Below are 115,343 nucleotides of genomic sequence, written 5' to 3'. Positions count from 1 at the left end.
ACATGATAAACACCTTTTACACCTTCAATGTTCAAAATACGCTTAATCATCTCTGGCGCTTCGTCTTTTTGATCCTTTTTGTAGTTGTTGCTTTTCCCGCCGGCAAGTGCTTCTGTCAAAATGACCTTCATCGTATTTGGACTTGGCGTCGGTTCTATCGCTGTTATTTTCATCTATACATCCTCCTTACACACATAAAGACCCTACTCATCTGTAAGGCCGCATTCTTCTTTCCATGTCTTGATAAATAGGCTCATCAAATCATGCCGCTCCTCAGCAAGCTGCTTTCCAGAACGAGTGTTCATTAAGTCTTTTAATTTGAGCAGTTTTTCTTCCATATGTTTTAGCACAGAGCCCTGCTGCGTGTCCTTTGTATAGTGGGGTTCCCCTTTTGCGCCTGCATAAGTAAACACCCTCGCAATACCGGTTGCTCCTATCGCATCGAGCCGATCTGCGTCTTGAACAATGGCTCCTTCTAACGTTATTGGTCTATTCTGCTTATGTCGATGACGAAAAGACATCGTTGTAATGATGTCCATGATATAACGAATATCTCGCGTATGAACTTCCCAAGAAAGGAGCTGAAGCTCAAGCTGCTTTGGTGAAAGCTTCCATTCACCCGGCAGCTTTTCATCTATGACATCATGAACAATCGCTGCCATTTCGATCACAAACAGAGAGCCGCCTTCCTGATTAGCAATCTGGCAGGCAAGCTGCCGCACACGATCAATATGAGCCGCATCGTGTCCAGTCGGTTCATATTTCAGCCGATCTGAAACAAAGGAGGCAGCTGCCTCCAATTGTTTTTTCTGCATGACGGTGAGCACCTTATTTGTCCAAAAGAGCGATGATGGAGCTTTCTAATTCTTTTGGTGATGTTTTCGGAGAGAACCGCTCAGTGACTTCTCCGTTTTGATCCACGATAAATTTTGTGAAATTCCATTTCACTGTTTTTGTGCCAAGTACACCTTTTGCATGACTTGTTAAATGTTTGAAGAGTGGGTGCGCGTTGTCACCATTGACATCTACTTTCGCAAACATAGGGAAGGTCACCCCATAATTCAAAGAACAGAATTCTTGAATGGCTTCTTCTCCTTCTGGTTCTTGGTTCATAAATTGGTTACATGGAAATCCTAAAATTTCAAGGCCCTTTTCATGATATTGATCATATAGCTCCTGCAGTTGTTTAAATTGAGGAGTCAGTCCACATTTGCTTGCTGTGTTGACAATAATGAGTACTTTTCCTTTGTAATCTGCCATTGATTTTTCTTGACCGTTAATGGTCTTGACCTGAATATCATAAATTGACATCTCATAGCCTCCTAGGATTCACTTTTTCCTATCGTAACATGCTTCTTTTATAAAATCGCTTTTTATGCTTCCGGTTAAAAGAGTCCTGTCACACTGCCGTCTTCTAATAAATCCATCTCGAGCGCCGCTGGTTTTTTAGGTAATCCAGGCATTGTCAAAATGCTTCCAGTTAAAGCAACAATAAATCCTGCTCCTACAGATGGTTTTAACTCACGAATCGTAATGGTAAAGCCCTTAGGCCTCCCAATTAAAGCTGGATCATCTGAAAGTGAATATTGCGTTTTTGCCATACAAACCGGTAAATGCCCCCAGCCGTTTTCCTCGATGGCTGCCAGCTGTTTTCTTGCTTTTGAAGTGAGTGTGACCCCGTCTGCTCCGTAAACCACTTTGGCAACTTTAGATAATTTTTCTTCGATGGAATCATGCTCTTCATACAAATAGGAAAAGCTGTTCTTCTTCTTTTCAATAAGTGTTGCGAGTTCTTCGGCAAGTGCTGTCCCGCCTTCGCCTCCTTCTTCCCATACATTCACAGCTTGGACTGGGTGGCCATGTGCGTGGCACCAATCTTCTATCGCTTGAATCTCTTCTTTTGTATCAGTGATAAATCTGTTAACTGCGACAATGTACGGAAGACCGAAGGCTTGGACGGTTTCAATATGCTTTTCTAAATTATGTATACCTTTTAATACAGCTTGTGCATTCTCTTCTTTGAGTTCTGTTTTCTTCATTCCGCCATGCATCTTTAATGCTCTGACAGTCGCCACAATGACAACTGCACCAGGCTTGAAATCACCAGCTCTTGTTTTAATGTGCAGGAACTTTTCTGCTCCAAGATCTGCTCCAAATCCAGCTTCTGTTACGACATAATCGGCTAATTTCGCCGCCATTTTAGTTGCAATTAAACTATTACATCCATGCGCAATATTGGCAAAAGGACCGCCATGAACGAGGGCCGGAGTTCCTTCAATCGTTTGTACAAGATTCGGTTTGAGTGCGTCTTTTAAAAGTAACGTCAGAACACCTTCATATCCAAGTGCACCAACAGTGACTGGCTCCCCGTCTTGATTATAGGCAACAACAATAGAAGAAAGACGTTTTTTCAAGTCGGTTAAGTCTTCTGCTAAACAAAGGATGGCCATCATTTCGGAGGCAACCGTGATGTCAAACCCGTCTTCTCTAGGATACCCATTTACCTGTCCACCAAGTCCGACAACGACCTGTCTTAAAGCACGATCGTTTAAATCAAGCACTCGCTTCCATACAATGCGGCGCGCATCGATGCCAAGTTCATTTCCGTGATGGATATGGTTATCAATGAACGCAGATAAGGCATTATGTGCAGAAGTAATGGCATGAAAATCTCCTGTAAAATGAAGATTGATTTCTTCCATTGGTAGCACCTGTGAATATCCTCCACCTGCTGCACCGCCTTTTATACCCATTGTAGGACCTAATGAAGGCTCTCGCATTGCTATGATTGCTTTTTTCCCTATTTTTTCGAAGGCTTGACCGAGCCCGACTGTGACGGTAGACTTCCCTTCACCTGCTGGCGTTGGATTGATCGATGTGACAAGGATCACATGTCCTTCTTTTTGTTCTTTTAAACGGTCAAAAATAGTCAAAGATATTTTCGCTTTTGTGAAACCATAGCATTCTAATTCTTCGTCATGTATTTGCAGCTTTGCTGCGATGTCTTGAATAGGTCTCAGCTTTGCCTTTTGGGCGATGTCAATATCTGATAAATGCTTTGTGATCATAAATAAACGGCCTCCTTTTTTTCGAGAAACAGCTTTGTTTTTGCTCTGTTTTTCATTGTAACATAATTGAAACATTGAAATATCGCCAGAAAGTTCCTATAATGAAATGAAATTATCTTTGGTTCAGGGGGTGGCGAGTTGCCTATTAACATACCAGTTCATCTGCCGGCAAAACAAATACTAGAGAGCGAAAACATTTTCGTCATGGATGAGACAAGGGCATTCAAGCAAGATATCCGTCCTTTGAATATCGTGATCTTAAATTTAATGCCAAAAAAAATACAAACTGAAACGCAGCTGCTAAGAATGCTCGGAAATTCTCCTTTGCAAGTGTACTTTACGTTTTTGATTCCAAGTACGCATACACCGAAGAATACGTCGAGAGAGCATCTAGATGAATTTTATACGACCTTTGAATCGATTCGCCATAAGAAATTTGATGGAATGATCATCACCGGCGCACCAATTGAGCATTTAGCTTTTGAAGAAGTATCCTATTGGAAAGAGCTGCAGGACATTTTGGACTGGAGTAAAACGAATGTGACGTCTACTCTTCACATTTGCTGGGGTGCACAGGCAGGCCTATATCACCATTATGGTATTGAGAAAATCAAGCTTGCTGAGAAAAAATTTGGTGTATTTGAGCATCTTGTGAAAGAGAAAAAAGAAAGATTAGTCAGAGGTTTCGATGAAGTATACTATGTCCCACATTCGAGGCATACAGATATTAATACAGAACAATTAAAAAACACGCCGAATTTGAAAGTATTGAGTGTCTCTGAAGAAGCGGGTGTTTGTTTAATTGTTTCAGATGATGATAAACAAGTATTTTTAACTGGACATCCTGAATATGATACGGACACATTGAAGCAGGAATATGAAAGAGATTTGTTGAAGGATGATACAGTCCAAAAACCTGTCCACTATTTTATAGAAGATGGTGACACATTAGTCCCAGTGAATCGATGGAAAGCCCATGCCACTTTACTGTTTATGAACTGGCTCAATTATTATGTTTATCAAGAAACACCATACGTTTGGGAATAAAATAGACTGTAGTCTGATGATAAATGGCCAAAATGTGTTAAAATACAAATGGCTCTGTCTTCCATTATCAATTTAGTCTTGTTGTTTTTTAAAATTAGTTTAATTCTTTCGTAACGAATGATATGCTCTGACTGTTTATATGTTATCTTTATGTATATGTAGACCTATGAGATTAATAGTTTTCGTACGAAGTTTTGTTGTTGTTGATTACATTTGAGGTGAATATTCTTGAATACCAATAAAAAAATATTAATCTTGACCGCAAATTATGGAAATGGACATATGCAGGTGGCTAAAACACTGTATGATGAGTGCAAATCTCAAGGCTTTGAGCATGTTGTAGTTTCTAATTTGTATCAAGAATCAAACCCCATTGTGTCGGAAGTGACTCAATATTTATACTTGAAGAGCTTTTCCATTGGGAAACAATTTTATCGCTTGTTTTATTACGGTGTAGATAAAATTTACAATAAACGCAAATTTAACATTTATTTAAAAATGGGAAATAAGCGTCTTGATGAACTTATTCAATTACACAATCCGGATATGATTATTATTACATTCCCGATGATTGTTGTTCCTGAATACCGGAACAAAACAGGAAAAGTCATCCCGACATTTAATGTCATGACAGATTTCTGTCTTCATAAGATTTGGGTACATGAAAACATCGACCGGTACTATGTTGCAACCGATTATGTGAAACAAAAATTAGTGGAAATCGGCACACATCCAAGCGATGTCAAAGTGACAGGCATTCCTATTAGACCACAATTTGAAGCAGACGTGCCAAAATCGAAGATTTATAAAAAATATGGATTATCATCAAACAAAAAAGTTCTTCTGATTATGGCCGGTGCTCATGGTGTACTGAAAAATGTCAAGGAATTATGTGAAGCATTGCTTCTAGACAGTGAAGTACAAATTGTTGTTGTATGTGGAAAGAACGCAGCGCTGAAACAATCACTAAGCGATCTTGAACAAGCACATCCAGATCAATTGAAGGCGCTTGGATATGTGGAACAAATTGATGAATTGTTCAGAGTAACAGATTGTATGATCACAAAACCAGGTGGCATTACTTTAACAGAAGCAACTGCAATCGGCGTCCCAGTCATTCTTTACAAGCCTGTCCCTGGACAAGAAAAGGAAAATGCTCATTTCTTTGAAGATTATGGGGCAGCCATCGTCATCAACAGACATGAAGACATTTTAGAATCTGTGACCAACTTGCTTCAAGATGAAGAAAAGTTAGAAACCATGAAACAAAACATGAAAAATCTTCACTTAAAGCATTCTTCTCAAACCATTTTGGAAGATATCGTTGAGCAATCAGATATCATCACGAATAACAAAACGTATGCTCGCGCATTATCATAAAAAGGTGTCCGTCATTGACGGACACCTTTTTCTTTATCCTTGATTTCCATTTGTTGTGTACACTTCTTCAAACGGCTGCACGACAACAAAGCCGCTTCCGCTAAATTTCATTTGAATAGACTCTCCGCTTCCTCTGCCAATAAAGGTTTTGAATGAAACATCTGTCACAAATTCAGTTTTTAAATCCCCTGACCATGCAACTGTCGCATTTGGATCTGTATAGACAGAGTCACCCGGCTGAACAATCAATGTGAGCGGCTCATAATGACTCGTAATCGCAGCAAGGCCTGGTCCTTCTAATTTGACATTAAATAATCCGCCTGCAAGCATCCCCGACACTTTTTTCATCAATTTGATATCCCAGCGGACTGAAGGTTCAAATGCGAGCAAATCATTCCCATTCACAAAAATGGATTCGCCTTCAGCCAAACGAAGAATTGAGATTTTTTTGCCTTGATCTGCTACATATAATTTCCCATCACCTGTTGCCTTCATGAGTGAAGTGCCTTCTCCTGACAGCATTTTTTTAAACATTTTTGAGACGCCATGTTCAAACACGCCCTCACGTTCAAACTTGATTTTGCCTCGGTACGAAACCATGGAACCTGTTTTTGCCCAAATGGTATCAGTCAAATTAATTTCTAAAAGTCTTGATGTTTCAAGTTCGAAGACCCCTTCTCCCTTATCTTCCTGCTGCGTATTCTGAACAAATTCTTCGAGTGTATAACGATTCATGATAGCACCTCTTTCTGTATTTTTTTTATATACGGACAAACTGTGCATAAAGTTTCAGAAAATGGAGACGGTTTAGCTATTATTGTTATTTGTCAAAAAAAATCAAACATTCTGCTCAAAATTTGGCTCTCCCGCTTGACGCTTTACTTTTGATGGTGTATAGTGGAACCATCATTTAACAACTGCAAAGTCGTTAGGTGATGAAAATTTTTTTTAGTATGCCAAAAGGTATGCTACAGTACTAGGAGGAAAAAGCAATATGCAAAACGGTAAAGTAAAATGGTTCAATAATGAAAAAGGTTTCGGCTTCATTGAAGTTGAAGGCGGAGACGATGTATTCGTTCACTTCACAGCTATCGAAGGTGACGGTTACAAGTCTTTAGAAGAAGGACAAGAAGTTTCTTTTGAAATCGTTGAAGGTAATCGTGGACCTCAAGCTGCAAACGTAACAAAAATCTAATCAACTAAATCAATGATGCAAAATAAAGAGAGGCTTATGCCTCTCTTATTTGATTTTCAGCTGAATTTCAATTGCTAAAATATTTTGCTTCAGTCGTTGTTCAATTTCAGAGATATCTTTTTCGAGAAAAGGTCTTCCCTTCTTTGCTACATCTACAAGTTGCTCTAGATCGCTGTACACCTCTTGAAATGTTCGATGTAATACCGTTTCGAACTCCTTATTATTCATACCGGCCTTCCCCTTTTCCTCTAATATCCGTCACTTAGTCAAAAAGTAACTCAACCAAAACTTTCTATAGTTATATCGGCTCATTTTTCGGAATATGTTCTTTTTTTACACATTCTATCCGTTTTTTTTCAAGAGCGAATGTTTGAGCTGGGAAAACCGGTCCGTTCATTTATTTTTTGAGCAGCGTTTGGCCATATTCTTTTATTTTCTCTCCAACAGTGCATTGCTGTATGCAAAAGGAATGGGCATATTTTTTGCCAAATTCTTTTCGAAAATGCTTCTTAATCAAACAATCTGAACAATACGTGTCTTGAAGATCGGTCAATTCTTGTACTGCTGTTTTTTTATCCACATTATTCAGCTCCGTCTGCTTCTAATTTCAATGTACTTTCGATTGGGACGTCTGCAAGAATCTGTCTTGCAAGCTGATCCGCTTCTGCATTTTGTTTCCGATCGATGGCTTCATAGGTTGGCGTCAGCTTCAGCTCTTTTAAAGCCGCTTCAATTCGGTCAAGCCATTTGTTATGTACATCATCATAACAAGGCCATTCTCCTTTTAACTGATTCATGACAACAAGTGAATCTCCTCTAATCGTGACAGAATTTCTGCTTGCCCCCAGGTCTTTTAAAGCTTTTACTGCCTCAAATAAAGCCGCATACTCTGCTTCATTATTGGTACTCCCTTGGAAAGGCTGATTTTTTCTCAATCGATAAGCGTCTTTTCCTAGCTTATAGTAGACGACAACACCAAGACCAGAGTCACCGGTTTCTTTGTGAAAACTTGCATCAAAATAGACTTGAAGCTGATCAGGTTCAAGCTTTAATTCTTCATTTAGCTTTTCAAGCTCTTTTATAGACCACATAGCCCCTTTTTCATCTTCAAATGACAGAAGTGACTGTGGTTCTTTTTTGTCAATATGTTTTGCTAACCTCAAGGCCTCTTTTAGCTCCAACCAATCTTCTTGGTAAAAAGCAATGGACCCAATTGATTTCACTTTCATTGTGTAGTGTGCTCTTAGTTTCATTGATCACATCGCCTTCCCGTGCTTTTAAGGTAAACATACGTTATGCTATAATCAAAAAGTTACATTTACAATGAGAAAGGAAGTTCATGTCACTTGTTTAATGAAGGTATTTGGATCTTATTTGCGATCATTAATTTTATCATTGTTCTTCTATTTTATAAAGGATTTGGCAAGATGGGCCTTTTTGTCTGGATTGGCTTTGCGACGGTTGCCGCAAATTTACAAGTTGTCAAAACCGTTGAATTATTCGGCCTAACCGCAACACTTGGAAATATTTTATATGGCAGTGTGTTCTTTGCAACGGACGTATTGAATGAAAAATATGGACAAAATGAAGCGAGAAAAGCTGTCTGGATTGGTTTTGCTACCCTTTTAACACTAACTGTTGTCATGCAGGAAGCCTTGCTTTTCCATCCCGCTCCATCTGATATCTCACAATCATCGCTGGAAACCATATTTGGCTTTATGCCAAGGGTTGCACTTGGCAGTCTCGCTGCTTATATCATCAGTCAAATGCTAGATGTTTATGTATATTCGTTTATTCGCCGCATATTTCCTTCCGATGGCGCGCTCTGGGTGCGCAATGCCGGAAGTACGATGATTAGCCAGCTTCTTGATACATTGATTTTCACGACCATTGCCTTTCTTGGCACGTATCCATTTCATGTATGGATAGAAATCTTCATCACGACATATGTCATTAAATTTATCGTCGCTGCGATTGCAACACCTTACGCGTATGCAGCGAAAAAAATGGTTCCGCTTGATGAAAGGGTGAAATGATGTGCCAGCAGAAATATACATTGACGGTGCGAGTGCAGGGAATCCAGGTCCCTCTGGCATCGGCATTTTCATCAAATATAATGGAAAGGCTGAATCCTTCTCCATTCCTCTTGAACCCATGAGCAATCACGAAGCAGAATTTTCTGCTCTGATCGAGGGGATGAAAATATGCGCAGAAAAAGGATTGCGTACCGTTTCATTTCGAACAGATTCACAAGTAGTTGACCGCGCAGCCAATGCAGGATTTGCTAAAAATCCAGCCTTTCAGCACTTTATCAAAGAGATGATCGAGCTTCAAAGCCAGTTTGATTTATTTTTTATTAAATGGATTCCGAGTAAGGAAAACCAAATAGCAGATCAGCTCGCCAGAAAAGCGATTCACCTATCTAAAGGATGAATCGCTTTTTTTCGGTTATGCTAATGTGTGTGAGGTGATACTGATTGGATAAAGAAAATAAAGGTCGTGTCACAAATGGGACAACCCCACAAGGTGATGCGCAAACAAAAGATAAACAGCCACTATCTCAGCTGGAAAATAGAGCAAAGAAAAGCAATACAAAAAGATGAACCTTAGAGATCGGCTTTAGCTGATCTCTATTGTACTTAAACGATTCATCATCGGTTCGATTCCTTTGATTTGATGGTGCCTCAGCATAGCAGCAGCACGTTCTTGATTGATGTTCATTTTCGTCTCATCCATTGGACAGCTGAGCGGGACATCACATTTAATCTCTGCCAATAGACGAGAAAGCTTCAAATCTTCTAATCCTGCTTGCATTTTCTTTTGCTGCGCAGCCGTTAGTTCATGGACATTTTCTAACAAACCGTCAATCGTTTCATATGTTTGAATAAATTTTAAAGCAGTTTTTTCTCCGATTCCTTTGACACCTGGATAATTATCACTTGCATCACCCATGAGTGCTTTCATATCAATGAGTGCCTTTGGCGAGATTCCCATTTCCTCTTCAAATAAGGCTTTTGTATAATGCTTATAATTGCCAATTCCTTTTTGCATCAGGGCAACAGTCACTTGTTCATTCAAAATTTGCAGCAAATCTTTGTCACCAGTTAGGACAGTTACGCGTGCTTCTTTTTGGTAAAGCGTAGCAAGTGTACCAATACAATCGTCTGCTTCAAAGCCCTTTAAACCAATGTTCACAATTCCTAGTTCTTCTGTAGCTTCTTTTGCTAAATCGAATTGCGGAATGAGCTCGACAGGCGCCTCTCCTCGATTTGCTTTATACTCTTGAAACAATTCGTTTCGATAGGTTTGGCTTCCCATATCCCAGCAGCACACAATATGAGTTGGCTCAAATGTCTGTACAGCTGTTAATAAGTGCTTCAAATAGCCATTCACTCCATTTGTTGGTACACCGTGGTCATTTATCATAAAATTGCGATGGACAGCCGTCGCATAAAACGATCTGAACAAAAGCGCCATTCCATCTACAAGCAGTACGTGTTTATTCATTCTCTTAAACTCCCTTTTCAAAACAATACTCCCATTCTATCACAGAACACAAAACTAGACATGAAAAAGGCGCCTTCTTCTTTTACAAAAGAAGAGGCAGCCCGTTTACTTTTGACCGTATTGCATTTTTTTCGTTTCTGCTTCTGCATAGGACGGCATGTCTTTTTGTTTAGGGTCACGCTCATCCTGCTGCTTTGTCTGTTGCTTTTTTTTCATGATCATTCCCCTTTCTCGGTACATTCATTAAGATGACCAAAAAAGAGAAAGTTACTCTTTACTTCTGTTTCTGCTCGACATACTCTCTGACCATATCATTCGTCACAAGCTTACGAAGCGGAACAATACCGCCTCGTGCAAGCTCATTCATCTTCGACGTAATGGCGTTGATCTCGTCTGTTGTAAATGGCTCGTTTTGCTCACATTTGACAACAGCCATCTCTATTGCTTGTTCTCTTTTCTGTTCAAGCTCAAGAAAGGACTGAATATGAGCATGCTGCTTTTGTGAGTGTGCTGAAATCTCTTCGTGTACGCTCGTCATTTTCTATCAACTGCTTTCTTTTTTATTTAGTCTACCATGAATCAAATGGTTTTCAACTGGTTCTTCCATTCGTCTGTTTGTTCATAAACTTGTTCAATGACGGCCTGCTCTTTGGCATCTGTCGTTAGGCTCGTGATAAATGTTTGTTTTTGTTCACTTAGCTGTTCGAGCGCTTCTGTTTCATATCTTTCCGTAAACGTCTTCACCATCATGTCGTACCTGCTCAGTAATTCTTCTTTTTCTTTATCAGCCCATTTCGTGGTTAACTGATGAAGAATGTCTCGAATCGCTTCAATAAACGCAGCCTTTCCATTCTGTTCAAAGAAAACTTTCGGTGATTTTTGTTTCTTTAAGAGCGGTTCGAATGGCGTTAGTTCAGCTTCGATTTCAATTTGTTTCAGCTCAGCATTTTTCTCTTCAGGCGGCGACAGTGAGAGAGAAAAGTAAGGGTCTTCTGCACATGCCGCTTGCAATCCTTTCTCCCACTCCTCTTGGAAGTATTGATGAATAAACGATTCCATTCGGATATCAAGCGCCTTTAACTCCTGTACAAATTCAAATTCATAATCCTTTAGTGCCTTCTCAAGTGCTTTTTTCAATTGCTGTCCGAAATTCCCTTGAGATATTCCAGGATAAAAGGCTGTCTTAAAGAGATCATTCGCAAATAATGAGAGGCGCTGCACAATATGATAGAGCTGTTCATGTAAGTCCTTTTTCACGCTTTCTGTCACTAGCTTAGATTGTTTTATCTGACTCATTTGATCAAGAATCGCTTCATAGGATGCGTCTATCTTTTTCTTTTCCGCTTGCTTCTCATCTTCTGACTGATGCAGCGTCGCATGCAGTTTGTCGACCGTTCTACATAACGTACGTGCTTCAAAATATAACAGCTCGATCGCATCTTTCGTTAATTCTTCCTCTATAAAATAGTCGAGCTGCTTTCTAAGCTTTGCGTATTGATTATAAGCTGTCTCTCCCTTTCCTTCGATCTCTTCCTTACTGGATACATGATGAAGGTTTGGGTTTCTTATCCCTTCTTTTGTGAGCTCATTTTTCACATAGTCAAAGACGGTGTCAAGCTCTGCTTGATCCTTTGCGAGATCAGCTGCATTGATAATAAAGAACATTTTATCCATGCTAAATGAATCTTTTACAAGCCCAAGCTTACGTAAAAATGACCGATCTGCCTTCGAAAAAGAGTGCTGGTAGTAAGTTAAATAAAGAAGCGCATCTGCGTCCTTCATATATTGAAAGGCGATCTCTGTATGACGCTTATTCATACTGCTAGCGCCTGGCGTATCAACAATAGTCAGCCCTTTATCTGTTAGAGGTGTACTCAAATAAACCGTTACTTCCTTCACCACACAAGAAACAGCTTCTTCCGCCACATATGGTCTCAGTTCTTGAAGGGTGACATGAAGCGGCGTTTGCTTAGTAATGTGATCAACGAAACGGGTATGTGCTTGTAAAAAATGTTCAACAATGACGCGGTGATCTTGTTCAAGCTGTCTTTTTTTAAGCGTTCGTTTGAGCTTGGATGTAAACGTCTCCCCTTTTTCTTCTGAGATCGGAAATCCTAGGATCTGATTGAGCTCCTCTAATATATCCTGTTCTGTTTTGAACACCACTTTGACACTTTCATGCGGGTGATCTTCCGTCGGCCGCGTTAGCTTGTTAATGGTTGCCGTTGTTGGCGTGGGAGAGGATGGCAGCACCTTTCTCCCGACGAGTGCATTTGCAAAGGAAGATTTCCCCGAACTAAACGCCCCAAATAAAGCGAGTGTGAATTCTTTCGCTTGCAGCCGTTTTGTTCGTTTTTCAAAGGACTTTCTTTGAGATTGGAGCGCATCTAATGGCAATAAAATCTGAGAAAGCTGCTCAAACTGGTCAATCGACTGTGCCGTCGTGACATGCTGTGACTGACGCATTTGAGGCTGATCAATCTGCTTGTTCGGTTTTTCTTGGTCGCTCTCAGCAGGATGAATGGTCGCTTGCTCCTGCTTTAGCAGATCATGCTGCATTTGTCTCTTTTTCGTATAAAACCAATCTTCTTCGATCTGTTCATCCGTTCCATTTTGCCATATATCCCATACATCCTGAATATCTCGCTTCATTTGTTCATTTTTTCTGGTGCATTGCTCGAGTGTTTGGAGCTCTTTTGCAGACTGAACCCATTTTTCTTGCTGCTCTGCTTGATCTTCCATAAGCTTGGCTTTGAGCGACTCCACCATTTGTTCAATCAGTGGCATCGCTTGCTGCTTAGCCTGTCTTCTCAAGGCTTCGCCAGCATCTTTTGCATATTGCAGTACGTATTCATTGGAGAACGTTGCTCCATGATGAATCACACTTTCAAGAAGTGATTCTTGTACAGGTGTTTCAAACGCCATCACTTGATTTAATAACTCTTCACCAAGCTGATGTTTCTTGACTTCTTTTTTTAGTAGCTCAGCAATATGCCAGTCCACTTCTGCCTTCATTCTCGCTTTGACATCTGTTAAGAAGTCAGTTGCCCGTTTTTCTTTTTCCTGCTCAGTTTTATTTTTAGCAAAAAGCAGTCCCACTTTAAAGCTAGGTGCTTTTGATTCAATATAGTCGCTTGCGAGTTCTCTCATTTTAAATGGAGTTAGGTTGGCATTTTTCAAAATGCTCTCGACTTCAGTAGATACTTCTTCTTCTAACTGCTTGGCTCCATTTTCAATGAAGTGATTTTTCGCTTCCAAATCCTTTACTTCTTTTCTTTTTTCTTGGAGCTGTGACTCAAGCTCTTCACCTTGCAGCTCTTCTTTTAACGAGTCAATGTGTTCTTTTAAGACATGCTCAATTTTCTGCTCCGTATAAGCCCGAAGTGAGGCTTTCGGCAACGTCTGTAATTCTTGCAGTTTTTTGATTAAACGAATCATTTCATTTCTTGGATGCGTCTCATCGGTTACAGATGTAAAGTATAGATGATCTTCTTCAATGCCTTCTTTAAGGAGCATGTCAACCACTTGATTTTTGTAGTCTTCAAATGCTGTCTCATGCTCATCATGCCGGTCCACTTGATTCACGATGAAATAGAGATTTGGCACTTTTTCTTTGATGGAGCGAATGAAACGAATGTTTTCTTCAGAATGAACATGGTTGTAGTGAACAACATAAAAAAGAGCATCTGCTTGATGAAGAATAGACGCAGCAGATAAAAAGTGGGCATGATCCGTGGAATCAATTCCTGGCGTATCAATCAGTGCCACTTTTTCTTCAAGGCCTCTATAGTCACCGCTAATTTCCACCATCTCAATCTGTTCTCCATCCTTACAGAAACGCTGTACTGCTTCTTTATCATAGGAGCCGCTCATTTTTGCAAAACGGCCATCAGAGGTGTGAAGCTGCACTTCACTTTCCCCTTTCCTCACGACGACCAAGTTTGCACTTGTTGGGATTGGACTCGTTGGCAAAATGTGATCATGAAGCAGATGATTCACAAGTGATGACTTTCCAGCAGAATAGTGGCCGGTAAATGCGATATATACTTCTTCTTCTGCTTCCTTTTTGATAATCGATGCAAGTTTGGCAGCGCGCTCATGATCATCCCTTTTGAGAAAGCTTTGATATAAAGCTCCTGTAGTTTGAACGAGCGAATCTCGAATAGACAAGTCTTTCATGACGATAAACCCCTTTGTTTTTAGAAAAGTCAGTTATGTATGTGATACCATTTTACACAAAATAAAGAGATTTTTCTTCTGATCTGAGGAAATAAAAAAAATCTGCTGCCCGATCAGTCGCAGTTGACTGGAATCAGGAAGCAGATTTTTTGGAGACACCTTTTAATACGAAGCCAATTAATAGGCTGTACACACACACCGTACCGAGTAAGAAAATCATTGTCATGTGATCACCGTCCATCCTTCATGATTGAGAATGCTTATCATTAATGAAAGTGTAGCACAATTGATAATGATTTTCAATATTAATTTAGCAAATACTGATTTAATGCTTTCTCCTCTGTTTGAATTCGTACAGCCATCATCCATGCATTTAAACATGTAAACAAAATGGCAGTGACATACGCATCAAACAATAGCGGGATCAGTAAAAGCTCAATCGCCACGACTACATAGTTAGGATGTTTCAACCAGCGATACGGTCCTTTTTTTACAATCATCGCGTTTGGTACGACTAAAATTTTCGTATTCCAGTACGTCCCAAGGGAGCATAATGCCCAGTATCGAATGACCTGTGTAGCCATGAGAAAAAGGAGCAGCACAAGAAAATAACGGGACGGCCCCTTATGTAAAAACCCTATCTCAACTATAAGTGAGAGAAAAAAAGCCGTATGCATAGCGACCATATAGGGATAATGACTAGCACCAAATTCAATGGCACCTAGTGCTTTTACTTTCTTTTCATTTCTTTTGGCCACAAGCATTTCAATGAGCCGCTGACAAACGAAGAAACCGATGACAAGCCAAATGATCATGACAAGACCTCCTCCCACTTCATAAGCAGCAGCTCAGAGGAAAAGCCCGGACCAAGCGCCCCGCAAAGTCCCATCTCCCCCGCTTCAGCTGATTGATGTTCCAGGAAATGCTTGATGACATACAAAACTGTGGCAGAGGACATATTTCCGTGTTGTTTGAGTACTTCTTTTGAAGAAAACAGCTGATCCTCTCGTAAAGATAGACTTTCAACATAGGCATCAATCACTTTTTTTCCTCCAGGATGGGCTAGAAATACGGATAAGTCATTAGTTGAATATCCTTGCTCCTCTAAAAATTGATCCACCTGCTCTTTTAACCAGCCGGAAATCAAACTCGGAATGTCACGGGAGAAAATAACCCGAAAGCCGTCACTTGTAAATTCCCAGCCCATCACATCCTCAGAATCTTTCATTGTGACAGATTGCGTGCTTAGTACTTTAGGGACCGTTTTTAAATGGGCATATTCAAGCGCAGCTTTTTCCCCAGCTAAAAGAACCGCTGCCGTCCCGTCTCCAAACAAGGAGGTGCCGATTAAATTGCTTTTTGATTGATCTTGCGGCTGAAAAGTTAAACTGCACAGCTCACAAGCAACGACAAGTACCTTTGCTTCTGGAAATGCCCTTATGTATTCATAAGCTCGCGAAAGCCCTGCCGCACCGCCCCCACACCCTAGGCCCCAGATCGGTACTCGTTTCGTATAAGGAGAAAAAGGAAGGACGTTCATGAGCTTTGCGTCAAGACTTGGGGTCGATAAGCCGGTACTTGAAATAAAAAACAATGCATCGATCTCTTCAACCGGGACTGGTTTTTTTAGAAACTCCTTCTCTTGAAGACAATGTATGATCGCTTCCTTTGCATGAGCCAGTGCCTTTTCCAAATAGATATTGTTTTTCTCTTCAAAAGAGTGGTGCGTCTGATACCATTCAATGGGCTGCACAAACTGCCTGCTCTGAATTTCTCCATTTTGAAAAGCTCTCAGCAGCCGGTCAATATCTTTAAACGATCGTTTAAATTGAGACCTAGCAAAATCAGCAGCTGTTTTCTGATCCACGTGATGCTTCGGGTGACTCGTTCCAACTGAAAGAATGTACGCCATCGGCTTCACCTCTTTTTTCGGTTAATATCCCCTATCGAAAAAAGGATATACATGCCGAACCGTCACAATTCAGTCAAAACATTTTCCTCCGTCTAACTTTTTGTCTTGACGACAATTGATAAATATTGGATAATATAGGTGAAAACATGATGTAGTTTTCCTCCTTCACAGGTTCGTTCCAAGCCAAGCGAACCTGCTTTTTTATGCAAAAAAACACCTCTAAAAGAGAAGTGCAGACCGTAGACAACCCCCACCTTTACTTCAAGTAAAAGTGGGGTTTTCACATAATTATAAAGGGGTACGCTGGACATTCAGCATCTACCGTGTCTACATTTCGTTTTCCGATTTTCTCTGTCACCTGTTATACGAGTGAATTTAACATACGAGTATCATGAACATTGCCACCTGTGACCAGTGATCCAAAAATAAATCCTGTTGAATCACAAGCTGTATGAAAGGAATAAGCAAATGACTTTTCACGTTCACCTTTTACATAGTAGCCAATCTCTGATTCAGTTGTACTGACTTTGATTTCTTTTGTTTCTTCTTTATTTTGTAGGGGTAAGAGCTTTTCTCTATGTATTTCGCGATTGATCGCCTCTATCTCCAATATCCACATGAGCATCCTTTTTTTCAATGAAATCGTCATTATACAACACTTTCATACGGAATCTCCCTTTCGCTTCGCATTAATGGTTAAATCTGATGCTATCTTAGCGTATAAATATCAACGTTTCGATCATTATTCAGAATGATTTCATTTAAACATGAATGGATCACCTTTTTTTCTGATCAATACAAAGCAATAACCATGAAATGCTAATTTATTTGATTATTATATATAAAAAGGTGTTTTTTTCCTGTATACTTAATCAATATGAACACCATGAAAAACAGTGAAAAAAGATAGAATCTACTACATGATTCGGCACAAAATTTAATTGACTGGAGTGATTGTAATGAAAAAGGTGTCCAAAAAACAGACACCCTACAACACGATACTTCTCTCGAAGATAATTGGTTTAGTGCTTCTTACACTGTTTCTCTTTTTTATCTGGGATATGTCTAAACCCCATTTGCAGGCGACAAATGGGCAAGCAAAAATTGTTGCCAGCAGTGACTTCCGAGACACAAGCATCAGTCTGAAAGCAAAAGATCATTCTACAAGAACATTGGATACACATTTTAAGACCAATCCAAACCAACAGACAACGAATAAAACGGTCTTTTTAACATTTGATGATGGTCCTACTGCTACATCAAATCAACTGTTAAATGTATTAAAAGCACATCACGTGAAGGCGACATTCTTCATGCTTGGACCGCAAATCCAAGCACACCAAGCAGCTGTGAAAAGACTTTATCAAGAAGGACATCAATTAGGGCTTCATGGCATGACGCATGATATAAACCGCTTTTATCAGAACAGTGAGTCTCCCGCAAATGAAATGAGAGAAGCTCAGCGCATTCTTGCTTCTGTTACAGGCGTTTACACCCGTCTTGTGAGAACACCCTATGGCAGTGTTCCAAATTTAACATATCATCAAAAAGTACGTTTAAACCAAAATGGCTTTATTTACTGGGATTGGACGATTGATAGTCTTGACTGGAGATATAAAAACTCACAATATGTTCCAGAGGTATTGAATCAACTGCAATTGTTTGAGAAAACTAAACCATGGGAACCAAAAGTTATTTTAATGCATGATCAACCCTCTACCACAAACTATTTAGATAGCCTGATTACACAGCTAAAAGCAAGGGGCTATACATTTGCAGTCATTAACGAAACAATGCAGCCGGTACAACATTAATAGCGCTAATCACAACAAGCCCGTATCCAAAAGATGCGGGCTTTCAGTGTTTACACAACAGATTTCTTAGGCTCTTCCATCAGGTCCTGCCCGGTTTCTTTTTTAAAAGGAATCATGTGATAAATAATATGAAGCAAAATAGCGGTAAAGCTACCGGCCACGATGCCATTACTTGTTAATAATTTGATTGATTCTGGCAGATGCTCAAACATTTGCGGCACGACGGTGACACCTAAGCCAATCCCCACTGAGCAAGCAACAATCAGTAGGTTTTCCTGTTTGGCAAAATCCACACGCGAGAGCATTTTAATACCGTAGGCAATGACCATCCCAAACATGGCAACCATTGCGCCGCCAAGAACTGACTTTGGAATAATCGTCGTAAAAGCAGCAATTTTAGGAAAAAGTCCAAATAACATGAGCAATGCGCCTGTCACAACGATGACTTGATTTTTCTTGACTCCTGTCAACTGGATCAACCCAACGTTTTGCGAGTAGGCTGTGTAAGGAAAAGCATTAAAGATACCACCTAATAACACAGCAATCCCTTCTGCGCGATAACCTTTCGCTAAGTCCTTCTCTTTTAATGAGCGGTTTGTTAAATCACCTAGTGCGAAATAAACACCTGTTGATTCAACTAGTGACACAATGGCAACTAACGTCATCGTCATAATGGGTGCAAATTCAAAGGTAGGCATGCCAAAATAAAATGGTTCAATCATACGGAAAACTTGTGCGTTCGCCACCTCAGCTGTTTCCACTTTCCCCATAAATGCAGCAACGGCTGTCCCAAGGAGAATTCCGATTAAAATGGCGATCGCCTTCATAAAGCCTTTTGTGAATCGATAGAGAAGCACAATGATAAACAGCACAAGGAAAGCGAGGCCTAGATTTTCAAAAGAACCATAATCAGCACTTCCTTCTCCTCCTGCCATATTGTTCATCGCTACTGGAATAAGGGTAATGCCAATAATGGTGACGACAGAACCTGTCACGACAGGCGGGAAAAATTTCACCAGCTTCCCAAAGAAAAAGGAAAGCAGAATGATGATACACCCCGAAGCGATAATACTTCCATAGATAGACGAAATCCCGTATTTAGAGCCAATCGCAATCATAGGAGAAACCGCAGTAAATGTACAGCCTAATACAACAGGCAAACCGATACCAAAGAAACGGTTTTTCCAAACTTGAAGGAGCGTGGCAGCCCCGCACATGAAAATATCTGCCGAGATTAAGTAAGTCAGCTGTGCAGGTGTGAGGCCGAGTGCATCTCCCACAATGAGCGGCACAAGAACGGCCCCTGCATACATCGCCAGCACATGCTGAATCCCTAGCGAGAGCGTTTTGGCTTTTTTAGCTGCACTCATGATTGTACCTCTCGTACAAACGTGACTTTCCCTTCCTCAAGTGATTCAATCCGTGCAAGGGATTCGACGCGGTAGCCCATTTGAACAAGTGCATCTCTTCCCGGCTGGAATGACTTTTCAATGACAATCCCAAATCCGGCTACTTTTGCCTTCGCCTGCTTTGCGATTGCGGCAAGTCCTTTAGCGGCTTCACCGTTCGCCAAAAAGTCATCAATGATTAATACACAATCCTTTTCACCGAGATGCGTATTTGAGACAGCGATCGTGCTTTCTACTTTTTTTGTAAAAGAGTACACACTCGCTGTTAATAGGTTTTCTGTTAGTGTTAGTGATTGACGTTTTCTAGCAAAAACAACGGGTACTTGAAGAGCTAGTCCTGCCATCACAGCAGGTGCAATGCCCGAAGATTCGATTGTGATAATTTTTGTAATGCCATCATGCTTGAATAATCTAGCAAACTCTTGCCCGATCTCATGCATTAACACAGGATCAATTTGATGATTTAAAAAGGCATCTACCTTTAACACTTGATTTGACAGAACGATTCCTTCGTTCTCAATTTTTTGACGTAACAATTCCATCATTCTTCCTCCTAGCATATTGGCAAACATTTTCATTTTTTTGCATAAAAAAAGCATTGCTGTCCATGAGGAGCAAGCAATGCGAAAACGATCCACGGATCTTCAGCTCAAACAAGAGCTGTTTCATTTGCTCACTCATAGTCGGACGGTATCGGTGTCCGGTAGAAACTTGCGTGCCATCATCACGCGATTATATGAGTGTTATAGTGTTCAAATTATAACAAGATTTCAGACGCTTGGAAAGCACTTTTCTAGAAAAATACCGAACTTAAATAATAGATCAGATCAAAACGTTCGTTTTTAGAATATTCAAGCATCAAAAAAGCACCCTTCTAAGCAAAGGGTGCCTTTTATTTAAGATAAATACAGTTTCGTATATTTATCCGTTAAATAATCGATTAAATATTGTACATTTAATTCCTCACCAGTCGCATCTTGAATGATTTCAGAAGGCTTTTTGCGTTTTCCATGCTGGTGAACATGTGTTGTGAGCCATTCTTTTATCGGTGCAAAAGACCCATTTTGAATCAGCTCATCAAAATTCGGTAAATCTTTGATCATTTGGTGCTTTAGTTGCGCTGCATACATATAACCAAGGGCATATGAAGGGAAATATCCAAAGCTACCATCAGACCAGTGAACATCCTGCAAGATGCCGAGTGCATCATTAGGAGGCGTAATGCCAAGATATGCTTTATATTTTTCATTCCACAGTGCAGGCAGGTCTTCGACTGCCACTTCTTCATTAAATATCGCTTTTTCAATTTCATAGCGGATGATAATGTGAAGCGGATATGTAAGCTCATCTGCTTCAATTCGAATATAAGTTGGCTTCGATTCATTCACTGCATGCACAAAGTCTTCTAAAGAGACATCTTTAAACTGCTCAGGAGACGCTTCCTGAAGCTTTTGATAATACGTTTTCCAGAAGTCTTCATGTCTGCCAATAAAGTTCTCAAAGAAAAGAGACTGTGATTCATGGATCCCCATTGATGTGCCATCACATAATAACGTTCCGCTCAGCGCCTCATCAATGTTTTGTTCATAGATGGCATGACCACACTCATGAATCGTGCCAAAGATCGCCATCCGAAAATCATGCTCATCATAACGGGTCGTCACACGAACGTCCCCTCTGCTCAATGTCACAGCAAACGGATGAACTGTTGTATCCAGACGTCCTGCGTCAAAGTCATACCCTAATTCTTTTAAGAAGAAAAGACTCAGTTCCTTTTGTTTGTCGATCGGAAAGCTTTTCGATAAAAATGAAGTATCCGGTTTATGAGGAGAGGCTTCGATTTTTTTCACGAGAGGAACAATGGCATCACGAAGTGCACCAAACTTTTGATCTAGCTGTTCAACCGTCATATCTGGTTCATAATTATTGAGCAGCACATCATATGGCGTTTGTTTCACGCCCCAATATTGAATAAAACGCTTGTTAAAATCAATGAGCTGTTTTAAGTATGGTGCAAAGAGTGAAAAGTCTGATTTCTCCCTTGCTTCTACCCAGACATGCTCTGCTTTTGATTGTAAAATCGAGTATTCTTTAAATTCTTCTTTCGGAATTTTGCTGTTTTCATCATACTCTTTTTGTGATAATTCGAGCGCCTTTTGTGTATCTTTTGACAGCTCATCTCGGTGTTTATTTAATGCGTGGAGAAGATCTCTCATTTCATCAGAAGTCTTCATATTAAAAATATCACTTGATAATTGACCGATCGTTTCAGCTCTGAAATCGGCGCTTTTTTTAGGCGCCTGTGTTCTAGAGTCCCAATAAAGTAAATGGAGCGCCTCCGTATAGTGGGCGATTTTTCCTAGTAATTGATAAAACGCTTTCTCTTTTGCTTCAAGACTCATACGTTTGTTCCCCCAATCGATAAAATATGTATGTACGTTTCAAGGCTACTTCAAGGAATGTTCTTTTGTCAATCAAAAAGGAGGATACGCAGATGGTATCCTCCTCTCTTTTCTCGTTCATATGTTATTTAAGATGTGATGATTGGCTTTACTGGCAGAACGGATTCAATTTTACTTTGAAGCTCTGTATCTTCCTTACGGTCAAAGTAAATATGAATGGTTCCTGCATCTTGGCTTGTCCGAATCAGTCTCCCAATTCCTTGTCGTAAGCGCAGCAGCATATACGGAAGATCGACTTCAGCACGAGCATCCTTTGCTTCATTCCGTTTCGCCTCAAATACCGGATCACGAGGCGGGTAAGGAAGTCCCCAGATGATCACATTTGTTAATGATTGACCTGGAATATCTAATCCTTCCCAAAGGTGAACAGAGCATAACACAGACGTCTCATCTGCTTGGAACTTTTGAACAATTGTACTGATTTCCTCGTCTCCCTCAAAGTACACGTCGAAAGGCAGTGATTCATTCGATGCCTCAAGCTGCTTTCTAAAGAAATGAAGTTCATCAAATGAAGGGAACAAAATGAGAGACCGTCCTCCATTATCTTTCAGCTGAGTGATCACTTGCTGTCCTTTTACTTCTTGCTCTTGAAGCTGCTGAATCCCGTGGAAATAAATCTTCATTTGTTCATCGTAATCATACGGCGAAGCGACACTCATTGATAAGTAATCTTTAATCCCAAGACTTTCAGCTAAATAATCAAAGGATTGATTTTCAGACAATGTAGCAGAAGAGAAAATGTATGGTCTTTTTTGCGAGAATACCTTTTCACCAAGCACCTCTGCGACAGTCTTTGGCATCACAACAAATGTCGTATCTAATTCCTGCTTTTCAAGCCAGCTAATCGCATTTTTTTGATAAAGCGACAGAGAATACGCCATTTGTTCAATGTACTCTTCCACAACAGACAATTCGTATTGATCGATTGTATACATCTCTGATTCAAATACGAGTGCTTCTCCGATTTTTTCAAGTAAATCACACAATTCACTTGCTGAACGCTTCACCTCATCCACACGTCCAATTTCAAGTCGATGTGAGCCCTTGATTTCTTTGGCATGTGTTTTTAAGAGATAAAAGAACTCATCGTTTGTAGCAAGTGCATCTTCAACGAGCTCGGCAAACTCTTCGCGTATATCGTTTTGTAGCAGGCGCTCTAAAAAGGTTTCGAGCATTGATTGCTTCACGCGGTATGTCAGTGCTTTTTGTGCAGCAAATTCAAGAAGATGGCCTTCATCAAATACAACGGAGCTATGTTCTGGAAGCAGCGGAAGCTGACCCTCACGTTTGCGTGATTCCTTCGTCCACACATGCTCCATATAAAAATCATGAGAACAGATGATGAGGTCTGTTGCTTTCCGGTAATGATCTCTTGATAAATTCAGACCACAGCGATGACGCATATCGCACGTCAAGCAGTCCTGAAACGAGTCATAGCCAATGCGTGACCATTCATCATTGGATAGCTCTGGGTACTCTTTTCGATCACCATACGGATAAAAGTTTTGCATGCCATGTGATTCATGAACAAATGAAGGAAGCGATTCATAAATATCGAGCCACTTCTCATCATCTTCACGCTGCATGGTTTTCTCTAATTTCTTTAAGCATAAATATTGATCATGCGATTTACTTAATCTCGCATCTATTTGAATATCAAGGTGATTGGCAATTTTATAGATATCACCCTCTTGTTTCACTAGCTGTTCAATTAACGTTTCGTCTGCACATGCAATAATCGCAGGTTTCCCTGTATACCTTGCATATGTGACCGCAAATAATAGATAAACGATGGTTTTGCCTGTGCCTACCCCAGCTTCGGCAAACATCACACTTTTTTCTTTAAAGGCTCTTTCTAGTTGAAAAGCCATGAATATTTGTTCATCTCGAAGATCAAAGCCCTTTTCTGGCAAAATGTCATAGAACACATCACCAATCCAGTTGCCCAGTTCTTCGTAAAAATTATGTTCTTTTGATAATGAAAAAGGCAAACGAGATGCTGTCACCTGCTTCAACCCCCAACTTTTGAATCATTCAGACATTCTATAGTAACATTTATGCTGGGGAATGACAATCTTTTTTATGACCGCAAACGATGTTGATAAGTTTCCTTCATTAAAAATGCGTGCTCAGAACGCTCTATGTAAGCCTGAGCAAGCGCTAAATCTTCGATGGCTGCAGTCAGCTGAGCAGATTGTCCACCTTCTTGCCCTTCAATTTGTTGAGCAGTCGAAGCGAGCGCTTTTTGGATTAACTGAAATTGATCATATTGTATCATGGAGACACCTCTTTTTTTAAAATCAAGTTCAGTTTATTCCGTCCCGTGAAGGTTTATACCTTTCTGGGATAAAAAAAGCCACACCTTCTGTAGGTGTGACATTTTTTTATGATTCAGTTGTCTGTTTTCTAGGCGGGCGTTTTCCCCAATATTGGTAATAGTCTGTTTTAATAAAACCATTAAACAGTTTTCTCTTTTTCGTTGCTTTTCTACCAAAGCACTCTTCGAACTTTTCATGTGACGTTAAGATGTAAATGGACCATGTGTCTAGGCTTTTAAATGCTTCGCCCATTCCTTGATACATTTTTTCAACCGCTGGTTTATCACTGAGTCGTTCTCCGTAAGGCGGATTTCCGACAATCACACCGTAATCTTCTTTTGTTTGAAAGTCTTTCACTTGCATTTGTTTAAACTCAATCAATTCACTTAGTCCCGCTTCTTCTGCATTCATTTTTGCAATGTCTATCATCCGGTGGTCGATATCTCTTGCAATAATGTGGAGCGGCTGATCATAGTTTGCTTTTTCTTCCACTTCGTGACGCGCTTTGTTCCATACATCTTCACCAATCCATTCCCATGACTCAGACGCAAATTCCCGGTTAAATCCTGGGGCAATGTTTTGCCCAATCATGGCCGCTTCAATGGCGATTGTTCCTGATCCGCAGAAAGGATCAACAAACGGACGGTCAGGTGTCCAGTTCGTTAATAGCACGAGTGCAGCTGCAAGGGTTTCTTTAATAGGTGCTCCGCCTTGATCCATGCGGTACCCCCGTTTATGAAGACCTACACCAGATGTATCAAGCGTGAGCACAGCTTTATCTTTTAAAAGGGCAACCTCAATTTTATACTCAGGTCCTGTTTCTTCAAGCCATTCAGACTGTATGTTGTAAGAGGATATGAGCTTTTGCGCAATTGCCTTTTTGACGATACGCTGGCAATCCGGCACACTGGCAAGCTGTGATTTCACAGATTTACCGATGACTGGGAACGTGCTGTTTTTCGGTAAAAAAGAGGCCCAGTCAATCGCCTTTGTGCGTTCAAACAGCTCATCGAAGGTTTTTGCCGAAAATTCAGCAACTTGTACCTTTATGCGGTCTGCTGTACGCAGCCAAAGGTTCGCACGGCAAATCGCAAGAGCGTCTCCTTCGAAAATCACTTTTCCGTTGTCTACTGTGCAGTCATAGCCAAGGTCTCTTACTTCTTTTGCAACAATCGCTTCAATTCCCATTGGAGCCGTTGCGATAAGTGTATAGGTTTTCATTGATTTATCACCTGTTTTCTCGTCCTTTTATGTATTCCAAGATAAAAGCTCTCCATATGTTGAAATAGGAGAGCTTTGTTTTCATCATGTTTATCATAACGGATATAACGTTCTGTAAGCCATGTTTTGTTCCATTGTACTGCAAACGGCAAATGCCTCGTACTCAGGTGGTAATCATCTATCTACAGAATTCTCTGTCCTTCTCTCCGTTTGGTTCCTTTGAGAAAGTTCCCCTACCAAGTTTGGGTTTCTCGCTCGAGGGGTTTACCGCGTTCCACTCTCACCATTTCTAGTGAGACTTCGTCACTGTGGCACTTTCAAGGATACTTTGCCATATCCTAAAAGGACGTAGGCATTTTTCCTGCCGTCAGCCTTTCCCAGGCTGCCCTGGCTTATTTTTTCGCCAGGCACGAACACTACGGGCATCTCAGCACCGTGCGAGCATGGACTTTCCTCTGCAATGTCTAAAAGCATTGCAGCGATTACCCGAACGTTAATCAACAAGCGTTATTATAAACGACAATGACATCAGGCACAAGCTTTTTTCAGTAAGGCTCAATCATAAAGTTTGCTGCCGAAAACATGTTTCTCAAGGTTAGATAGTCTTTTTAAAATATCAGAGTTTGTTGTATTAGACTGTGCAGGCTGTCTTTTCCCTTGCTCAACGGCTTCCTCAAGCTGTTTAGACAAATGGAGGTTTTCTTGTTGAAGCTTTTCGATTTCTTGGTTGAAGGACTCATAGTCTTTAATGACCATATCTAAAAATTTATCGACTTCTTCTTGTTTGTATCCTCTGACACCTGTTTTAAATTCTTTTTCTAAAATTTCTTTTGCAGAAAGCTTTACTTTATCAGCAAGCATCTTTTTCACCTCATATCGTGAATTCATAGTATATTTTTTCAGAAATACGTGACGTTGTCAAATTTTCTCTTGCTTTTAGTCAAAAAACGGATCTTCCGCCTCAACTTGCGCTCTCAAATCATCCATTGTGATGTACATAATGGGGTAATCGGTATAGTTTTCCGCTTCTTTGATCATGTACTTTGGCGAGCCATCATGCTCCGGATCATAAAGGGCGAGGAGTCCATCTGTTTTTTCAATAAAAAAACGGTTCTTTTGTTTAAATTGTGCCGGACTTTCATACGGTCTATGCGTGACACTTTCTACAAAATCGGCCTGTGCAAGAATTCCTTCATACAACTCTTTGTTTTGTTCATTCCAGCGCTCTTCCTGTTCATAAAATGGCGTAATGACGGCAAGTTTTAACGCTGGATACTCCTCTTGAAGCTCAAATACCACTTCAGCTGTCCAGATTTCTGCCCCTAGCTGGCCTGATATGAGAACCCACTCGAGGCCATCTTCAATTAAAGCTGTCAGCCTTTTTTGAAGCTCCGCTTTTATGTATTGAAGTGCAGGCTCGTCTTGTTTGAATATCCCAAGCTCAAATGGCTTGTACCCTGTGACAGCAATAATTTTCATTTTTTCACCTGCTTTTAAAAAAAGGGACTTATAAAAGTCCCATTCCACTTTATCTGTTACAGCAAGGTCCACCGCAGTTAAAGTGTTGATGTGTTGCCGGGTCCACCTGAGAAAACGTATGCGGGAAGTAGTGAACATGTTTGAAATTTTGATGGTGAACATTTGTCACATGTTGCGGATGGATATGCGGCACAATTGTTGTTGAATCACTGTGTGTACAGCAATGATTCGTCGGATGAACAATTGGCTGTGTAACATTCGGTTGGCAATGATGATGATGGTACATGTAGCATTCCCCTCTCCTTAATTTTCTTACATTAACAATGTATGAATTAAGAGGTGTACATGTACTAATGCATTAACCTATTTTAAAAGTTTGCAAGGAAAACATCCTTATAGTTTGAAAACACAAATGCGACCAAAATGACAACAAGAAAAAACAAGTAGAAAAGACCTTTATACATGCTCTACGCTCCTCATTCAATATCTAACGTTATTTTACAGGATTCATGACTTTTCTACAATAAAAGTGCTAAACAATTTTTATTTTCGGCCGAGAGCCGAACGTTGTCATGTTTTGCGCTTTCCCGGGCAATAATTTCATTGTCCAGCTTTCCGAAGTAGACGAGTTATTCTTTTTTCGAGCTCAATACTTTTTTTAACTGGTATGCTCAAAATCAACCGTTCTGAGCTCTTTTAAATGCCTTGTTGCGCTTTCTTGATCCCGATGAGGCAGAGATCATGTAGCACAACTCAAAGAGGTTCTCCGTCAGCTATGACACGAAGCTCGTATTGTTGCTGTTGTACGCTGTACTGCCTCTATTATATGGCGAGAGTTTCATTGGACGAGCCGATATTATCGGGGAGAGAAAAACTGGAACACTCGTTGTTAAAAACATCTGGTCCGAGAACAGTATGAAGCAAATAAACAATTGCAACCAGCTGAACAGTTGTTTCCAAAAAATTTGAACAGGTGAGACAATTTTGGCAGAGTCTACGAACTGATATTTCATGTATGTGTATAAGGATAATTAAGTTGCGCCTCTTATCCTAAATTTCAAAGCTACACTTATCGTGTAATTTTCTCTTCTGTTTGCCTACTCGTTCTTTTTGCCATGTTTACAATAAAAAACCGTATTTAAGATCATTATGATCTTAAATACGGTTACAATCAAAGAACTTTATTATCCGAAAACAGGAGAACTCTTTCGGATATCATCCATTAAAGAGTTTGACTTCTTTCCTCTAATTTATTAGAGGTTACTGCCAACTGATCCGTACTCTTTGTAACTGTTTGTAGCGCATTACTCGATTGATCTGCTGAAACCACCGTCTGCTTCACACGCGCAGCAGCCTGCTCAGTTCCTATTGCAATTTCCTCATTTATTTTGCTAACATTTTCACTATCATTCATAAGAATTTCTCAGAAGTATCTTGAATATTGATCGTTACAATGTTTTTTTATTATTCGTCATTACACCATTTTTTATTTAATACCCATGGAAATATATTTTTCTTCTAAGTATTCGTCCAGCCCTTGATGTCCGCCTTCACGCCCCATTCCACTCTCTTTAATTCCTCCAAATGGAGCTTGAGCAACTGCAGGAACTGCATCGTTCATACCAATAATCCCGAATTCTAGAGCTTCAGAAACTCTGACGGATCGACTAAAATTTTCTGTATAGAAATACGCAGCTAAACCATATTCTGTCGAATTTGCATATCGAACGACTTCTTCTTCTGTCTCGAATGGAATAATTGGAGCAACTGGCCCAAATGTTTCCTCACTCGTAATAAGCATGTTTGAATTTACTTCACCCAAAATGGTAGGTTCATAAAACAACCCCTCAGACAATTCACCTTTAAGGCGTTGTCCGCCATAAAGAAGGCGAGCTCCTTTAGAAACAGCATCATTTACATGCTCTTCCACTTTCTCTAAACTTTCGGGACTTACCAAGGGTCCAACTTGTACACTTGGATCAATACTATTCCCAACTTTAAGAGCTTTCACTTTTTCTACAAAAAGTTCTGAAAACTTATCTATAACAGAGCTTTGGACATAGATTCGATTTGCACATACGCACGTTTGCCCTGTATTTCTAAATTTACTTTCAACCGCACCTGTAGCAGCAGCTTCTAAATCAGCATCTTCAAAAACAATAAATGGTGCATGTCCACCAAGTTCCAATGACAACCGCTTCAATTGTGCAGCAGACTTGGTCACTAATAATTTCCCAACCTCAGTAGATCCTGTAAATGAAATCTTTCTAACTGTTGGGTTTTCAAAAATTTCATCAGAAATTGGGCCTGAAGCACCTGTTACGATGTTTACAACTCCTTTTGGCACTCCTGCCATTTCTACCAATTTTCCAAACGCAATCGCACTAATAGGAGATTGTCCAGCTGGTTTCACAACAGATGTACACCCAGCTGCCATCGCAGGACCTACTTTTCTAGTCATCATGGCTAAAGGGAAATTCCATGGAGTAATTGCTGCAACGACACCAATTGGCTGGCGGATAACCATTAACCTTTTGTTAACAGCAGAAGCAGGAATCGTTTCTCCATAAATCCTTCTTCCTTCTTCAGCAAACCATTGTAAATAACTAGCTGCAAAAGCTACTTCTCCTTTTGCCTCCGTAAAAGGTTTTCCCATTTCCAAACTGATAATTTCTGCTAATTGATCTTGATATTCATGCATAAGATCATACAACTTCAGTAAATAGTGAGCACGTTCGTTTGCCGTTAATTTGGACCAGGATTTAAAAGCATGATCTGCAGCTTCAATCGCCAGCTTTGTCTCTTGATGCCCCCCTTTTGGAGCTTGAGCAATAATTTGACCAGTTGATGGGTTTGTTATTGAAAATGTTTTTCCATCTAATGCAGCTGTCCATTCACCATTGACATACATTTTTAATTTCTCTAATTCAACTAAAGAATTGACTTTTAACAAAAAAATTCCCCCTTAAATAAATTATCTTCAAGCACTGATATAAAATCTAAATTTTAGGCGTCTAGTTTGTCATTACACTTGCAATCTTTTGTAGATTACATCTCATCTAACGCACCATAATATGCTTTTTCAATAATCAAGTGAATATCTTCAGCCTTTGTCAGTCTAGGGTTTCTTAATACATTACCACTTCTCATCGAATCGGTTACTAATTTTGGTAAATAATCAAGTGAAACACCCAAATCTTTTATATTAAGAGGGATATTCATCGACTGATTCATTTGGATAACAATTTCAATTGCTTTTTCTGCTGCCAATCGAGTAGATAATCCGCTAACATCTACTCCTAAAGCAATTGCGATATCTTTATACTGTTCTGCACACGCTGGTAAATTATATTTCATTACGAACGGCAATAATGCAGCATTTGCAATACCATGAGGAATATTAAAAACTCCACCAAACGTATGAGATATGGCATGGACATTTCCCAAAAGTGATTGAGAAAATGCCACCCCTGCTATCATTGAGCCAACAAGCATTTTCTCCCTGCTTTCTATATCTGTTCCAACAAAATAAGTCTTAGTTAAATTTTCACCAATCATTTTTATAGCCTGTATAGCAAATCCTTGACTAACAGGACTAGCAGATTTAGATGTATATGATTCTATCGCGTGTGTTAGCGCATCCATCCCTGTTGCTGCTGTAATCCCTTGTGGGAGATGCAACGTAAGAGCAGGGTCTAATATAGCTAAAATTGGAAATAATTTCGGACTAATCACTGCCAATTTAAATAATGTATCTTTATTCGTAACAACGGTCGAGGCTGTTACTTCGCTTCCTGTTCCTGCTGTAGTGGGAATGGCTATGATAGGTAGAGGCGGTATGGTGATTTTTCCCACCCCTTCATAATCAAAGATATGACCAGGGTTAGTAGCCATTGCGGCTATCCCCTTCGCTGTATCGATGCTACTACCACCACCGACAGCTAATACAGCCTCGCTTTTATGCTGTTTAAGACAGTTTGTTCCTTTATGAATCGTATCATCTGATGGATTTGGCTCTATCTCATCATATATTTCATATTCCAAATGAACAGCCTGAAGTGACTTCTCAATCCCTTCTAAAAGATTAGCTGAACGTATACCTTTATCTGTAACGATCAGTACTCTCTTAATCCCTAATTCACTAATCATTTCTCCTGTTTTATTTGAAATTCCGTTGCCACATTCTACTCGCGTGGGCATAAAATATGTGTATGGCATTAAAGACATTGTTAACAACTCCCCATAAGTAATCATTTTGAGTTTAGTAAAACTCATTCTTCAAATCTATTGAACTTGAATCAAACGAAAAGATTATTGATTTGTTGAGATATGTGAATTATCTTGTGAAACTTTTAATTGGCTTTTTCGCATTGCAAACAACAGAGCGCTAGCTACTAGCAAAGATCCACTTAAGAAGAACAATGCAACACTTACATTTCCTGTGGCATCTTGAATCATCCCAATACCATAAGGTCCAACGAATCCACTTAAATTTCCAATTGAATTAATAACAGCAATTCCTACAGCAGCAGCTGAAGTACTTAAAAATTGAGTTGCCAAAGACCAAAAAGGCCCATAGAAACTGTACATGCCTGATACAGCTATAACCATAAATGCAATTGAAAGAAACGGATTTGAGGTCATTCCAGATGCAAACAGTCCTAATGAGCCCACAATCAACGGAATAGCCGCATGAATACGTCTCTCTCCTGAACGGTCAGAACGACGAGACCAGATATTCATTACAATGGCTCCTGCGATATAAGGAATCATTGTAAGCAATCCAATTTGCACATTAGTTAGGACTTCCGAAAGAGATTTAATAATTTGAGGTAGCCAAAAGCCTACACCATATATACCAATGTTAAACATAAAGTAAATTATTGCTAGATACCATACTCGTGGATTAGTTAAGGTTTGTTTGTGTCCAACTAGTTTTTTGTCAGCATCTACCTTTGCTTTTTCTACTCTCTCCTTCTCCAATTCAGCTATTAACCATTGTTTCTCCTCGCTTGAAAGCCATTTCGCTTGGTCTGGTCTATTCGTTAAATAAAATAACGTCACAATCCCTAAAATAACAGCCGGTACACCTTCAAGAACGAACATCCAACGCCATCCATCAAGCCCCATCCATTGGATGTTATCCATAATCCATGTAGAAAGTGGAGCCCCAATAATGTACGAAATAGCAATAGCTGTCATAAACATAGCAATTGTTTTTGCTCTCTCTTTTGCTCTAAACCAATAAGTTAAATACAAAATAACTCCCGGAAAGAATCCCGCTTCTAATGCACCGAGTACAAAACGTAAAATATACAAATGTGTAGCATTTTGAACGAATCCAGTTAAAACAACTACAATCCCCCAAGTTATAAGAATTCGTGCAATCCATTTTTTTGCTCCGAACTTCTCTAACATGATATTACTCGGCACTTCACACAAAAAATAACTTATAAAGAAGATACCAGAAGCAATTCCAAACATCTGACTCGTTAGTCCTAATGCTTGATTCATTTCTAAAGCAGCATAACCTAAATTTGCCCTATCAAGGAACGCAACAATATAGAGAATAATTAAAAATGGTACGAGTCGTCTAGTGACTTTTCGAGTTGTTTGCTTTTCTAATGAAACTGCATTGTTCATACCCATTCCTCCTAATGTATAAAAGCGTGTAAGTATTGAAATGATGAACTTCAATATATATAAAGTGGAGTAAGCCACGAACTTTAAAATATTCAGATTTGTAAGTGCTTTCATTTCAGTTCAAAAACATTGAAAGCAATGCTTAAATTGTCGCAATTTGAAAATTTGTATTACAACTATTGCAAAACCTAGTAAGTTTGTTTATCATTTTATACATAAATGAACGTTTTGTAAATTTAAAATTTAAAATTCATCATACAAATTAAAATTTTATGGAGGATGGTATCGTGTCTCAAAAAGAAAAAGTTTCGCAGATAATTGCTCGTAAATTATTAACTATGATTGAAAATGGAGAGTTTCCTCCAGGTTCAAAGCTGCCAACCGAAATGGAACTAACTGAACAATTTGGAGTAAGCAGAGTTCCAATTCGAGAAGCGCTAAGCATGCTTCGTGCTGCAGGTGTCATTTATTCACGTCAAGGTGGGGGAAGTTACGTAGAAGATTCTGCCAATTCAACATTGCTTCAAAGAATTCATATCGAAACTGATGATATTGACAATATTAAATATCTCTTTGAAATGAGAAAAGTGCTAGAGCCTGAAGTTGCTTACTTAGCTGCCCTCCGTCGCACGCCAAAACAACTTGAAAACATGAAAAGAATATTAGACGAATGGGAGAAAAAATCAATCGAGAATACTACAACTGCTAGAAAGGAAGATATAGATTTTCATAACTCTATTACTTTAGCTACACAAAATCCTATTATGATTCAAACACAAAATAACCTAGCTTCCCTTTATGAAAAAACATTACAAATTACTCTTCGCCCAAATACAGAGTTAAAACTTAAAAGAGAAGCTGTCTACAAAGAACATCGAGATATTTTGCTTGCAATCGAAGCAGAAGAGCCTGAGTTAGCCAAAGTTCTGTCTATGATTCATTTGAAAAATGCAGAAGAGAAAATAAGCTTGTTTATAAAAGATTACACTTTATAGCAAAACGAGAGGATGAGGATTAAATGAAAGTAGTGACCGATTATCATATAGAGAACATCGAAGCAATCATAAAAACGGGGAGAATACTCATAGATGAAAGTGATCGTTTTAGTTATTCATTCGATGGTTCTTTTGGAACCTATTTACCCGATATCGTCATTCAGACTAAAAGCGTAGACGAATTAGCCTCCCTTGTGAAGTTTGCTAATTGCGAAAAAATACCTGTTTGCCCACGAGGTCAGGCAACGAGCCTAAGTGGAGGTCCTCTTCCTGTTAAAGGAGGGATTGTCATAGATTTATCTATTATGAACGATTTGCTTGAAATTCATGAAGAAGATCTTATTGCAATTGTTTCTCCAGGTGTATTGACATCAGACATTCATAAAGCTGCCGAACAAAAAGGACTCATGTATCCACCGGATCCAAGCAGTTCTCACGTTTCTACGATTGCTGGTAATTTAGCAGAAAACTCAGGTGGCCCAAGAGGACTGAAGTATGGCGTGACAAAAGATTATGTCATTGGTCTTGAAATCATTACCCCGGAAGGAGAAATCATCAAAACCGGCGGTAAAACAGTAAAGAATGTTACCGGTTACGATTTAACGAAACTCATTGTGGGTTCAGAAGGAACACTTGGTATTATAACAAAAGCAATATTGAGACTCATTCCTAAACCACAGGCCAGTGGGACCATCATGGCCATTTTTGATAACCTTGTTGATGCTGGAAGTGCCATTTCCAAAATTCTTTCTTCCGGTATTTTGCCATCTAAAATGGAGCTAATGGATCAGTCTTCTATTGTAGCAGTCGAGAATTTTGAACCTCTTGGTTTACCCACTGACGCAGCAGCACTTATATTAATTGAACTTGACGGCCACCCCCTCTCTCTGAAAGAAGAAATGGAACAAGCGGCTGTATTATGCCGTACTGTAGGGGCGAGAGAAGTAACAATTCCAAAGAATAAAGCCGAGGAAACAGAGCTTTGGAAAGCTCGTAAGCTTGTATCACCAGCCATCGCGCGGATTAAGCCAACTAAAATCTCTGAGGATGCTACCGTCCCTCGAAGTAAAATACCTGAAATGTGTGAAAGATTACTGAACATACGTGATAAATACGGCATTCACCTTGTTGTGTTTGGTCATGCTGGTGATGGTAATCTTCATCCGAATATTATTTGTGATAAAACAGATCAGGAAGAAATGATTCGTGTTGAACAAGCTGTTGCAGAAATTTTTACGGCTGCTGTTGAGCTTGGTGGGACACTTTCAGGTGAGCATGGGATTGGAACGATGAAAGCACCGTTTATGGAAATGGAACTCGGTGCAGTTGGACTTGATATGATGAAACGTATAAAAAAAGCATGGGACCCGAACAATATTATGAATCCTGGTAAGATATTCCCTGAGCCAGGACAAAAATTGGAGTTGAGATAACATGACGGTACCACTTAATGAATTAAGAGAAGAACTTCAGTATGACAAAACAAAAAATTGTGTTCAGTGTGGCTATTGTTTACCTGTATGCCCAACATATGTAACTTTCGGTACAGAAACTCACTCACCTCGTGGTCGGATTAATCTAGTAAAGATGGTTGGTGAAGGAAAGATTACAGATTTATCCGTTCTTGAAGAACCACTCAATTTGTGTTTGGGCTGCCGGGCGTGTGAGACAGCTTGTCCCACAGGTGTAGAATATGGTTCGATCCTAGAAGCAGCACGTGCAGCAATTGTAAAACGCAAAAAATTTTCCTTACCAGTACGTCTATTACGAAAAGTGATGCTGAAAAAAGTCATTCCGAACAAAAAGATGATGAATGTAGCTGGTCATTCTATCTGGCTATATAAAACAAGCGGATTACAAAAAGCTGCCCGGGCGTCTGGCATTATGAAAAATACCCCATATAACTTAGGCGAATTTGAGTCGATTATTCCTACTCCTACTTCCCCTATAGAGCGTAGTCGAGCATCAACCGAAGTGAAGGCAAAGCTAAAAGCAAAATATACTGTTGCATTTTTTACTGGCTGTATTATGGACTCTATGTTCCACACTATAAATCAACTATCTATAAAGTTACTTTCAGAAGTAGGCTGTGATGTTGTGGTGGTTCCGAAACAAACCTGTTGCGGAGCACTACAAGCTCATACTGGAGAAATGGACGAAGCACGTCACCTAGCAAAGCAAAATATTCTCGCATTCGAACAAATAAATGCCGATTTTATAGTAAATAATGCAGGAGGTTGCGGCGCCCAGCTTTATGAGTACGGACATTTACTTTCGAATGACGAAGAGTGGGCCGAAAAAGCTGCTGCTTTCTCTGCTAAATCAAGAGATATAAGCCAGGTACTTGTCGCTTGCGGTGGTTTGCCAGACTTACAGCCCCGTCATGGCGAAAGGGTGACCTATCAGCACTCCTGTCATATGACCAATGTTCAGAAAGTAAATCAAGAACCTTTGGAATTATTGAAAAGTATCCCTGGAATACAATTTATCGAAATGGAGCAAGCAAATATGTGCTGCGGATCAGCAGGCATTTATAATATCGTAAATTATGATGCTTCCATGCAGATTCTTGATGAAAAAATGAAGCATACGAAAGCTACAAACGCAACCGTTGTCATCACAACCAATCCAGGTTGCCTATTGCAGATGAAACTTGGTATAGAACGTGAAGGTCTCTCTCATTCTATGCGTGCCCTGCATCTAATTGAATATTTAGCGGAAGCCTCTGGGATCTCATGAGCTTCTCTCTCACTATTTGATCATGATCAATTCCAAAAACAAAAGAAGATTGAAATGATTTCATCCCAAGCCCCTTCTAAGTTCTTTCTTTTTTAAAGAATGAACCTCTCTCTATTTCTTACTGTATGAAACCCACTTTTTGTGGGTTTCATTTCAGAATAAAGCCATGACGAATCAACAAACATAGGAAAGTTCTCCCTGCATGCTATGGGCATCTTCATCTCCTAATTGATTTCCGATCATCCCCACCCTGCCATGACACGCTCATTGGCTTCTTTTTGATGTATATAGAGCTCACTCACGTCCTTTTTTCTAACACGACTTTTATCTTTCAGCGACCTGCTGCGAAATTATCGATGTCTTTGCGGTGTTCTCATTTATTTCATGCCAATGTACAACTTGTTCATCTGCTTTTAATTCATCAATAAGATCAGTCATTATTTTCCTTTCCATTACGTTCCACCTCTTAATTCTAGTGCACCGATTATTTGTTTGCATACGACAATTTTTGAAATGTTTTTCTGAGCAAATTATTTGTTTGCATGTAACCATATCAATTACACTTCAGAAGAGAAAACATTTCAAGAAAGAAGGAAATCGTATGAAAAAAGATTTTGAGCCTTTATTTGAACCATTTACGTTTCCAGGAGGTGCGTCTATTAATGGCCGGTTAGTCGTTGCGCCAATGACACACTTCGGTTCTCACGAGGATGGCACTATTTCTAAAGAGGAAATTGATTTCATTACAGCTAGATCTAGTGATATGGGCATGGTGATCACAGCATGTGCAAACGTGACTCCAGATGGTAAGGCATTTGAAGGACAGCCTTCTATTGCAAGAGATGAAGATATACCCGGCCTGAAAAAACTAGCTTCTGCGATTCAGGCAAAGGGAACAAAAGCCATCATTCAAATTCATCACGGCGGCTCTCAGGCTCTCCCTCACTTAGTTCCAAATGGTGATGTGGTTGCGCCAAGTGACGTGTTTAAAGATGGAAAACAGATTGCACGCGCTTTAAAAGAAGAGGAAATTGTCCATATCATTGACTCTTTTAAAGAAGCGGCAAGACGAGCGGTCGAAGCAGGATTTGACGGCGTGGAAATCCACGGTGCAAACGGTTATCTATTACAGCAATTTTACTCTCCGCATAGCAACCAGCGGACAGATCAGTGGGGAGGAAATGAAGAAAAGCGGCTAGCTTTCCCTATCGCTGTTGTGGATGCAGTGAAAGAAGCAATTGAAAAGCATGCGAAAAAACCGTTTATCTTTGGATATCGATTATCCCCTGAAGAACCAGAAACGCCTGGTTTAACGATGACAGAGACGTTTACCTTAGTCGATGTTCTTAAAACTAAAAACCTTGATTATTTGCATATCTCTTTAATGGAGATTGACTCTAAAGCAAGACGCGGTGCAGATACGGATAAGACGCGTATGGAGCTGCTAAAAGATCGCTGCGGCGATAACCTTCCGCTCATCGGTGTAGGCAGCGTCATTACAGCCGAAGATGCACTAAGTGCCTATAACCAAGGAATTCCGCTTATCGCTATCGCACGTGAGCTGATCGTCGACTCAGATTGGGCAAAGAAGATTAAAGAAGGCAGAGAAAGCGAGATTGAAACTGTTATTAAACGCAGCCAAAAAGATCAATATTTGATTCCAGAAGGATTGTGGTCTGTTATGGAAGCAAGTCAAGGCTGGGTTCCGATGGAAGATTAATGTCATCAAAAAAACTACCCTCATGCGATTGGGTAGTTTTTTTGTCCTGATTATTTTAATTTAACGGTAAAAAGCTTAGATGTCTGTTTTTCAACAGATCCCTTTGGTTCTTTATCGAGATGCTCGATCAAGTCACCATTCATAATGACAATCGGTGTCACTGTACTTGCCGCTTTCTCTTCAATCAGTTCTAAATCACACGTAATGAGAGGGTCACCGATCTTCACTTTATCGCCCTCTTTGATGTGCGCTTCAAATCCTTCACCATTTAATCCCACTGTTTCAAGTCCGATATGAATCAGAAGCTCAAGCCCTGAGAGTGTTCGAATGCCAATTGCATGTTTTGTATGGAAGAGCTGGATGATTTCACCCTCTACTGGTGACACAATCGTGCCACTATTTGGTTTGACTGCTACGCCGTCTCCCATCATCTTTTGAGAAAAAACAGGGTCTGGTACATCCGTCATATCCATTAACTCTCCATCAGCTGGAGAATAAATGATTTCTTCTTTTACATCATCTTGGTTTTTCCCGAAACCGAATAATTTTTTCAGCAATGTCAATTGCTCCCTTCAAGCTTTGCTTCTATATCTATTCCGTGTATGAAACGCTGCGCTCATACACCTTGCTTCATTCAACACTATTTAATCATAATTTTTTCCTCTCATCAATTGATAACCGCCTGAGTCCTTTCTGCATAGGCTGTAGATGAGAGGTGATTCAAATGGAACATGAAGGCGAAAAGAAACATGAATTGCTGGCAAATGAAGATATTCTCTATGAAGCGATTGAGCAATTTTTCGCATCCTCCCCGTTTCATGAGATATTAAATAGTGCGGAGGCACTCATGACCACATCGCATTCACTTGCATCGATTACGACCGATGTGACAGAGGATGAGCAGTTTGTGTATATCGCAATCCAATTTCCCGACCATTTTGTCGAAGGCGATATCGCACTAGAAGTAAAAGCCCAATATTTACACTTATCCGTACAGGAAACAATTAAAACGGATACAACTTCCTCGTATTCGAGCTTTACAAAAACCATTTTAATGCCGGCAAAAATAGATGAAACGAACATGAAAAGCGTGTGGAAAGATCAAACGCTTCGTGTGACGGCACCAAAGCAAAGAGCCCAATAGATCCTTCTATTGGGTTTTAACTATGCTTTAAAAATGCTCGTAAATCCTTTCGCTAATGAGCCTACTTGATTCATCGTACTCATCATTTGCCCAGCTGTATCAAACATTTTGTTAAAGTCGAATTGTCCATTCGTTTTTTTGAATTGCGATAGCACACTTTTAAATTGAGATGATTGCTGTTTTTGCGGTCTTGGCAAAGGATAAGGGTTCATAGGCTGCTGCATGGGCATCATACCTGGTGGCTGCATCTGGGGTTGATTGATCGCTTCGGGCGGCTGAAAAGGCGGCACATTTTCTTGATATCCATAAGGCGGCTGATAGACAGCAGGTGATGCCTGGCTCATTCCACCTTGATGTGGCGGCATAAAATATTCTGGAGGCTGCGGAGGCTGCTGCTGCATTTCTGGATACGGAAATGGCCCTTGATTGAATGGATTGAATTCATACGGCTGCTGGTTTGAATAAGGGATCATATATCTCGCTCCTCTCGCTCTCAGCGCATAGTCTTGTCACTCATATATTATGACGAAAAGCAGAAGATGTGCCTAAAGCAGCCATAAGAAAAACGCAGCGATGTCTTCAGCTGCGCTTGTTGATTTCTTCTATTAAAAGGTTCAGTGTGTAAATCACTGACTCAACTAAATTTTTCACACGGGGTGCATGCTGTTTGCCAAAATAAGATTGCAGGACAACCTCTTTCCCATTTTCTTTGACAGCTTCAAGCTGTTCTTCGTGTAAATATATAGGCTTCGCCAGATGAATAAACGAGATCGCAGCAGTGAGCCACTCTTCCATTTTCTGATCAAATGACTCAACGGCCGGCTGAATTTCTGTGTGAAAATCATATACGGGGTATTCCTCTTCAGCCTTTCCCTTTTGGTACTGCTCATACGCCTCTTCGATCCATATTCTCAGCTCTTGTGTATGTTCAAGTAATGTTTGATTATCCAAAGTGTTCACCTCTATGAACCATCCTATCAAACGTTTACTTATTGCTCAAATAGAAAGCTACCCTGCGTGGTATGCCGGTCTTGCCGCCAGTTGATACTCAGCTGCGTGAATCTTCACTTCACAGTCCTTTACTTCTGATTCAAGCCGGTCTATCATTTGTTCTTGCTCCTCTATGGCTGCACGTGTTGTTTCGTTCACAGCAAAAGACAGCTCTTCTTCCACCGCATCAATTTTTCGCTCGATTTCCTCTAATAACTGCAAAATGGATTCTTTTGATACAAATTCGCTCATCATCAGATTCCTCCTTTATCGTCTCTCGTTACATTCTCTTTTCTTTCACACCCTCCTTCACACATGACAAAACTAGAAGCAAATCGCCAATCTAAGTGTAGATGAGCGCTATTTCTTCCTTTTCGACATATGCTTGTCCTTCTTTGTATGATTGCGTCCGATTGTGTAAATTCTAAGGACAAAGGAGGTAGATTTCATGAAAAAGCAGCCAGCACCAAAAGAGCAAAAGCCAAAAGGGAAAGAAAACAGTACAGATCAGCTTGATAAAAAGCTCGGCGGTCCTAATCGACCATCCACGTAAAAAAAGCAGGTACCCCCTGCTTTTTATTTATGCAAAAAATAGTGCTCTAATGAGAAAAGAAAACGAAGCTGTCTTTTTTTATGAAAATACCAGTCGGTCAGCTCAATTTGTTTTGGCAATGTCTCTGCATCAAACAAAGATGAGCTCAATTTCTTTTGAAACCAATCTTCTCTTTGATCGTCTAATGAATGTGTCATCACTGGATAAACAGTTCGAAGAAAAGGTGTTGACCTTCTAGCGATCCCTAAAAACGGCTCAAAATCAAACCGTGATCCGGTATGCGGAACAGTATGCAAAAAATGATAAAAATCCGAAAATAAATCGGCCCGAAATAATAGTTTCGCTAGTTTTTTCCCTAATGAAATACGCTCCTTTACGTGGGAAAACTTCCGTATGGTTAACCCGTACAAATGCCCGTCCACCGTTGGAAAAACAACGGTTTGAAAATGTCCCCACTCACTAAACAGATATTGAATCGAGTGAAAAACATTCTTTTTCAGTAGAGGATTTTGTATAATAGGAGATTGTATAGTATATTGTTCATTTATGATGAGTGCATAAAGCAGGCGCTCTGTGTCACGCTTTAGCCAAAAACGTTCCCACTCAGTGCTCATAAAACGAGATACAGAAAAATACGGAAGCAGATGGAACAAAGGTTTGCCGCACCGCTTAGACCATTCATACAAAAGAAGCTGAGGGTAAGCATCCGAAAAGATCAGCCAATTCGCTCTTTCATATGCTGTGAAAAAAAGGTGCCCCTCTTGATCTGTTAAACCTGGATGGAAGAGCTCGCCCTTTAGATCCGTCATAGACCATCCAGCATTTCTCGAGACAAAGGAAGCAAGCAGCGACCATTTCATCTCTGGATGACGATCATAAAAGCGCTTGTAAGCATTTGTCCTCGTCAGGTTGTCTTTATTTTTCACTTTCGTTTCACGCAATATATGCTGAGTGATTATGTGCTCTTCTTGTGACAACATAGGTATCTCTCCAATACAAAATGCATTAAAAGGAGGCTGAAACTTGATGATTCGGTATCCAAACGGAAAATCGTATCAGCCCATTCAACCAATTGGGACAAAAAAAAGAATCAGCGGCGAATCCTCTTATAGTAACCGCGGGATGACGCTTGAGGCTGACTTAAATGAAACCAACCAGTACTATTTGGTCAATGGGATCGCAGTCATTCATAAAAAGCCTACCCCCGTTCAGATTGTGAATGTGGATTATCCAAAAAGAAGCGCTGCTGTGATCAAAGAAGCCTATTTTAAGCAATCATCCACAACAGACTATAATGGAGTGTACAAAGGGCGCTATATCGATTTTGAAGCAAAGGAGACCAAAAGCACCACCTCGTTTCCGCTCAAAAATTTCCACGACCATCAAATTGAGCATATGAAACAGGTTGAAAAGCTAGGCGGCATTTGTTTCGTTATTATATCCGCATTTGGCTCCGTTTATTATTTGCCCGCTTCAGATCTCTTTTTCTTCTGGGAGCGGCAGAAGCTAAACGGCCGGAAATCCATTAGTAAAGATGAATTAATGGAAGCCGGCCACTTAATGACACTTGGATATTCGCCAAGAATTGATTATATTAAAGTAGTGGAGACACTTCATTTTTCGGATGAAAGTGAGTAGCAATGACGTTCGAAAAAGGTTTAACACGAAAGGTTGAGATGTGATGTCTGATCAATTTACAAGTCGTGAACAGCGACGTAAAGCAAGTCAAGAAAACAATAAGAAGCAAAAGAACAAAAAAGGCAAAAAGAAAGCAGGTCTATTTAAAAAAATATTTTTATCTTTACTCGTGATCGGTCTTCTTTGTGTAGTGGCCGGAATCACAACTTTTGCCGTTTTTGCATCGAGCGCTCCTTCAATTGATGATAGTAAGCTCAAAACACCGTATTCTTCAAAGCTTTATGACATAGACAAGAAAGTGTTTGCAGAAGTCGGTGCGGAAAAAAGAACGTATGTCTCGATTAAAGATATACCCGATGTGGTAAAAGAAGCATTTATCGCAACGGAAGATGCACGTTTTTATAAACACCACGGGATTGACCCAATCCGTATTGGCGGTGCCCTTGTCGCAAACGTCGAGGACGGCTTTGGAGCTGAAGGTGGAAGTACAATTACACAGCAAGTTGTGAAAAACACTCTACTTAACAATCAAAAAACGTTAAAACGTAAAGTACAGGAAGTATGGCTCTCGATTCAGCTTGAGCAAAAGTACTCTAAAGATGAAATTTTAGAAATGTATTTAAACCGCATTTTCTTCTCACCTTATGCTTACGGTGTTGGGAAAGCGGCTGAACAATTTTTCGGCGTGACAGATTTAAATAAACTAACGGTTGCACAGGCTGCCACACTTGCAGGTATGCCGCAGAGTCCTTCTGCTTATAACCCAGTGAAAAATCCTGAGGCAGCGGAAAAACGCCGCAATATCGTGCTAGGGCTCATGAAAAAACAAGGCTACATTTCAGAGAAAGACTATGAAGTTGCAAAAGCAACCCCTGTCAGCAAAACTGTCATCCCTGCTGATAAATATAAGAGCCAGAACTCAAGTAAGTATTCTGCTTATATTGAAGAAGTCATGGAAGAAGTACAGAAAAAAGCCAAAGTGGATGTATCAACTGATGGACTAAAAATCTATACATCACTTGATCGAAAAGCTCAGGATCACCTAGATGATATTATCAATGGAGATTCAGTTGGATTTACGAAAGGTATGCAGGCAGGTGTTACTCTGCTTGATACGAAAAATGGTGAAATTCGCGCTATTGGCGGTGGACGTGATGTACCAGCCGGCGGCTTTAACTATGCGACTGATGCAAAACGTCAGCCAGGTTCAACAATCAAACCAATTTTAGATTACGGTCCAGTCATTGAAAACAAAAAATGGTCAACGTACCAGCAAATTGATGATGCGCCGTATACGTACTCAAACGGTACACCAATTAATAACTTTGACAGAAGACATTTAGGGAAAATGTCGATGAGAAGTGCTTTGGCACAATCACGAAACATCCCTGCCCTAAAAGCTTTCCAAGAAGCTGGCACAGACAATGCCGTTCAATTCGCCAATAATTTAGGTATGGACTTACCGTCTGACATTCCTGAGTCTTACTCAATCGGTGGATTTGACGATGGCGTGTCCTCTCTAAAAATGGCTGGGGCCTTTAGTGCATTCGGTAATAATGGATATTATAACGAACCGCATGCTGTCAAGTCTGTTGAATTTAATGACGGTACAAAGCTTGACCTAACGCCAGATTCCAAAGCGGCTATGAGTGATTACACAGCCTTTATGGTCACAGATATGCTGAAAACTGCTGTCCAATCTGGAACTGGGACACTTGCACAAGTACCGAACGTTCAAGTAGCTGGTAAAACAGGTACAACGAACTTTACACAAGATGATATCAATAAATACAATATTCCTTCTGGCGGTGCGAAAGATTCGTGGTTTGTTGGTTATACGCCGCAATATACAGCAGCCGTTTGGACTGGAATCGGTAACTCAAAAGATGCGGACGGCAAAATGTGGCTCACAGATTATGAGCAGCGTGTTGCCAAACTCGTCTTCCAGCGATTAATTTCTCAAATTGATGATGGAAGCGGCTCATTTGAAAAACCAGACAGTGTCGTAGAAGCTACGGTTGAAAAAGGATCGGATCCAGCGAAATTGGCCGGACCAAATACACCTAGTGAGAAGAAGACAACAGAATACTTTGTAAAAGGTACGGTTCCGACAAAAGTGTCTGACACATATGAGAAAAAAGAAGCTGATAAGCCTTCTGATTTAAAAGCAGTGTATGATGAAGAGAAAAAATCCATCACACTGACTTGGGGCTATGATAACGACGCAGATGCTACATTTAATGTAAAACAAGCGGTAGATAACGGCGGCTATAAAGAGATTCAAAACAGTTCTGCTAAAGAAGCGGTCATCTCTGATGTAAAGCCTGGCTCTACTTATAAATTCCAAGTGACAGCCACTGTAGAGGATGTCACAAGTAAAGCAGCTTCTACCTTCCTCACCATCAAAGATGATGAAGATAAGGAAGAAAAAGCAGATGATGAGAACAAAGAAGAAGAAGAACCACAGCAGCCTGACGACGAGCAGACAGACCAGACTGACGATAACAAAAATCAACCCCCAGGCACTGATGAGCAAAAGCCAGATGATAAAAAAGATCCAGACAAAGATAAGGATCAGGATCAAGGCGGAAATACGGAAAACGGAAATAATGGTTCTTCCGATGATGGCTCAGACAGTACAAATGGGAACGGCAATTCACAAACTGACAATAAAGATAAAAAGAAAGATGATGCAAAAACGAACTCTCAAAACTCAAGTTCGCAATCAACTTCTCCTAATCGAAAAGAAAATGAATAATGAAAAAGCACTTGCCTATATGGCAAGTGCTTTTATTGTTGACAAAGTGCTAAAATGATGTTTATTTTAGCACTTTGTCTTCTTTTCAGCGTGATAGAAAACCTTTGAAGTCTAGGAAGGGCGAGCACTGGCGCGGAGCGAATTGAACATTCGTGAGCACTAGCGCGCAGACCTGACAACGAATGCGAGGGTTTGTCTACACGCTGAGCACTTGCCTATATGGCAAGTGCTTTTTTAACGGTTTTGTCTGATTTTTTTAAGTGCTTCATATTTTCCATACTGCTTTTTTAGTTCTGTGTATAGCTCGTCTAGTTGAATGAAGCAGTGATATTGAGTCGGTTTTACCAATATGAACTCTAAACGTTCTGTCCAATTAATAGGAGCAACAGGAAATGTCTCTTGCTTAATATGTTCCCAATCAAGCGTTTGCAGTCTCTCCCCTTTGATCCAGTAAAACATCGCAATCATACTGACAATCCCTTGCAGCATATCATCTTCTTCACACCGGGACTTTCTTGTTTGAAAACGAGGAAGCATTTTTTCTTTTAATTCATTCCACAGTTCGAACATCACAGGAACAAATTCTTCTGTTTTCTGCCATGGAAGTTCATCTCTTAAAGGTTCTGAAGATAGATCATATGCGAGTGGATGCTCTCTAAGGATGTCTACTCGATCGCCTTTCATCTCTACCTTTTTCCCTTTTAGTTTTTCGACATATGAGGAAAAAACAACTGCCCCGCTCATGCCAGCTTCACCAATCCTTTTTTCAGCCTCTTCTGCCCTTCTCTACACATATCAAGAAGCGGACAAGATTCGCACTGCGGACGTTGCGCTTTGCAGTGATATCTGCCAAAAAAGATCAGGCGGTGATGCGTCACAGACCAATCTTCTTCTGGCACTTTTTTCATTAAGGTTTGTTCTACTTCGAGAACAGAATCCTTCCAGCGGCAGATTCCCAGTCTCTTGCTAACACGTTCTACATGTGTATCCACTGCAATTGCCGGCACCCCAAAAGCGACCGAAACAACGACATTTGCTGTTTTCCGGCCCACCCCAGGAAGCTTCACAAGCTCGTCCCGATCCTTTGGCACTTCGCCGCCATATTCTTCAATCAGCATTTTGCTCAACTTTTGAATGTTTTTGGCTTTATTTCGATAAAGGCCAATCGAACGAATATCTTGCTGCAATTCTTCAAGCGGTACACTTAAATAGTCTTCTGGTGTTTTATATTTTTGAAATAACGTTTTGGTCACTTTGTTGACAAGCACGTCTGTACACTGCGCAGAGAGTGCTACAGCGATCACAAGTTCAAATGGATTCGAATGAACAAGCTCACACTCGGCCTCTGGAAACATATCTCCTATAATATCTAAACATTCATTGATTTGTTTTTTTGATAACATGACTTCTCCTTCATTGGTTATTGTTCCAGCCAATTATAAAAAGGAACTTGTCGCTTATATGTTGACGTCTCTTCTTTTGATGGTGGCGCTTTTTGCTGAGAACGGAAATGCTGGCTATGCTCTTTTGCTTCTTCCGCTGTTTTTAGCCCTTTCTTTTTCCACTCAAACAGAATTCGGTCGATATAACGGAAATTTAATTTTCCTGATAAAACCGCTTCTCTTAATGCTAGGCGAATCATTTCAGCATCATGATGGTCTTGATCCATCCAGATCGAGAGTGTTTCTCCTTCAAGAGGAGAGAGCGGTCTGCCAAATTCATCTTCAAATAAAGCATATAAAGACTTTTCAGCCTGTACGTGAAGTTTTTGACCTTCCTTCGCTTGTTTTGCCTCTAAAAAGTCATACAGCACGCCCCATAAAGGCTCAACTGAGTAACGGTCATGCTGAATACCAGACCCGTCTTCAAACGGCTGAATCGAAATAAATCCTTTTTGAATTAAATGCTGAACCATATACGCACACTCTTCAGCTGAAATCGTCATGCCATGGGATAGCTCTTCAAATGTTTGAAAGAACACACCTTGTTCTTCATTCATTTTAATCTTAAGCATCACCATCATTTGTGATTCATTCAGTCCTAACTGCTCATAATGAGCAATCAGCAAATTAGGCAAACTGGTCGAACCCATTTGCTGCATATTAATAAATTGCTGCCTATTCATCGGATACACCTCTTCACTTTAAGTATATCACGTTTTATTTCACGTGCCCCTTCAAAAAACGTTTGAAAAAGCCTCCATATGTTGGAGGCTTTCACGTCTTAAGGATATAAACGGTTTAATAATCTTGGGAAAGGAATGGTTTCACGAACATGCGGCGCTCCACTAATCCAAGCAACAGTACGTTCAAGTCCAAGACCAAAACCTGAATGCGGTACAGAACCATATTGTCTTAATTCTGTGTACCATTTGTATGTTTCTTGATCTAGCCCATGTTCTTTCAATCTTGCTTCAAGCAGCTCTAGATCATGGACACGCTCAGAACCGCCAATGATCTCTCCGTAGCCTTCTGGTGCAATCAAGTCTGCACAAAGAACAACATCATCACGATCTGGTGCAGGCTGCATGTAAAATGGTTTTAATGATGTTGGATAATGAGTGATAAACACTGGTTTATCGTAGCTTTCAGCGATCGCTGTTTCGTGAGGTGCGCCGAAGTCATCTCCCCATTCAATATCGTCAAAGCCTTTTTCTTGCAAGAATTTAATTGCTTCATCGTAAGTGATGTGCGGGAATGGTGCTTTGATATTTTCTAATTTTGCTGTATCACGGCCAAGTGTATGCAGTTCCACTTTACAGTTTTCAAGTACACTTTGAACCACATGAGTCACATAATTTTCTTGGTACTCAAGGTTTTCATTAAATTCGACAAAAGCCATCTCAGGCTCGATCATCCAAAACTCAATTAAATGACGTTTAGTTTTAGATTTTTCAGCTCTAAATGTTGGGCCGAATGAGAATACTTTTCCGAGTGCCATTGCCGCAGCTTCCATGTAAAGCTGTCCACTTTGAGAAAGGTACGCATCTTCATCAAAATATTTCGTCGCAAACAGCTCCGTTGTGCCCTCAGGTGCACTTCCAGTTAAAATTGGCGGATCTACTTTCACGAAGCCTTCTTGATGGAAGAACTCATATGTAGCACGAATGATTTCGTTACGAATTTTCATAATGGCATGCTGCTTTTTAGAACGAAGCCATAAATGACGGTGATCCATTAAGAATTCTGTTCCATGCTCTTTTGGTGTAATTGGGTAGTCAGTTGCTTCGTGAATCACTTCAATGGATTTCACTTGCAATTCAAAACCAAGAGGTGAACGCTCGTCTTTTGTTACTTGTCCTGTCACATAGACAGATGTTTCTTGAGTGACTGATTTCGCAAGCTTAAAGACTTCCTCTTCCACTTCTGCTTTTACTACGACTCCTTGAATAAAGCCTGTCCCGTCACGCAGCTGCAAGAATGCAATTTTACCGCTTGAACGTTTATTGGCAATCCATGCGCCGATGGTTACATCTTCATCGACATGTTTGAACACTTGATTAATCGTTGTTTTCAACATAATTCCCTCCAAAGCCAGAAAGAAACTCACCTTTTCGATAGGTGTGATTCTTTTTTCATACATTTTATTATAACCGTTCTAAATCAGCATGGTCAACGCAAGACAGGAGAAACTATGGTGTTACATTTTTTTCCACATGTCCTGTTGAGAAGTCGACATAGCTAAAGCTGTATTGATTGTTTTCATTTAAGTACGTCACTTCCCAAAGGAGTACGTCACCTTCTCTTGCTAATTGAACGTCCTTTAGCTTAGAGACTGTGTTCTCCTTTTGAACAGCTTGTACTGCTTGATTTGAGGTAATACCGTCTTTTGCTTTTTTTGCAATCACTTTTTCTTTTTTGCTGGCAGGTACCCAAACATAGGTTGTTTCATTTTGTTTGTTTTTCCCTTCAACAATAAATTGTTTTTCTTTTCCGACAAAGGTTTCTACTTGCTCCACTTGTACGATGTTTGCTTGTTTTTTTGCTCGTTCAATCGCCGCCTCATGACCTTGTTCCTTTTGCCCCATGGCAATCTGATAAATCCACGTAAAGCTGATGATGCCAATGAGCAAAACGAGAGCCACAACGGATGAAATGATCCAAACTATTTTTTTCATGTCAAGCTTCCCCTATGTGCGATATATTGTAAATATCGCTTGATTTTGATCTTCTTGATCTAATGCCAATCCAAACATGAGATCTTCTCTTTTAAGCGTTCTGTTCAATAAGTCAACAATTTTATACAGGTCCTCTGAATGCTTAATGTGAACAGTTGAAAGTACCTCTATTTTACTTTCCACTTCTAATTCCTCCTCGGTACGTAAATATTGTTAGTCATACTTTTCGGCGCGGGAACCGATACTATTTTTACAACGGAACACAAAAAGCCGTTACGATAAATTAACTCCAAACCCACACCAGCTAAAGGCCGCTTATGACAGCGGCTTTTCGTTGTTGAGTTTCTCTATATACGCCTCAAGTGATTCTTTTGACATCTCGTGGACTGGCGCAAGAGGGAGTGATTCTAAAAATAGCTTTCCATATGACGCGGTTTTCACTCGGCGGTCTAAAATGAGCAATGTCCCTATGTCTTTTTCAGAGCGCAGCAAGCGTCCTGCACCTTGTTTAAAGGTTAACACAGCTTCTGGGAGTGCAACGGCTTTAAACGGGTTCTTTCCCTGTTTTTTAGCGGCATCACATTTTGCTTCAATGAGCGGTGAATCAGGCGGCCGAAACGGGAGGCGTGCCATAATGACTGTTGTCAGCTCTGATCCAGGAAAATCGACACCTTCCCAAAAACTACCCGTACCAAGTAAAATCGCATGTTTTGCTAATTTGAACATCTTCGTTAATTTAACAGGGCTACCGCCCGTCAGACCTTGAGCAAAAAGGGCGGCTTGCATCCCTTCTGTTTTCAGTTCATCATACACTGCTTTTAACATCTCATGTGAATTAAATAACACCAATATTTTCGCTTGATGCTGCTTTTCCATCATCTTAATGTACCGTACTGATTGCTTTACATAGTCGCGCTCATCACGGTTCGTAATCGGCGGCATATCAGCTGGTACGATAACCTTGAGCTGTTTTTCAAGTTCAAACGGTGACTCAATCTGTACAAGATGCGGATAAAAATCCTGCAAACCAAATCGTTCTAAGCAATAATCAAAGCGACCATTGATTGTGAGTGTCCCTGATGTGAGGACAACACTTTTTTTGTTCATAAAAAATCGATCCGCTAAAAGCTCTCCAGTATCTAGCGGCTGTGCATGCATAAAGACAGCATTTTTGGCACCTTTTGCATCAATCTCAATCCAAACCGTTTCATCGTTTTTCGGTTCAAAAATGAATCGGTACAGCGTACTGCAAAATGTGTGCATAAACGACATCACTTGATCGTATTCCTCTGCTTCAAACGCAAAGTGCTCTGTCAACTGATCACTTTTTTGAAGAAGCTCGCTTTTTTGCTGCTCATACAGCTTTTCACAAGCAATTAACAAAGAACAAAGCTTACTTGCCGTCTCTTTAATCCGTTTCCACTGCGCATGCTTCGAATGATGACGGACTCTATGAATGAGACGATTGATGTCTGCTTTTGGTTTTGTCCTTTTGACAAAAGAATGAACGGTACTAAAGAAGGCGTCACTTTCCATTTGAAGCTGATGAAGATACTCATCCATTTCGATAAAGGTGTCCGTCTGTAAGCCGGCACCGTGAAATCTCTTTTTGAGCTTCTTTAACAGACCGCCCTGCATGGAGCCAAGCTGCGTTAATTTCGCATGAAGCTGAATATACGACGCACTATCCCCTAGCGTTTCATTGGCTGTTTTCTCAAATTGGTGAGCCTCGTCAATCACATATACGTCAGCATGCTGAAAGATAGATGATGCTTCCGTTTGTGATAAGAGCAGGCGATGATTCGTTAAAATTAAATCAGCTGTTTTGGCCCTTCTTTTCGCACGCTCATAAAAGCAGTATCCTTTAAAGCGGCGCTTTTTCGATGTAAACGGCATGTGCACACACGAAATCCGGTCTTTTATATTGGCAGCTCCCGACGGTAAATTTAGTTCAGATAAATCACCCGTTTCTGTCACAAGGAGCCACATTAATATTTGCGCCTTCGTTAAGACCACATCATAATTATCATCTTCCTCATGCAGCACATGCTCAAACTTATCTAAGCAAATATAATGCGCCCGACCTTTGAATACACAGGCTGCTGGCTCAAATGGAAGCAATTGATTTAAAATCGGCACATCACGCTGAAGCATTTGCTGCTGCAAAAGAATGGAATATGTACTAATAATGACAGGTTTTCCTGATTTCTTTGCTTCTAATGCAGCTGGTATGAGGTATGCGAGCGTTTTTCCAATACCTGGTGCCGCTTCAATTAAAGCATAAGCTCTTTCATGAAACACATCTCTCACTTTATTCATCATCTTGAGCTGGCCTTCTCTTACTTCATAGCCTTCCACTGTGTGTGGAAGCTTCTTTTTGATCTCCTCAAATAGCTGTTCATCGTCTTCCCCTACTGAATCTGTCGTATCCTTTTCAGAATTGGTGACATCTTTAACAGCAAAAGAGCCGACTTCTACCAAAGAATCTTCGCGGCTAGCATCACTCGTTTCAAGCTGCTGGATTAAAAGTCCTATATCACTTAAGAGATAAGAGGATAATCTGCGCAGCTGCTTTAGCACATTTGGCGGTGTATGTGTTAATTGATGGAGTAAGGTTAAAAATAACATGGCAGTAACTTCCGCATCACTATCCGCCCTGTGCGGGTGGTCATGTGGAAGCATGAGCTCTTCGCTTAATTCAGTGAGCTTATAGCCTTCAAGCTCTGGATAAAGAATTCTAGAAATTTCAACTGTATCAATCGCTAGCACATCCAGCTCATTTTTCCCGCATGCTTTTAGTTCATCATTTAAAAAATTCAAGTCAAAATGAACATTGTGCGCAACAAAATAAGCGCCTTGAATGAGATCATACACCTCTTGGGCAATGTCCTCAAAAAACACTGCATCGTCTACCATATGCTGCTGAATGCCTGTCAGCTGTTCAATAAATCCAGGGATCGCTTTTCCCGGGTTCACATATTTTGAATACCGTTCGACAATTTGTCCATTTTCAATGACCACCGCAGCAATTTGAATGATTTTATCACCCTTTTTAGGTGAATTTCCGGTGGTTTCAATATCAACGACAACAAACCTTTGATCGGCCATAAAATGGACACCTCAATTCCTCGTTCCACTCGAAGTGAAACACGCTCTGGGCAAAAATAGCTGAAACAGAACAGCTCCTTTTCTTAAACTGTTCTGTTTCATTGCAGCATGCGTTATAAAATCGTTCTCGCAGGCTCTTGCCCAATCATTTGTTCAATTTGATTTTCTTTATTTAACACGACCACTTTTGGTGTATGTGTCTTTGCTTCTTCTTCTGAAAGCATCCCATAAGCGATAATGATCACTTCATCACCCGGCTGAACCAATCTTGCTGCTGCGCCATTTAGACAAATGACACCGCTCTTTCTTTCACCGGGAATAATATATGTTTCAAGTCTCGCGCCATTATGATTATTGACAATCTGTACTTTCTCATTTGCCATCATACCTGCCGCATCAAGTAAATCTTCGTCAATGGTGATGCTTCCTACATAATGTAAGTTTGCTTCTGTTACTGTCGCTTTATGAAGTTTAGAAGTCATAAAGGTTCTATACATGCTTTTCACCGCTTTCAGGAACATGGAATATCACATTATCAATCAGTCTTGCCCGTGAGAATTTCACCGCAATCGCAATGATGACCTGACCTGCTAACTGCTGAAGCGGCTCAAGCTCTGGATAGGAGTAAATCTCAATATAATCAATTTCCCCGCTCGTTTGAAGAATTTCTTCTTCTACCAACTGATAAATGCGACTGACGTCACGTTCACCTTTTTCAACCGCTGACTGTCCTTTTTTCAATGCGCGGTACAAAGCAGGAGCTTCTTGTCTTTCTTTATCAGACAAGTACACATTTCTTGAACTTTTCGCTAAACCGTCTTCTTCCCTAACTGTCGGCACTGAGACAAGATGAAGATCAAAGAAGAAATCCTTGATCATCGCATCGATCACAGCGACTTGCTGTGCATCCTTTAGACCAAAGTATACATTTGTTGGGGCTACAAGATGAAATAGCTTTGTCAGCACAGTCACAACGCCGTCGAAATGTCCTGGGCGTTTTTTCCCACATAAGACATCAGTCCGCTTTTGAACCGTCATCGTGATCGATGGTTCATTTGGATACATTTCTTTCACAACAGGTGTAAATAAAATATCTACCCCTGCTTCTTCTGCAAGGCGCTGATCTCTTTCCATATCCCTTGGATAGGATTCAAAGTCTTCGTTCGGTCCAAATTGCAAAGGATTGACAAAGATGCTCATTACCACAATGTCATTTTGATCTCTTGCTTCTTTCGCAAGCGTCAGATGTCCTTCATGAAGAAAGCCCATCGTTGGGACAAAGCCGATGGAATGCTGTTTTTCTTGATGCAGCTTGATCAATTCCTTCAACTCGTGAATATGGGTGACAACGTTCATTTTTTGATCCCCCCATATAAACCATCAAGGACTTCTTCTTTGATATGAAATGTATGCTTGTCTTCTGGAAATGTGTGTGCTTTTACTTCTTTTGTATATTGAATAAGCGCTTCTTCTAATACAGTATCCATTTGCGCGTATTGTTTCACAAACTTAGGTGTCCTAGACACGCCGTATCCTACCACATCATGGTAAACGAGAACTTGTCCGTCTGCCTCAGCCCCTGCACCAATCCCGATCACAGGAATCTTCAGCATGTCGGTAATTCGTTTTGTCAGTTCACCAGGTACGCATTCAAGCACAAGTGCAATCGCACCAGCTTCCTCACATTTTAAGCTGTCTTCAATCAATTTCTGCGCACTTTCGTGGTCTTTTCCTTGCACTTTATACCCGCCAAGTACTCCAACTGACTGAGGTGTGAGACCTAAATGACTGACGACAGGAATCCCGCCTCTTGTGAGAGCTTGAATGGATTCAAATACGCCATCTCCACCTTCTAGCTTTAAGGCATCCGCACCGCTTTCTTGCATGATGCGTGCTGCGTTTTTCAATGTTTCTGCTAATGAATAATGGTAAGACATAAATGGCATATCCGTCACAATAAATGTGTCTTTTGCGCCTCTTTTCACTGCTTTTGTATGATGAATCATGTCATCGATCGTGACTTGTACTGTCGAATCGAGTCCAAGTACAACCATCCCAAGTGAATCACCGACTAAGATCATGTCGACTTCCGCTTTTTCTGCTTGCTTTGCAGATGGATAGTCGTATGCTGTCAGCATTACAATTGGTTCATTTTGTTCTTTCATTTTGAAAAAATCTAGCTTTGTCTTCATTTGTTCCTCCTCATTCTGGAGAGGAGATGGCTTGCCTCACATCACATGTTTTGATCTCTCATGCGCGGCGAATCATCCCTCTGTCCAAGTCCCTTAGGATCAAGGCAGAAATTTATCAAATTTTTGTTTCTAACAGGTACAGCTCTTTTCAGATACTGCCCACACGAAGTATATCAAAAATGTGCCGGGTGTTCCACTTAAGTTGACTTGATTTCGATGTCTGCGGAGTAGATTTTTTGGATCCCTTCCTCCGTTTCAAGCAATAAAACACCTTCTTCATTGATTCCGAGCGCTTTTCCAGTGTATTGCCCATTGACGGTGCGGGCCACAATATGCTGCCCGATCGTCATCGCAAACGATTCCCATAATTGTTTAATGGGCGCAAATCCTTGCTTCATATAATCAGCATACCTTTTTTCAAAGGTGGACATGATCTGTTGGATGAGCGCAGCACGGTCCACTTTTTCATTCAATTCCATTTGCAGGCTCGTGGCGACATCCTTTAGTTCCTCCGGAAAGTCATCAGCCGTTTGGTTCACATTAATGCCCGGGCCAATAATCACTGCATGAACCTGGTCCGTCTCTGCTTTTAATTCAGTCAGAATGCCAACGACTTTTTTCCCGTTTAACAAAATATCATTTGGCCATTTAATGGATGGACTGAGTCCTGTTTGCTCTGCAATAGCTTCTGCGATGGCTACAGATGCTAAAAGCGTCATCTGCGGCGCTTTGTGCAGCGGAATTTCAGGCCGTAGAATGAGACTCATCCAGATGCCTGTCCCATTTGGTGAATGCCACATTCTTTGAAGGCGGCCTTTCCCGTTTGTCTGATGATCACTGACAACGAGCGTACCGTGGGGCGCACCTTCATTTACAAGATCATGGGCAATCAGCTGGGTGGAGGCGACTTCTTTCTGAAAATAAATGTGCCTGCCAAAGCTCTCTGTGTCGAGACCAAACAGAATTTCGTCCTCACTAATTTTGTCCGGTTTACGTAGCAAGCGATATCCCTTTCTTCTGACAGCTTCTACCTCATACCCCTCTTTTCTGAGGTCCTCTATATGCTTCCAGACAGCCGTTCGAGAACAGCCAAGCTCATCACAAATTTGCTGACTTGAGACAAAGTCCTGGCTAGATGCTGTAAATAGTTCAATTAATCGTTTTCTAATTGCTGATCGCATGCTGTAAGCCACTCCTCTATGGCTTCTTTTCGGTTTTCTAAATGATTGTGCAGAACGGCTTTTTTCACCAAATCAAGCTCTTCTGAAATCCATTTTCCTGATGTCTTTTGCCGAAAGGCCATTAACTCTTTTCCTGAAACAGCGAGGTCTTGAAGCGTTTTAATCGGCAGTGCATCATAAGAACGCTTCGCTGCCTCCAGCTCGTCAAAGAAAATGCGGCGCTCGTTTTTTAGCTGTGAGATCTTCAAGCTAGATAAGAGCACGTGTTCACCAGCCTCAAACATCTTCTCCGCATCCCAGTCACAATCGACGTATTGACTAATAGCCACAGCGTCTTTCAAAAGCTTTGTTGACAGCTTCCATTCTTTTAAGAAGAGCACAGCCTCCGCTTCATCTAAGCCAAGCAAATGGATAACAGTCCCCCATACCTCTTCCAGTCCATCCAGTAAATAATACGGAAATGACTGAAAGGATTCTTGCAGACGATCCTTTTTGAGACCCGGCAATTCTTCATACAATTTGGTAGAAATGAGCACCTTGATCGCCCGCTCACAATAACGACCTTTTAAAAGCTTTTCCATTTCAATCTTTTTGCGTTCAACGGATATGTTGGCAAGCAGGCGCTTATCTTTTTTCATCGCTTCAGCCGTCTCAGGAGCGAGCTCAAAGCCAAGCTGGCTTAAAAAACGGACCGCTCTCATCATACGAAGCGCATCTTCCTGAAAGCGGCACGCAGGATCTCCTACGGTTTGAATTCGTTTCCGCTCAATATCCTTTTTTCCCTCTACATGGTCAATAATCTCCCCATTTATATCCATGGCCATCGCATTGATTGTTAAATCTCTTCTTAAAAGATCTTCCTTCAAGGATGTGATAAACGCCACTTCTTTCGGTCTGCGAAAATCTTCATATTCTGATTCAGTTCGAAACGTCGTCACCTCATAGCTGACCCCATCATGTAACACAATGACAGTGCCATGCTCCTTGCCAACATCAACTGTTTTTTCAAATAAAGACTCGACCGTATCAGGCGTTGCATCGGTTGCTATATCAATATCACCGATTTCCCTGCCTAACAGGACATCTCTCACTGCTCCGCCGACAAAGTAAGCCTGATGCCCATGTTCGTGCAGTGTATGTAAAATAGGGATCGCATGTGTGAATGGTTCATTCATCTTCATCATCACCTTCGATCAATTCTAGGTAAAGCTCTTCATATTCACTCACTATTTTTTCAGAAGAGAAATGGGCTTGAACGCTAGACTGGGCCGCCGCTGACACTTGCTCATGAAGCGCTTTGTTTTTGAGTATTGAGACTGCGTGTTTAGCTGCCGCTTCTATATCGCCGAGCGGGACAAGGAAACCTGTCTCTCCATGTTCAATGACCTCTGGTATTCCGCCAACATCTGTTGCAATACAAGGGACACCGCAGGCCATTGCTTCAAGAAGTACAAGCCCAAAGCTCTCCTTCTCAGAAAGCAGCAGCTTCAAATCACTAATTGAATAAAGCTCCTCTACCTTCTCTTGCTTTCCTAAAAACAACACACGATCAGTTAGTTCCAGCTTTTTCACAAGATCGCATACAACCGACTTTTCAGGACCATCACCAATCAGCAGCAGCTTTGCATGCACCTGGTCAGAAATCTTTTTAAAGACATGAATCACGTCATGCACACGCTTTACCTTTCGGAAGTTCGATACATGGATGATGACCTTTTCGTCCTGCATGAGACCATAATGTTTCTTCAGCACTTCATGATCTTCACGCAAATACACACGCTCATCGACGAAATTATGGATCGTATCGATTTTTTTATCCGGTTTAATCAGATCATACGTCTGTGCAGCTAATGAATGCGACACAGCTGTTACCCGGTCTGATGATTCGATGGCAAACCGAATCACTTCCTTTAAAGATGGATCATAGCCTAAAACCGTAATATCCGTCCCGTGAAGCGTGGTAACGACTTTCACTGTGTGTCCCGTCATTTGCTTCGCTAAGAACGCACAGACGGCGTGAGGGACCGCATAATGCGCGTGAATAATATCGAGCTTCTCTCGTTTTGCGACTTCCGCCAATTTACTAGCTAGTGCAAGGTCATAAGGTGGATATTGAAAAACAGCATATTGATTGACATCCACCTCATGAAAATAAATATTCGGATACACTTTATTGAGCCTAAACGGAATACTTGAGGTAATGAAATGAACATCGTGCCCTTTTTCAGCTAAACGTTTTCCAAGTTCCGTCGCAATAATGCCCGATCCGCCGACACTTGGATAACAAGTGATTCCGACCTTTAGTTTTTTCATAATTCCCCCCCAAGTAAGTCGTCATCGATCAAAAGTGGTTTCTTTGTGATAAACCCTTCTGCATAAGCTTTATTGACTTCTCTTCCATACATAGACTCTCTCATTTTCACAAAATCAATATACCCGTTCACAAGAGGTGTCTCCACTGAATGCGCCGATTTTACAAATTGGCTTTGATACGCATGCAAGCTATCAATCTTTTGGTGCATTTCCTCAGAAATATCAATCACAAAATCTGGACGATGATGGCCGTTAATCATGTAATAATACATCTGACTTATTTTATGCGCTGGCTGCTTGTATGAATCTTCAAATTTATGTATACCTGCCGAAAAAGCAGCCTCTTCTACAAGTGAACCCGCATGACCATGATCTGGATGCCGATCTTGGTGATGCGGAGCAAAAATTAGCTTCGGTTTGTATGTACGAATCACGCCCGCAATGTCCTTCATTGCTTCGTCATTCAAATAAAGACCTCTGTCTGGCAGCGTGAGCTGGATTCGCGTTGACACGCCTAAAATGGCGGCAGCCGCTTTCGCTTCCTCTTTACGGCTCTCTACCGTTCCATTCGAGGATAATTCAGCCTGGGTCAAGTCGCAAATTCCGACACGCGCCCCTTTTTTTACGTATTTTGCAATCGTTCCGCCCATACCGATCTCTACATCATCGCTATGGGCTCCGAATGCAAGGATATCAAGTCGTTTCATTTGTTCCTCCGTTTTTTGCTACATCTCGAAAATCAAACGTACCTTTATTTAAATTCCTGACTAAAATCTCTGCGGTCCCCATATTGGTGGCAAGTGGAATGGTATACACATCGCATAGCCGAATAAGTGCAGATACATCCGGTTCATGCGGCTGCGCGGTAAGCGGGTCTCTAAAAAAGAGCACAAGATCCATTGCATTATCAGCAATTAAAGCACCAATCTGCTGATCTCCTCCAAGTGGTCCTGACTGAAAACGATGAATGGGAAGCCCCGTCGCTTCTTTCACTCTCAAACCTGTTGTCCCTGTTGCGTAAAGTGTATGATTTGCCAATATATCACGGTACGCAATGGCAAATTGGATCATGTCACTTTTTTTCTTATCGTGAGCGATTAAAGCAATGTTCATCAGGAATCCACTCCTTATTAGTCGATGATATTTTCTAAACCATAGACAAGCTGATCAATGTGCATAACCTGTTCAACTGAAAGCTTTACACCTGACATAAATGAGGCACGGTTATAAGAATCATGACGAATGGTGAGCGTCTGTCCGTCCATTCCAAACAGTACTTCTTGATGTGCGATCATACCCGGAAGTCTTACGCTGTGCAGACGGATACCGTCATAATCTGCGCCTCGTGCACCTTCGATTAATTCTTTCTCTTCTGGATGTCCTTGCTTTTTGCTTTCTCTGACTTCTGCAATCATTTCAGCTGTTTTAAGCCCAGTACCGCTCGGAGCATCAAGTTTTTTATCATGATGAAGCTCAATGATTTCAACGTCAGGAAAGTAATTCGCTGCCATTTTGGCAAACTTCATCATTAAGACCGCACCGACAGCAAAGTTTGGCGCAATAATACAGCCTATGCCCTTTTCTTCTGTTAATTGCTGGAGCTCTTTCAGGTCAGCTTCAGAAAAACCAGTGGTTCCGACGACTGGACGCACGCCATGTTCAAGCGCCTTTTTTGTATGTACTTTCCCGATTTCTGGTGTCGTCAAATCAATTAATACATCAGGTGTTGTCTCTGAAAGACACACATCAATATCTGTATAAATCGGCGCCTCAGATGTCGTATGAATCACATCAGATAATTTTTTTCCTTCGTGCGCGTGATCAAGGGCTGCCACAAGCTCAAAATGGCTCGTTTCTTCTGCCAGCTTCACAGCTTCTATCCCCATTCTTCCTCTTGCTCCAGCGATTACTACTTTGATGGTTTGGTTCGTCATCGTCTCTACTTCCCTTCTTTTTTCGTCCAGCGGTCTTTGTCTCTTGTATTGAATTTATGCATCACACGATCATGTGCTTCCTCTAGTGATATATCTAGTGAATTAGCGAGACATGTTAACACAAACAAAACATCGCCAATTTCTTCTTCCATGCTTTTTTCTGTTTCCGTTGTTTTTTTCGGCTTTTCTCCATAGTAATGGTTAACCTCTCTTGCCAGCTCGCCTAATTCTTCTGTCAGACGGGCCATCATGGCAAGCGGGCTGAAATAGCCTTCTTTAAATTGTCCTATGTAATCATCTACTTCTTGCTGCACGTGACGCAGCGTTTTTTCTTTCGTCATCAAGCTCATCCTCCTATCCATCTCTTACATGTTAGCGAAATCATAAATATTTGACAAATGTTTAAAACTCAGTTTGCTTGTTTCTCTCCCATACCATATAATATTATCGCTGTCTAAGCAAAAAAAGGAGTGGTCTCTTGCTAAAAGAAATTCGTCTTAAAAATATCGTCTTTATTTTAATAGGATCTGCGATTTTTTCTTTCGGTCTTGTTCATTTTAATATGCAGAACAATTTGGCGGAAGGCGGATTTACAGGTATTACACTGCTTTTATATTTTCTATTCCACATTGACCCATCCATTTCAAACCTTGTCTTAAACATTCCGATCTTTTTTATCGGCTGGAAAATGCTCGGCAGAACGATGTTTACTTATACAATTGTAGGTACTGTCAGTCTTTCTGTCTTTCTCGCCATCTTCCAGCGCTTTCAAATACATATGCCTCTCCAGCACGATTTGGCCCTAGCCGCACTCTTTGCAGGTGTGTTTATCGGAACAGGCCTCGGGATCATCTTTAAGTTCGGCGGTACTACCGGCGGTGTGGACATCATCGCAAGACTCATCAACAAGCATTATCAGGTGGCTATGGGACGAACAATGTTCATCTTCGACGCTTGCGTCATTACGATTTCTCTTACTTATTTAAATTACAAAGAAGCCATGTATACACTCGTCGCAGTATTTGTTGCTGCGAAGGTCATTGACTTCATGCAAGAAGGCGCTTACGCAGCCAAAGGTGCCATGATCATATCTGAAAAAGATGACATCATTCAAAAGAAAATCACAGAGGAAATGGAGCGGGGTGTGACCATTTTAAAAGGGGTCGGTTCCTATACAAAACAGGAGCGCAACGTTCTTTATTGCGTCGTCCCAAAAAACGAGCTTGTCCATCTCAAAAGCGTCGTGACCTCAGTCGATCCTCATGCGTTTGTATCCGTCAGTGACGTGCATGATGTGCTTGGTGAAGGCTTCACATTAGATGAACACAAAAAGCCGCTCAATCCGCATTAAAAAAAGAAGCCCAAAAATGGTGCTTCTTTTTTATGATTTCGGATAATCAGCTTGTCGCTTTTGCTTCTTCTCTTTTTCAGCACGGTATTTCCGAAATCCAACATACGTTAACGTTAATAAAATGATGCTTCCCGTTGTTAAAATGACCCATAAAAGCGATGGGTCAGCCTCATCTTGATCAACGAGGGAAAATACACTCGATAAATCCTCTTCAAGCTTCGTGAGGCGCTCAAGCTTTGTCCCACTTGATGCTTTTAAAAATTCACCTTGCTCAATCACTTCCATATGCTGCTTAATCGTTTGCAGCTTTTCAGGCGAAACATCAATGGTTAAACTCGGATAGATCATATCGTATAAAGAAACCAGCTCATTCCAAGTTTCATAAAACGTTGTTGATTCCGGATCCTTCACTTCTTTTTTCAACGTAGGAAAAGACCCCATAATGGGCTTCTCCAGCGAACCCCAAAGTGGCTCAGAGTCTGACTGGATCGCATCGAGCAGCATTCTAAACTGAGAGGCATAACGAAGCTTTTCGCGCTCATTCAATTCTTCCTGCGGCAGCCCTTTTATGATATCTTGATAGCCAACTGTAATTTGCCGAATCTGCGTATTTGTCAACGTTCCGCGCCAATTCTCAGCTTTAAATGTCTTTTCAACATACAATGCGACCTGTAACGCCTCATCATATTTAGCTTGTCTCGTTAATTGAAAGATTGAATCTGATAGTTCCGTTAATTCTTGCAGCACACTAGCGGCTGTTTCCTCGCCTTTGGCAACAGATGGCTGTAATACGAGAAAAAATAATAGAATCATCGCGATTGGCTTTCGTTTCATGCAAGTCCCTCCTAGCCCTTCTCCATACAGCGTATGAAGGAAAGGACAAGGTTAGACCAATATTGTTAAGGGAGTTCGAGCTTGACCGATTTTTTCGATAGGACGAAATAATACGAAACAAGAAGAACGGCAATGCTTAACCAAAACGTGACGTAGCCGATCTCGTTTGTATAGGCAGACAGCATAGAATAACGCGGCATCATACCAAATACATAATCAATCACATCATTATGTAAAATCCATATGCCAGCTACCACCAAATGACGCATTTTAAAACGATAATACGGTGCAAACAATACGGCTTGAACCGCCATCGCAAAGTGGGACCCAATCAGCATGTACCCTTCCCACGGAAAATCATCCACAGATAAAAGGACAAAGATATTCATTCCTACAGCCCATAACCCGTACTTCATTAAGGTCACGAGGGCAAGTGCTTCAAAATAAGGAGCGTTTCGTTTCATCAAAAAAGCAAGTAGAACAAATAAAAAGAAAAAGCTTGCCGTTGGACTGTCTGGAACAAAAGCTAAAAAGATAGCCGGCGTCTCTACAAGCTGTGGAATATACCAATAGTAGCCGTACACAGTGCCAAGGAAATTGATTATCAAGACTAGCACAAGCATATAGCGCGTGGCTAGCAGATATTGAATCCATCTCATACGTCTCTTCACTCACGATCTATTAAAATCAGAAAAAAGCTGACAGCGCCAGCTTTTTCTCTTTTGAGTATATCCTTGTACTTGCATTTAAACAACTGAATTATTTAGATTTGACCTCAGATAAATATTTAGACAGCTTTTCAAGTTCTTCATCGCTGCCTTTAAAGATACCCTTAGGCATGTTGCCTTTACCTTCAACAGCGATTTTAGCAATCTCCTCAGGTGCAAGACCATTGTCAACAAGTGACGGTCCGGCTGCTCCGCCCTGCATGTTATCCCCGTGACAGGAGATACATGTCTGCTCCTGATAAATTTTATACTCTTCCGCTGAGGTATCAATCTCTGCTTCTTTCTTAATTTCACCTTGCTTTGCCGCTGCTTCCCAATCATGAGTAGCAACAGACTCCCACGTTAAATATGTTGCTGCGCCGACTGCAAGGATCATCATCCCCACTGCAACCGGTCTTCTATACGGTCTGCGTTCAGGACCAGAATCAAGAAATGGTGCGAGCAACAGTGCACCAAACGCAATCCCGGGCATAATCATCGCACCAACTACCGTATAGCCACCTGCAGCAAATTCATATTTTAATAACTGGTACAAGAATAAGAAATACCAGTCTGGCAGCGGAATATAGCCGGTATCTGTTGGATCAGCCATCCGCTCAAGCGGAGGTGCATGAACCACAGTTAGGACAAGAAATCCAATTAAAAAAACGGCACCTACAAGCCATTCCTTTAAAAGAAAGTTCGGCCAAAAGGCTTCTGTTTTTCCCGGATATTCGGAATAGTCTTTAGGTATGTTAGGTTTTCTTTCTGCCGGAATTCTAGAGTCTCCGACAAACTTCATCCCTTTTCCCCTATGCAAAGTCATCCCCTCCTCATTGAACATTCATCAAACGCAAATTTTTTATAGCGGTCCAGAAATTCCTTGCTTACGAATCATAATAAAGTGGGCAGCCATCAGCCCAAATAATGCCGCTGGCAAGAAAAAGACATGGATAGCGAAAAATCTCGTCAGCGTTTGTGCCCCTACAATGTCAGGATGACCTGCAAGCAGCGTTTTGATCTCTTTACCAATGAAAGGCGTCGCTTCTGCAATTTGAAGACCAACCTTCGTTGCAAATAGCGCCTTCATATCCCATGGCAAGAGATAACCTGTAAAACCAAGTCCAAGCATCACAAAGAAAATGAGCACACCAACAATCCAGTTGAGCTCTCTAGGCTTTTTATACGCCCCTTGGAAAAAGACCCTTAGCGTATGTAAAAACATCATGACAATAACTAAACTCGCACCCCAGTGGTGCATCCCTCTGACAATCTGACCAAATGCCACTTCATTTTGTAAATAATAGACAGATTCCCAGGCGTTTTTAATATCCGGCACGTAATACATCGTTAAAAACATGCCCGAAAGGACTTGAATGACTGTCACAAAAAACGTTAAACCGCCAAAACAGTACACAAAAGCGGAGAAATGATGTGCTGGATTGACATGCTCTGGCACCTCATGATCCGCAATATCTCTCCATATTGGTGTAATGTCTAGCCGCTCATCTACCCAATCATAAATCTTGTTAAGCATCGTTACCCTTCCCCTTTCGGCACAGCTTTTCCAAGATAGAGGTATCCGTCCTTCACTTGCTGCTTATAATGATCAAGCGGTGCAAGTGGCGGAGTTCCGGGTACGTTTGTACCATCCTTGTCGTACAGCCCATAGTGGCATGGACAGAAAAATTTGTTTGGATTTTTCGGATCACTGTTCCAGTTCACTGTACAGCCTAAATGTTTACAGATAGGCGATAAAGCGACAATTTCATCCCCTTCTTTGTACACCCATGCTGACCTAGATTCCTTTGACTCATACCATGCATCTACTTGATCAATTTTAAAGTCAAAGCGCTTCGGTTCCTTCGTCAGTTCATCTACACTGACAACTTGAACCATATCCTGATCCTCTGTTCCTTTTAGCACAGGGTCAAGCGCAAAGCGAACCATAGGCATGAGCATTCCAGCGGCCATAAATCCCCCCACGCCGGTCAACGTGTAATTCAAAAATTGACGCCTGGACACTCCATGTCTCTTCTCGCTCATTTTTTTCTCCCCCCCTCAGGTCGTCAGCTACTTTATAACTGAATTAGAAAAAATTTCATAAAACTAGGACACCCTCATAATATATCAATCTATTCACAAGGTCAACATCCTAAAAAGCTATGTACAATGCAAATGTAAGGGTTTTTATGAAGGGTTCCACTTTTGTAACAAAAAGTTCAAAATTTGTTCTACACTGTCTTGAACAATTTTTTGCTTTAATTCTACCTTTAAATGCTCGAGCGGAACCGGCTTTAACAAAAATAGTGATTCACTAACCACCGCATGCTCTTTCCATTGGTGATCAGATGAGATCAACACAACATGCTGAAAATGATCTTCTAGCGACTGCTTCATCGTGAAGATGTCTTCTAGTTTTCGGTCATTGGCTTCTACATATGTATGTGGTGGAAAAAGAAAGACCCGCCCTTTCAGCTGTCTTTCAAGTTCCTCTGTTACAAGAATGGTAAACTCCCCTAAAGATACGGTTTGTTTGATTTGATTCACATCTATTCCAACTAATGGAATGATAGCGGTATCAATGTAATCTCTAGATTGCAAAAAGCGATCTGCATCCTCCGCTTGAAACTTCATCAATTTCCCCTCTTTCATGACATAAGCCCTGCCTGGATAGGGCAAGGCTTATTCGTTCAGTTTATGACAATAGGCTTAATTCTCTTGCTAACTTATTAAATGTTTCTTGATCATGACGGTCAAGTGCTTCATCTATCTCTTTCATAAGCCGTTCTTTTTGGAAAGTTGCGATCGAGTGTTCAAGCACTTTCTCTGCAAGATCCTTATCTTTTTCATTCTCATAAAGATCCTTTGGAATATGAGGATTTGTTTCAAGCACAGCTGCATATTCCGGCGAACGATAAGCAGAACGGAAATTCAATTGAATAAACAAATCTTGCTGTTTATTCAAACGAATATCATGAAATGACTTTTCAGCATCTGTCGTCATGATATTCTCTTTATAAAATCTAAAGGGAACTTCATCCACACAGTGTGTTGACATAATGATTCCCCTTGGGCAAAATTCTGCTTGCTCTACAAAATGAACCTTTTCCATCAAAGAGTCGTGACTCATTAAATAATTTAATATCCAAACGCACTCTCTTCGCTTTAACTGATAATGGTTTAAAAACCACCGGATGAATTCCTTCTTTTCATTGACAGAAACAGGGGTCTGCATGTTATTCCCTCCTCTATCGTAAATTAAATTGCTATACATGAATTATTCAACAAACCAGTTCTTCATTCCTGCAAACTATAAGGAAATTTCGTCTTCAATTCTTAAAATCGTTTCTTCGATTTCTTCATTCGTGCCATCTTTCTGAAGAACTTTACGTAATAGCGGCAATGCTTCTTTTTGTCTGCCTTCTTCTAAAAGGAACGATGCGTATTCATATAAAAAGTCACGTTCCTCATCAAAATCAGGCAGAGCCAGCTTGAAGTACTCAGCTGCTTCTTTGTATTCTTCTCGTCCAACAGATGCAGATGCAGCATACCAATTCCATTTTGGATCATCTTCCCCAAAGCTTTTAACCTCTTTTATGACATCCAGAATTTCATCAAAAAGCTCTTCATTTAAATAGATCGCGAGCAATGTTTGGACCGCTTCAATATATCCCGGATCAAGAGCAAGTGCTTCTTGAAGCAGCTTTTTCGCATCTTCTGAATCCCCATTTTTCAAGTCAATCTTTGCACCATATAAATATAATTCTTTGTTATACTCATCAATTTTAATACCCTCTTTTACTACCTCTAAAGCCTCGTGATATAGTCCTTCTTCCTCATAACTTTTCGCTAAAGGCATATAAAGAGACGAATAAGATGGATCAATATCTTTTAGTTCTGAAAGCTGCTGAATGGCTGTTTTCGTTCGTCCAGTCCTCATCGCTGTAAATCCGTAGCCAAAAAGTGTATTCGGATCTGTTTGATCTTTCACTGCCTTTTCGTACCATTCAAGCGCATCTTCAAATTCTCCAGCTGTGCTGAGTGATTCAGCGAGCCTCTGATAAACATTGACGCCGCCAACCTCATGTTGTTGATCTGCGACCTTGTAGAAATAGTCGGCCGCTTTCTTTGAAAGACCTTGCGAAAAATACAATTCACCTAACGCAAAATCAATAATGGCTTCATTTGGAAGCAGCTCTTTTGCTTTTAAGAGCTTTTGTTCACTGACTTCAAATAGTCCTTGCATTTGATACAAATCTGCCATTAACAGTAGGCTCTCTGGATAGGCATCATCATCTTCAGGAATCGTCTCTAATACCGAAATCGCCTTTTCTTCTTCATCAGAGTCAATCAGCAGTTCTGCATAAAAACATGTTAACCCCGTTTCCTCTGGATATAAATCATGTAAATCACTGATGAGATTTCTCGCTTTATCGATATCTCCCCAATCATAATATAACTGAGCTGCCTGCGCCTTTTCTTCATCATGCAAATGCTTTTCTGCCTGAGCAAGTGTTTGAAGTCCTTTTTCAGTCTCACCCGCCTCAACTAATTTTATGGCTTCTTGTAATGAACTATTCAAATCAAACCGTTCCTTTCTGTTTTCCAAAAACCTAAACTATTGTTACTTCATATCATAATCGACAGGTACTCATCCAGCAAATATGTTGCACTTTTAAAATGAACCCATTTTTGTGTTTTAAAGACTGGTTTTCATTTCATCCTTTACGAAACGGAAGTTTTGTAAACTGAAAACACCTGAAATTCATTTTTTGATCAGATAAAATGATTTTTTTCCAGGTTTTCATCTTGAGACAAGCTATGCTATATTCCTTACAAATATGCATAAGGAAAGAAAAAGCCTGAGGACATCCTCAGACTGTTTTGGTTAAGTATTCAATGTGTTCAAAGAAATTCGGGTATGAGACGCGTACAGCATCTGTATCTTCAATCTCAACCGCTTGCTTTGTGATGCAAGCAGCAATCCCTAGCATCATACCAATTCGGTGATCTCCGTAGCTTGACACGGCTGCGCCGCCTTGAAGCGTGGTTTTACCATGAATCTTCATACCATCATCTGTTGCTTCAATATCAGCACCGAGTTTTTTAAGTTCTGACACGACTGTATCAATTCGATTGGTCTCTTTTACTTTTAACTCAGCAGCATCTTTAATGATCGTTGTTCCCTCTGCTTGTGTCGCTAGAAGCGCTATAATTGGAATCTCGTCGATAAGTCTTGAAATCATATCACCAGAAATTTCGATGCCTTTTAATGAAGAGGTAGAGATCGTTAAATCTCCATATGGCTCTCCGCCTTTTGCATCTACTTCATTGATCTCAAGATTCGCACCCATTTGTTTCAGAACATCAATAATACCCGTTCTTGTTTTGTTTAGCCCGACATTTTTTAAAACAATTTGGCTGTTAGGAACAATAGATCCAGCAACAAGGAAAAATGCAGCTGAGGAGATGTCTCCAGGAACAAATATATCTGTTGCTTTTAATGTTTGACCACCTTCAATAGAAACACTTTGTTCATCTTCGTCTAGTTTCACACCAAACATAGAGAGCATTCTTTCTGTATGATCTCTTGATTTATGCGGTTCAGTTAATGTTGTTGTTCCTTCTGCTTGAAGACCTGCTAAAAGGACAGCGGACTTAATTTGGGCGCTTGCCACCGGAGACTCATATGAGACACCTTTTAAATGGCCGCCACGAATAGAAAGCGGCGTATACTCGCCGTTTGCTCTGCCATCTATTTTCGCTCCTAGTTGTTTAAGTGGACCTGTTACTCGCTGCATTGGTCTTTTAGCAATACTCTCATCACCGATCAGTGTACTGTGAAACTCACAACCAGCTAATATTCCCATCATTAATCGAATGGTTGTACCAGAATTCCCGACATCGAGGACGTCAGACGGCTCCTTGAGCTCTTTCAGTCCCTTCCCACGGATCACAACATCTGTCCCTTTTTGTTCAATTTCAACGCCCATTTTTCTAAAACAATCAATCGTACTTAAACAATCGGCTCCAGGGAGAAAGTTTTTCACCACTGTCGTCCCATCAGCAATTGCACCAAACATCACTGATCTATGAGAAATGGATTTATCACCTGGAATATGAATGACTCCATTCATAGGAGCATGTTTATGAATTTTCATATTTGTCACCTCAGTCAGCATAAAATGTATCGTAATTCGCTCTATTTTTTATACAGATCTCTGCACGTTTACGGTCGTCTTCTGTTTGAAAACTAATGCGTAAAATCCCATTAATGTCTTCCCGCGTTTCAATAATACGGATATTCGTAATACTGATGCTCTCATTTGCTAAATGTCCTGTAATCTCCGAAATGACTCCAGGGTGATCTGGAACATCCACATAAAGGTCATAAAAAGCAGGAATGGCACCTTTTTTCCTCAGAGGAAGTCCATCACGATATTCCTTTGCCTCTTGAAAATAAGAGAACAAGCCTTCAGCGTCTTCTTGCTGTACAAAGGTCTCAATGCGATCGATCTCTTTTTTCCATTCATGGAACCGGTCTAAAATCTTGTTTTTGTTGTGCAGAAGGATATCTCGCCACATTGCAGGGTTGCTTGACGCAATACGTGTAATGTCACGAAAGCCTCCAGCAGCAAACCGTTTGACAAGTGGGAATTGTTCTTCAAAATGATGTGCTTGATGCACAAGGCTGGCTGCAACAATATGAGGGAAATGACTAATCACACTTGTTACACCATCATGTTCTTCTGGGGTCATCTCAATAAAATGAGCATTTGTACCTTTTAACAAGTCCTTCAAACGATCAACAGCGTCGCGGTTTGTTTCCTTTGCCGGCGTTAAAATGTAGAACGCATTTTCAAATAAAAAGTCTTTCGCTGCTATAACACCTGACTTGTGAGAGCCTGCCATTGGATGTCCACCAATAAATTGATAGTGCTTAGGAAGCGTTTTTTCAGCAAAATGGACAACCTTTTGCTTTGTGCTGCCAACATCGGTAATTGTGAGCTCTCTCTCAATTCCAGAGTTTGCAATATCACGAAGCATATTGACTGTTTGCTGAACTGGTGTTGCCAAAATAATAGTCGCAGATTCAGCCAAACCTGCCGCAAATGAATCAGCTGCTAAATCAATGATACCCAGCTTTGTTGCTGCAACCATTTGTTCTTTGGACACATCGTATCCAACAATTTTTTTATGAGGATACTCTTTTTTAATCGACAGTGCGATGGAACCTCCAATTAAACCAAGTCCAGCGATTAATATTGTTTCATTTGCATCATTCATGTTCATCACCTGTTTTTTCGCGAAAATTAAAAAAGCCATTTCAACAGCTTATATGTATGAGGTTGGTACAATGAAAGCCATATCCTGTAAAAGGATATGACTTTATGGTTATGCTACGCTCGAATGCCTTGCATTAAATCAGCAAGTGTACTTAGAATTTCTGCATTTTGCTCCATTGTTCCGACCGTAATACGTAAAGACGTTGGAAAACCAAGTGCTTTACCAGAACGAACAATGTAGCCTTTTTTCAATAATGCATTGAATAATTCATCTGCATCTCTTTTAAAATCAATCAGCACGAAGTTTGTTTGAGACGGATAAATAAATAGTCCAAAACGGTCAGCAAATTCTTGATATTGCTTGAGACCTGCTTCATTTTTTTGTCTGCATGATTGAATGAAGTCCTGATCTTTTATCGCTGCACGAGCTGCTGCCTGAGCGATACGACTCGTATTAAACGGCTCTCTCGCTGGTTCAATCGCAGTAATCAACTCTTCTGATGCAATGCCATAGCCTACTCGAAGCGCGGCCAGTCCATACGCTTTAGAAAACGTACGGAGTACGATAACATTTTGATAGTTGTGTAATAAAGATAAGCTGTTCGGAAAGTCTTCCGCACGAACGTATTCGACATATGCTTCATCTAGTACTACAAGCACATGAGCTGGTACTTGATCTAAAAACGCCACAAGCTCGGATTCTGACAAATGATTTCCCGTCGGGTTATTCGGGTTGCATACCCAGACGACCTTCGTGTTCTCATCAATCGCATCCAGCATGCCCTTCAGATCGTGAGCTCCTCCGTCTAAAAGCGGCACCTCTCGAATCTCTGCCCGCTCAATGATCGCATTGTGACGATATTGCGGAAAAGACGGAGCTGGGATGACGGTATTTGTATGTTGGTCAAGGAATGCCCTAGCAATAATTTGCACAAGTTCATCTGAGCCATTCCCGAATATTAATTGTTTTTCATTTACTTGAAGAAACTCAGCGAGCTCTGTTCTTAAACTTGCGCTGTATCCATCTGGATAGATCGCTAAATGTTCAAGCTCAGCTTGTATCGCCTCTCTTGCATGAGCGGAACATCCAAAAGGGTTTTCATTTGAAGCCAATTTCACAATTTTGTCTAATTGATATTCTTTTTTGACCTCTTCAATTGGTTTCCCAGGTTGATACGGTTTTAGTTGTTTTAATTGATCTTTGATTTGCAAAAGTTTCACCTCATTTGAATGAATAGAGGGGACTAAATGTTTTTGCATAGGTTTCAAACTCTCTTAAAGCGTCTTGACGAGTATCACTTGCTAACAATTGATCCTGAAGTTCTTCAATTTTTTTTACAAGTGCACTGCCTACAACGACGCCGTCACTCAGTTTATTCATTGCGTCTACCTGCTCTCTTGTTGAGATACCAAAACCGACCGCAACCGGTATGTGACTCAGCTGTTTCACTTGTTGAATAAAATCAGTAATCGATTCGTCAAAGGTTTGTCTGACACCTGTTACACCAAGAGATGAAACACAATACACAAAACCTTCTGCCTGCTCTACTATATTTACTAATCGTTCCTTACTGGTTGGTGCAACGAGCGAAATATATGAAATGTCATATGTTTGACAGTTCTTTTGCAGCTCACTGCTTTCTTCAAAAGGCAAGTCGGGTGTTAAGAGTCCCGAAATATGATTTTTGCGCAGTAAAGCGAAAAAGTATTCTGTTTCTAATTGTAACACAGGATTATAATACGTAAATAGAATTACAGGAATTTTTACACCGTTTTTTTTCATCTTCCCTGCTAATTCTATCGCTTTTACGATATTCATGCCATGATTTAGAGCTCTTTTGGAGGCTCTTTGAATGACAGGACCGTCTGCTAGCGGATCGGAATAAGGAACACCTAGCTCAATCGCATGTGCACCGGCTGCTTGAAGGGACACAGCTAAATCGATCGTGATTTCTTCTGACGGATCCCCTGCTGTAATAAATGGGATGAATAATTTCTCGTCTTGCTCTAATCGAAATGTGATCATTTGGTTTTGCCCTCACTTTCAAGCACATTCATTAATGTATGCACATCCTTATCTCCTCTTCCTGATAGGCAGACAAGGATGATTTCATCTTCACTCATTGTCCTGCTCATCTCAAACGCCTTGGCTAAAGCGTGTGCTGATTCAATCGCTGGCAGGATTCCTTCCTTTTCTGTCAGCAGCTTTAGTGCATCCAGTGCTTCTTGATCTGTAGCACTCACATATTGAACGCGTCCGCTCGCATGTAAATATGCGTGCTCTGGTCCGATCCCGGGATAATCTAGACCAGCTGAAATGGAATAGGGCTCAATAATCTGGCCAAATTCGTCTTGGATTAAATAGGTCAAAGATCCATGAATGACCCCTTTTGTCCCCTTCGTAATGGTTGCTGCATGAAGCGGCGTATCGATTCCTTTTCCAGCCGCTTCTACACCAATCAAATCAATCTCATCATCCAAAAACGCTCGGTACATTCCAATCGCATTACTTCCGCCGCCGACACAAGCAATGACTTTATGAGGGAGCCTGCCTTCTTTTTTCAGCATCTGCTCTTTTGCTTCATCACCAATCATCCGCTGGAACTCACTGACGATTTGGGGATATGGATGAGGTCCTACAACTGAACCGATCATATAGAAATGATCACTACAGTGCTGGACCCAGTAACGAATCGCTTCGTTCGTTGCATCTTTTAATGTGCCGTTTCCGCTTGTGACAGGTATGACTTCAGCGCCAAGGAGCTTCATTCGGAATACATTGAGAGATTGTCTCTCCACATCCTCTTTTCCCATAAATACCGTGCACGATAATCCAAACTTGGCGGCCACCGTTGCAGCTGCTACTCCGTGCTGTCCAGCGCCTGTTTCTGCGATGATGTTTGATTTCCCCATTTTTTTTGCAAGCAGTGCCTGACCAAGTGCATTGTTGATCTTATGAGCACCTGTATGGTTTAAATCTTCTCTTTTTAAATAGATTTTTGCGCCGCCGAGGTATGCAGATAATTGATCAGCATATGTCAGCGCAGTCGGTCTGCCTGAATAGTTTTGCAGTAGAGAAAGATATTCTTGCTTAAAGGCTGGGTCTTCTTTTAATTCGTTAAATGCTTGTTCGATTTCTTTGAGTGGCTGCATGAGCGTCTCGGGAACAAATTTCCCTCCGAATTCTCCATATCTGCCAAGCTCATTTGGATATGCGTACATCGTTTAACATCCTTTCTTCGAGCGCTTTGATCTTAGCGCTGCTTTTCTTCCCGTTTTCTTCTATGCCGCTTGAAAGATCGATCGCTTTTGGGCTATAGGCAAGAAGCTCTGGCAGTGTTTCTGGTGTTATTCCGCCGGCAATGATGCATGCTTTCTTCAGTCGTTTTGCTTGCTGATTGTATACAGGTACCGCGTCCCATGTAAAAGCTTTGCCAGAACCGCCTCTCATCCCTTTTACTTTCGCATCAATGAGAAAACCATCGACAAACGGCGCAAATGCCGTCATTTGATCAAGTGTTTCTTTTATATCGGGATCGTGATGAAAGACTTTCCACACTACCGCCCCTGTTTGTTGTTTTATTTCTTTTGCATCCTCTCTTGTTTCATCTCCATGCAGCTGCACGATATCTAAAGGAATATGCTTTGTGATGTCACACACTTTTTGGATTTTTTCATTTACAAATACACCAGTAATCTTTTTCCTGCACTGCGAATCGGTGAGCCATTGTTTCACTTGATCTGGATCGACTTGCCTTTTACTTGGAGCAAAAATAAATCCGATCGCATCTGCTTGAGATTGCGCAATGCATTCTACATCTTCTAGTGAGACCGCCCCGCAATATTTTAAAAAAGGCTTCATCGTGGTCATTCTCCAAATAACGTCTGAACGGCTTTTTCTTGTGAGGGTTCTCTCATTAATGATTCACCTACAAGGACAGCACTCGCTCCATGTTTTTTGACAAAGGTCAGATCATCAAATGTTTGAATACCGCTTTCACTTACTAGCAAGACATCCTTTGGAACAAGTGATGCAATCTCTTTTGTTTGCTCAACTGTTGTTTTAAATGTCTTTAAATTTCGGTTATTCACGCCAATGATTTCGGGGGTGAATAGGTTTAAGATATGTTCCAGTGTATCTGCTGCATGAACTTCGACAAGAATATCTAGTCCTTTTTCCTTCGCTTCAGCATAGAATTCATGCAGCTGTTGCGGTTCAAGTACTTCCCCAATTAATAAAATGGCATCTGCACCGATACGTCTTGACTCTTCTATTTGTATGGAATCGATGATAAAGTCTTTTCTTAAAATTGGACGTGCGACGTGTTCTTTAATTAAGGAAAGATACTCGTTCTTCCCTTGAAAAAATGGTTCATCTGTTAAGACTGATAAGCAATCAGCATTCGATTTTTCGTAGGCTTTTGCTGTTTGCAGAGGATCAAAATTTGGCTGAATGATTCCTTTGGAAGGAGAAGCCTTTTTCACCTCAGCAATCAGCCCAATCGAGCGGTGAGGGTTCATGAGTGCTTCTTTAAATGATCGTCTTTCAAAGTGTCCATCCACAGGTAACTGCAACGTTTGGATATGTTCTTTTTTGCGTGCAATGATTTGATTAAGCATAGATCTCTTCCTCTTTCGTTTTTTGTTTTAAACGAGCCAATTGTTCTTTGGCTGCTCCGTTTTTAATCGTTTCTAATGCTTTTAATGTTCCTGCCATGAGGCTTTCTGACTTGCCCGCGACATATAAAGCCGCCCCGGCATTCAGAGCTGTAATATGAAGCGGCGCCCCTCCTGTTTGATGATTCAATATATTCTGAATCAATTTCGCGCTCTCTTCCGGTGATTGGACCTGAATATCTGATAAGTATCCTTTTTCCAGTCCAAAGTCTTCTGGGTTTAGCGTATATTCTGTCATGGCACCTTTTTTGAGTTCAATCACATATGAATTGGCTGTAATCGTTAGTTCATCCAGCCCGTCTTCCCCGCATACAAACAGGACATGCTCTGGCTCTAATGGGGCAAGGGCTTCTGCCATTAATTTTGCCTTTTCCTTTGCATACACACCGATGATTTGCTTTTTGGCTTGCATCGGGTGGCAAAGCGGTCCTAATAGATTAAATACCGTCCGGAAGCCAAGCTGCTTGCGGACTGCTGCTACTTGTTTCATAGATGAATGGTACAGTGGTGCAAATAAAAAGCCCATGTTTTTCTCTTGTATTTGCCTTCTTGTTTCTTCTGGAGTGGATTGAATGTGAATCCCAAGACACTCTAGCACGTCGGCACTTCCGCTTTTTGAAGAGACTGAACGATTTCCGTGTTTTGCGATTTTAGCACCAGCGGCGGAAGCTACAATAGCAGCTGCAGTTGATATATTAAATGTGGAGAGTCCATCGCCTCCTGTGCCGCATGTGTCAACGACATCAAGCGATCTTTCCGCTGGTTCTGCTTTTTGCCGCATGGCCCTCACGAAGCCTGTCATTTCTTCAGCTGTTTCTCCTCTATGCGCTAAAATCGATAGACTTGCAGCGACTTCAGCATCTGTTAAAGAGCCGCTCATCATATCATGCATTAGTCTATGTGCTTCATTTTCTGATAGGAAGCCTCCGTTAACAAGAGCTGATAGTCGCTGATTCATCCTGCACACTCTCCTTTTCTGAAAAAATATGTTCAGCAAGCTGAATGGCCCTCAGAAGCGCTCCTGCCTTGTTACATGTCTCTTCCCATTCATTTTCTGGCACAGAATCTGCGACAATGCCAGCGCCTGCTTGTATGGAAGCGATCTGATTTTTGACGCTCATGGTACGAATGGTAATACAAGAGTCGATATTGCCGTCGAACCCAATATAGGCAATACAGCCGCCATACGTTTCCCTTGGCTCAGGCTCCATTTCATTTAATAATTGCATCGCTCTTATTTTCGGTGCCCCTGTTAATGTGCCTGCTGGAAATGCGGACATGAGTGCATCAACTGGGTGTGTATCCTGCTTTAGCTTCCCTGTCACAATGGAGATGATGTGCATGACATGTGAAAAGTTCACAACTTTTGTAAAGGTCGGTACGGACACGCTGCCGTATTCTGCTACGCGGCCAACATCATTTCTGGCTAGATCTACTAACATGTAATGTTCTGCTTTTTCTTTCTCATCTTCTAGCAGCTCTCTTGCCAGTGCGGCGTCCTCTTCTTTTGTTGCTCCTCTTTTTCTAGTGCCTGCAATAGGATGAATTTCTAGGTGCCTATTTTTGGCATGAATTAATCGTTCTGGTGAGCTTCCGACTAAATCACGGTCTTTTAATTTCATAAAATACATGTATGGAGATGGATTCACAATGCGAAGCACACGGTATAATTCAAATGAACTCACTGACACTGGGATATCAAAGCGCTGTGAGAGTACGCCTTGAAAAATATCACCCGCTCGAATGTATTCTTTGATTTTTTCTACGTCCTTTAGAAATTGTGTTTTTTCATAGGTTGATGTCACATGTTCAAAGGACGGTGATTCGTTCATATTCCCTGATAAAATCAGTTCTTTCATATCAATCTTTGTGTGGAGCTTGTGAATCATCTGTTCAAGCCGCTTTTGATTTTCTTTGTAAGCCCGTATTTTTTCGTCTTCTGTTTCATTTCCGGTTAGCTGGGTGTATTGGATAAAATGAACATGATTCGTTTCATGATCAAAGGCAATCATCGTTTGGCAGACAAATAGTGTACAATTGTCTGTCGTTGGTGCGCTTAGATGCGGCCTGACAGATGGTTCAATGCTTGGAATAAGATCGTAACTTAAGTACCCAACTGCCCCGCCTGTAAACGGGATGTCAACGTCTGGTGTCTTGATTTGATATTGCTCTTTCATCCAGTCTAATAAGTCTTTCAGTTCTTGTTTTTTCATGACCTCATGCCCAGCAGCGTCACGTGCAATATATTCGTTTTGATCATCGTGTAAGGTTAAAAAAGGATGTAATCCGATGAAGGAATATCTCGACCAGCTAGAAGACTCATCTTTGCTTTCTAGTAGATACACAATATCTGCCTTGAGTTTTTCGACAATTTGAATCGGTGAGAGCGTATCAACTGTAATGGTTTCAACAATTGGAATCGTTTTGTGGGACTCGCTGTCCCTTAAAAATCGGGTCAAATTTGATTGGGAATTCATAAGCACACTCCTTAAATGGGATTAAGGAGAATGAGGGGACATATAGAGGGTTTGTATGAGTATACGAAATAAGCCTAAAAGAGGGGTGCTCTTTTAGGCAGTATGATGAAATAGACGTATCGTATCTCTGCTCAACTCTACTCATCTCAACTACCCTAGTCTCATTCTCATCTTCTCTAAACTTGCAATGCCGTTTACACCTGTGTGTAAACTTCGGCTGTTCATATCGTATTATAATTCCTTGTTTTTTGTCAACTGTAAATCAGGGCGAAGCGTCACAGCTTCTTCCAAGTACACATGCTGCACATCTTCCTGCTTTGTGTCTGTTTGGACCGTCATTAACACACGAATACAATGTTTTAAACCGCCTTGAATGTCCAGCTCCTGCATACAAGTAACAGGCACATACGTCCACCCTTCAAACTGACGAAGGGCTTTTGCCGGAAAAACGGAGTGAATATCTTGTGTAGCTGAAATTAAGATCTGCACGACACGTTCTGGATCTACTTGATTTCTTGAAATAATCGCTTCTAGCAGCTGTTTCGTTTTGTTTAAAACTTCTGTTTCTGTATCTTCTGTCACAGTTGTAGCCCCACGTATCCCGCGAAACATCATAGACATCCCTCCTCCCGTTTCCATTCTTCGAGCCATTGATGCAGATCATCTTTTGTGAAAGACTGCAAGACAGCATCTCCAACCTGTTTTAATAAAACAAATTGAACGGTTCCACCTCTTGCCTTTTTATCACCAATCATCCGGTCAACAAATGTTTTCGTGGAAATATCTTGAGTGACTTGTACCGGAAATCCGAGTTCTTTCATCCACTCTTTTAGTTCCGTCCGATTGAGGCTGAGTCCCAGCTTCTTTTCGCTCACATATAGCGCAAACTGCATGCCGATTGCAATAGCATCTCCGTGCGTAATAACGCCGTATCCATACTCTGCTTCTATGGCATGCCCAAGTGTATGACCTAAATTCAAAAATGCACGCACGCCTTGTTCTCTTTCGTCTTTTTGAACAATCGACGCTTTGACCTTAATCCCTTGATACAGTATATGTGCCAGCTCGCTCTTTGAACATTCCGCCAAAGAACGAATAGACATCAGTTCTGATAAAAAGTCTTCACTTGAAATGAGGGCATGTTTGATGACCTCAGCAAAGCCTGACCTCATTTCAGTTTGAGATAGTGTCTCAAGCATGCTCGTATCATAGATCACGGCTTTCGGCTGATGAAAGGCACCAATTAAATTTTTACCGAGCGGGTGGTTAATCCCCGTTTTCCCGCCAACTGCACTGTCATGTGCCAGTAGTGTCGTCGGAACTTGAATAAAATCAATGCCTCTCATATAACTAGCAGCAACAAAGCCAGCCAAATCGCCAATTACGCCGCCTCCAAGCGCAATGATGCACGAGGAGCGATCCAGCTGAAACTGAATGGCCTTCGTATGAATATGCTCAAACTCAGCAAAAGATTTCGACTGCTCTCCGCTTGGCACAACCACTTTATGCACAGACCACTTCTGCTTAAGTAATCGAACCATTTCATCACCGTAAATGGCATCAACCGCTGTATCAGTCACGATTAAGAGCTTCGTATAGGAATGCCCCGTGGAAGTCATCAAGTCGACGATATTGCGTTTAATCCCATCACCGATGTATACAGGATAAGTGGCTGAAGACGTCTTAACTTCCAGTGTTTTCATTAAAATTCCCTCTGAAGCTGGCGCATTTTTTCAACATTTTCTTTAATGCGGTCAATTTGATCAAGGCCAAACTGCTCCACTACAGCATTGGCGATTTCCCAAGCCACGACTGCTTCTGCGACAACACTTGCGGCAGGAACAGCACAGCTGTCAGAACGCTCAATGCTTGCAGAGAAAGGTTCTTTTGTTTCAATGTCAACGCTTTGAAGCGGTTTGTAAAGCGTTGGGATTGGTTTCATGACCCCTCTTACGACAATTGGCATACCAGTTGACATTCCGCCTTCAAGACCACCTAAGCGATTTGTTTTTCTCGTATAGCCCTTTTCTTCATCCCAGATGATTTCATCATGGACCTCACTACCATTTTTAGAAGCCGCCTCGAAGCCGATACCAAATTCGACCCCTTTAAAAGCATTGATACTCAGAACAGCACCTGCAAGCTTGCTGTCTAATTTGCGGTCATAGTGAACATAGCTTCCGACTCCAACCGGCATTCCTTCAACGATGACTTCCACAATTCCGCCAATTGAATCACCGTTTTTCTTCGCTTCATCAATGGCATCCATCATTTTTTGACCTGCTTCACTGTCGTAGCAGCGAACAGGTGACTCTTCCGTTACCTTTTGCAAATCTTCAATTGATTCATATGCCGTTTGAGCTGCTTTCACTCCGCCAATTTCAAGAACGTGGCCAGCTACCTTGATTCCTAAATGAGCCAAGATTTGTTTAGCGACTGCGCCTGCTGCTACGCGCACGGTTGTCTCACGGGCTGATGAACGCTCTAATACATTTCGCATATCACGATGTCCATATTTAATCGCACCATTTAAATCCGCATGTCCTGGTCTAGGGCGTGAAATTTGACGCTTCATTTCACTCTCTTCTTCTTCTGTGATTGGCTCTGCCCCCATCACTTTTGTCCAATGCTTCCAGTCGTTGTTTTCAACGACAAGTGCAATAGGAGAACCTAATGTTTTCCCGTGACGAACACCACTTAACACTTTCGCTTGGTCTTTTTCAATCTGCATTCTTCTGCCGCGGCCGTGACCTTTTTGTCTTCTAGCCAATTCATAGTTGATGTCATCCTGCTCTATGTAAAGTCCCGCTGGAACGCCTTCAATAATTGTGGTCAATTGTGGACCATGTGATTCACCTGCTGTTAAGTATCTCATGACTTGATCTCCCTTCATCGCATTAACGCTTTTAAGTAAAACTATGATAACACACTTACTACTAAAAAGTCAGCTACAACCCCTTCTTTTGATAAAAGAAAGTATCAGCTGATGTGAGTCCAAACTTTTCTGGATGAAAAATTTGTTCAGTTGAACCAACAAATAATACGCCATTTGGTTTTAAACTGCTGCTCATTTTCCTGTAAATCTCTTCTTTTGCCTCTTCTGTAAAGTAGATAAGGACATTTCGGCACACGATAAGATCAAGCTGTTTTTCATAAGGGTCTGCTAAAAGGTTGTGTTTTTTAAATTGAATGTGCTTTCGCACCTCATCCTTCACAGTGTAAAATGATGAATCTTCTTTTGTGAAATATTTTTGCTTGATTTGATCTGGTACCTCTTGCAGTGATCGTTCATGATATTTTCCTTTTTGAGCTGATTGCAACACTTTATCATCAATATCAGTTGCAATAATTTGGAAGTCCTTCACAAGCGGATGGCTTGATAGCAGCATTGAGAGTGTATACGGCTCCTCTCCTGTCGAACATGCTGCACTCCATATTTTTAGGGTCCCGCTGTTTTTCAAAAGCAGCGGAAGAATTTTTTGATCAAGCACTTCCCAGCGTTGATAGTTTCGGTAAAATTCTGACACATTGATCGTCATTCGATCCATCGTCTCGTCTAATAGTGCTCTATCCTTTTCAAGGGCAGACGCGAACGCTTCAAAATCTCTATATCCTTTTTTATCATATAGTGACGTTAATCTTCGTTTCATTTGTGCTTCTTTATATAAATTCAGATCCACCCCGGTTAGCTTTTTCCATTTTCCGACAAACACTTGATATTGATCCATCAAAGTCCTCTCCTGTCTCATCTATCTTTGTCCTAGTATAGCTGTTTTTATCGAAAATTTGTATCTTCTCATGCGAAATTTCGTGTAGAAATATTCATATAAAAAAGCCAAGGTGCTCATTTGATGAACACCTTGGCTTGAATTTTAATAAATCCAGCTTGAGATGGTTTGATCCCAGTTTGTGAGTTCTTCTTGTTTGAAGAATAAGTTGATTTCTCTTTCAGCACTTTCTGGTGAGTCTGAGCCATGGATAATGTTTTTTCCAACCGTCAATCCATAGTCTCCTCTTATTGTGCCCGGAAGCGCTTCCTTCGGGTTTGTTTTGCCGATAATCTGTCTTGTGACATCTACTACCTGCTCACCTTGCCATACCATTGCAAATACTGGTCCTGACGTAATAAAGTCAACCAATTCCCCGAAGAATGGTTTTTCTTTATGCTCACCGTAATGTGTTTCTGCTACTTCTTTTGGAATGCTCATTAGCTTTGCACCAACAAGCTGAAGCCCCTTTTTTTCGAATCTTGACACAATTTCACCGATTAATTGTCTTTCCACACCATCAGGTTTGACCATAAGAAATGTTTTGTCCATATACGTTCTCCACCCCGTCGTTTATGTATGTATAGGCTTACATTGTTACAAAGTGATCGTATCATTTTTTTATATAATAATCAATTTTTGACAAAAAATTTCACAAAAAAACCAATCAACAATATGTTGATTAGAATTTTCGTTTTCCAATATATTTGGCAATGGAAGCGAGTGACGTTTTCGCTCGTCCTCGAGGAAGTTTGTCTAGCTGTTCGAATGCCTTTTTCAAATACATTTCACTCACTCGAATCGAGCGGTCGATCGCATCTGTTTGTTTGAGGTGTTCAATCACAGGTTTTAGCTGGGTTTCCGTTGTTTCACTATTAATCAGCTTTAATTGTCCTTCGAGTGTAGGATTCTTCAGTGCATATAAGACCGGGAGTGTGACATTTCCTTGTAAAAGGTCTCCTCCAACAGGCTTACCAAGCTCTTCTTCAGTTGATGTGAAATCAAGCACATCATCAATGATCTGATAGGACATCCCGACATAGTAGCCAAACCAATAAAGGGCTTTATGTGTTTTCTCATCTGTACCTGCTGCTATCGCACCTAACTGACAGCTGCCTGCAATGAGCAAGGCTGTTTTTCGTTTGATTCTTCTTAAATATGTACGTAGGTTTTGATCCATATTGTATTTGTCTTTCACTTGCTCGATTTCACCAAGACAGAGCTCGACGACCATCTTTGACAAAATTTCATGCGCCATTGGATGATTGATCTTTGTCATATACTCAAGAGATCTTGCAAACATATAATCTCCTGTGTACATGGCAATTCGATTGTCCCATTTTGCCTTAATCGTTGGCTTGCCTCTTCTCAGCTCTGCATCATCAATAACATCATCGTGAACGAGCGATGCCATATGAATGAGCTCAAGCGCAACGGCAACATATTTAATTTTATTAATGTCATAGTCGCCAAACATGCCTGAAAGGAGAACAAAAACGGGGCGGATTCGTTTTCCGCCCGCTTGCAGCAAATGAAGACCCGCTTCACTTAATAATGCATAATCAGAGCGAACTGTTTGTTCAAGCTCTTTTTCAATAATATCGATATCATGATTTAAAAAAGAGATCATTGCTTTTAGTTTCATTATTTTCACCCAAATATCGTTTATTCAAAGCTTCTTTCCGATATGTGTTGCTGCTACACCGCCTGTAAATGGATGATACGAGACATCAGACAGACCCGCCTCTTCGAAAAGAGCCGCCAGTTCTTTCATGCCAGGGAACGCTTTGGCTGATTCTTGAAGCCATGAATACTCCTGATAGCTTTTGGCAAACAGTTTACCAAAGAGCGGCATGATGTATTTGAAATAGACATAGTAGCCTTGTTTAAACCCAATCATTTCAGGTTGCGATGTCTCTAGACAGACAACCATTCCACCAGGCTTCACGACTCTTGTCATTTCTTTTAGCACTGTTAAGTAATCAGGGACGTTCCGTAGGCCAAAACCGATGGTGACATAATCAAATGTGTTGTCCTCAAAAGGAAGCTCCATCGCATTGCCGTGAAGCAATTCAATTTGATTATAGCCCCCAGTCTTCACCTTCGTTTCTCCAACACTCAGCATATTTTTACTAAAATCAAGGCCTTTGACTTCGCCTTTGTCTCCAACAGCATCAGCAAGCGCAATGGTCCAATCGGCTGTTCCGCAGCATACGTCTAATGCTTTGGCTCCTTTTTGAACATTCATCAGTTTCATTGTTTTATCGCGCCACTTTTTATGCTGCTTAAAGCTGATGACGGAGTTCATTTGATCATAGTTTTTATAAATTTTTTCAAATACACCGTGTACTCGCTGTTCTTTTGATTGCTGCATGACTTACCCTTCTTCCACTTTCTGATGATACGCAGGTTCATTTTTCATATGATCCAGGCGATTTAATAGCTCTTTTTGAACGACCGGAGATGAAACAAGATGCTCCTTGATGGATCGTTTGGCCTTTTCATAGCCTTCATTCTCAAAGTTGTCAAAACATGTATAGGCGTCCGTATAGCTATCGTTCAAAAAAAGTTTTAAATGCTTGTCATCTTCTGCTTGTTTCATGAAACGCTTATAAACAAGGAAACGACTTGCAATCTCATTCCAATGCGTTAATTGAAAATGCTCAGAAACCCTTTGGAATAACGCAGACTCAACCGTTGCTACACTTTTGTAAAAGTGCGCTGCATCTTGAATGGATCGATCATACAGTCTAATTTTATGTTCATTGATTTCTTTGATCGCCGTTGCGAGCGTGCGAATCATGTAGATGTCTTTCATGTCAGAGAGAAGAGAATAATAGAGACCGCTGAAATAGTCTCCTGCCAGGATCGTCAGCTGACGATTTTTGAATTCGTCTTGTTTGATCGCTGCAGCAGTTGTGACTTCGTCATGGGTATCAAGGGCAATTTGCACAAGCATCGCCGTTAAAATATAATTTTCTTTTTTCTCTGCATCAATTTGAGCTTCATCAAACATTGCATGAAAAAGAAGGAGCTTATCTTCATCGATGAGTGGCGCACGTAAATGTTTCGCCAAATAAGGATGAGAAAGCTTTTTATTTAATTTTATATTTAGATTAGATAAAATTCCGTAGATGTCTTGCAAAGATATCACCCTTGTCCCAAAAATTACAGTTTCATATGTAGCCCTGCACATTGTATAGAGATTTATTATACCATATCAGCTCTCACTTTTATGCTATCAAGTGCACTCAAGTATTTATTTCTTTGCTTCGCTTTGAATTTCCCCGAAGCTTGTTTGAATGACAGCATCGCCTCTTACTTTGATCGCTGACGTATGCTCAGTAAATTGTGCAATGATGACTTCACCTTTATCGAGCTTTTCGGAATGGTGAAATCTTGTATCAGAGCCTCTAGTTAAGCCGATGACATTTACACCATTTTCATTGGCTTTAATCACTACAAAATCAGATGCTTTATTTTCACTCAATCTGTTCACCTTCCATCTATCTATTGAATTAGTCGTTTTTAATAAAGGAAAGTACTTCTGCTCTTGCCGCTGCATCATTTGCAAATGTACCGCGTACTGCTGAAGTCACTGTTTTTGCGCCTGGCTTTTTCACTCCGCGCATCGTCATACACATATGCTCTGCTTCAACGACAATCATCACGCCATGCGGATTGAGTGTTTCCACCATACTATCTGCAATGGTTGATGTGATGCGTTCCTGAAGCTGCGGGCGTTTGGCAACAGCCTCTACAGCTCTTGCAAGTTTGCTAAGTCCTGTCACTTTTCCGCCGCGCGGAATATAAGCGACATGCGCTTTTCCGTAAAAAGGTACAAGGTGGTGTTCACACATTGAATGGAAAGCAATATCTTTTACAAGAACGAGTTCTTCGTGGTCTTCACCAAAAATGGTTTTAAAATGTTCTTTTGGATCTTCATTTAATCCCGAGAACACTTCTTCATACATTTTTGCTACTCGTTTAGGGGTATCAAGAAGTCCTTCACGATCTGGATCTTCTCCGATGGCTTTTAATATATCGCGTACTGCGTGTTCGATTAGTTCTTTATTTATTTCACTCATGTATTATATCCTCCAAAGGCGATTACATTTCAATCAGATTCTAGCACACTTCAGATCCTAAAAGCAAAGGAGAGCGTTCTAAACGAACCTTTTGATTCAAAAGGAAAAGCCCCTTATGAAAGGGGCTTTTCTAGACCAGTGTGAAACTGTATATGTATAACTCCTGCAATAGGATCATTACACATAACGATTATTTACCTGCCACCGCGTCTTTAAGTGCTTTACCTGGTTTGAAAGCAGGTACTTTGCTTGCAGGGATTTCGATCTCTGCACCAGTTTGTGGGTTACGTCCTTTACGAGCTGAACGCTCACGTACTTCAAAGTTACCAAAACCGATAAGTTGGATTTTGTCACCATTTTTAAGTGCATCTAAAATTGTATCAAAAACAGAATCAACTGCTTTTGTCGCGTCTTTTTTAGATAACTCGCTTGCTTCAGCAACCGCGTTAATAAGTTCTGTCTTGTTCATGCCTTTCACCTCCTCCCAAAAATATGCATTCAGTAGATTGTTATCATTTCTTCACAATTCATCTTCTTTCTATACACTTTTTTCGAAAAAAAGAGCGTCTAGAAAGCGGTATACATGGCTTTTCATTAGAAAACAACTCTTTGAAGGAATGTTTGTCCAACAAAGTGAAGATTTTCTGTAAGTAGATTAACACATATGAAATACCATATCAAGCATTTTAAAGGGAAGAATCCTTATTCGTCAAGGATTAAGGGCACTTTTACGAACGAATATTCCTAATTTCAGCCTGAATCTGACTAATCTTTATACAATTGTCTTTTTATGACTCATTCCTTACGCAAAAAAAGACCCCTGTCAATGAGAGGTCTCACATGCTATAGAATAATCGCGATCAAACCGCCTGATCCTTCGTTGATGATTCTTTCAAGTGTTTCTTTCAGTTTATATCTTGCATTTTCTGGCATCAGTGACAGCTTTGCTTGAATGCCTTCTCTGACAAGGGAGCTGAGTGAGCGCCCAAATATATCTGAATTCCAAATCGAAAGCGGATCATCTTCAAAGTCTTGCATTAAGTAGCGGACGAGCTCTTCACTTTGTTTCTCTGTTCCGATAATCGGTGCAAATTCACTTTCTACATCTACCTTAATCATATGAATAGATGGCGCAACCGCCTTTAGTCTTACGCCAAATCTCGAGCCCTGCCTAATGATTTCTGGCTCATCTAAACTCATATCTGACAAGGCCGGGGCCGCAATTCCGTATCCCGTCTGCTTCACCATTTTTAAGGCATCTGATACTTGATCATATTCTGTCTTCGCATGCGCAAAATCTTGCATGAGCTCTAGAAGATGGTCTTTCCCTCTAATTTCTACACCAACCACTTCTTTTAGAATATGATCATATAGATCATCTGGGGCGTACAGGTCAATCTCCGCAATCCCTTGACCCATTTCAATCCCTGCTAAGCCCGCTCTTTCAATAAAGTCAAATTCACTGAACTGGCCAACAACACGGTCAACATCTCTTAATCTTTTAATATCCTTTACGGTTTCCTTCACTGAGTCCTGATAGCTTTCTCTCAGCCAATGATCTTCTTTCAGCACCATGACCCAGCTTGGCAGGTTCACATTCACCTCTAGGACTGGGAATTCATATAATGCTTCACGAAGCACACTAAGGACGTCTTGCTCTCTCATACTTTCTACACTCATGGAGAGTACTGGAATATCATATTTTTGGCTCAGTTCCTGCCGCAGCGCTTCTGTTTCAGGATGATAGGGTCTCACAGAGTTGATCACCATAATAAACGGCTTTCCTACCTCTTTGAGTTCATCAATCACACGTTCTTCAGATTCAATATAATCATGTCTTGGAATTTCTCCAATAGAACCATCCGTTGTAATCACAACACCGATGGTTGAATGCTCTTGAATGACCTTGCGTGTGCCAATTTCCGCTGCTTCATGGAACGGAATTGGCTCTTCATACCACGGCGTGTTGATCATTCTTGGACCATTTTCATCTTCATACCCGCGCGCACCAGGGACTGTGTATCCTACACAATCGACAAGCCTGATGTTGACATCAAGACCGTCACTCACATGAATCGATGCCGCTTGATTCGGTACAAATTTTGGCTCAGTGGTCATAATGGTTTTTCCTGCTGCGCTTTGCGGCAATTCATCCTGTGCTCTTGCACGATCTGCCTCATTATTGATATTCGGGAGCACCACGAGCTCCATAAACTTTTTAATAAACGTAGATTTCCCTGTACGAACAGCGCCAACGACTCCTAAATATATATCGCCTCCTGTTCGTTCAGCGATATCCTTGAAAATATCGACTTTTTCCAAGTGATCCCCTCCCGGACTTGCTATCCTCGTTTTCAAATAAAATACTCTATTCTTCAATCAAACTTGCTTGAAAGGTGTCTGGACAATATATGTGTATGACGTTGTCCTATTTGAATATGACACCTTTTTTTGTTTTGAGAGTATGTTTAGCCATAAAAAAACCTTTCTCCTCATTTATATGCAGAGGAAAAAGGTTCATTCTTGTTTATGACGTCTTTTTTTCTAAAAAGTCAGGCTCACCTTTTTTGTTGATGGTATATGGGACAGAAAACGCGGGTACAAACGGGGTTTCCTGCCAATAGACATCTTGAATGTTTTCACCTGGTTTCAGCTTTCGTTTCGTATTCTTCAAAATATGAGCAAAATCACTGCGGTAATCCACATAGATTTCGCCATTTGATGAAATCAGTAATGGGAGGGAATTCCCTGTCACCGGGCTCATGACCGTAGGCGGCGATTTTAAGCCTAGCTTTTTTTCATTTAACGTATATAAATTGTTTGATACTACTTTGCCGTATGGCGGATATGTATGTTCATCTTGATATATTTTGATTCTAAGCCGTAATTCACTGATGGTTTGCGTCATTTTGACATCAAGCAGTTTCACAGTTGGGTTTTTTTCGACGTCTGTGAGGACATACATATATTCCCCTCCGCCTTCAAAGGATGTAGACGGTACATCGTGTAAATATCTTGGTGACAAGCGCTTAAAGTCGATGACGTACTTTTGATAAACCGGCGTGTCTGCTTCTTTCGTTTCAATCGGCAAAAGACCATTTGTTGCTTTTTGAAATTCCTCAATCGCTGTCTGAACGCTTTGCAGCTGCTCTTCGTACGGCACACGGTTTTCAGTTTTGCGATTTTCTGGATACAGACATCCTGTTAGTAAAATAAGTGCTAACAACGTGACACTGACTTTTGCTTTGATCATCACATTCTTCCTTTTTCTTTATTCATTGACCGGCCCGCTAAATACAACTAAAAACACAATGATACCTGATATCAGCATCAAGCTGTATGCGACGGTCGAGGCTGTTATTTTAAGAAACCGGCTCTTCAGCTTAAATCGACTGAAATAAATGGTTACTACAGCTAAAAACATGAGCCCCATTGAACCAAGTGCAAACCACATCTTGATTAAAGCAAAACTCATCGTGCCTGTCCCCCTTTAAAACGAACAAATTGTAAGCGTTTATATTTCATTCTAAACCAAAAATAAGGTAAATATCAATCATTTTTCCAATCATTCAGAAAAAAGCGCATAAAAAAACTGAAGCAAAGAGGGGGACTCCGCTTCAGTCATTAGGTCGACTATTTTTCCTCATTCTGTAGAGGCAAAGCTCTATTCAAACTTCATTGCTATGTTATGCAAGTCTTCCCCTTCTTGCATCCTCTACATGCCTAAGTTCAGTCTTCCATTTATTTTGTTTGGTTTTCAAACATGTTCACAAGGTCTTCCATTTCATGTGTTTTCACACGTGCCATCAATGATTCGACCGCATCGTCGACCTTTTTCCCTTCAAACAGGACGTGGTAAAGCGCCTCTGTGATCGGCATGCTGACCTTGTATTCTTTGGAGAGCTGATAAGCGCCTTTTGTTGTACGGACGCCTTCGACGACCATCCCCATTTTTTCAAGCACTTCTTCAAGCTTATACCCTTTACCAAGCAGATTTCCGCAGCGCCAGTTACGTGAATGAACACTTGTACATGTCACGATCAAATCTCCAACGCCCGTTAAACCGGCAAATGTCAGAGGATTCCCTCCCATTTTTGTACCGAGACGTGCGATTTCAGCGAGTCCTCTAGTGATGAGCGCCGCTTTTGCATTGTCACCATATCCAAGCCCATCTGTGATCCCTGCCGCAAGAGCAATGATATTTTTCAGTGCGCCGCCAATTTCTACACCAATCACATCAGGGTTTGTATAGACTCTAAAGTTGTTGTTCATGAACAAATCTTGAACAAATTGAGCCGCTTCAATATTTTCTGATGAGACAGTGACAGTTGTCGGGTGACGCAAGCCTACTTCCTCGGCGTGGCTCGGTCCTGATAAGACGACGACAGCTTCTCTTTTCTCATCCGGGACTTCTTGTTCAATCATTTGAGATATTCTCAGAAGTGTATCTGGTTCAATTCCTTTACTTACATGGACAAACGGCACTTTCGACGTAATCAGCTCATTTGCCTGCTTCAACACTTCACGAATGGCCTTTGTTGGCACAGCGACAATAATAGCGTCTGTCCCCTCTAACGCCTGCTTCATGTCTGTCGTCGCCTGAATGGACGCAGGCAGTGCGACATTTGGCAAGTAATCATGATTTTCATGTTTCTCATTGATTTGGTCAATGAGCTCTTGTCTATGTCCCCACATGTGTACATCATGATGATTATCAGCTAATACAAGAGCAAGGGCTGTTCCCCAGCTTCCTGCTCCAAGTACTGAAATTTTCTTCATTCTGCTCACCCTTTTTATTTTCTCGCTCTCGCAAATATTTTAATCGGTGTTCCTTCAAAACCAAACGCATCTCGAATGCGATTTTCTAGGAAACGTTCATAAGAAAAGTGCATAAGCTCTGGATCGTTTACAAACACAACAAAGGACGGAGGCTTAATCGCCACCTGTGTCGCATAGTAAATTTTCAGGCGCTGTCCATTATGAGTCGGCGTTGGATTCATTGCTACTGCATCCATGATGATATCGTTCAAAATATTCGTTTGAACGCGCATCGCATGATTTTCACTAGCTGTAATAATGGACGGCATTAACGTATGAATTCTCTTTTTCGTGAGAGCAGACATAAACAAGACAGGAGCATAATCTAGGAATTGAAAATGCTCACGAATGTTTTGCTCAAATTCCTTCATCGTACGCTCATCTTTTTCAACAGCGTCCCATTTGTTCACAACGATCACAACGGCTTTACCAGCTTCGTGTGCATAGCCCGCAATACGTTTATCCTGCTCAATAATGCCTTCTTCACCGTCTAGAACAACAGCGACAACATCAGAACGATCAATGGCTTTTAATGCACGAAGCACACTGTATTTCTCTGTTGTTTCGTATACTTTTCCTTTTTTTCTCATACCTGCTGTATCAACAATGACAAAATCACGCTGATTATACGTAAACATCGTATCGACAGCATCTCTTGTTGTACCAGCGATGTTGCTGACAATGACGCGGTCTTCTCCGAGCATCGCATTCACTAAAGAAGATTTCCCTACATTCGGGCGACCGATTAAGCAGAACTGGACAACTTGTTCGTCATACTGCGTATCTGGTAAGTTCTTAAAGTGTTCTGCAACAGCATCAAGTAGATCACCAAGACCTAATCCGTGCGTTCCAGAAATCGGATATGGCTCGCCAAACCCTAGTGCATAAAAGTCATACACGTCACTTCTCATTTCAGGGTTGTCCAGTTTATTGACAGCAAGTACAACTGGCTTTTTCGTGCGATATAAAATTTTTGCGACTTCTTCATCCGCTGATGTCACACCATCTCGGCCATTCACCATAAAGATAATGACATCCGCTTCATCCATTGCAATTTCTGCTTGATGGCGAATTTGCGCTAAAAATGGCTCATCTCCAATATCAATTCCACCAGTATCTATTAAGTTAAAGTCATAATTTAACCATTCAGCAGAGCTATAAATACGATCTCTTGTTACACCAGGTGTGTCTTCTACAATCGATATTCTTTCGCCTGCGATTCGATTAAAAATTGTAGATTTTCCAACGTTGGGCCTTCCAACAATGGCTACGACAGGTTTACCCATAGTACCCTTCCTTTCAATCCAGCCGCGATTCAATATGTTCATCATCATGTTTCAACCGGGATTTAAAATTTTCATTCAGTTTTATGAAATAAACCCTTCAAACATGAAGGGTTCAACTTATATATTATATCAATTTTTAATCAGACCACAATGAATAACTTAAAAATGTTTGACAATCAAGTAAAGATCTTCTCCAATTCCGTGTGCAATTCCATCTAAAATGGCCTCTAAATTCATGGCGTACATGTCGAGTTCTTCTTTATTTTCACAGAAAAAAACGGCTGTTCCGCCCATGACCCGCTCTTTATTTGTTGTAGCCACAGCGAGTATAAATTGTTCAATGGTGTTCGCCATGCCCTATTACCTCACTTTCTTTTTTATGAACTCTGTCGGCATTCTGATGGCATTTTCTAAAATGGGTACTTCTTCTAATACACGGACAGCGAGATCTTCACGATACCATTGCGGTAAAATGAACACGCCAAGTGTGCCGTTATTCAAATCACGCTTTGCGAGCGGACAGAGTGATGGTTCACCGGAGTCGCGATACACACCAAGTACATTGGATAAATCAAATAAAATGGCTTGCCGCTGCCCAAGGTTGGCAATCGTTGTGGCTGCGTTGAAATTTTTCGGTGTCAAAATAAAGCCCATCCCATGCTCTAATATGAGCTTTTGCTTTTCGGGCAGTCCGATATTCATGATGTAAATATCGTTCACATAAAGCCCTGCCCCATCAAAGCGAAGCTCTCCTTTTTGTATGTTGACAATATCCTTTAATTGGCTGCCAGACATTAATAGCTTTGCCAAGAAAAAACAAAGAATACCGACCACTGTCCCTATAACGAGCGAGAAGAAAATACAGGCTGTGGTCGTAATCAGTGCCGTGAGAATCGCAATATAATTTCGGCTTTCAAAGGCAATGGCAATGCCTTCTATATATGTACTGCCTCTTGAGACTAGCTCATATGAATCCATTTGAGTTAACGTATTTCTTTCCATATTGCGGACATCTCTGAATTGCGTGGCCGCCAGCGTGAGAAAGGTAATCGCCGTAAATTCCTCCTGAATGAGTGCAGGCATAATGATCGCACCAAGTCCTGAAGCGATAAAACCAAGCGCAATGTGAATCACTTGTCCATGAATATACGTAGGGTATTGCCGGTAATCTGTTCTTAACATATAAAGCCTGGCCGCCATCCCAAAGATGACACCAATAATCACAGGAAACGTATAATCCGTCATGTTGATTTTGCAGCCCCTTTTACTGGTTTTCTTGATGAACGGGCGTTCAAGAGCTTTTCAAGCTGATCGACACCTAATAGGAAGATGGACCCTTGAACAACAAGGGACAGAAAAGAGAGATCTCCTATGACAATCGATGATGTTAGGCGGTGAATTGTGAGCGCATAAAGGGCTTCGCCAAGACATACAGCCATCATCCATAAGGTGACTCGTTCTGTGAAATGATGTCCATATGTCAAAGACATCAAGATCAGCAAGGCAAATACGACCCAATCCACTTTAATTAGCGTGAACCAAACCGGATCATATAATGCAAAAATCATAAAAAAGGCATATGCGCTCACCATAGAACCTAATTGTACGATTCTCATTATTTGATGCCCAGACCGGAATATAACGAAACCCGCACATGCATATAAAAAGGTCATCAAGTACCCCGCATTCAGGCTCATATCAAATATGGATATCATGAAATGACTACATATAATATGGACAAGGACAAAGACGCCTAGCACATTACGCCATGAGCTTTTTTCCATAATAAATGTCACGATAATCCAAACGAACCATATGGACCAATAATAGTACAAAGCCTCCAACGTCTCATCACCTCAATTACATTATGGGAAAATCCCCAATTTTTAAACGTAAGGGATTGCTTTGGGCATTGTATGAAATAAACAAGAGGTGACACCCTAATGGTTGAGGAGGGATGTATGATGGGAAAAGATAGACAGGAAAAACGCTTAAAGGCATCAAAAAGAGTGGAATCAGACCGTGATCAATCCATTCATTATAAAGGGGCAACAGCATTAGAAGGTCCAGATAGTGCGCGAAAAAGAAATCAATAAAAAAAGGCATGTGATGACCACATGCCTTAGATGTTTAAGGGCTAAACTTGCTTTTAGTCCTTTTTCTTATTTGATCTTAAACTATAGTACGTTGTGTCGATGCCTCTTTCTTTGAGCCAATGACTCGTTTCACCTGAAATGACAACTTGGGTTTGTCTCAGCTCTTCAATGGTCTTCACGCCAAGGACTGTCATCATCATCTTCACATCTTCTTGAAGATCTATGATATTCGCGATGAGACCGCTCTCCCCTCCGTCAGTCAGTGATTTTAAGAAAAAGCCAGCTAGACCAGCAGCGGATGCGCCAAGTGCGATTGATTTTGTTACATCAAGGGCGTCTTGTATACCTCCCGAGGCTAAAATCGTTTGATCTGGAAAACTTGTATGTACTTCAGCAAGACTCGCTGCAGTTGGAATCCCCCATTGATCAAAATAATGAAGTGCTTTTTGGCGGCGAAGATTTTCGATCTTAGAAAAGTTCGTACCACCAAATCCGCCTACATCAACGGCCGCAACCCCAGCATGAAATAACTTTTTGGCCGTTTCCTTGCTCATGCCAAATCCAACTTCTTTTACGACAACAGGCACACCAACTGATTCATTGATGGCTGCGATGCGCTCAAGTGCCCCCCTGAAATCACGGTCTCCTTCAGGCATGACAATCTCTTGAATCACATTTAAATGAATCTGGAGCATATTGGCCTCCAGCATCTCAACGGCTTCCTTCGCTTGCTTCATCGTTGCCTCACTGCCTAGGTTCGCAAAGACAATTCCATCTGGATTCACTTTACGAACAACTTCATACGTACGTCTTTCTTCTTTATCTTTCAGTGCAGCCATTTGCGATCCAACTGCCACCGGAATATTGGTTTCCTTCGCTGCGATCGATAAAGAGCGATTAATCTCATAGGTCGATTTTCCGCCTCCGCCAGTCATTGCATTGATAAAAATTGGCGAACCGAAAGTCAGTCCGCCAATTGTTGAATGTGTATCAATTTGTGATGTTGCAAGATCTGGTAAACTGGCGTGAACGAAGGAAACATCTTTTAAACCTGCTTCTGCATGCTGTCCAGTGGACAAGGCATGTTCAATATGCTGCTTCTTTCTTTCTGCTCGCGTCAATTTTGATCACCAAATTATTTTAATTTATTGAGCTTATCTCCGATCAGGTCACCAAGCTGGAATCCACTTGTGTTTTCTTCTTTCGCCTGATATTGACGATAATTCTCTTCGATTTGTTTTTCAGGATTTTCTTCTAAATCACGGATGCTTAGTGAAATGCGTTCTTCATCTTCATTCACATCAAGCACTTTTACTTTCACAGTCTGCCCTTCTTCAAGGACTTCATGCGGCGTACCGATATGTTTATGAGAGATTTGAGAAATATGCACAAGTCCTTCGACGCCTGGCAGAATTTCAACAAATGCACCAAAGCTCACTAGACGTTGAACAGTTCCTTCAAGCACATCACCTTGTTTTACCTTTTCACCAATCTGGCTCCAAGGTCCTGGTAATGTTTCTTTAATAGATAGTGAGATACGTTCGTTATCACGATCAACAGCAAGTACTTTGACCTGGACTTCCTGGCCTTCTTCCACTACGTCAGATGGCTTTTCAACATGCGCATGGGATAGTTGAGAAATGTGAACCAATCCATCAATGCCGCCAATGTCTACAAACGCACCAAAATCAGTAAGGCGTTGCACTTTACCATCAATCACACTGCCTACTTCAAGTTTTTGCAAGAAGTCTTGCTTTTTGTCTAATTGCTCTTGCTCCACTACTGCACGGTGCGAGAGAATCACACGATTTTTTTCGCGGTCAAGTTCGACCACGACAAGTGAGAGTGTTTTACCTTTGTAGTCTGAAAAGTCCTCAACATAGTGCGCTTCTACAAGAGATGCAGGAATAAATCCACGCACACCAATGTCTACGACAAGACCACCTTTTACAACGTCTTTTACTTCAGCTTCAAATACTTCTTTTGTTTCAAACTTTTTCTCTAGGTCTTCCCAAGCGCGGTCTGCATCAACAGCACGTTTCGATAAAATCAAAGCATCGTCTTCGACTTTTGTTACTTTAAGCTCTAATTCGTCGCCATCTTTCACGACATCTGATGCTTTTTCAACGTGAAGACTTGATAATTCACTGATTGGGATGATCCCAGGTTGTTTCACATTGACGATATCTACATTGACATGCTTGTCCTCAACTTTAGAAACAATCCCTTTCACTACATCTCCAACCTCTGGTACCTGAACATCGATTTGATTCATTTCCTCTGTCATTTCGATAACCTCCTTGGTCCAAACCTACACAGCTTAGTTAAAACGACTGGGTGAATATGTGTCTTAAGCATGATGATTGCCAGCCGAGTATGTATTATAGAAACATTCAAATCAACAGAATTGCTTGAATGATCAATAAAAATAGTATTAGTATAAACTTCTAATAAAAGACCTTGTTTGTCAAGAGATAAACCTCTAACTTATAAAAGTTTTCTAAAATTTCTTACAGTTTCTCCACACGGTCTGCTGCATCTAAAATTTTACCTGCTACCTCTTGAATGGTAAGAGAAGTTGTGTCAATCTCAATGGCGTCATCCGCTTTCTTAAGCGGTGAAACTTCGCGCTCAGAGTCAAGCTTGTCACGTCTTGCAATCTCTTCGACCAGCTGATCGTAATTGACATCGTAGCCTTTTTTCTGATTCTCTTCAAAGCGGCGTTTTGCTCTTTCTTCTACAGATGCAAGCAAGAAAATTTTCACTTCGGCATCTGGAAGAACGTGAGTACCTATGTCTCTTCCGTCCATCACGACACCGCCTTTTTTACCAAGCTCTTGCTGCCTGCGGACCATTTCTTCCCGAACAGCTCTGTGCTTTGCGACAACCGATACTTGGTTGCTCACGCGGTCTGTGCGAATCTCTTCTGTCACATCGGTATTGTCTAGATGCACTTTTTGACCCTCGCCTGTTGAGACAAGTTCAATCACCGTTTTCTTTAGTAGTGCATCAAGCGCCTGCTCGTCTTCGAGATCTACACCATGGTGAAGTGCCGCAAGCGTAATCGCGCGGTACATGGCACCTGTATCGATATAAATATATGATTTTTTTGCTGCGACAATTTTTGCCACAGTGCTTTTTCCTGCTGCTGCAGGACCGTCAATTGCGATAGATAATTTCTTTTTCATAATACCTCTCCTTGATTGAATCTCCCTTATGAATTGTAACACGATCACCGGTCAAACGGGGGAATTTTCTATCAATCCTTCTGCTTAAACGTCTCGATCCAATCTTCAATGCTCATGTTATTTACACCCTCGTATTGCACGACTTTTGACAAAAATAGTTCTCCTTTTGTCAAATGAAGTGTGATCTGAACAGCTAATAATAAGACAAGCTGAATGAGCACCGCTTTAAATAACCATCTTTCCATTGTTTTCATACAAAAAGCCTCCACGCTAGATTCTATTACCTCTAGTATGGAAGCTTTTAACATCCTTTATTCTTATGCTTTTTTCACACGTGTTAAAAGCTGCTGCTGGAAGCAGTACTTCATAATGTGCTGTTGCTGATCATTTGTGATCTCAGAAAACTCCATGATCGCTCTTGTTTTGCCAGTCTGCTCATCTTGATAAACTCGGCTCATCTCTGCAACCGCTTTAATTTTAACAGGCTCTTTCAGCGGAAGTTCAAACTCTGTGATCACTTCTCCGTATTCTTTCAATGAGACACCTTCAGGAACAGCAATTGCTAAGCCGCCAGCACTCATATTGACAATAAACGTGTCAAAGGATTCTTCACCCGTTTGCGTGATCGCGGTTTTGACCATTGTATCGACTCTCAGGTATTCTCTACGCTGAAGCCGAATCATTTCTTCTTTTGGCGGAATGGAAATGACGATCATCGGAATATCTTCTTTCCTCTTGCCGATGACTTCGCTTGTGCATTTGTATGGAATTTGATTTTCATCGAAAAAGAAAACGGTGATTTCTGTTTGCTGGTTTAAATAGATCGTGCGTCCCGTTTCTTTATCAGCTGGATAATTAATGCAAATATCATCGTTATTATTTTCCAAAACTTTCGATTTTGCAGTTTTCACTTCTTTGTTCTCATTGACATATTCAATTGTGATTGCATCCCCTATTTGTAACATTCCTCATCACTCTTTTCATCTGTGAAATCATATCCTCTCCTATATTAAACCATGTATAAAACAAAAGGAAAAGGCTTATTCGCCTTTTCCTCGTTTCCTTTTTTTATAGGTCTTTATATATAGGTTCTGCGTTTTTTAGTTTATCTACTCGTTCTTCTTTTCCAGTATCCGCATTAATGAACATTCGGTACGTATCATTTTTTATCGTTCCTAGGAACTCATAGCATAAAACTTCCTCTGACATATCGTTTTGAACAATCGCTACATGAGTATCTTCGATTTTCACATGCTGATTGAGCGTTTTCTTCGCTTCTTTTTGCGAGATTTTAGGTGCTTTGATGTCTCTTGTTTTATGATTCGTTAAATAGTCTTTCGCTGAAAATCCAACCACTTCACCATCGTCTAATGCGACCTTCATACGTATACTATCTGGATACAGCAGTACATTTTTTTGAAGAGGTACATAGGTAAATACACCGATATTATCAAATTGCGCACTTTCATCTAAATGGAATGACTCAGCATCAAATCCTTGCTTCTTTAAGAAGCTGAGTGCTTTTTCTGATGCTTGGTTTAAACTGATTTTCTGTTTTTTCACGTCTCGATTTTGAAGAAGGTAGACTGGATGTCCTCCTTTTTCAGTCAAGTCTAAATAGAAATTCGCTTTACTATCAGGATCTGACATCGATAAGCTGTACACATCTCGATTGGTTTTGCTTCCGCTTTTTCTCACCTTAAAATGTTGATTATGATCAGGTGCGAATTGCTGGGCAATGCGTATCGCTTCTTTCTTTGAAATCTTTTTACCCTTTAAATGATTGTAGCCGCGTGTTTCTGCTTCTGTGGACACATTTGTCGGTCCGAGATCGACATCTGCAAATGCATCTGCATTTCTCTCGACTGTTTTCAACCCGTCAATGATGGTGTTATCATTTTTTCGGTCACCATCAGCAAGTGCCATTTCAACATCCATCCATTTTAAATTTTTATTGAGGACGAGGTGCTGCACTTGTCTCAGTTCGTTTTGGATATCAGATGCTTGCTGATATAAGGACGTAATGGTTTTGTGCGTATTTTTGTTTAATGGTTCATCTGATAAGGATTTAACTGATGATTTGTAGCTAAAGTCTCCGACATTCGCCAAAAATTCTTCCGTTTTGTTAAAAGGCATTAATGTGAGCGGAAGCTGACTCACATTGTTATGTGCTTCTGATGACATTCTCCATACATCTGCAAGTGCCGGTGAAATCGACGATTGGCTGTTCATCGCAAGCGTTGCCCCAAGTTTGTCGTGCAGCTGATCCACTTGGTACGTTAAATCGTGGAAGGCCCTCTGATAGTTGTTCTCTGCGTGCAGCAGCACTGCGTCTTTTTCTTGATGCTCTTTATAGCCCCAATAACCTGTTGAGATGACAGCAATTCCTAAAATGGCAATCAATATTCCTCTGATCATTTATTTACACCTCTTTCTATTCGCAGAAAATATGTTTCCCAATTCGTTTAATTTGTGGTCTTCCCCAAATCCATGGACTTGTTGCTGTATCAGGATTAAAGTAATAGACGGCGCTCTCAGACGGGTCCCAGCCGTTAATGGCATCAAACACAGCCTTTTTTGCAGTTTCATTTGGTGACATATAAAATTGACCATCCGCCACAGCTGTAAACGCAAGCGGTTCAAAAATAACTCCTGCGATTGTATTTGGAAAAGTCGGGTTGTTCAAACGGTTTAAGATGACGGCAGCGATCGCCACCTGTCCTTCATACGGCTCGCCCCTTGCTTCACTATAAACCGCTTGTGATAAGAGCTGAATATCATTACTAGAAAAACCACCTGGCATGTTGGCTGCCGTTTGTTTCGGTGTTTGATTTGCTTGCTGATTGCCTGACTGTTTCGCAGACTTTCCAGGTGCTCCGCTTTGACTTTTTTGATTCTCTTTCGCACCTTGAGCAGTCTTTTTTTGTGAGCTTCTTTTCGCAGGAGCTTTTGTTTGCTGATCAAGAGGTTTCCCGCCATAATGGGTAAACTCATTCCCCTTTTGCAGCTGCTGCTGAACAAAGTCTTTATAGTATTTTGTCTTTTGAACTAATAGGCTTTTTGTTTGTTTACCTACAAGTCCGTCGACCTTCTTTACACCATATTGGCTTTGAAAGTTGCGAACGGCCCAGTACGTCCCCCAGCCATATACACCATCAATTTTGCCATTGTAAAAGCCATTGTATTGGAGCCGTGCTTGCAGCTCGACTACATCTTCTCCTGTCGCACCTCGCTGGATGACTTGACTGGTGAAGGCTTCACTTTTTTCAGTTGTCATCAGTGATGTTGCGAGTAGAACGATTGAGAAGATAAGGACGATTTTTTTCACGAAACGAGCTTTGTCCATATTTGATCCTCCTGTACTTTTGATGTTTGAATATATATTTCTTCCAATCCCTATTTTTATACATTCATCACAGTAGAGAAATGGATGAAAAGACAAAAAAACGCCCTATCAACTGATAAGACGTTTTCTACATTAAATTTTGCACCATTTTCACTGAACGAGCTTTTTTTGCTTTTCGCAGGCCAAACCACCATAAAAAAATCATGAATGGCAGCATGATATATCCCCAATTTTTCATTCCTAACAATATGAAATCATATAGGCCGTGAAAAAGCACAGGAAGCGTTAGAGAAAGGATCAGCCATTTGCGCTGCTCCTTTTTATCAGAGAAGCGGGCTTTGCCGATATAAAATCCCATCACAACACCGAATAAAGCATGACTTGAGACGGGTAATAAAGCACGGGTGAATGCATATTCAACCCCGTGACCGACCAAATAAAGAATATTTTCAAGTGTTGCGAAACCAAGTGAGACACTCGTTCCATATACAATCCCATCATAGTGTTCGTCAAATTGGGCATGCGCATAGACGCTGACCATTAAAATAAACCATTTTAAAGATTCCTCTAAGAAGCCCGACGTCACAAATGAAATCAAGATAGGGTTCGTTGCGATATGCTCCTCTTGAAGGACATATTGAATAAACATGGTTGGAAACACAAGTATAACACCTAGCATAAAAGATCTGATGACCATGTGTACCGGCTCATTGTCGTACTGATCTTTCAAATAAAAATAACTTAAAAGTGCGATGCCGGGAGCTAAACCTGCTGAGATGATTGCGATCATAACCAGACCTCTTTCCCTACATTATCCTTCATTATCGTACCATGATTTACCCTTTTTTTATATGACTCGAGCCCATTTTTATGAAAATATTCTTCTATATAATCCCATTTTATATCAAAAAGAACCGAATCCCTTGGAAGGATCCAGTTCTTTTTTTATGCGTTCATTCTTTTATTAATTTCTTCTGCAATTAGCCCCCCATGAAATCTCCCGTTTTCAATGAAAATTTCATTGGCATTATTTCCAGCTGCAATCACTCCTGCGATGAAAATACCTTCTACGTTTGTCTCCATCGTCTGTTCATCAAATGCTGGGCGGCCTGATTCTTGATCAATTGTCACACCCATTTTTTCTAAGAAAGAATGATCTGGATGATAGCCTGTCATGGCAAAAACATAATCACTTTTCACTCGCTCCGTTTGCTCTTGCTGGTTTGTAAAAATCACTTCTTCTTCTGTAATTTCCTTCACCTGTGCTCCAAACTCCATTCGAATCGTTCCATTTCGCACAAGTGCTTCAAACTCTGGCAAAATCCAAGGTTTGATGCTAGATGAATATTCAGTTCCTCGATAAAGTACAGTGACTCTGCTTCCGCATTTCACAAGTTCTAGCGCAGCATCGACACTTGAGTTTTTCCCGCCGATCACCGTTACATCTTTATCAAAGTATGGGTGTCCTTCTTTAAAATAATGATACACATGTGGAAGGTCTTCCCCTTTGACATTCATATAGTTTGGATGGTCATAGTAGCCAGTAGCAATCACGACATAATCACATGAATAGTCGTCTTTTGATGTGCTCACGGTAAAATGGCCATCTTTTTTCGTCACAGCGGTTACTTTTTCAAAGGCATGCACACGCAGGTTTTTTCGTCTGACTACTTCTCGGTAATAAGAAAGCGCCTGGATACGAACGGGCTTGCGATTTTCAGTAATAAAAGCGACATCACCAATCTCAAGCTTTTCACTTGTACTGAAAAAGGTTTGATGTGTTGGGTAATGATAAATACTGTTAACGACATTCCCCTTTTCAATGACTAGTGCATCAATTCCGATTTGCTGGAATGCGATGGCAGCTGATAATCCGCAAGGGCCGCCTCCTATTATGATCGCTTTTTCTTGTTTCATTTGTTCCACTCCTGTCGTTTCAATGCAATAACAATTGCTAGCTGTTGATGATTTGTTCCCATTCCATAAAAAAATCTCCTATATAAGGATAGGAGATTTTTGGGCGCGATGCAAATAAGCCGCTTAAATCCAGCCTCTGAATCGAGAAGCTTCAGCCATTTTACGTACGCCGACCATATATGCAGCAAGACGCATATCGATGCGGCGGTTTTGCGCCATTTCATAAATATTATTAAATGATTTCACCATCATATCTTCTAAACGAGTTTCGACTTCCTCTTCAGTCCAGTAGAACCCTTGGTTATTCTGCACCCATTCAAAGTAAGAAACCGTTACACCACCCGCACTCGCAAGTACGTCTGGGACAAGCAGTACTCCACGATCTGAAAGAATTTTTGTTCCTTCAAGTGTCGTTGGACCATTCGCTGCTTCTACGACAATTTTAGCTTTAATGTTTGCCGCATTATCTTCAGTGATTTGGTTCTCAATGGCTGCAGGTACTAAGATATCACAATCGAGCTCAAGCAGCTCTTGGTTTGTGATGGTATCGTTAAATAATTTAGTAACGGTTCCAAAGCTGTCACGTCTGTCAAGCAAGTAGTCAATATCAAGACCATCTTCATCGTATAACCCGCCGTAAGCATCTGAAATCCCTACGATTTTCGCTCCGGCATCATACATGAATTTAGCCAAGTAGCTTCCTGCATTTCCGAATCCCTGTACGACAACACGTGCCCCGTTAATGTCAATTCCTTTTTTCTTCGCCGCTTCTTTGATGCAGATCGTCACACCTTTTGCTGTTGCAGTATCACGTCCGTGTGATCCTCCAAGAACAATTGGTTTTCCGGTAATAAATCCTGGCGAGTTAAATTCATCCATTCTAGAATATTCGTCCATCATCCATGCCATAATTTGAGAGTTTGTAAACACATCTGGAGCTGGTACATCTTTTGTTGGACCAACGATTTGACTGATTGCGCGAACATAGCCGCGGCTTAGTTTTTCAAGCTCTCTAAATGACATTTCTCTTGGATCACAGATAATACCGCCTTTTCCTCCGCCATAAGGAAGATCCACAATACCACATTTTAAACTCATCCAAATTGAAAGCGCTTTTACTTCTTTTTCAGTAACGTTCGGGTGGAAACGAATACCGCCTTTTGTCGGTCCAACAGCATCATTGTGCTGCGCGCGGTAACCAGTGAAAATTTTCACTGATCCATCATCCATTCGTACTGGAATTTTCACAGTTAATAGACGAATTGGCTCCTTCAGCAATTCATACACTTCTTGCGGATACCCTAATTTGTCTAGCGCTTTATGTATGACGGTTTGAGTTGACTTTAAAACATCTAGCTTATCTTCTGCGTTATGAGCGGCGTTTTGATCGGCTGCCATTAAAATAAACCCCCTAGAAATCTTTCATGATCTACTGCTCCCTTTCAAGCAATAGTATACACCTTCGTACTGGTAAAGCAAAGGTAAAAAACGTTTTTTATCAAAATAAAATATCAGCGTTTATAAATATAAAAAGGATATAAAAAAATACTGTTGTTTCATCACAACAGTATTAAATATAATAGAAAAAAGTGATTAAAAATACATTTGAATCGTTTTCACTGCATCATCTTGCATGATCACTTTTCCGTATTCTTTTAGCCGATGAATCGTTAATGTCGTAGGTGAACCGAACTCCGCTAAAATGGAAATGACGGTATCAGCTGATAGTTCTTCAAAATCATCTAGGCTGAGAAAATATTGACCTTCATAATGGTAAACTGTACCCCCTAAAAGTCCAATACGACTTAAACTATGGGACAGTTGAATCACATCTTCAAACGAGGCAAATTGATAGAGCACATGATGACTCTCGTCGAGCTTGACTTGCATCTCAATGTAATCTTCATCAAACTCATCATCATCAGCATCATCCTGCTGACTCTTTGTGACAATGACGACCATCCCCTGCGCCTGAAGTGAAAATACTTCAACAGCAATCGGTCCACTCGCTTCAAAACCGAGCTCCTGATTCGCTTCGTTCATCATGTCTTTAAACAGCTGATGGACTTTGAACGAATCTTTCCAAAGGTCTTCTTTCGTAAGACCCCGGTCTGTCAGGTCATCTAGTGTGAGAAAAATTTTGATTTTATTATAATTCAGACGCTCCAGTCGCATAACGTTCCCTCCTGCCTCTTCTAAACACACATCATACTGTAGTATATGAGATGATGAGTCATAGGTTCTTAATTTTGTATTCAGTTTACACTGTGTCAAGACGGAAGACAAGCATGAAGCTATGCTTACGGTGACTTTTATGGAAAATATTGAGGGCGCAGCCAGTCATCGCGTTTTTACAGGCATTAAATAGATCAGATGCGTTTCCGGTTCTGCCCCGAGACGCATTGGAATCTTTGTTGTTCCATAGCCATTACTAATGAGAAAAAATGCGCCTTTGACCTGACCTGTTCTTCCTTTTTCATACGGACCAAATTTCCCAATTCGAATCTGACCTCCATGTGTATGACCGCTCAAAACAAGGTCGATCCCCTCATCTTCACTCATTAAATGATGTACATCTGGGTTGTGTGATAAGAGAATATTTACGTCATCTTTCACAAACTCAGGTCGTATCGCTTCATAATCCGCCTTTTCAAGCCGAATATCATCGATGCCTCCAATTTTGATTGACTGGCCTTCGAAACCCCACACAGCTGTTTCATTTTGCAGGGTCGTCACATCGTAAGCATGAAGAATCTCTTTAAGCTTTTGCTGGTGCAGCTCGTGATCATTATTTCCCCAAACAAAATAAACGGGCGCAATTCTTGATAAACGTTTCACATTTTCTTCAATTCTGGCGTAGGGTACACCTTTTTCTGCTAAGTCCCCGCCTATCATAATGACATCCGGTTTTTCTTGTGTGACCTCAGCTAATAATGAATCACTAATCAGCCGCCGGTGTGTATCAGAAATAAAGAAAATCACTGCTGGTCGATCTGATTGAAGTGCTTCTATTGTAAAGTAATGCTTTTTGATGTTGTTTTGTTTTGCCGTTTTCACCATTTTTGCCGTTACACACACACCTGTTGTAACAGCCGCAATGGCGGCAGTAAATCCGATGGCATATTTCATCATAAATGGCTCCCTTGCATATGTGTCGTTCATAAGACGCTTGAATGAAAAAAGACGTTTCAACTATTAAAACGTCTTTTTACACATTTATTTACTTTCATAATAGAGATTAATGTCATATTGCTGCTGCATATAGCGAAAAACCGCTTCACGCTCTTTCCACTGGTCTGATTGCGGCCATAAGTCTGTGCTTTTTTGTATAATCTCACATCTAAGGCGATGATATTCATCCTCAGCCTTTTCTTCTTTTTTCTTATAATAATAAGATGCATAAAAAGCAAACACCTCAGCCATTATCCAAAATAGAAAGACCTCATGACTGAGCAGCGTTGCAATCATCGCTTCCGGCTGAAGCGAGCCTCCCTTATTTGCCGTTATCACAAAATAAAACAAAAGAATCGCCAGTGACAAAAGGGCTGTCCATTGCCACCTTCTACACTGCTTGGCAAAGCCCTCATATTTGTGCTTTCTTTTGATCAACGTTTCCATCATTTTCTGTGTCGGCTGATCCATATAGCGGCTGATTGCGTGCAAAGTCATCACATACACCCTGTCCCTTTTTTCTACATATGTATGTGCTTTTTCATTCGTTCATGTCAGGTAATTAGTTTTCCAATGGAATATTGAGTACTTGACCACTGTATACACTGTTCCCATTTAAATGATTGTAGGCTTTTATTTTCTCTTCACCTGATCGGCTTTTGTAATATTTCATCGAGATTCGATACAGGTTTTCCTCTGGGCCAACAGTGTGCTGGACGACACGAACTGGCTTTTCTTCCTGCTTCTTTTTCTCTTCGACTTCTTTTCGTTTTTTCTCTTCTTGCTGTTTTTGGAGGGCGAGCTGCTGCTGTTCACGCTTTTTCGCAGCTGCGGCTTTTTCACGCTCTTCTTTCTCTTTAGCAGCTTTTTCTTTTTTCTTTTGCTCTGCTTTTTCTTTTGATCGCTGCTTTTCTTTTTCTTCATCTTTCTTTTTCTTCTCTTCATCAGACGCATCCGCTTTATCAGCGGTTGCGTCATTTTTTGTTTCGGCTAGTGCTGACGGAACTGGGTCTGTGTCAGCACTTGAGGTTTTATCAATGTATACACCCTGATTGTTATTATCGTTGATTTCCTTTGAAGTGTAGTAGATCAATAGAAAGAAAACAGTGATGACGATGATAGGAAAGATAATAGCCAATGTCGTAAACAAAGGATTGCGCACTTTTTTCGTACGCTGCTTCTTATATTCATGAAAGTCTTCTCGTGTAGGAAAGTGAGAGTCATCAGAAGGATGTACTTTTTCTTCAAGAATTTCCTCTACATTGTCGTCATGGTTGTTTGTCAGCTGCTCCTTCTTTCTCTGCATTCTCGACATTTCTTCCATGTTCATCCCTCCCCTTATATTTCAAACGAATTTGACAAGCAAAGACTAAGTCAATGACAAAATGTGTCATGACAGGAACAAATAAATTCCCCGTCCACTCGTATAAAAGTCCTAAAAAAATACTAATGGAAACCACGAGGATAAACAAGAGTATTTTTGATAAATAGCGAAAGTGAAGAAGCGCAAACACGATGCTGGCAATCTCAAGTCCAAATTGCTGTTGAACAATTCCGCGAAATAGTATTTCCTCTGAAAAGGCAATGAGAAGTGCTAACCAAACAATATGCGGAATGCTTCGGTTTTTGAACATCTTTTCATTTAAACCGCCATCATCATACATATGAGCAGGAAACACCTTCATGACAATTGCATCTATAATAATGACGAGCAATGCACCGCCAATTCCATATGTTAGAATGCGCATATCATGAATCTGCCAAAGGGCTGTAAAATCCGTCCATTGATCGAACATAAATATGCCTAGTAAAAAAGAAACGATAAGCATGAGCAGCTGCGTGAAATACAGCTGTTCTACGACTTGTCGATCGGTTAATTTTTCAATGATTCGGCGATGTTGTTCAATCAATGCTGCGCCTCTTTTGTCAGATGAAACATACGATCCAGCACAGTCTTCCAGTGTTTCATTTCATTCAGCTCCAATGATTGTTCTTTTTTTTCATAATCAGACAGGTTCAGTCCGCAAGAAGAGCAGCAATGCTCAGAGGACGCGCGCTCTGTTTGATCAAGCTGTTCGTGAAAATATGATAACAGAGATTGTCTAAAGCAGTCATGATCCATGATCCGCTCTTTAAATTGCCACACTTTTTTTAGCTTTTCTGTTTGTCTGTCCTGCAATATTTCTTTTAGATTCATCAGAATTGCCGGGCGCTGTTCGGACTCATGCATCATGTAATAGTGCGTCAGCATTCTTGCACGCGTCTCCTGAAGCCCTGTTTCCATCAATCGTTCACGTAATTTTTTTTCATCATTTGTCTGCATTTGAGTCAGTTGTGATAAGTAGAAATCAATTTCTGGTTCGTCAAATCCTTCTGCTTGGATCAAGTGTAGCTGAATATCTGCATCCTCTTCTGTATATAAAAGAATGCTCACACTGTTTTTCCCGTCCCTTCCCGCTCTTCCAATCTCTTGCATAAATGCTTCAATCGATTGCGGAGGGCTCATATGAATGACAAACCGGATATTTGCTTTATCAATTCCCATGCCAAAAGCACTCGTACAGCAAATGAGATCAAGCTGACCGCTAATAAATTGCTGCTGAATGAGCATACGATCTCCTGCGTCCATTCCGCCATGATAAAACTCAACACGCTGATTGGTTTTTTGTTTCATACAGAGAGCAAGCTCTTCTGTCATTTGCCGGGTTGGGCAATAAATAATGCCTGGTCCTTGCAAAAAATCCGCAAGCTCAATGGCCCGTTTCTCTTTTGCTTCTTTCGATTCGTGCACTTCTTTGACTAAGGCAATGTTCGGGCGGTTGACGGAATGAATATGAAAGTCTGGATGCTGCAACCTTAGCGTTTGCACAGTATCTTTTAGCGTTTGTTTCGTTGCTGTAGCTGTAAGAGCTAAAGCCACAGGATGACCTAACGCTTCTCTCCATTCTCCGAGCTTCGAATATTCAGGACGGAAATCATGCCCCCATTCTGATATACAATGCGCTTCATCGACGACAAACAGACCAATACGCATCGATTTGAGCTGTTCAAGCAGCACTTCTGACATTAATGCCTCAGGTGCGACGAATAGAAATTTATATGATGGCAAATGCCGAATGATATGTCGCCTCTCCTGAAAAGACAATGTGCTATTAAGCGCCGCCACTCGTTTTTCTCCGCGCATTTTCATTCGTTCGACTTGGTCCTCCATAAGCGATAAAAGCGGCGAAATAATCAGAACCAGCCCGTCTGTCATATAACCGGGAATTTGATAGCAAAGTGACTTTCCTCCACCCGTAGGCAGCATGGCAACCGTATCTTTTTGATGCAGTACACTTCGAATAATGTCCTCTTGACCTGCTTTAAATGTGTCGTGGCCAAAGTATCGCATGAGCGTCTGATGAAGCTTATCCATTTGCTTTCACCATCCTTGTCAGTGCCAATCGTATTTGAAAATAAGTAAATGGATGCTCGAGCTTTTCTTTAATTAGCTTCATTTTATTTGTTTGCAGCTCTCTGGCTACAGCAAGGATCTCCCGCTGCTCTTTTATACTCACATAGGGATCTATTGAAAAGCTTGGCTCATGTATCGACAGCTCCACGATATGATCTTCAATCGTTGCCTTTTTTAATGAACGAATGTGAGCAATTTGTTCAATATCAAATCCTTTTTGGACAAGCTCAAGTGTTTTGTGAGTAGAAGTTGTTAACACGCGTTTAAATTCAAGGTCACCTACGAGCTTCTGCAAAGTCGGCGCCTCACCTTTTTGGGCAGATTGAATAAAATAATGGAGTACATTCCAAAAAAGCAAGTACACATACCACACATCTTCTTTCATCCACTCCGCCATTTGCTGATACGTACGCCCGATTCGTTCATGTGAGGTCAATGAGTAAACAAAAATCAGTGCCTCTTGATCACTTAGGTTCATTAGGAGTTTTTCTAGTTCATGATGCAGCTCTTCTGAAAGCTTGCTTTTCTGCTGATGCTGTTTCAAAAAAGATTTCGTCCAGCTTTGAACTGAGACATCTCTTTGTATTGGAACATATTGATGTGATCCAGCCATATGGTGAGAAAGCACTTGTACAAGTAAAGAGAGCCTCATCCATAGCATCTTTGCTTTATCGTGGTATTTGGCACCATGAAAATAAGCAGGCATCGGTTTTTCAGAGAAATGCTGGTGTAGCATTTGCTGCCCTGCTCCAGTGATACTCAGTGTCTCATCGGTTTTTCTAATATAGTGCTTCTCTTCAAGCTTTAAAGCAGAACGATTCAGCTGATCCCTCGTAAACCCCGGGTAACAGCCGAAGTACCTGGAAAGCTCAAACAAGCTGGCATCCTGTATGGTTTGAGATGATTTTTTTCCTTTAAAAAGATGGTAGACAGCACTAATGGAGCGTTCGCCGTTCAATTTATATACGCTGTCCATTAACATGACATCCAAATAATGAAGAGTCATTCATCAAAGCACCTGTCTTCCTGACAAAATTCGAATATTTTCTCCCTTTATTTTAACAGATTTCATACAAGAAGAAATGTTTAAACTCAATTTATGGGGGAAAGTTATGAACAAACCCTTATGTGATAAGCATTCTCAATCACTTTACAGTTGAAATGTGAATTTAAAATCATTACAATAAGGTTTGAGGAAATTGTTTTTTATCGGTGAAACTAAAAAGGTTAAACCATGTGTTCCATCGAACTATTTGGGAGGTATTTTTTTAACATGGCAAAATATACAATTGTAGACAAAGACACATGTATTGCTTGCGGCGCATGCGGTGCAGCTGCTCCAGACATTTATGATTATGATGATGAAGGCATTGCATTTGTTACGCTTGACGACAACCAAGGGACTGTAGAAGTTCCAGAAGTACTTGAAGAAGATATGCTTGATGCATTTGAAGGATGTCCAACTGACTCAATCAAAGTTGCGGACGAATCTTTCGAGGGTGACCCACTTAAGCATGAATAGTATAAAAGCCCCTTATGCAGGGGCTTTTTTTATATTAACTATTTTGAAGTCGGCGTTTATTTTCAAACCATGGACGCATTTTCACAAAAATGAAGCTAAATACGATGGTAATGATGATTCCTTTAATAAAGTTAAAAGGTAAAATCCCTGCTGTAATGGTCGTCTTGAGCGCATGATCTGATAGTTCAGGTGCGTTTAAAAACCATGTGTAAGCTGGCAGGAATAAGAAGTAATTTAAAATGCTCATCATCACAGTCATAAGTAATGTACCCATGATCATTGACCAAGCCATTCCTTTTGCTGATTTAATTTTTTTGAACATAAAGGCGACTGGTAAGATGAATAGTGTGCCTGCAATGAAGTTCGCGACTTGCCCAACTGGAACGCCGGACATACTGCCTTGAATGAGATAATGCAGAACATTTTTTAATGCCTCAACGGCAATTCCTGCACCTGGCCCATAAATTAAAATCGCAATAATCGCTGGGATATCGCTGAAATCAATTTTCAAATACGCTGGAAGCCCTGGGAAAGGGAAATCCAATAAAATTAACACGAACGAAATACTGCTAAGCATACTGGTGACGACTAAACGTTTTACTTTACTTTGATTCAATATTCTCTCTCCTTTTCGATCAAATCTTTCGAAAAGAGGATTGTTCAATTTCAGCCACAAAAAAACCGCTCATGAAAACAGGAGCGGGGAATTTAGGCTAGACAAATAAACGTGTGAAAAACCAAGTTTTCAACGTTTACGAACCTCCATCTTCTCCCATCCAGACTATACTGTCGGCTTCGGAATCACACCGAATCCTGCCAAAAAAGGCTCGCGGGCTTAGAGACTATGCTCATCACCGCCGGTAGGGAATTGCACCCTGCCCCGAAGATTGATCATTATTCAATTCGACATCATTATATATGATATATGAGCATTTGTACAGATAAAAATCCTGAGCAATTTCATCAGTTTTAAGAAATCGCAAAAAACTTAAAAATTATAATGACAAATACGAAAAAATTGGTTATCTTTTGTTTAAAGGTGTCCATTCTTTATAAAGACACCAGGAAATGTTCGTGTTTTCTTTTTCGCTTTACTGCTTTAATTTGATTGACACAGCGAAAAGGAATATGGTAAATTATCAGATATTTATGACGTTTATTTTAGGAGGAAATCTTACGATGTTTCGAGTATTAGTCTCAGATAAGATGAGCAATGATGGTCTTTTACCACTTTTAGAATCAGATTTTGTTGAAATTGTCCAAAAAAATGTAACAGAAGCAGAAGATGAATTACACACATTTGATGCCTTACTTGTCAGAAGTGCGACGAAAGTGACCAAAGAGCTTTATGAAAAAATGACTTCATTAAAAATTGTCGGCCGTGCCGGTGTGGGAGTAGACAATATTGATATTGATGAAGCAACCAAGCATGGCGTCATTGTGATCAATGCACCAAACGGTAATACGATCTCCACAGCTGAGCATACATTTGCGATGATCTCTTCACTCATGCGTCATATTCCACAAGCAAACATTTCTGTGAAATCAAAAGAATGGAACAGAGGTGCCTATGTTGGTGCAGAGCTTTATGGAAAATCTCTTGGGATTGTTGGACTTGGCAGAATCGGAAGCGAAATTGCCCAGCGTGCAAGAGCATTTGGCATGACAGTCAACGTATTTGACCCGTTTCTGACAAAGGAACGCGCAGAAAAAATCGGTGTCAATGCCAAGTCACTTGATGAAGTACTCGAAGTATCAGATATCATCACTGTACATACCCCGTTAACAAAAGAAACAAGAGGACTTCTCAATAAAGAAACAATTGCAAAAACGAAAAAAGGCGTTCGCCTAGTGAACTGTGCACGCGGTGGTATTATTGACGAGCGTGACCTTCTTGAAGCGCTTGAAAGCGGCCATGTTGCAGGAGCTGCACTCGATGTATTTGAGGTAGAACCTCCTACTGATAATCCGCTTGTAGACCATCCGCTCGTCATTGCGACTCCGCATCTTGGCGCATCGACGAAGGAAGCACAATTAAATGTAGCGGCGCAAGTATCTGAAGAAGTACTTCAATTTGCAAAAGGACTCCCTGTTATGTCATCTATTAACCTACCAGCGATGACAAAAGACGAGTTCAAAAAAATTCAGCCTTATCATCAGTTTGCAGGAAAGCTCGGACGTCTTGTCTCTCAATCAATGAGAGAACCTGTAAAAGAAGTAGGCATCTCTTACGAAGGCTCTATTTCAAAACTCGAAACATCCTTTATTACAAAAAGTCTTCTGTCAGGCTTTTTAAAAGAGCGTGTTGATTCGACTGTAAATGAAGTCAATGCTGGAATGGTGGCAAAAGAACGCGGCATTAGCTTTAGTGAAAAGATTTCTTCCAGTGAATCTGGTTACGAAAACAGCATTTCTATTGAAGTCAAAGGCGACCTTTCAACCTTTACTCTAAAAGCAACCTATATCCCGCATTTAGGAGAACGCGTTGTTTCCATTAATGGATTTAATATTGATTTTTATCCAGATGGACACCTTGTCTACATCCAGCATACTGATGCACCTGGTGTAATTGGAAAGGTTGGACAAATTTTAGGCGACCACGATGTCAACATTGCGACAATGCAGGTAGGACGTAAAGAAAAAGGCGGCGAAGCCATCATGATGCTTTCTTTCGACAAGCATCTTGAGGACGAAATTGTCAAAGAATTAACCGAAGTGCACGATATACTTTCTGTCCGTCTGATCGACCTATAAAAAATCATGATAAACCTCATGCACATGCATGAGGTTTATTTTTTTGAAACCATTAAACGATCTCCCGTTCGGATGAGATGAGTGGTCAGCTCATTGATCTGTTTCAATTGTTCCACAGTCATCTCATGCGCCTTTGCAATCGACCAAAGGGTATCTCCTTGTTTAATGAGATATGTATTGTTCTCTTGTCCGTTTACATGTAGGGCCGGCTCTTGGAAGCGATCCATTGCAATGATTGTGAGTGGATCCACCGCATCTTCTTTGCTGACTGACCAATGCCCCCTGTGCACCTCAAAATGCAAATGAGTGCCTCTAGACGCCCCTGTGTTGCCGATAATGCCGATCGGCTGTCCTGCTTCTACATGGTCACCCTTTTTAACAAACCGCTCGTGTAAATGTGCATAGACGGTTTCATATCCATTTGGATGCTGGATAAACACAACCTCACCATAAGTAGCAGATACATACGAACGCGAGACCTCACCTTCACTTGCAGCAAAGATGGATTCTCCTTCTGGCGCAGCTATATCTAATCCCATGTGCGAGCCGCCTCTTGTCCCAAACAAATCTGTGACTTCTCCTTTTATCGGCTCCACCCATTCGCTTGTTTCCTGTGCATGAGCAACAGGCGAAAAGATCATCAAAAAACAGCTGGCACATATGAAGCAATACCTTTTCATTAGTGACTCCCCTTCTTTGAGGTTCTTTTTATGACAGCTTAGTATACAGCAAGGAAGCTATTTTCTATACATCAAAAAAGAACGCAATTTCTTGCGTCCTTTAACGGTCTTTTATGACAACTGGATTCGGCAGAGCCGGCACCTCTATCGGTTCTTCTAATTCATACGGACCAACTTGATCTGTTCCCGCCTGTTGAATGGTGACCTCTGTAAAACCAAAATCTTTCGCTGAGAGCAGCAGACCTTCAATGAGTAAAATATGATCATTTGAGTCCGATAATTGCGCTGATGCTCCAAACGTAATGGTCACATGTTTTCCTTTAGACGTCACTTCTTTAATCGGTTCGTCTTTAATTAATGGATCAAGTCCTGCATCGCTTGTACGCTTCATAGCTTCTACCGCATCTTCATACGATGAATAATGCGTTTTTGAAGGCACCAAAAAAGTCCCGCTCTTATTCTCTAAAACATAATAAGCGTGCTTTGTTTGTTTTTCAATCGATATTGTTCCAACGCTTCCATTTGCTCCTAGTTGAAGGTGAGAACCTTTGGCTGTCTTGACTTGCACCTGCTCATATTTGCTCCATTTTAGCGTTTCTTTTACCATATCTTTAAACCTGCTGGCTTCTTTTAACGTATCAAGGGACAAATCACTTTTTAATTGAAAAACAAGTGTATCTCCTTTTTCACGAAGGTCCACCATATCCATATAAGATTGAAGAGGCTTTGTCATTTCAGGCAGCTGCACCTGTTCATATGTGTTCACCATATCCTGCAAATGATCATACTCATCCTCTTTTTCAATGCTAATCGGAACCACTTGAGAGGTCGAATCATCTATGTATGCTATGGTCATAAACTTTTGCTGCTGCTTACGAGACACAACGTGTGAGGGGCCATTAGTCTGTTTGACCGCCTCTAATGTGGCGTTTACCTGACTTTTGTCAGCACTTGAGTCCATTTTCATTTGCTGATGATGATCTTGAGCAGCTGGCTGAAATAAATGAGGAGAAATTAAAAACGCCATAAATAAAACCACAACGGTTGCGACCGCTGGACCGATCCATTTGGCACTTTTCTTTTTCTGCCCGCTTGCCATCAGCATCTGCTGGTATATCTGCTTAGATGAACGGTTGTCCTCCACCTTTGGAAGCTGACTTAGTAACACCTTGATTCGTTCTTCGCTCCAATCGGACCTGTTCGTTTTCATTCACTAGCTCCTCCTTCAAAAGCTCCATATGTTTTCGGAGCACTTTCAGGCCTCGGTGCTGCGTTGTTTTGACTTTGCTTTCCGAGAACTTTAGCGCCTTTGCCGTCTCCATGATTGAGTAGCCCTGGATAAATCTTAAAATGATGACAGCTCGTTGATCAATCGTGCACTGATCAAGTGCGGCATAGATTTCTTTTACATTTTCATCCTGTACAGCTAGTTCGTCTGGGAGCAAGTCTGGGTCCTTTACATCCTGCTTATCCCAATCAAACGTGCCGAGTACCCGTTGTCTAATGGTTTGCTGTTTGCGAAACCAATCAATTGCCACATGCCTCGCAATTGAAAACAGCCATGTTTTCTCGCTGCTTCTTCCTTCAAAAGTTTTATATGAGTGAAGTACCCGGATGTAAACCTCCTGAACGAGATCCTCTGCCTGATTTTTATCTTTAACCATATAAAATAAAAACTGGTACAAATCTTGATGGTACGAATCATATATTTTTTGAAAGGTTTCATGCATAGGAAACCCCTCCGTTCACTTATTTTTGTCGAGTGACTCTTAAAAAACGTTACATTACAACTTTATGACAAATATATTACAAGTTCGACAATTTGGGAAGGGCTTTTTGTTTAACTTCTCCTTAAAAATATGAAAATAAAAAAACACTTCTTCTTCTTTCGAAAAGAAGTGTTAG

125 protein-coding genes, 1 other RNA gene, 1 pseudogene and 2 riboswitches (1 of these 129 running past the window's edge) are annotated in these 115,343 nt (G+C 40.8%); of the genes and pseudogenes, 19 read left to right on the top strand and 108 right to left on the bottom strand.

The window, feature by feature from the left end:
• The 4 genes from MHH40_RS00635 to MHH40_RS00620 form a co-directional block, all read right to left on the bottom strand.
• A protein-coding gene (locus MHH40_RS00635; RefSeq protein ID WP_003215956.1) for a conserved virulence factor C family protein crosses the window boundary here: on the bottom strand, positions 1 to 173 show its 5' end (the start). Its footprint begins 964 nt before the window's first position; only the first 173 of its 1,137 coding nucleotides appear in the window; it begins with the start codon at positions 171 to 173; its stop codon lies off the left edge, out of view.
• Positions 174 to 203: 30 nt separating this feature from the next.
• The gene (locus MHH40_RS00630) at positions 204 to 815 is read right to left on the bottom strand and encodes an HD domain-containing protein (protein ID WP_137055071.1); all 612 of its coding nucleotides are present in this window, start codon (positions 813 to 815) and stop codon (positions 204 to 206) included.
• 13 nt (positions 816 to 828) lie between these two features.
• Positions 829 to 1,311: a glutathione peroxidase gene (locus MHH40_RS00625; RefSeq protein WP_003216059.1), complete on the bottom strand. Its 483-nt coding sequence runs from the start codon at positions 1,309 to 1,311 to the stop codon at positions 829 to 831.
• A 74-nt stretch (positions 1,312 to 1,385) separates the two neighbouring features.
• Complete coding sequence (locus tag MHH40_RS00620; protein WP_050943888.1) at positions 1,386 to 3,068, bottom strand: formate--tetrahydrofolate ligase; 1,683 nt, start codon at positions 3,066 to 3,068, stop codon at positions 1,386 to 1,388.
• A 138-nt stretch (positions 3,069 to 3,206) separates the two neighbouring features.
• Here MHH40_RS00620 and metA point away from each other — a divergent pair, with 138 nt between their 5' ends.
• Together metA and MHH40_RS00610 are read left to right on the top strand one after the other, a co-directional pair.
• Positions 3,207 to 4,115 (top strand): homoserine O-acetyltransferase MetA, encoded by a 909-nt coding sequence (gene metA, locus MHH40_RS00615; RefSeq protein ID WP_003215782.1) that lies wholly within the window; start codon positions 3,207 to 3,209, stop codon positions 4,113 to 4,115.
• Between the two features lie 228 nt (positions 4,116 to 4,343).
• Positions 4,344 to 5,495 carry a diglucosyl diacylglycerol synthase gene (locus tag MHH40_RS00610; RefSeq protein ID WP_003215454.1) on the top strand — a complete coding sequence of 384 codons (1,152 nt, stop codon included), beginning with the start codon at positions 4,344 to 4,346 and terminating at the stop codon, positions 5,493 to 5,495.
• 33 nt (positions 5,496 to 5,528) lie between these two features.
• On the opposite strand, the gene MHH40_RS00605 is transcribed toward MHH40_RS00610, so the two are convergent.
• On the bottom strand, positions 5,529 to 6,230 hold the full coding sequence (locus MHH40_RS00605) for an AIM24 family protein (RefSeq protein ID WP_050943887.1): 702 nt from the start codon (positions 6,228 to 6,230) through the stop codon (positions 5,529 to 5,531).
• 259 nt (positions 6,231 to 6,489) lie between these two features.
• Between MHH40_RS00605 and cspD the strand changes: the two genes are divergently transcribed.
• Positions 6,490 to 6,690: a cold-shock protein CspD gene (cspD, locus tag MHH40_RS00600; RefSeq protein WP_003215784.1), complete on the top strand. Its 201-nt coding sequence runs from the start codon at positions 6,490 to 6,492 to the stop codon at positions 6,688 to 6,690.
• Positions 6,691 to 6,735: 45 nt separating this feature from the next.
• Here cspD and MHH40_RS00595 read toward each other — a convergent pair whose 3' ends face one another.
• The 3 genes from MHH40_RS00595 to MHH40_RS00585 form a co-directional block, all read right to left on the bottom strand.
• Positions 6,736 to 6,918 (bottom strand): hypothetical protein, encoded by a 183-nt coding sequence (locus MHH40_RS00595; RefSeq protein WP_003215507.1) that lies wholly within the window; start codon positions 6,916 to 6,918, stop codon positions 6,736 to 6,738.
• Between the two features lie 169 nt (positions 6,919 to 7,087).
• A complete protein-coding gene (locus MHH40_RS00590) occupies positions 7,088 to 7,270 on the bottom strand; it encodes a zinc-finger domain-containing protein (protein ID WP_003215998.1) in 183 nt (60 codons plus the stop codon).
• A gap of 1 nt (position 7,271) precedes the next feature.
• The gene (locus MHH40_RS00585; protein ID WP_003215694.1) at positions 7,272 to 7,943 is read right to left on the bottom strand and encodes a ribonuclease H family protein; all 672 of its coding nucleotides are present in this window, start codon (positions 7,941 to 7,943) and stop codon (positions 7,272 to 7,274) included.
• Between the two features lie 93 nt (positions 7,944 to 8,036).
• Between MHH40_RS00585 and MHH40_RS00580 the strand changes: the two genes are divergently transcribed.
• The 3 genes from MHH40_RS00580 to MHH40_RS00570 are packed head-to-tail and all read left to right on the top strand — an operon-like array spanning position 8,037 to position 9,293.
• Entirely contained in the window at positions 8,037 to 8,726 is a 690-nt protein-coding gene (locus MHH40_RS00580; RefSeq protein WP_003215661.1) for a queuosine precursor transporter, read from the top strand.
• A 1-nt stretch (position 8,727) separates the two neighbouring features.
• Positions 8,728 to 9,123, top strand: coding sequence for a reverse transcriptase-like protein (locus tag MHH40_RS00575; RefSeq protein ID WP_003215503.1), 396 nt, complete (start codon positions 8,728 to 8,730; stop codon positions 9,121 to 9,123).
• A gap of 44 nt (positions 9,124 to 9,167) precedes the next feature.
• Complete coding sequence (locus tag MHH40_RS00570; RefSeq protein ID WP_003215584.1) at positions 9,168 to 9,293, top strand: hypothetical protein; 126 nt, start codon at positions 9,168 to 9,170, stop codon at positions 9,291 to 9,293.
• Between the two features lie 16 nt (positions 9,294 to 9,309).
• Here MHH40_RS00570 and MHH40_RS00565 read toward each other — a convergent pair whose 3' ends face one another.
• The 7 genes and pseudogenes from MHH40_RS00565 to MHH40_RS00535 form a co-directional block, all read right to left on the bottom strand.
• On the bottom strand, positions 9,310 to 10,197 hold the full coding sequence (locus MHH40_RS00565; RefSeq protein WP_212045978.1) for a 5'-3' exonuclease: 888 nt from the start codon (positions 10,195 to 10,197) through the stop codon (positions 9,310 to 9,312).
• 274 nt (positions 10,198 to 10,471) lie between these two features.
• Positions 10,472 to 10,735 (bottom strand): YpbS family protein, encoded by a 264-nt coding sequence (locus MHH40_RS00560; protein WP_050943884.1) that lies wholly within the window; start codon positions 10,733 to 10,735, stop codon positions 10,472 to 10,474.
• A gap of 41 nt (positions 10,736 to 10,776) precedes the next feature.
• Positions 10,777 to 14,376, bottom strand: a complete 3,600-nt coding sequence (locus tag MHH40_RS00555) for a dynamin family protein (RefSeq protein WP_340900541.1) — start codon at positions 14,374 to 14,376, stop codon at positions 10,777 to 10,779.
• A gap of 133 nt (positions 14,377 to 14,509) precedes the next feature.
• Positions 14,510 to 14,596 (bottom strand): Fur-regulated basic protein FbpC, encoded by an 87-nt coding sequence (locus MHH40_RS00550; protein WP_223251174.1) that lies wholly within the window; start codon positions 14,594 to 14,596, stop codon positions 14,510 to 14,512.
• A gap of 85 nt (positions 14,597 to 14,681) precedes the next feature.
• A complete protein-coding gene (locus MHH40_RS00545) occupies positions 14,682 to 15,191 on the bottom strand; it encodes an isoprenylcysteine carboxyl methyltransferase family protein (RefSeq protein WP_340900539.1) in 510 nt (169 codons plus the stop codon).
• On the bottom strand, positions 15,188 to 16,288 hold the full coding sequence (locus tag MHH40_RS00540; protein WP_253622483.1) for a type III polyketide synthase: 1,101 nt from the start codon (positions 16,286 to 16,288) through the stop codon (positions 15,188 to 15,190). Before MHH40_RS00540 ends, MHH40_RS00545 begins: the two co-directional genes overlap by 4 nt.
• Positions 16,289 to 16,652: 364 nt before the next feature.
• Positions 16,653 to 16,883 (bottom strand): annotated as a pseudogene (locus MHH40_RS00535) (IS5/IS1182 family transposase); the annotation flags it as partial.
• A 364-nt stretch (positions 16,884 to 17,247) separates the two neighbouring features.
• Here MHH40_RS00535 and MHH40_RS00530 point away from each other — a divergent pair.
• Positions 17,248 to 18,102, top strand: a complete 855-nt coding sequence (locus MHH40_RS00530) for a polysaccharide deacetylase family protein (RefSeq protein WP_050943880.1) — start codon at positions 17,248 to 17,250, stop codon at positions 18,100 to 18,102.
• Positions 18,103 to 18,152: 50 nt separating this feature from the next.
• On the opposite strand, the gene pbuX is transcribed toward MHH40_RS00530, so the two are convergent.
• The 14 genes from pbuX to MHH40_RS00460 form a co-directional block, all read right to left on the bottom strand.
• The gene (pbuX, locus tag MHH40_RS00525) at positions 18,153 to 19,472 is read right to left on the bottom strand and encodes a xanthine permease PbuX (protein ID WP_003215893.1); all 1,320 of its coding nucleotides are present in this window, start codon (positions 19,470 to 19,472) and stop codon (positions 18,153 to 18,155) included.
• Positions 19,469 to 20,053 carry a xanthine phosphoribosyltransferase gene (gene xpt, locus MHH40_RS00520; RefSeq protein ID WP_003215672.1) on the bottom strand — a complete coding sequence of 195 codons (585 nt, stop codon included), beginning with the start codon at positions 20,051 to 20,053 and terminating at the stop codon, positions 19,469 to 19,471. Before xpt ends, pbuX begins: the two co-directional genes overlap by 4 nt.
• Before the next feature lie 118 nt (positions 20,054 to 20,171).
• A riboswitch (purine riboswitch) is annotated at positions 20,172 to 20,271 on the bottom strand.
• A 136-nt stretch (positions 20,272 to 20,407) separates the two neighbouring features.
• Complete coding sequence (locus MHH40_RS00515; RefSeq protein WP_003216050.1) at positions 20,408 to 21,913, bottom strand: carboxypeptidase M32; 1,506 nt, start codon at positions 21,911 to 21,913, stop codon at positions 20,408 to 20,410.
• A 128-nt stretch (positions 21,914 to 22,041) separates the two neighbouring features.
• On the bottom strand, positions 22,042 to 23,979 hold the full coding sequence (locus tag MHH40_RS00510) for an ATP-dependent DNA helicase (RefSeq protein WP_050943879.1): 1,938 nt from the start codon (positions 23,977 to 23,979) through the stop codon (positions 22,042 to 22,044).
• A 74-nt stretch (positions 23,980 to 24,053) separates the two neighbouring features.
• Positions 24,054 to 24,251, bottom strand: a complete 198-nt coding sequence (locus tag MHH40_RS00505; RefSeq protein ID WP_050943878.1) for a hypothetical protein — start codon at positions 24,249 to 24,251, stop codon at positions 24,054 to 24,056.
• Positions 24,252 to 24,357: 106 nt separating this feature from the next.
• A complete protein-coding gene (locus MHH40_RS00500; protein ID WP_050943877.1) occupies positions 24,358 to 25,512 on the bottom strand; it encodes a THUMP domain-containing class I SAM-dependent RNA methyltransferase in 1,155 nt (384 codons plus the stop codon).
• 110 nt (positions 25,513 to 25,622) lie between these two features.
• An RNA gene (gene rnpB, locus MHH40_RS00495) (RNase P RNA component class B) lies at positions 25,623 to 26,006 on the bottom strand.
• Positions 26,007 to 26,067: 61 nt separating this feature from the next.
• Positions 26,068 to 26,373: a cell division regulator GpsB gene (gpsB, locus tag MHH40_RS00490; RefSeq protein ID WP_003215578.1), complete on the bottom strand. Its 306-nt coding sequence runs from the start codon at positions 26,371 to 26,373 to the stop codon at positions 26,068 to 26,070.
• Between the two features lie 75 nt (positions 26,374 to 26,448).
• Positions 26,449 to 26,991 carry a DUF1273 domain-containing protein gene (locus MHH40_RS00485; protein ID WP_199800961.1) on the bottom strand — a complete coding sequence of 181 codons (543 nt, stop codon included), beginning with the start codon at positions 26,989 to 26,991 and terminating at the stop codon, positions 26,449 to 26,451.
• Between the two features lie 49 nt (positions 26,992 to 27,040).
• Positions 27,041 to 27,277: a spore coat protein CotD gene (cotD, locus tag MHH40_RS00480; RefSeq protein ID WP_080984739.1), complete on the bottom strand. Its 237-nt coding sequence runs from the start codon at positions 27,275 to 27,277 to the stop codon at positions 27,041 to 27,043.
• A gap of 936 nt (positions 27,278 to 28,213) precedes the next feature.
• On the bottom strand, positions 28,214 to 28,405 hold the full coding sequence (locus MHH40_RS00475; RefSeq protein WP_050943875.1) for a hypothetical protein: 192 nt from the start codon (positions 28,403 to 28,405) through the stop codon (positions 28,214 to 28,216).
• A 72-nt stretch (positions 28,406 to 28,477) separates the two neighbouring features.
• Complete coding sequence (locus MHH40_RS00470) at positions 28,478 to 29,902, bottom strand: NAD-dependent succinate-semialdehyde dehydrogenase (RefSeq protein ID WP_050943980.1); 1,425 nt, start codon at positions 29,900 to 29,902, stop codon at positions 28,478 to 28,480.
• Between the two features lie 137 nt (positions 29,903 to 30,039).
• Positions 30,040 to 31,218 (bottom strand): iron-containing alcohol dehydrogenase, encoded by a 1,179-nt coding sequence (locus MHH40_RS00465; RefSeq protein ID WP_050943874.1) that lies wholly within the window; start codon positions 31,216 to 31,218, stop codon positions 30,040 to 30,042.
• An 84-nt stretch (positions 31,219 to 31,302) separates the two neighbouring features.
• Positions 31,303 to 32,634 carry an MFS transporter gene (locus tag MHH40_RS00460; protein ID WP_050943873.1) on the bottom strand — a complete coding sequence of 444 codons (1,332 nt, stop codon included), beginning with the start codon at positions 32,632 to 32,634 and terminating at the stop codon, positions 31,303 to 31,305.
• A 287-nt stretch (positions 32,635 to 32,921) separates the two neighbouring features.
• Here MHH40_RS00460 and MHH40_RS00455 point away from each other — a divergent pair, with 287 nt between their 5' ends.
• The 4 genes from MHH40_RS00455 to MHH40_RS00440 all read left to right on the top strand — a co-directional run bounded on the left by MHH40_RS00455 (position 32,922) and on the right by MHH40_RS00440 (position 38,088).
• Positions 32,922 to 33,629 (top strand): FadR/GntR family transcriptional regulator, encoded by a 708-nt coding sequence (locus tag MHH40_RS00455; RefSeq protein WP_050943872.1) that lies wholly within the window; start codon positions 32,922 to 32,924, stop codon positions 33,627 to 33,629.
• Between the two features lie 23 nt (positions 33,630 to 33,652).
• Positions 33,653 to 35,062, top strand: coding sequence for an FAD-binding oxidoreductase (locus MHH40_RS00450; protein WP_050943871.1), 1,410 nt, complete (start codon positions 33,653 to 33,655; stop codon positions 35,060 to 35,062).
• Between the two features lies 1 nt (position 35,063).
• The gene (locus tag MHH40_RS00445) at positions 35,064 to 36,368 is read left to right on the top strand and encodes a (Fe-S)-binding protein (protein WP_050943870.1); all 1,305 of its coding nucleotides are present in this window, start codon (positions 35,064 to 35,066) and stop codon (positions 36,366 to 36,368) included.
• 601 nt (positions 36,369 to 36,969) lie between these two features.
• On the top strand, positions 36,970 to 38,088 hold the full coding sequence (locus tag MHH40_RS00440) for an NADH-dependent flavin oxidoreductase (protein ID WP_050943869.1): 1,119 nt from the start codon (positions 36,970 to 36,972) through the stop codon (positions 38,086 to 38,088).
• A 50-nt stretch (positions 38,089 to 38,138) separates the two neighbouring features.
• Here MHH40_RS00440 and MHH40_RS00435 read toward each other — a convergent pair whose 3' ends face one another.
• Entirely contained in the window at positions 38,139 to 38,645 is a 507-nt protein-coding gene (locus tag MHH40_RS00435) for a PTS sugar transporter subunit IIA (RefSeq protein ID WP_003216086.1), read from the bottom strand.
• Positions 38,646 to 38,812: 167 nt separating this feature from the next.
• Here MHH40_RS00435 and MHH40_RS00430 point away from each other — a divergent pair, with 167 nt between their 5' ends.
• Complete coding sequence (locus MHH40_RS00430; RefSeq protein WP_003215994.1) at positions 38,813 to 39,232, top strand: Hsp20/alpha crystallin family protein; 420 nt, start codon at positions 38,813 to 38,815, stop codon at positions 39,230 to 39,232.
• 20 nt (positions 39,233 to 39,252) lie between these two features.
• On the opposite strand, the gene MHH40_RS00425 is transcribed toward MHH40_RS00430, so the two are convergent.
• The 3 genes from MHH40_RS00425 to MHH40_RS00415 form a co-directional block, all read right to left on the bottom strand.
• Positions 39,253 to 39,705, bottom strand: coding sequence for a YppG family protein (locus tag MHH40_RS00425; RefSeq protein WP_137055056.1), 453 nt, complete (start codon positions 39,703 to 39,705; stop codon positions 39,253 to 39,255).
• Between the two features lie 106 nt (positions 39,706 to 39,811).
• Positions 39,812 to 40,183: a YppE family protein gene (locus tag MHH40_RS00420; RefSeq protein ID WP_340900538.1), complete on the bottom strand. Its 372-nt coding sequence runs from the start codon at positions 40,181 to 40,183 to the stop codon at positions 39,812 to 39,814.
• Positions 40,184 to 40,240: 57 nt separating this feature from the next.
• Complete coding sequence (locus MHH40_RS00415) at positions 40,241 to 40,474, bottom strand: DUF5446 family protein (protein WP_340900537.1); 234 nt, start codon at positions 40,472 to 40,474, stop codon at positions 40,241 to 40,243.
• Positions 40,475 to 40,670: 196 nt separating this feature from the next.
• On the opposite strand from MHH40_RS00415, the gene sspM reads away from it, so the two are divergent.
• Entirely contained in the window at positions 40,671 to 40,775 is a 105-nt protein-coding gene (gene sspM / locus MHH40_RS00410; protein WP_012010346.1) for an acid-soluble spore protein SspM, read from the top strand.
• A gap of 23 nt (positions 40,776 to 40,798) precedes the next feature.
• Here the strand turns inward: sspM and MHH40_RS00405 are convergent, their stop codons facing one another.
• Positions 40,799 to 41,755 carry a DUF2515 domain-containing protein gene (locus MHH40_RS00405; RefSeq protein ID WP_309216849.1) on the bottom strand — a complete coding sequence of 319 codons (957 nt, stop codon included), beginning with the start codon at positions 41,753 to 41,755 and terminating at the stop codon, positions 40,799 to 40,801.
• A 46-nt stretch (positions 41,756 to 41,801) separates the two neighbouring features.
• On the opposite strand from MHH40_RS00405, the gene recU reads away from it, so the two are divergent.
• Complete coding sequence (gene recU / locus MHH40_RS00400; RefSeq protein WP_050943864.1) at positions 41,802 to 42,413, top strand: Holliday junction resolvase RecU; 612 nt, start codon at positions 41,802 to 41,804, stop codon at positions 42,411 to 42,413.
• Between the two features lie 43 nt (positions 42,414 to 42,456).
• A complete protein-coding gene (locus MHH40_RS00395; RefSeq protein WP_050943863.1) occupies positions 42,457 to 45,171 on the top strand; it encodes a PBP1A family penicillin-binding protein in 2,715 nt (904 codons plus the stop codon).
• A gap of 234 nt (positions 45,172 to 45,405) precedes the next feature.
• On the opposite strand, the gene MHH40_RS00390 is transcribed toward MHH40_RS00395, so the two are convergent.
• From MHH40_RS00390 to MHH40_RS00310, 17 genes are all read right to left on the bottom strand, one after another.
• On the bottom strand, positions 45,406 to 45,915 hold the full coding sequence (locus MHH40_RS00390) for a YpoC family protein (RefSeq protein ID WP_003215857.1): 510 nt from the start codon (positions 45,913 to 45,915) through the stop codon (positions 45,406 to 45,408).
• Entirely contained in the window at positions 45,912 to 46,574 is a 663-nt protein-coding gene (gene nth / locus MHH40_RS00385) for an endonuclease III (RefSeq protein ID WP_012010351.1), read from the bottom strand. The genes MHH40_RS00390 and nth overlap by 4 nt, the downstream gene beginning before the upstream one ends.
• Positions 46,575 to 46,591: 17 nt before the next feature.
• Entirely contained in the window at positions 46,592 to 47,296 is a 705-nt protein-coding gene (locus MHH40_RS00380; RefSeq protein ID WP_034661036.1) for a DnaD domain-containing protein, read from the bottom strand.
• A 98-nt stretch (positions 47,297 to 47,394) separates the two neighbouring features.
• Positions 47,395 to 48,687: an asparagine--tRNA ligase gene (gene asnS / locus MHH40_RS00375; protein WP_340900535.1), complete on the bottom strand. Its 1,293-nt coding sequence runs from the start codon at positions 48,685 to 48,687 to the stop codon at positions 47,395 to 47,397.
• 115 nt (positions 48,688 to 48,802) lie between these two features.
• Positions 48,803 to 49,288, bottom strand: a complete 486-nt coding sequence (tseB, locus tag MHH40_RS00370; protein WP_050943862.1) for a cell wall elongation/penicillin-binding protein regulator TseB — start codon at positions 49,286 to 49,288, stop codon at positions 48,803 to 48,805.
• A 12-nt stretch (positions 49,289 to 49,300) separates the two neighbouring features.
• Complete coding sequence (locus tag MHH40_RS00365) at positions 49,301 to 49,471, bottom strand: YpmA family protein (protein WP_003215469.1); 171 nt, start codon at positions 49,469 to 49,471, stop codon at positions 49,301 to 49,303.
• Positions 49,472 to 49,603: 132 nt separating this feature from the next.
• Positions 49,604 to 52,396 (bottom strand): ATP-dependent DNA helicase DinG, encoded by a 2,793-nt coding sequence (dinG, locus tag MHH40_RS00360; protein WP_340900534.1) that lies wholly within the window; start codon positions 52,394 to 52,396, stop codon positions 49,604 to 49,606.
• A gap of 113 nt (positions 52,397 to 52,509) precedes the next feature.
• Positions 52,510 to 52,893, bottom strand: a complete 384-nt coding sequence (panD, locus tag MHH40_RS00355; protein ID WP_034620444.1) for an aspartate 1-decarboxylase — start codon at positions 52,891 to 52,893, stop codon at positions 52,510 to 52,512.
• Entirely contained in the window at positions 52,886 to 53,752 is an 867-nt protein-coding gene (panC, locus tag MHH40_RS00350) for a pantoate--beta-alanine ligase (RefSeq protein WP_268458306.1), read from the bottom strand. The genes panD and panC overlap by 8 nt, the downstream gene beginning before the upstream one ends.
• Positions 53,749 to 54,588 carry a 3-methyl-2-oxobutanoate hydroxymethyltransferase gene (gene panB, locus MHH40_RS00345; RefSeq protein ID WP_003215996.1) on the bottom strand — a complete coding sequence of 280 codons (840 nt, stop codon included), beginning with the start codon at positions 54,586 to 54,588 and terminating at the stop codon, positions 53,749 to 53,751. Before panB ends, panC begins: the two co-directional genes overlap by 4 nt.
• 197 nt (positions 54,589 to 54,785) lie before the next feature.
• The gene (locus MHH40_RS00340) at positions 54,786 to 55,769 is read right to left on the bottom strand and encodes a biotin--[acetyl-CoA-carboxylase] ligase (RefSeq protein WP_340900533.1); all 984 of its coding nucleotides are present in this window, start codon (positions 55,767 to 55,769) and stop codon (positions 54,786 to 54,788) included.
• Positions 55,742 to 56,944: a CCA tRNA nucleotidyltransferase gene (locus tag MHH40_RS00335; RefSeq protein WP_340900532.1), complete on the bottom strand. Its 1,203-nt coding sequence runs from the start codon at positions 56,942 to 56,944 to the stop codon at positions 55,742 to 55,744. The genes MHH40_RS00340 and MHH40_RS00335 overlap by 28 nt, the downstream gene beginning before the upstream one ends.
• The gene (gene bshA, locus MHH40_RS00330; RefSeq protein ID WP_050943857.1) at positions 56,937 to 58,082 is read right to left on the bottom strand and encodes an N-acetyl-alpha-D-glucosaminyl L-malate synthase BshA; all 1,146 of its coding nucleotides are present in this window, start codon (positions 58,080 to 58,082) and stop codon (positions 56,937 to 56,939) included. Before bshA ends, MHH40_RS00335 begins: the two co-directional genes overlap by 8 nt.
• Positions 58,079 to 58,789: a bacillithiol biosynthesis deacetylase BshB1 gene (gene bshB1, locus MHH40_RS00325; RefSeq protein ID WP_137055047.1), complete on the bottom strand. Its 711-nt coding sequence runs from the start codon at positions 58,787 to 58,789 to the stop codon at positions 58,079 to 58,081. The genes bshA and bshB1 overlap by 4 nt, the downstream gene beginning before the upstream one ends.
• Positions 58,776 to 59,195 carry a methylglyoxal synthase gene (mgsA, locus tag MHH40_RS00320; RefSeq protein ID WP_050943855.1) on the bottom strand — a complete coding sequence of 140 codons (420 nt, stop codon included), beginning with the start codon at positions 59,193 to 59,195 and terminating at the stop codon, positions 58,776 to 58,778. The genes bshB1 and mgsA overlap by 14 nt, the downstream gene beginning before the upstream one ends.
• Before the next feature lie 17 nt (positions 59,196 to 59,212).
• Positions 59,213 to 60,016 (bottom strand): 4-hydroxy-tetrahydrodipicolinate reductase, encoded by an 804-nt coding sequence (dapB, locus tag MHH40_RS00315; RefSeq protein WP_050943854.1) that lies wholly within the window; start codon positions 60,014 to 60,016, stop codon positions 59,213 to 59,215.
• A gap of 5 nt (positions 60,017 to 60,021) precedes the next feature.
• Entirely contained in the window at positions 60,022 to 60,357 is a 336-nt protein-coding gene (locus MHH40_RS00310; RefSeq protein WP_024422788.1) for a nucleotide pyrophosphohydrolase, read from the bottom strand.
• Positions 60,358 to 60,494: 137 nt separating this feature from the next.
• Here MHH40_RS00310 and MHH40_RS00305 point away from each other — a divergent pair, with 137 nt between their 5' ends.
• Positions 60,495 to 61,367, top strand: coding sequence for a YitT family protein (locus tag MHH40_RS00305; protein WP_003215598.1), 873 nt, complete (start codon positions 60,495 to 60,497; stop codon positions 61,365 to 61,367).
• A 30-nt stretch (positions 61,368 to 61,397) separates the two neighbouring features.
• Here the strand turns inward: MHH40_RS00305 and ypjB are convergent, their stop codons facing one another.
• From ypjB to MHH40_RS18795, 36 genes are all read right to left on the bottom strand, one after another.
• Entirely contained in the window at positions 61,398 to 62,201 is an 804-nt protein-coding gene (ypjB, locus tag MHH40_RS00300) for a sporulation protein YpjB (protein WP_310024821.1), read from the bottom strand.
• Positions 62,202 to 62,266: 65 nt separating this feature from the next.
• Positions 62,267 to 62,860: a DUF1405 domain-containing protein gene (locus MHH40_RS00295; protein ID WP_003215758.1), complete on the bottom strand. Its 594-nt coding sequence runs from the start codon at positions 62,858 to 62,860 to the stop codon at positions 62,267 to 62,269.
• A 100-nt stretch (positions 62,861 to 62,960) separates the two neighbouring features.
• Entirely contained in the window at positions 62,961 to 63,728 is a 768-nt protein-coding gene (locus tag MHH40_RS00290; protein WP_003215888.1) for a menaquinol-cytochrome c reductase cytochrome b/c subunit, read from the bottom strand.
• Positions 63,729 to 63,770: 42 nt separating this feature from the next.
• Positions 63,771 to 64,445, bottom strand: coding sequence for a menaquinol-cytochrome c reductase cytochrome b subunit (gene qcrB, locus MHH40_RS00285; protein ID WP_003215804.1), 675 nt, complete (start codon positions 64,443 to 64,445; stop codon positions 63,771 to 63,773).
• A 2-nt stretch (positions 64,446 to 64,447) separates the two neighbouring features.
• On the bottom strand, positions 64,448 to 64,954 hold the full coding sequence (locus tag MHH40_RS00280; RefSeq protein ID WP_007500911.1) for a ubiquinol-cytochrome c reductase iron-sulfur subunit: 507 nt from the start codon (positions 64,952 to 64,954) through the stop codon (positions 64,448 to 64,450).
• 144 nt (positions 64,955 to 65,098) lie between these two features.
• A complete protein-coding gene (locus tag MHH40_RS00275) occupies positions 65,099 to 65,545 on the bottom strand; it encodes a YpiF family protein (RefSeq protein WP_050943852.1) in 447 nt (148 codons plus the stop codon).
• 61 nt (positions 65,546 to 65,606) lie between these two features.
• Positions 65,607 to 66,146, bottom strand: a complete 540-nt coding sequence (locus MHH40_RS00270; RefSeq protein WP_003215573.1) for a ReoY family proteolytic degradation factor — start codon at positions 66,144 to 66,146, stop codon at positions 65,607 to 65,609.
• A gap of 75 nt (positions 66,147 to 66,221) precedes the next feature.
• On the bottom strand, positions 66,222 to 67,493 hold the full coding sequence (locus tag MHH40_RS00265) for a tetratricopeptide repeat protein (protein ID WP_050943851.1): 1,272 nt from the start codon (positions 67,491 to 67,493) through the stop codon (positions 66,222 to 66,224).
• Positions 67,494 to 67,785: 292 nt separating this feature from the next.
• Positions 67,786 to 69,072, bottom strand: a complete 1,287-nt coding sequence (aroA, locus tag MHH40_RS00260) for a 3-phosphoshikimate 1-carboxyvinyltransferase (protein ID WP_050943850.1) — start codon at positions 69,070 to 69,072, stop codon at positions 67,786 to 67,788.
• 10 nt (positions 69,073 to 69,082) lie between these two features.
• Positions 69,083 to 70,198: a prephenate dehydrogenase gene (locus MHH40_RS00255; RefSeq protein WP_050943979.1), complete on the bottom strand. Its 1,116-nt coding sequence runs from the start codon at positions 70,196 to 70,198 to the stop codon at positions 69,083 to 69,085.
• 113 nt (positions 70,199 to 70,311) lie between these two features.
• Entirely contained in the window at positions 70,312 to 71,409 is a 1,098-nt protein-coding gene (gene hisC, locus MHH40_RS00250; protein ID WP_003215818.1) for a histidinol-phosphate transaminase, read from the bottom strand.
• A gap of 10 nt (positions 71,410 to 71,419) precedes the next feature.
• Entirely contained in the window at positions 71,420 to 72,223 is an 804-nt protein-coding gene (gene trpA, locus MHH40_RS00245) for a tryptophan synthase subunit alpha (protein WP_310024809.1), read from the bottom strand.
• A complete protein-coding gene (gene trpB / locus MHH40_RS00240) occupies positions 72,220 to 73,419 on the bottom strand; it encodes a tryptophan synthase subunit beta (protein ID WP_095117833.1) in 1,200 nt (399 codons plus the stop codon). Before trpB ends, trpA begins: the two co-directional genes overlap by 4 nt.
• Positions 73,400 to 74,059: a phosphoribosylanthranilate isomerase gene (locus tag MHH40_RS00235; RefSeq protein ID WP_226803634.1), complete on the bottom strand. Its 660-nt coding sequence runs from the start codon at positions 74,057 to 74,059 to the stop codon at positions 73,400 to 73,402. Before MHH40_RS00235 ends, trpB begins: the two co-directional genes overlap by 20 nt.
• Before the next feature lie 5 nt (positions 74,060 to 74,064).
• Positions 74,065 to 74,817, bottom strand: coding sequence for an indole-3-glycerol phosphate synthase TrpC (gene trpC, locus MHH40_RS00230; RefSeq protein ID WP_310024802.1), 753 nt, complete (start codon positions 74,815 to 74,817; stop codon positions 74,065 to 74,067).
• Complete coding sequence (gene trpD / locus MHH40_RS00225) at positions 74,810 to 75,832, bottom strand: anthranilate phosphoribosyltransferase (RefSeq protein ID WP_003215742.1); 1,023 nt, start codon at positions 75,830 to 75,832, stop codon at positions 74,810 to 74,812. The genes trpC and trpD overlap by 8 nt, the downstream gene beginning before the upstream one ends.
• Positions 75,804 to 77,351 (bottom strand): anthranilate synthase component I, encoded by a 1,548-nt coding sequence (trpE, locus tag MHH40_RS00220; protein WP_340900524.1) that lies wholly within the window; start codon positions 77,349 to 77,351, stop codon positions 75,804 to 75,806. Before trpE ends, trpD begins: the two co-directional genes overlap by 29 nt.
• Before the next feature lie 231 nt (positions 77,352 to 77,582).
• Positions 77,583 to 77,966: a chorismate mutase gene (gene aroH, locus MHH40_RS00215; RefSeq protein WP_034661065.1), complete on the bottom strand. Its 384-nt coding sequence runs from the start codon at positions 77,964 to 77,966 to the stop codon at positions 77,583 to 77,585.
• The gene (aroB, locus tag MHH40_RS00210) at positions 77,963 to 79,054 is read right to left on the bottom strand and encodes a 3-dehydroquinate synthase (protein WP_106035411.1); all 1,092 of its coding nucleotides are present in this window, start codon (positions 79,052 to 79,054) and stop codon (positions 77,963 to 77,965) included. The genes aroH and aroB overlap by 4 nt, the downstream gene beginning before the upstream one ends.
• Entirely contained in the window at positions 79,054 to 80,226 is a 1,173-nt protein-coding gene (gene aroC, locus MHH40_RS00205) for a chorismate synthase (protein ID WP_088000992.1), read from the bottom strand. Before aroC ends, aroB begins: the two co-directional genes overlap by 1 nt.
• A gap of 73 nt (positions 80,227 to 80,299) precedes the next feature.
• Positions 80,300 to 81,079: a CheR family methyltransferase gene (locus MHH40_RS00200; protein ID WP_050943841.1), complete on the bottom strand. Its 780-nt coding sequence runs from the start codon at positions 81,077 to 81,079 to the stop codon at positions 80,300 to 80,302.
• 144 nt (positions 81,080 to 81,223) lie between these two features.
• The gene (gene ndk / locus MHH40_RS00195) at positions 81,224 to 81,670 is read right to left on the bottom strand and encodes a nucleoside-diphosphate kinase (protein ID WP_003216015.1); all 447 of its coding nucleotides are present in this window, start codon (positions 81,668 to 81,670) and stop codon (positions 81,224 to 81,226) included.
• Between the two features lie 130 nt (positions 81,671 to 81,800).
• Entirely contained in the window at positions 81,801 to 82,763 is a 963-nt protein-coding gene (gene hepT, locus MHH40_RS00190) for a heptaprenyl diphosphate synthase component II (RefSeq protein ID WP_003215649.1), read from the bottom strand.
• Between the two features lie 24 nt (positions 82,764 to 82,787).
• Complete coding sequence (locus MHH40_RS00185) at positions 82,788 to 83,492, bottom strand: demethylmenaquinone methyltransferase (RefSeq protein ID WP_003215527.1); 705 nt, start codon at positions 83,490 to 83,492, stop codon at positions 82,788 to 82,790.
• 3 nt (positions 83,493 to 83,495) lie between these two features.
• Positions 83,496 to 84,263 (bottom strand): heptaprenyl diphosphate synthase component 1, encoded by a 768-nt coding sequence (locus MHH40_RS00180; protein ID WP_003215666.1) that lies wholly within the window; start codon positions 84,261 to 84,263, stop codon positions 83,496 to 83,498.
• 114 nt (positions 84,264 to 84,377) lie between these two features.
• A complete protein-coding gene (gene mtrB / locus MHH40_RS00175) occupies positions 84,378 to 84,608 on the bottom strand; it encodes a trp RNA-binding attenuation protein MtrB (RefSeq protein ID WP_003216082.1) in 231 nt (76 codons plus the stop codon).
• A gap of 28 nt (positions 84,609 to 84,636) precedes the next feature.
• Positions 84,637 to 85,206: a GTP cyclohydrolase I FolE gene (gene folE / locus MHH40_RS00170; protein ID WP_003215789.1), complete on the bottom strand. Its 570-nt coding sequence runs from the start codon at positions 85,204 to 85,206 to the stop codon at positions 84,637 to 84,639.
• 190 nt (positions 85,207 to 85,396) lie between these two features.
• Positions 85,397 to 85,675 carry a non-specific DNA-binding protein Hbs gene (gene hbs / locus MHH40_RS00165; protein WP_003215863.1) on the bottom strand — a complete coding sequence of 93 codons (279 nt, stop codon included), beginning with the start codon at positions 85,673 to 85,675 and terminating at the stop codon, positions 85,397 to 85,399.
• 374 nt (positions 85,676 to 86,049) lie between these two features.
• Positions 86,050 to 87,528, bottom strand: a complete 1,479-nt coding sequence (gene spoIVA / locus MHH40_RS00160; protein WP_003215616.1) for a stage IV sporulation protein A — start codon at positions 87,526 to 87,528, stop codon at positions 86,050 to 86,052.
• Positions 87,529 to 87,733: 205 nt separating this feature from the next.
• Positions 87,734 to 88,459 (bottom strand): hypothetical protein, encoded by a 726-nt coding sequence (locus MHH40_RS00155; RefSeq protein WP_003215852.1) that lies wholly within the window; start codon positions 88,457 to 88,459, stop codon positions 87,734 to 87,736.
• Between the two features lie 18 nt (positions 88,460 to 88,477).
• Positions 88,478 to 88,681 carry a DUF2768 domain-containing protein gene (locus tag MHH40_RS00150; protein ID WP_034318888.1) on the bottom strand — a complete coding sequence of 68 codons (204 nt, stop codon included), beginning with the start codon at positions 88,679 to 88,681 and terminating at the stop codon, positions 88,478 to 88,480.
• Positions 88,682 to 88,947: 266 nt separating this feature from the next.
• Positions 88,948 to 89,985 (bottom strand): NAD(P)H-dependent glycerol-3-phosphate dehydrogenase, encoded by a 1,038-nt coding sequence (locus MHH40_RS00145; RefSeq protein ID WP_003216041.1) that lies wholly within the window; start codon positions 89,983 to 89,985, stop codon positions 88,948 to 88,950.
• A 14-nt stretch (positions 89,986 to 89,999) separates the two neighbouring features.
• Complete coding sequence (gene der / locus MHH40_RS00140) at positions 90,000 to 91,310, bottom strand: ribosome biogenesis GTPase Der (protein ID WP_003215663.1); 1,311 nt, start codon at positions 91,308 to 91,310, stop codon at positions 90,000 to 90,002.
• 159 nt (positions 91,311 to 91,469) lie between these two features.
• Complete coding sequence (locus MHH40_RS00135) at positions 91,470 to 91,664, bottom strand: capping complex subunit for YIEGIA (RefSeq protein ID WP_003215794.1); 195 nt, start codon at positions 91,662 to 91,664, stop codon at positions 91,470 to 91,472.
• Between the two features lie 6 nt (positions 91,665 to 91,670).
• Positions 91,671 to 92,555: a YIEGIA family protein gene (locus MHH40_RS00130; protein WP_003215905.1), complete on the bottom strand. Its 885-nt coding sequence runs from the start codon at positions 92,553 to 92,555 to the stop codon at positions 91,671 to 91,673.
• Positions 92,552 to 93,145 carry a YphA family membrane protein gene (locus tag MHH40_RS18795; protein WP_429747819.1) on the bottom strand — a complete coding sequence of 198 codons (594 nt, stop codon included), beginning with the start codon at positions 93,143 to 93,145 and terminating at the stop codon, positions 92,552 to 92,554. The genes MHH40_RS00130 and MHH40_RS18795 overlap by 4 nt, the downstream gene beginning before the upstream one ends.
• 129 nt (positions 93,146 to 93,274) lie before the next feature.
• Here MHH40_RS18795 and MHH40_RS00120 point away from each other — a divergent pair, with 129 nt between their 5' ends.
• The gene (locus MHH40_RS00120; protein WP_003215762.1) at positions 93,275 to 93,406 is read left to right on the top strand and encodes a YpzI family protein; all 132 of its coding nucleotides are present in this window, start codon (positions 93,275 to 93,277) and stop codon (positions 93,404 to 93,406) included.
• 53 nt (positions 93,407 to 93,459) lie between these two features.
• On the opposite strand, the gene fni is transcribed toward MHH40_RS00120, so the two are convergent.
• The 17 genes from fni to MHH40_RS00035 form a co-directional block, all read right to left on the bottom strand.
• Positions 93,460 to 94,527, bottom strand: coding sequence for a type 2 isopentenyl-diphosphate Delta-isomerase (fni, locus tag MHH40_RS00115; RefSeq protein ID WP_251190368.1), 1,068 nt, complete (start codon positions 94,525 to 94,527; stop codon positions 93,460 to 93,462).
• A gap of 14 nt (positions 94,528 to 94,541) precedes the next feature.
• Complete coding sequence (gene rpsA, locus MHH40_RS00110; RefSeq protein ID WP_003215529.1) at positions 94,542 to 95,693, bottom strand: 30S ribosomal protein S1; 1,152 nt, start codon at positions 95,691 to 95,693, stop codon at positions 94,542 to 94,544.
• Between the two features lie 223 nt (positions 95,694 to 95,916).
• A complete protein-coding gene (gene cmk, locus MHH40_RS00105; protein WP_335355980.1) occupies positions 95,917 to 96,594 on the bottom strand; it encodes a (d)CMP kinase in 678 nt (225 codons plus the stop codon).
• A 71-nt stretch (positions 96,595 to 96,665) separates the two neighbouring features.
• Entirely contained in the window at positions 96,666 to 96,848 is a 183-nt protein-coding gene (locus tag MHH40_RS00100) for a DUF5359 family protein (RefSeq protein ID WP_003215744.1), read from the bottom strand.
• Positions 96,849 to 96,911: 63 nt separating this feature from the next.
• Positions 96,912 to 97,559, bottom strand: coding sequence for a flagellar brake protein (locus MHH40_RS00095; RefSeq protein WP_268458326.1), 648 nt, complete (start codon positions 97,557 to 97,559; stop codon positions 96,912 to 96,914).
• Between the two features lie 103 nt (positions 97,560 to 97,662).
• Positions 97,663 to 99,012 (bottom strand): germination protein YpeB, encoded by a 1,350-nt coding sequence (gene ypeB, locus MHH40_RS00090; RefSeq protein ID WP_003215550.1) that lies wholly within the window; start codon positions 99,010 to 99,012, stop codon positions 97,663 to 97,665.
• A gap of 16 nt (positions 99,013 to 99,028) precedes the next feature.
• Positions 99,029 to 99,940 carry a spore cortex-lytic enzyme gene (sleB, locus tag MHH40_RS00085; RefSeq protein WP_310024774.1) on the bottom strand — a complete coding sequence of 304 codons (912 nt, stop codon included), beginning with the start codon at positions 99,938 to 99,940 and terminating at the stop codon, positions 99,029 to 99,031.
• A 127-nt stretch (positions 99,941 to 100,067) separates the two neighbouring features.
• A complete protein-coding gene (gene prsW / locus MHH40_RS00080; RefSeq protein WP_003215795.1) occupies positions 100,068 to 100,730 on the bottom strand; it encodes a glutamic-type intramembrane protease PrsW in 663 nt (220 codons plus the stop codon).
• Between the two features lie 155 nt (positions 100,731 to 100,885).
• Positions 100,886 to 101,857, bottom strand: a complete 972-nt coding sequence (locus MHH40_RS00075; protein WP_003215846.1) for a YpdA family putative bacillithiol disulfide reductase — start codon at positions 101,855 to 101,857, stop codon at positions 100,886 to 100,888.
• Between the two features lie 123 nt (positions 101,858 to 101,980).
• A complete protein-coding gene (locus tag MHH40_RS00070; protein WP_003215501.1) occupies positions 101,981 to 103,255 on the bottom strand; it encodes a Glu/Leu/Phe/Val family dehydrogenase in 1,275 nt (424 codons plus the stop codon).
• Between the two features lie 195 nt (positions 103,256 to 103,450).
• Positions 103,451 to 104,032: a genetic competence negative regulator gene (locus MHH40_RS00065; RefSeq protein WP_003215601.1), complete on the bottom strand. Its 582-nt coding sequence runs from the start codon at positions 104,030 to 104,032 to the stop codon at positions 103,451 to 103,453.
• Between the two features lie 165 nt (positions 104,033 to 104,197).
• Positions 104,198 to 104,986, bottom strand: coding sequence for a metallophosphoesterase (locus tag MHH40_RS00060; protein ID WP_212045952.1), 789 nt, complete (start codon positions 104,984 to 104,986; stop codon positions 104,198 to 104,200).
• Positions 104,987 to 105,073: 87 nt separating this feature from the next.
• A complete protein-coding gene (locus MHH40_RS00055; RefSeq protein WP_050943835.1) occupies positions 105,074 to 105,526 on the bottom strand; it encodes a DUF2663 family protein in 453 nt (150 codons plus the stop codon).
• A 64-nt stretch (positions 105,527 to 105,590) separates the two neighbouring features.
• Positions 105,591 to 106,352: a LysM peptidoglycan-binding domain-containing protein gene (locus MHH40_RS00050; RefSeq protein ID WP_050943834.1), complete on the bottom strand. Its 762-nt coding sequence runs from the start codon at positions 106,350 to 106,352 to the stop codon at positions 105,591 to 105,593.
• Positions 106,297 to 106,938 carry a CPBP family intramembrane glutamic endopeptidase gene (locus MHH40_RS00045; protein ID WP_050943833.1) on the bottom strand — a complete coding sequence of 214 codons (642 nt, stop codon included), beginning with the start codon at positions 106,936 to 106,938 and terminating at the stop codon, positions 106,297 to 106,299. Before MHH40_RS00045 ends, MHH40_RS00050 begins: the two co-directional genes overlap by 56 nt.
• Positions 106,935 to 108,443: a RecQ family ATP-dependent DNA helicase gene (locus MHH40_RS00040; RefSeq protein WP_050943832.1), complete on the bottom strand. Its 1,509-nt coding sequence runs from the start codon at positions 108,441 to 108,443 to the stop codon at positions 106,935 to 106,937. Before MHH40_RS00040 ends, MHH40_RS00045 begins: the two co-directional genes overlap by 4 nt.
• Complete coding sequence (locus MHH40_RS00035; RefSeq protein ID WP_050943831.1) at positions 108,436 to 109,488, bottom strand: helix-turn-helix domain-containing protein; 1,053 nt, start codon at positions 109,486 to 109,488, stop codon at positions 108,436 to 108,438. Before MHH40_RS00035 ends, MHH40_RS00040 begins: the two co-directional genes overlap by 8 nt.
• 267 nt (positions 109,489 to 109,755) lie before the next feature.
• Here MHH40_RS00035 and MHH40_RS00030 point away from each other — a divergent pair, with 267 nt between their 5' ends.
• Positions 109,756 to 110,004, top strand: a complete 249-nt coding sequence (locus tag MHH40_RS00030; protein WP_003215700.1) for a ferredoxin — start codon at positions 109,756 to 109,758, stop codon at positions 110,002 to 110,004.
• A 34-nt stretch (positions 110,005 to 110,038) separates the two neighbouring features.
• On the opposite strand, the gene MHH40_RS00025 is transcribed toward MHH40_RS00030, so the two are convergent.
• Complete coding sequence (locus tag MHH40_RS00025) at positions 110,039 to 110,620, bottom strand: ECF transporter S component (protein ID WP_012010414.1); 582 nt, start codon at positions 110,618 to 110,620, stop codon at positions 110,039 to 110,041.
• 144 nt (positions 110,621 to 110,764) lie between these two features.
• Positions 110,765 to 110,896, bottom strand: a riboswitch (FMN riboswitch).
• A 287-nt stretch (positions 110,897 to 111,183) separates the two neighbouring features.
• Here MHH40_RS00025 and serA point away from each other — a divergent pair.
• Positions 111,184 to 112,758, top strand: coding sequence for a phosphoglycerate dehydrogenase (gene serA, locus MHH40_RS00020; protein WP_012010415.1), 1,575 nt, complete (start codon positions 111,184 to 111,186; stop codon positions 112,756 to 112,758).
• Positions 112,759 to 112,793: 35 nt separating this feature from the next.
• On the opposite strand, the gene MHH40_RS00015 is transcribed toward serA, so the two are convergent.
• The 3 genes from MHH40_RS00015 to sigX form a co-directional block, all read right to left on the bottom strand.
• Positions 112,794 to 113,438 carry a M23 family metallopeptidase gene (locus MHH40_RS00015; RefSeq protein ID WP_050943830.1) on the bottom strand — a complete coding sequence of 215 codons (645 nt, stop codon included), beginning with the start codon at positions 113,436 to 113,438 and terminating at the stop codon, positions 112,794 to 112,796.
• A gap of 100 nt (positions 113,439 to 113,538) precedes the next feature.
• The gene (locus tag MHH40_RS00010; RefSeq protein ID WP_050943829.1) at positions 113,539 to 114,648 is read right to left on the bottom strand and encodes a hypothetical protein; all 1,110 of its coding nucleotides are present in this window, start codon (positions 114,646 to 114,648) and stop codon (positions 113,539 to 113,541) included.
• Positions 114,560 to 115,168 carry an RNA polymerase sigma factor SigX gene (gene sigX, locus MHH40_RS00005; RefSeq protein ID WP_003215976.1) on the bottom strand — a complete coding sequence of 203 codons (609 nt, stop codon included), beginning with the start codon at positions 115,166 to 115,168 and terminating at the stop codon, positions 114,560 to 114,562. The genes MHH40_RS00010 and sigX overlap by 89 nt, the downstream gene beginning before the upstream one ends.
• Positions 115,169 to 115,343 lie beyond the last annotated feature (175 nt).

Origin of the sequence: Bacillus sp. FSL K6-2431, assembly GCF_038005165.1 — a bacterium.
Lineage (GTDB): Bacteria > Bacillota > Bacilli > Bacillales > Bacillaceae > Bacillus > Bacillus pumilus.
This window is presented reverse-complemented; position numbering and strand designations above follow the sequence as displayed.

Bases quoted from the DNA above. Each gene is read 5' to 3' on its own strand.
- MHH40_RS00630 (WP_137055071.1), bottom strand. From the start codon at position 815: ATGCAGAAAAAACAATTGGAGGCAGCTGCCTCCTTTGTTTCAGATCGG.
- MHH40_RS00625 (WP_003216059.1), bottom strand. From the start codon at position 1,311: ATGTCAATTTATGATATTCAGGTCAAGACCATTAACGGTCAAGAAAAA.
- MHH40_RS00620 (WP_050943888.1), bottom strand. From the start codon at position 3,068: ATGATCACAAAGCATTTATCAGATATTGACATCGCCCAAAAGGCAAAG.
- MHH40_RS00605 (WP_050943887.1), bottom strand. From the start codon at position 6,230: ATGAATCGTTATACACTCGAAGAATTTGTTCAGAATACGCAGCAGGAA.
- cspD (WP_003215784.1), top strand. From the start codon at position 6,490: ATGCAAAACGGTAAAGTAAAATGGTTCAATAATGAAAAAGGTTTCGGC.
- MHH40_RS00595 (WP_003215507.1), bottom strand. From the start codon at position 6,918: ATGAATAATAAGGAGTTCGAAACGGTATTACATCGAACATTTCAAGAG.
- MHH40_RS00585 (WP_003215694.1), bottom strand. From the start codon at position 7,943: ATGAAACTAAGAGCACACTACACAATGAAAGTGAAATCAATTGGGTCC.
- MHH40_RS00565 (WP_212045978.1), bottom strand. From the start codon at position 10,197: ATGAATAAACACGTACTGCTTGTAGATGGAATGGCGCTTTTGTTCAGA.
- MHH40_RS00560 (WP_050943884.1), bottom strand. From the start codon at position 10,735: ATGACGAGCGTACACGAAGAGATTTCAGCACACTCACAAAAGCAGCAT.
- MHH40_RS00555 (WP_340900541.1), bottom strand. From the start codon at position 14,376: ATGAAAGACTTGTCTATTCGAGATTCGCTCGTTCAAACTACAGGAGCT.
- MHH40_RS00550 (WP_223251174.1), bottom strand. From the start codon at position 14,596: ATGATTTTCTTACTCGGTACGGTGTGTGTGTACAGCCTATTAATTGGC.
- MHH40_RS00545 (WP_340900539.1), bottom strand. From the start codon at position 15,191: ATGATCATTTGGCTTGTCATCGGTTTCTTCGTTTGTCAGCGGCTCATT.
- MHH40_RS00540 (WP_253622483.1), bottom strand. From the start codon at position 16,288: ATGGCGTACATTCTTTCAGTTGGAACGAGTCACCCGAAGCATCACGTG.
- MHH40_RS00530 (WP_050943880.1), top strand. From the start codon at position 17,248: ATGAAAAAGGTGTCCAAAAAACAGACACCCTACAACACGATACTTCTC.
- pbuX (WP_003215893.1), bottom strand. From the start codon at position 19,472: ATGAGTGCAGCTAAAAAAGCCAAAACGCTCTCGCTAGGGATTCAGCAT.
- xpt (WP_003215672.1), bottom strand. From the start codon at position 20,053: ATGGAATTGTTACGTCAAAAAATTGAGAACGAAGGAATCGTTCTGTCA.
- MHH40_RS00515 (WP_003216050.1), bottom strand. From the start codon at position 21,913: ATGAGTCTTGAAGCAAAAGAGAAAGCGTTTTATCAATTACTAGGAAAA.
- MHH40_RS00505 (WP_050943878.1), bottom strand. From the start codon at position 24,251: ATGATACAATATGATCAATTTCAGTTAATCCAAAAAGCGCTCGCTTCG.
- MHH40_RS00500 (WP_050943877.1), bottom strand. From the start codon at position 25,512: ATGAAAACCTATACACTTATCGCAACGGCTCCAATGGGAATTGAAGCG.
- gpsB (WP_003215578.1), bottom strand. From the start codon at position 26,373: ATGCTTGCTGATAAAGTAAAGCTTTCTGCAAAAGAAATTTTAGAAAAA.
- MHH40_RS00485 (WP_199800961.1), bottom strand. From the start codon at position 26,991: ATGAAAATTATTGCTGTCACAGGGTACAAGCCATTTGAGCTTGGGATA.
- cotD (WP_080984739.1), bottom strand. From the start codon at position 27,277: ATGTACCATCATCATCATTGCCAACCGAATGTTACACAGCCAATTGTT.
- MHH40_RS00475 (WP_050943875.1), bottom strand. From the start codon at position 28,405: ATGAATGATAGTGAAAATGTTAGCAAAATAAATGAGGAAATTGCAATA.
- MHH40_RS00470 (WP_050943980.1), bottom strand. From the start codon at position 29,902: ATGTATGTCAATGGTGAATGGACAGCTGCATTAGATGGAAAAACATTT.
- MHH40_RS00465 (WP_050943874.1), bottom strand. From the start codon at position 31,218: ATGTCTTTAATGCCATACACATATTTTATGCCCACGCGAGTAGAATGT.
- MHH40_RS00460 (WP_050943873.1), bottom strand. From the start codon at position 32,634: ATGAACAATGCAGTTTCATTAGAAAAGCAAACAACTCGAAAAGTCACT.
- MHH40_RS00450 (WP_050943871.1), top strand. From the start codon at position 33,653: ATGAAAGTAGTGACCGATTATCATATAGAGAACATCGAAGCAATCATA.
- MHH40_RS00445 (WP_050943870.1), top strand. From the start codon at position 35,064: ATGACGGTACCACTTAATGAATTAAGAGAAGAACTTCAGTATGACAAA.
- MHH40_RS00440 (WP_050943869.1), top strand. From the start codon at position 36,970: ATGAAAAAAGATTTTGAGCCTTTATTTGAACCATTTACGTTTCCAGGA.
- MHH40_RS00430 (WP_003215994.1), top strand. From the start codon at position 38,813: ATGGAACATGAAGGCGAAAAGAAACATGAATTGCTGGCAAATGAAGAT.
- MHH40_RS00425 (WP_137055056.1), bottom strand. From the start codon at position 39,705: ATGATCCCTTATTCAAACCAGCAGCCGTATGAATTCAATCCATTCAAT.
- MHH40_RS00415 (WP_340900537.1), bottom strand. From the start codon at position 40,474: ATGAGCGAATTTGTATCAAAAGAATCCATTTTGCAGTTATTAGAGGAA.
- sspM (WP_012010346.1), top strand. From the start codon at position 40,671: ATGAAAAAGCAGCCAGCACCAAAAGAGCAAAAGCCAAAAGGGAAAGAA.
- MHH40_RS00405 (WP_309216849.1), bottom strand. From the start codon at position 41,755: ATGTTGTCACAAGAAGAGCACATAATCACTCAGCATATATTGCGTGAA.
- recU (WP_050943864.1), top strand. From the start codon at position 41,802: ATGATTCGGTATCCAAACGGAAAATCGTATCAGCCCATTCAACCAATT.
- MHH40_RS00395 (WP_050943863.1), top strand. From the start codon at position 42,457: ATGTCTGATCAATTTACAAGTCGTGAACAGCGACGTAAAGCAAGTCAA.
- MHH40_RS00390 (WP_003215857.1), bottom strand. From the start codon at position 45,915: ATGAGCGGGGCAGTTGTTTTTTCCTCATATGTCGAAAAACTAAAAGGG.
- nth (WP_012010351.1), bottom strand. From the start codon at position 46,574: ATGTTATCAAAAAAACAAATCAATGAATGTTTAGATATTATAGGAGAT.
- MHH40_RS00380 (WP_034661036.1), bottom strand. From the start codon at position 47,296: ATGAATAGGCAGCAATTTATTAATATGCAGCAAATGGGTTCGACCAGT.
- tseB (WP_050943862.1), bottom strand. From the start codon at position 49,288: ATGAAAAAAATAGTTTGGATCATTTCATCCGTTGTGGCTCTCGTTTTG.
- dinG (WP_340900534.1), bottom strand. From the start codon at position 52,396: ATGGCCGATCAAAGGTTTGTTGTCGTTGATATTGAAACCACCGGAAAT.
- panD (WP_034620444.1), bottom strand. From the start codon at position 52,893: ATGTATAGAACCTTTATGACTTCTAAACTTCATAAAGCGACAGTAACA.
- panC (WP_268458306.1), bottom strand. From the start codon at position 53,752: ATGAACGTTGTCACCCATATTCACGAGTTGAAGGAATTGATCAAGCTG.
- panB (WP_003215996.1), bottom strand. From the start codon at position 54,588: ATGAAGACAAAGCTAGATTTTTTCAAAATGAAAGAACAAAATGAACCA.
- MHH40_RS00340 (WP_340900533.1), bottom strand. From the start codon at position 55,769: ATGCGATCAGCAATTAGAAAACGATTAATTGAACTATTTACAGCATCT.
- MHH40_RS00335 (WP_340900532.1), bottom strand. From the start codon at position 56,944: ATGAATGAACCATTCACACATGCGATCCCTATTTTACATACACTGCAC.
- bshA (WP_050943857.1), bottom strand. From the start codon at position 58,082: ATGAAAAAACTAAAGGTCGGAATCACTTGTTATCCAAGTGTCGGCGGA.
- bshB1 (WP_137055047.1), bottom strand. From the start codon at position 58,789: ATGAAACGACTTGATATCCTTGCATTCGGAGCCCATAGCGATGATGTA.
- mgsA (WP_050943855.1), bottom strand. From the start codon at position 59,195: ATGAACATTGCTTTAATCGCTCACGATAAGAAAAAAAGTGACATGATC.
- dapB (WP_050943854.1), bottom strand. From the start codon at position 60,016: ATGACGAACCAAACCATCAAAGTAGTAATCGCTGGAGCAAGAGGAAGA.
- MHH40_RS00310 (WP_024422788.1), bottom strand. From the start codon at position 60,357: ATGACGAAAGAAAAAACGCTGCGTCACGTGCAGCAAGAAGTAGATGAT.
- ypjB (WP_310024821.1), bottom strand. From the start codon at position 62,201: ATGAAACGAAAGCCAATCGCGATGATTCTATTATTTTTTCTCGTATTA.
- MHH40_RS00295 (WP_003215758.1), bottom strand. From the start codon at position 62,860: ATGAGATGGATTCAATATCTGCTAGCCACGCGCTATATGCTTGTGCTA.
- qcrB (WP_003215804.1), bottom strand. From the start codon at position 64,445: ATGCTTAACAAGATTTATGATTGGGTAGATGAGCGGCTAGACATTACA.
- MHH40_RS00280 (WP_007500911.1), bottom strand. From the start codon at position 64,954: ATGAGCGAGAAGAGACATGGAGTGTCCAGGCGTCAATTTTTGAATTAC.
- MHH40_RS00275 (WP_050943852.1), bottom strand. From the start codon at position 65,545: ATGAAGTTTCAAGCGGAGGATGCAGATCGCTTTTTGCAATCTAGAGAT.
- MHH40_RS00270 (WP_003215573.1), bottom strand. From the start codon at position 66,146: ATGCAGACCCCTGTTTCTGTCAATGAAAAGAAGGAATTCATCCGGTGG.
- aroA (WP_050943850.1), bottom strand. From the start codon at position 69,072: ATGAAAATTCATAAACATGCTCCTATGAATGGAGTCATTCATATTCCA.
- MHH40_RS00255 (WP_050943979.1), bottom strand. From the start codon at position 70,198: ATGAATGATGCAAATGAAACAATATTAATCGCTGGACTTGGTTTAATT.
- trpA (WP_310024809.1), bottom strand. From the start codon at position 72,223: ATGATCACATTTCGATTAGAGCAAGACGAGAAATTATTCATCCCATTT.
- trpB (WP_095117833.1), bottom strand. From the start codon at position 73,419: ATGTACGCATATCCAAATGAGCTTGGCAGATATGGAGAATTCGGAGGG.
- MHH40_RS00235 (WP_226803634.1), bottom strand. From the start codon at position 74,059: ATGAAGCCTTTTTTAAAATATTGCGGGGCGGTCTCACTAGAAGATGTA.
- trpC (WP_310024802.1), bottom strand. From the start codon at position 74,817: ATGCTTAATCAAATCATTGCACGCAAAAAAGAACATATCCAAACGTTG.
- trpD (WP_003215742.1), bottom strand. From the start codon at position 75,832: ATGAATCAGCGACTATCAGCTCTTGTTAACGGAGGCTTCCTATCAGAA.
- trpE (WP_340900524.1), bottom strand. From the start codon at position 77,351: ATGAATTCCCAATCAAATTTGACCCGATTTTTAAGGGACAGCGAGTCC.
- aroH (WP_034661065.1), bottom strand. From the start codon at position 77,966: ATGATGTTTCGCGGGATACGTGGGGCTACAACTGTGACAGAAGATACA.
- aroB (WP_106035411.1), bottom strand. From the start codon at position 79,054: ATGAAAACACTGGAAGTTAAGACGTCTTCAGCCACTTATCCTGTATAC.
- aroC (WP_088000992.1), bottom strand. From the start codon at position 80,226: ATGAGATACTTAACAGCAGGTGAATCACATGGTCCACAATTGACCACA.
- MHH40_RS00200 (WP_050943841.1), bottom strand. From the start codon at position 81,079: ATGGATCAATATCAAGTGTTTGTCGGAAAATGGAAAAAGCTAACCGGG.
- ndk (WP_003216015.1), bottom strand. From the start codon at position 81,670: ATGGACAAAACATTTCTTATGGTCAAACCTGATGGTGTGGAAAGACAA.
- hepT (WP_003215649.1), bottom strand. From the start codon at position 82,763: ATGAAACTAAAAGCAATGATCTCTTTTTTAAATCATGATATCGATATT.
- MHH40_RS00185 (WP_003215527.1), bottom strand. From the start codon at position 83,492: ATGCAGCAATCAAAAGAACAGCGAGTACACGGTGTATTTGAAAAAATT.
- folE (WP_003215789.1), bottom strand. From the start codon at position 85,206: ATGAGTGAAATAAATAAAGAACTAATCGAACACGCAGTACGCGATATA.
- hbs (WP_003215863.1), bottom strand. From the start codon at position 85,675: ATGAACAAGACAGAACTTATTAACGCGGTTGCTGAAGCAAGCGAGTTA.
- MHH40_RS00155 (WP_003215852.1), bottom strand. From the start codon at position 88,459: ATGATCAAAGCAAAAGTCAGTGTCACGTTGTTAGCACTTATTTTACTA.
- MHH40_RS00150 (WP_034318888.1), bottom strand. From the start codon at position 88,681: ATGAGTTTTGCTTTAATCAAGATGTGGTTTGCACTTGGTTCAATGGGG.
- MHH40_RS00145 (WP_003216041.1), bottom strand. From the start codon at position 89,985: ATGAAGAAAATTTCAGTACTTGGAGCAGGAAGCTGGGGAACAGCCCTT.
- der (WP_003215663.1), bottom strand. From the start codon at position 91,310: ATGGGTAAACCTGTCGTAGCCATTGTTGGAAGGCCCAACGTTGGAAAA.
- MHH40_RS00135 (WP_003215794.1), bottom strand. From the start codon at position 91,664: ATGGCGAACACCATTGAACAATTTATACTCGCTGTGGCTACAACAAAT.
- MHH40_RS00130 (WP_003215905.1), bottom strand. From the start codon at position 92,555: ATGACGGATTATACGTTTCCTGTGATTATTGGTGTCATCTTTGGGATG.
- MHH40_RS00120 (WP_003215762.1), top strand. From the start codon at position 93,275: ATGGGAAAAGATAGACAGGAAAAACGCTTAAAGGCATCAAAAAGAGTG.
- rpsA (WP_003215529.1), bottom strand. From the start codon at position 95,693: ATGACAGAGGAAATGAATCAAATCGATGTTCAGGTACCAGAGGTTGGA.
- cmk (WP_335355980.1), bottom strand. From the start codon at position 96,594: ATGAAAAAGAAATTATCTATCGCAATTGACGGTCCTGCAGCAGCAGGA.
- MHH40_RS00100 (WP_003215744.1), bottom strand. From the start codon at position 96,848: ATGAAAACAATGGAAAGATGGTTATTTAAAGCGGTGCTCATTCAGCTT.
- MHH40_RS00095 (WP_268458326.1), bottom strand. From the start codon at position 97,559: ATGTTACAAATAGGGGATGCAATCACAATTGAATATGTCAATGAGAAC.
- ypeB (WP_003215550.1), bottom strand. From the start codon at position 99,012: ATGATCAGAGGAATATTGATTGCCATTTTAGGAATTGCTGTCATCTCA.
- sleB (WP_310024774.1), bottom strand. From the start codon at position 99,940: ATGGACAAAGCTCGTTTCGTGAAAAAAATCGTCCTTATCTTCTCAATC.
- prsW (WP_003215795.1), bottom strand. From the start codon at position 100,730: ATGATCGCAATCATCTCAGCAGGTTTAGCTCCCGGCATCGCACTTTTA.
- MHH40_RS00075 (WP_003215846.1), bottom strand. From the start codon at position 101,857: ATGAAACAAGAAAAAGCGATCATAATAGGAGGCGGCCCTTGCGGATTA.
- MHH40_RS00070 (WP_003215501.1), bottom strand. From the start codon at position 103,255: ATGGCAGCCGATCAAAACGCCGCTCATAACGCAGAAGATAAGCTAGAT.
- MHH40_RS00065 (WP_003215601.1), bottom strand. From the start codon at position 104,032: ATGCGACTGGAGCGTCTGAATTATAATAAAATCAAAATTTTTCTCACA.
- MHH40_RS00060 (WP_212045952.1), bottom strand. From the start codon at position 104,986: ATGAAATATGCCATCGGATTTACTGCCGCCATTGCGGCTGTTACAACA.
- MHH40_RS00055 (WP_050943835.1), bottom strand. From the start codon at position 105,526: ATGACTTTGCACGCAATCAGCCGCTATATGGATCAGCCGACACAGAAA.
- MHH40_RS00050 (WP_050943834.1), bottom strand. From the start codon at position 106,352: ATGGAAGAAATGTCGAGAATGCAGAGAAAGAAGGAGCAGCTGACAAAC.
- MHH40_RS00040 (WP_050943832.1), bottom strand. From the start codon at position 108,443: ATGGATAAGCTTCATCAGACGCTCATGCGATACTTTGGCCACGACACA.
- MHH40_RS00035 (WP_050943831.1), bottom strand. From the start codon at position 109,488: ATGACTCTTCATTATTTGGATGTCATGTTAATGGACAGCGTATATAAA.
- MHH40_RS00030 (WP_003215700.1), top strand. From the start codon at position 109,756: ATGGCAAAATATACAATTGTAGACAAAGACACATGTATTGCTTGCGGC.
- serA (WP_012010415.1), top strand. From the start codon at position 111,184: ATGTTTCGAGTATTAGTCTCAGATAAGATGAGCAATGATGGTCTTTTA.
- MHH40_RS00015 (WP_050943830.1), bottom strand. From the start codon at position 113,438: ATGAAAAGGTATTGCTTCATATGTGCCAGCTGTTTTTTGATGATCTTT.
- MHH40_RS00010 (WP_050943829.1), bottom strand. From the start codon at position 114,648: ATGAAAACGAACAGGTCCGATTGGAGCGAAGAACGAATCAAGGTGTTA.
- sigX (WP_003215976.1), bottom strand. From the start codon at position 115,168: ATGCATGAAACCTTTCAAAAAATATATGATTCGTACCATCAAGATTTG.